This window comes from Pseudooceanicola aestuarii (assembly GCF_010614805.1).
Taxonomy (GTDB): Bacteria; Pseudomonadota; Alphaproteobacteria; order Rhodobacterales; family Rhodobacteraceae; genus Pseudooceanicola; species Pseudooceanicola aestuarii.
In genome coordinates this window covers 1,255,568-1,368,838 of record NZ_JAAFZC010000001.1, presented here as the reverse complement: position 1 = coordinate 1,368,838, position 113,271 = coordinate 1,255,568, and the positions used below count along the sequence as shown (strand labels likewise).

At 66.8% G+C, this 113,271-nt stretch carries 107 protein-coding genes (1 of these 107 running past the window's edge); 50 read left to right on the top strand and 57 right to left on the bottom strand.

Features of this window, described 5'->3' with window-relative positions; translation table 11 throughout:
* Positions 1-33: 33 nt before the first annotated feature.
* The 3 genes from G5A46_RS06390 to G5A46_RS06380 all read right to left on the bottom strand — a co-directional run bounded on the left by G5A46_RS06390 (position 34) and on the right by G5A46_RS06380 (position 5,276).
* Entirely contained in the window at positions 34-642 is a 609-nt protein-coding gene (locus G5A46_RS06390) for a LolA family protein (RefSeq protein WP_163849907.1), read from the bottom strand.
* 193 nt (positions 643-835) lie between these two features.
* Positions 836-4,087, bottom strand: coding sequence for a DNA translocase FtsK (locus G5A46_RS06385; RefSeq protein WP_163848369.1), 3,252 nt, complete (start codon positions 4,085-4,087; stop codon positions 836-838).
* A gap of 10 nt (positions 4,088-4,097) precedes the next feature.
* A complete protein-coding gene (locus G5A46_RS06380; protein WP_163848367.1) occupies positions 4,098-5,276 on the bottom strand; it encodes an aminotransferase class I/II-fold pyridoxal phosphate-dependent enzyme in 1,179 nt (392 codons plus the stop codon).
* Positions 5,277-5,464: 188 nt separating this feature from the next.
* Here G5A46_RS06380 and G5A46_RS06375 point away from each other — a divergent pair, with 188 nt between their 5' ends.
* Positions 5,465-6,715 carry a UbiH/UbiF/VisC/COQ6 family ubiquinone biosynthesis hydroxylase gene (locus tag G5A46_RS06375; RefSeq protein WP_204318699.1) on the top strand — a complete coding sequence of 417 codons (1,251 nt, stop codon included), beginning with the start codon at positions 5,465-5,467 and terminating at the stop codon, positions 6,713-6,715.
* Here G5A46_RS06375 and G5A46_RS06370 read toward each other — a convergent pair.
* From G5A46_RS06370 to G5A46_RS06360, 3 genes are read right to left on the bottom strand one after another with little or no spacing between them, the layout of a single operon-like run.
* A complete protein-coding gene (locus G5A46_RS06370) occupies positions 6,712-7,842 on the bottom strand; it encodes a CaiB/BaiF CoA transferase family protein (protein WP_163848363.1) in 1,131 nt (376 codons plus the stop codon). The genes G5A46_RS06375 and G5A46_RS06370 overlap by 4 nt on opposite strands.
* The gene (locus G5A46_RS06365; RefSeq protein WP_163848361.1) at positions 7,842-8,501 is read right to left on the bottom strand and encodes a DsbA family protein; all 660 of its coding nucleotides are present in this window, start codon (positions 8,499-8,501) and stop codon (positions 7,842-7,844) included. The genes G5A46_RS06370 and G5A46_RS06365 overlap by 1 nt, the downstream gene beginning before the upstream one ends.
* A gap of 19 nt (positions 8,502-8,520) precedes the next feature.
* Complete coding sequence (locus G5A46_RS06360; protein WP_163848359.1) at positions 8,521-9,024, bottom strand: DUF721 domain-containing protein; 504 nt, start codon at positions 9,022-9,024, stop codon at positions 8,521-8,523.
* Between the two features lie 80 nt (positions 9,025-9,104).
* Between G5A46_RS06360 and G5A46_RS06355 the strand changes: the two genes are divergently transcribed.
* Positions 9,105-10,166: an A/G-specific adenine glycosylase gene (locus G5A46_RS06355; protein ID WP_239520644.1), complete on the top strand. Its 1,062-nt coding sequence runs from the start codon at positions 9,105-9,107 to the stop codon at positions 10,164-10,166.
* A 31-nt stretch (positions 10,167-10,197) separates the two neighbouring features.
* A complete protein-coding gene (locus G5A46_RS06350; protein ID WP_163848357.1) occupies positions 10,198-11,325 on the top strand; it encodes an alkane 1-monooxygenase in 1,128 nt (375 codons plus the stop codon).
* 50 nt (positions 11,326-11,375) lie between these two features.
* Here G5A46_RS06350 and pcaF read toward each other — a convergent pair whose 3' ends face one another.
* On the bottom strand, positions 11,376-12,569 hold the full coding sequence (pcaF, locus tag G5A46_RS06345; RefSeq protein ID WP_163848355.1) for a 3-oxoadipyl-CoA thiolase: 1,194 nt from the start codon (positions 12,567-12,569) through the stop codon (positions 11,376-11,378).
* A 150-nt stretch (positions 12,570-12,719) separates the two neighbouring features.
* On the opposite strand from pcaF, the gene G5A46_RS06340 reads away from it, so the two are divergent.
* Positions 12,720-13,061 carry a DUF2794 domain-containing protein gene (locus G5A46_RS06340; protein WP_163848354.1) on the top strand — a complete coding sequence of 114 codons (342 nt, stop codon included), beginning with the start codon at positions 12,720-12,722 and terminating at the stop codon, positions 13,059-13,061.
* Here G5A46_RS06340 and G5A46_RS06335 read toward each other — a convergent pair.
* Genes G5A46_RS06335 through G5A46_RS06325 form a run of 3 tightly spaced genes read right to left on the bottom strand, consistent with a single transcriptional unit; the run spans position 13,042 to position 15,809 of the window.
* Positions 13,042-13,887, bottom strand: coding sequence for a C40 family peptidase (locus G5A46_RS06335; RefSeq protein ID WP_163848352.1), 846 nt, complete (start codon positions 13,885-13,887; stop codon positions 13,042-13,044). The two genes, G5A46_RS06340 and G5A46_RS06335, sit on opposite strands and share 20 nt — an antisense overlap.
* Positions 13,888-13,890: 3 nt before the next feature.
* Entirely contained in the window at positions 13,891-15,291 is a 1,401-nt protein-coding gene (locus G5A46_RS06330; protein WP_163848350.1) for a leucyl aminopeptidase family protein, read from the bottom strand.
* Complete coding sequence (locus G5A46_RS06325; RefSeq protein WP_163848348.1) at positions 15,288-15,809, bottom strand: hypothetical protein; 522 nt, start codon at positions 15,807-15,809, stop codon at positions 15,288-15,290. The genes G5A46_RS06330 and G5A46_RS06325 overlap by 4 nt, the downstream gene beginning before the upstream one ends.
* On the opposite strand from G5A46_RS06325, the gene G5A46_RS06320 reads away from it, so the two are divergent.
* Positions 15,801-16,451, top strand: coding sequence for a carbonic anhydrase (locus G5A46_RS06320; RefSeq protein ID WP_163848347.1), 651 nt, complete (start codon positions 15,801-15,803; stop codon positions 16,449-16,451). The genes G5A46_RS06325 and G5A46_RS06320 overlap by 9 nt on opposite strands.
* Before the next feature lie 129 nt (positions 16,452-16,580).
* Here G5A46_RS06320 and G5A46_RS06315 read toward each other — a convergent pair whose 3' ends face one another.
* The 10 genes from G5A46_RS06315 to G5A46_RS06270 all read right to left on the bottom strand — a co-directional run bounded on the left by G5A46_RS06315 (position 16,581) and on the right by G5A46_RS06270 (position 29,569).
* Positions 16,581-18,227 carry a DUF4139 domain-containing protein gene (locus G5A46_RS06315; RefSeq protein ID WP_163848344.1) on the bottom strand — a complete coding sequence of 549 codons (1,647 nt, stop codon included), beginning with the start codon at positions 18,225-18,227 and terminating at the stop codon, positions 16,581-16,583.
* Between the two features lie 230 nt (positions 18,228-18,457).
* Entirely contained in the window at positions 18,458-19,480 is a 1,023-nt protein-coding gene (locus G5A46_RS06310) for an aspartate-semialdehyde dehydrogenase (RefSeq protein ID WP_163848342.1), read from the bottom strand.
* 171 nt (positions 19,481-19,651) lie between these two features.
* The gene (locus tag G5A46_RS06305) at positions 19,652-20,818 is read right to left on the bottom strand and encodes an MFS transporter (protein WP_163849905.1); all 1,167 of its coding nucleotides are present in this window, start codon (positions 20,816-20,818) and stop codon (positions 19,652-19,654) included.
* 28 nt (positions 20,819-20,846) lie between these two features.
* Positions 20,847-21,587: an SDR family oxidoreductase gene (locus tag G5A46_RS06300; RefSeq protein ID WP_163848340.1), complete on the bottom strand. Its 741-nt coding sequence runs from the start codon at positions 21,585-21,587 to the stop codon at positions 20,847-20,849.
* 87 nt (positions 21,588-21,674) lie between these two features.
* On the bottom strand, positions 21,675-23,126 hold the full coding sequence (locus G5A46_RS06295; RefSeq protein ID WP_163848338.1) for an aldehyde dehydrogenase family protein: 1,452 nt from the start codon (positions 23,124-23,126) through the stop codon (positions 21,675-21,677).
* A gap of 9 nt (positions 23,127-23,135) precedes the next feature.
* On the bottom strand, positions 23,136-24,728 hold the full coding sequence (locus G5A46_RS06290; protein WP_163848336.1) for an ABC transporter ATP-binding protein: 1,593 nt from the start codon (positions 24,726-24,728) through the stop codon (positions 23,136-23,138).
* Complete coding sequence (locus tag G5A46_RS06285) at positions 24,725-25,618, bottom strand: ABC transporter permease (RefSeq protein ID WP_163848334.1); 894 nt, start codon at positions 25,616-25,618, stop codon at positions 24,725-24,727. Before G5A46_RS06285 ends, G5A46_RS06290 begins: the two co-directional genes overlap by 4 nt.
* A complete protein-coding gene (locus G5A46_RS06280; RefSeq protein ID WP_163848332.1) occupies positions 25,615-26,559 on the bottom strand; it encodes an ABC transporter permease in 945 nt (314 codons plus the stop codon). Before G5A46_RS06280 ends, G5A46_RS06285 begins: the two co-directional genes overlap by 4 nt.
* Before the next feature lie 98 nt (positions 26,560-26,657).
* On the bottom strand, positions 26,658-28,142 hold the full coding sequence (locus G5A46_RS06275; RefSeq protein WP_163848330.1) for an ABC transporter substrate-binding protein: 1,485 nt from the start codon (positions 28,140-28,142) through the stop codon (positions 26,658-26,660).
* A 134-nt stretch (positions 28,143-28,276) separates the two neighbouring features.
* Positions 28,277-29,569 carry an acetylornithine deacetylase/succinyl-diaminopimelate desuccinylase family protein gene (locus G5A46_RS06270; RefSeq protein WP_239520641.1) on the bottom strand — a complete coding sequence of 431 codons (1,293 nt, stop codon included), beginning with the start codon at positions 29,567-29,569 and terminating at the stop codon, positions 28,277-28,279.
* An 83-nt stretch (positions 29,570-29,652) separates the two neighbouring features.
* On the opposite strand from G5A46_RS06270, the gene G5A46_RS06265 reads away from it, so the two are divergent.
* Both G5A46_RS06265 and G5A46_RS06260 read left to right on the top strand, forming a co-directional pair.
* Complete coding sequence (locus G5A46_RS06265; RefSeq protein ID WP_163848328.1) at positions 29,653-30,195, top strand: PAS and helix-turn-helix domain-containing protein; 543 nt, start codon at positions 29,653-29,655, stop codon at positions 30,193-30,195.
* Positions 30,196-30,289: 94 nt separating this feature from the next.
* Positions 30,290-31,435: a sensor histidine kinase gene (locus G5A46_RS06260; RefSeq protein ID WP_163848326.1), complete on the top strand. Its 1,146-nt coding sequence runs from the start codon at positions 30,290-30,292 to the stop codon at positions 31,433-31,435.
* A 171-nt stretch (positions 31,436-31,606) separates the two neighbouring features.
* Here the strand turns inward: G5A46_RS06260 and rpe are convergent, their stop codons facing one another.
* The 4 genes from rpe to G5A46_RS06240 form a co-directional block, all read right to left on the bottom strand.
* On the bottom strand, positions 31,607-32,293 hold the full coding sequence (gene rpe / locus G5A46_RS06255; protein ID WP_163848324.1) for a ribulose-phosphate 3-epimerase: 687 nt from the start codon (positions 32,291-32,293) through the stop codon (positions 31,607-31,609).
* 90 nt (positions 32,294-32,383) lie between these two features.
* The gene (locus G5A46_RS06250) at positions 32,384-33,325 is read right to left on the bottom strand and encodes a class 1 fructose-bisphosphatase (RefSeq protein WP_163848321.1); all 942 of its coding nucleotides are present in this window, start codon (positions 33,323-33,325) and stop codon (positions 32,384-32,386) included.
* A gap of 125 nt (positions 33,326-33,450) precedes the next feature.
* A complete protein-coding gene (locus G5A46_RS06245) occupies positions 33,451-34,215 on the bottom strand; it encodes an SDR family NAD(P)-dependent oxidoreductase (protein WP_163848319.1) in 765 nt (254 codons plus the stop codon).
* 3 nt (positions 34,216-34,218) lie between these two features.
* Positions 34,219-35,442, bottom strand: a complete 1,224-nt coding sequence (locus tag G5A46_RS06240) for an acyl-CoA dehydrogenase family protein (RefSeq protein ID WP_163848317.1) — start codon at positions 35,440-35,442, stop codon at positions 34,219-34,221.
* Between the two features lie 165 nt (positions 35,443-35,607).
* On the opposite strand from G5A46_RS06240, the gene G5A46_RS06235 reads away from it, so the two are divergent.
* From G5A46_RS06235 to G5A46_RS06220, 4 genes are read left to right on the top strand one after another with little or no spacing between them, the layout of a single operon-like run.
* The gene (locus G5A46_RS06235; RefSeq protein ID WP_239520638.1) at positions 35,608-37,161 is read left to right on the top strand and encodes a class I adenylate-forming enzyme family protein; all 1,554 of its coding nucleotides are present in this window, start codon (positions 35,608-35,610) and stop codon (positions 37,159-37,161) included.
* Positions 37,158-37,931 (top strand): SDR family NAD(P)-dependent oxidoreductase, encoded by a 774-nt coding sequence (locus G5A46_RS06230; RefSeq protein ID WP_163848313.1) that lies wholly within the window; start codon positions 37,158-37,160, stop codon positions 37,929-37,931. Before G5A46_RS06235 ends, G5A46_RS06230 begins: the two co-directional genes overlap by 4 nt.
* On the top strand, positions 37,931-39,610 hold the full coding sequence (locus tag G5A46_RS06225; RefSeq protein ID WP_163848311.1) for a long-chain-fatty-acid--CoA ligase: 1,680 nt from the start codon (positions 37,931-37,933) through the stop codon (positions 39,608-39,610). The genes G5A46_RS06230 and G5A46_RS06225 overlap by 1 nt, the downstream gene beginning before the upstream one ends.
* A 25-nt stretch (positions 39,611-39,635) precedes the next feature.
* A complete protein-coding gene (locus G5A46_RS06220; RefSeq protein WP_163848309.1) occupies positions 39,636-40,451 on the top strand; it encodes an IclR family transcriptional regulator in 816 nt (271 codons plus the stop codon).
* A gap of 66 nt (positions 40,452-40,517) precedes the next feature.
* Here G5A46_RS06220 and G5A46_RS06215 read toward each other — a convergent pair whose 3' ends face one another.
* Positions 40,518-41,486: an NADPH:quinone oxidoreductase family protein gene (locus G5A46_RS06215; RefSeq protein ID WP_163848307.1), complete on the bottom strand. Its 969-nt coding sequence runs from the start codon at positions 41,484-41,486 to the stop codon at positions 40,518-40,520.
* A gap of 268 nt (positions 41,487-41,754) precedes the next feature.
* Here G5A46_RS06215 and G5A46_RS06210 point away from each other — a divergent pair, with 268 nt between their 5' ends.
* Entirely contained in the window at positions 41,755-43,398 is a 1,644-nt protein-coding gene (locus G5A46_RS06210) for a long-chain fatty acid--CoA ligase (RefSeq protein WP_163848305.1), read from the top strand.
* Between the two features lie 162 nt (positions 43,399-43,560).
* A complete protein-coding gene (locus G5A46_RS06205; protein ID WP_163848304.1) occupies positions 43,561-44,439 on the top strand; it encodes a DMT family transporter in 879 nt (292 codons plus the stop codon).
* 111 nt (positions 44,440-44,550) lie between these two features.
* Here the strand turns inward: G5A46_RS06205 and G5A46_RS06200 are convergent, their stop codons facing one another.
* From G5A46_RS06200 to G5A46_RS06175, 6 genes are all read right to left on the bottom strand, one after another.
* Entirely contained in the window at positions 44,551-45,051 is a 501-nt protein-coding gene (locus G5A46_RS06200; protein ID WP_163849902.1) for a MarR family winged helix-turn-helix transcriptional regulator, read from the bottom strand.
* Between the two features lie 261 nt (positions 45,052-45,312).
* A complete protein-coding gene (locus G5A46_RS06195) occupies positions 45,313-46,026 on the bottom strand; it encodes an ABC transporter ATP-binding protein (protein WP_239520637.1) in 714 nt (237 codons plus the stop codon).
* Positions 46,023-46,796, bottom strand: a complete 774-nt coding sequence (locus tag G5A46_RS06190) for an ABC transporter ATP-binding protein (RefSeq protein ID WP_163848302.1) — start codon at positions 46,794-46,796, stop codon at positions 46,023-46,025. Before G5A46_RS06190 ends, G5A46_RS06195 begins: the two co-directional genes overlap by 4 nt.
* Entirely contained in the window at positions 46,793-48,061 is a 1,269-nt protein-coding gene (locus G5A46_RS06185; protein WP_163848300.1) for a branched-chain amino acid ABC transporter permease, read from the bottom strand. The genes G5A46_RS06190 and G5A46_RS06185 overlap by 4 nt, the downstream gene beginning before the upstream one ends.
* Positions 48,058-48,990: a branched-chain amino acid ABC transporter permease gene (locus tag G5A46_RS06180; RefSeq protein WP_163848298.1), complete on the bottom strand. Its 933-nt coding sequence runs from the start codon at positions 48,988-48,990 to the stop codon at positions 48,058-48,060. Before G5A46_RS06180 ends, G5A46_RS06185 begins: the two co-directional genes overlap by 4 nt.
* Before the next feature lie 92 nt (positions 48,991-49,082).
* Positions 49,083-50,315 carry a branched-chain amino acid ABC transporter substrate-binding protein gene (locus G5A46_RS06175; RefSeq protein WP_163848296.1) on the bottom strand — a complete coding sequence of 411 codons (1,233 nt, stop codon included), beginning with the start codon at positions 50,313-50,315 and terminating at the stop codon, positions 49,083-49,085.
* Positions 50,316-50,457: 142 nt separating this feature from the next.
* Between G5A46_RS06175 and G5A46_RS06170 the strand changes: the two genes are divergently transcribed.
* The 8 genes from G5A46_RS06170 to G5A46_RS06135 all read left to right on the top strand — a co-directional run bounded on the left by G5A46_RS06170 (position 50,458) and on the right by G5A46_RS06135 (position 57,714).
* Positions 50,458-51,663: an acyl-CoA dehydrogenase family protein gene (locus tag G5A46_RS06170; protein WP_163848294.1), complete on the top strand. Its 1,206-nt coding sequence runs from the start codon at positions 50,458-50,460 to the stop codon at positions 51,661-51,663.
* Between the two features lie 12 nt (positions 51,664-51,675).
* Positions 51,676-52,797 (top strand): acyl-CoA dehydrogenase family protein, encoded by a 1,122-nt coding sequence (locus G5A46_RS06165; RefSeq protein ID WP_204318698.1) that lies wholly within the window; start codon positions 51,676-51,678, stop codon positions 52,795-52,797.
* An 81-nt stretch (positions 52,798-52,878) separates the two neighbouring features.
* Complete coding sequence (locus G5A46_RS06160) at positions 52,879-53,346, top strand: MaoC family dehydratase (RefSeq protein ID WP_163848292.1); 468 nt, start codon at positions 52,879-52,881, stop codon at positions 53,344-53,346.
* Positions 53,343-54,278 (top strand): SDR family NAD(P)-dependent oxidoreductase, encoded by a 936-nt coding sequence (locus tag G5A46_RS06155; protein WP_163848290.1) that lies wholly within the window; start codon positions 53,343-53,345, stop codon positions 54,276-54,278. Before G5A46_RS06160 ends, G5A46_RS06155 begins: the two co-directional genes overlap by 4 nt.
* Positions 54,279-54,307: 29 nt before the next feature.
* Positions 54,308-55,510 carry an acetyl-CoA C-acyltransferase gene (locus G5A46_RS06150; RefSeq protein ID WP_163848288.1) on the top strand — a complete coding sequence of 401 codons (1,203 nt, stop codon included), beginning with the start codon at positions 54,308-54,310 and terminating at the stop codon, positions 55,508-55,510.
* 68 nt (positions 55,511-55,578) lie between these two features.
* Positions 55,579-56,244, top strand: coding sequence for a histidine phosphatase family protein (locus G5A46_RS06145; protein ID WP_163848286.1), 666 nt, complete (start codon positions 55,579-55,581; stop codon positions 56,242-56,244).
* A 10-nt stretch (positions 56,245-56,254) separates the two neighbouring features.
* The gene (locus tag G5A46_RS06140) at positions 56,255-57,289 is read left to right on the top strand and encodes a phosphotransferase family protein (protein WP_163848284.1); all 1,035 of its coding nucleotides are present in this window, start codon (positions 56,255-56,257) and stop codon (positions 57,287-57,289) included.
* 14 nt (positions 57,290-57,303) lie between these two features.
* The gene (locus G5A46_RS06135) at positions 57,304-57,714 is read left to right on the top strand and encodes a PaaI family thioesterase (RefSeq protein ID WP_239520629.1); all 411 of its coding nucleotides are present in this window, start codon (positions 57,304-57,306) and stop codon (positions 57,712-57,714) included.
* Between the two features lie 159 nt (positions 57,715-57,873).
* Here the strand turns inward: G5A46_RS06135 and G5A46_RS06130 are convergent, their stop codons facing one another.
* The gene (locus G5A46_RS06130; protein ID WP_163848282.1) at positions 57,874-58,929 is read right to left on the bottom strand and encodes an NAD(P)/FAD-dependent oxidoreductase; all 1,056 of its coding nucleotides are present in this window, start codon (positions 58,927-58,929) and stop codon (positions 57,874-57,876) included.
* A 56-nt stretch (positions 58,930-58,985) separates the two neighbouring features.
* On the opposite strand from G5A46_RS06130, the gene mnmC2 reads away from it, so the two are divergent.
* A complete protein-coding gene (gene mnmC2 / locus G5A46_RS06125; protein WP_163848280.1) occupies positions 58,986-59,651 on the top strand; it encodes a tRNA (5-methylaminomethyl-2-thiouridine)(34)-methyltransferase MnmC2 in 666 nt (221 codons plus the stop codon).
* Positions 59,648-60,514: a DMT family transporter gene (locus tag G5A46_RS06120; protein WP_163848278.1), complete on the top strand. Its 867-nt coding sequence runs from the start codon at positions 59,648-59,650 to the stop codon at positions 60,512-60,514. The genes mnmC2 and G5A46_RS06120 overlap by 4 nt, the downstream gene beginning before the upstream one ends.
* Here the strand turns inward: G5A46_RS06120 and G5A46_RS06115 are convergent.
* On the bottom strand, positions 60,461-62,515 hold the full coding sequence (locus G5A46_RS06115) for a lytic transglycosylase domain-containing protein (protein ID WP_163848274.1): 2,055 nt from the start codon (positions 62,513-62,515) through the stop codon (positions 60,461-60,463). The genes G5A46_RS06120 and G5A46_RS06115 overlap by 54 nt on opposite strands.
* A gap of 139 nt (positions 62,516-62,654) precedes the next feature.
* Here G5A46_RS06115 and dapA point away from each other — a divergent pair, with 139 nt between their 5' ends.
* A complete protein-coding gene (dapA, locus tag G5A46_RS06110) occupies positions 62,655-63,530 on the top strand; it encodes a 4-hydroxy-tetrahydrodipicolinate synthase (protein ID WP_163848272.1) in 876 nt (291 codons plus the stop codon).
* A 129-nt stretch (positions 63,531-63,659) separates the two neighbouring features.
* On the opposite strand, the gene G5A46_RS06105 is transcribed toward dapA, so the two are convergent.
* The 3 genes from G5A46_RS06105 to smpB form a co-directional block, all read right to left on the bottom strand.
* Entirely contained in the window at positions 63,660-64,844 is a 1,185-nt protein-coding gene (locus tag G5A46_RS06105; protein ID WP_163848270.1) for an amino acid aminotransferase, read from the bottom strand.
* Positions 64,845-65,699 (bottom strand): 3-mercaptopyruvate sulfurtransferase, encoded by an 855-nt coding sequence (gene sseA / locus G5A46_RS06100; RefSeq protein WP_163848268.1) that lies wholly within the window; start codon positions 65,697-65,699, stop codon positions 64,845-64,847.
* 84 nt (positions 65,700-65,783) lie between these two features.
* Complete coding sequence (gene smpB, locus G5A46_RS06095; protein ID WP_163848266.1) at positions 65,784-66,257, bottom strand: SsrA-binding protein SmpB; 474 nt, start codon at positions 66,255-66,257, stop codon at positions 65,784-65,786.
* 102 nt (positions 66,258-66,359) lie between these two features.
* On the opposite strand from smpB, the gene G5A46_RS06090 reads away from it, so the two are divergent.
* On the top strand, positions 66,360-67,388 hold the full coding sequence (locus G5A46_RS06090; RefSeq protein ID WP_163848264.1) for an NADP-dependent oxidoreductase: 1,029 nt from the start codon (positions 66,360-66,362) through the stop codon (positions 67,386-67,388).
* Between the two features lie 71 nt (positions 67,389-67,459).
* Here the strand turns inward: G5A46_RS06090 and G5A46_RS19725 are convergent, their stop codons facing one another.
* The 4 genes from G5A46_RS19725 to G5A46_RS06070 form a co-directional block, all read right to left on the bottom strand.
* Positions 67,460-67,615 carry a Trm112 family protein gene (locus G5A46_RS19725; RefSeq protein ID WP_239520845.1) on the bottom strand — a complete coding sequence of 52 codons (156 nt, stop codon included), beginning with the start codon at positions 67,613-67,615 and terminating at the stop codon, positions 67,460-67,462.
* Between the two features lie 95 nt (positions 67,616-67,710).
* On the bottom strand, positions 67,711-68,352 hold the full coding sequence (locus G5A46_RS06080) for an LON peptidase substrate-binding domain-containing protein (protein WP_163848260.1): 642 nt from the start codon (positions 68,350-68,352) through the stop codon (positions 67,711-67,713).
* 38 nt (positions 68,353-68,390) lie between these two features.
* Positions 68,391-69,308 carry a thioredoxin gene (trxA, locus tag G5A46_RS06075; protein WP_163848258.1) on the bottom strand — a complete coding sequence of 306 codons (918 nt, stop codon included), beginning with the start codon at positions 69,306-69,308 and terminating at the stop codon, positions 68,391-68,393.
* Between the two features lie 84 nt (positions 69,309-69,392).
* A complete protein-coding gene (locus tag G5A46_RS06070; protein ID WP_163848256.1) occupies positions 69,393-70,181 on the bottom strand; it encodes an exodeoxyribonuclease III in 789 nt (262 codons plus the stop codon).
* 90 nt (positions 70,182-70,271) lie between these two features.
* On the opposite strand from G5A46_RS06070, the gene G5A46_RS06065 reads away from it, so the two are divergent.
* Entirely contained in the window at positions 70,272-71,243 is a 972-nt protein-coding gene (locus tag G5A46_RS06065) for a DUF995 domain-containing protein (RefSeq protein ID WP_163848254.1), read from the top strand.
* 17 nt (positions 71,244-71,260) lie between these two features.
* Here G5A46_RS06065 and G5A46_RS06060 read toward each other — a convergent pair whose 3' ends face one another.
* Positions 71,261-72,118: a DMT family transporter gene (locus G5A46_RS06060; protein ID WP_163848252.1), complete on the bottom strand. Its 858-nt coding sequence runs from the start codon at positions 72,116-72,118 to the stop codon at positions 71,261-71,263.
* A gap of 278 nt (positions 72,119-72,396) precedes the next feature.
* Entirely contained in the window at positions 72,397-73,083 is a 687-nt protein-coding gene (locus tag G5A46_RS06055) for a response regulator transcription factor (RefSeq protein WP_163848250.1), read from the bottom strand.
* A gap of 155 nt (positions 73,084-73,238) precedes the next feature.
* On the opposite strand from G5A46_RS06055, the gene ribA reads away from it, so the two are divergent.
* Together ribA and G5A46_RS06045 are read left to right on the top strand one after the other, a co-directional pair.
* Positions 73,239-74,330 (top strand): GTP cyclohydrolase II, encoded by a 1,092-nt coding sequence (gene ribA / locus G5A46_RS06050; RefSeq protein WP_163848248.1) that lies wholly within the window; start codon positions 73,239-73,241, stop codon positions 74,328-74,330.
* Between the two features lie 2 nt (positions 74,331-74,332).
* Positions 74,333-74,842: a L,D-transpeptidase family protein gene (locus G5A46_RS06045; protein ID WP_163849898.1), complete on the top strand. Its 510-nt coding sequence runs from the start codon at positions 74,333-74,335 to the stop codon at positions 74,840-74,842.
* 34 nt (positions 74,843-74,876) lie between these two features.
* Here the strand turns inward: G5A46_RS06045 and thpD are convergent, their stop codons facing one another.
* From thpD to G5A46_RS06030, 3 genes are all read right to left on the bottom strand, one after another.
* Positions 74,877-75,818, bottom strand: coding sequence for an ectoine hydroxylase (gene thpD, locus G5A46_RS06040; RefSeq protein ID WP_163848246.1), 942 nt, complete (start codon positions 75,816-75,818; stop codon positions 74,877-74,879).
* A 120-nt stretch (positions 75,819-75,938) separates the two neighbouring features.
* Positions 75,939-76,589, bottom strand: a complete 651-nt coding sequence (locus G5A46_RS06035) for a YggS family pyridoxal phosphate-dependent enzyme (RefSeq protein ID WP_163848244.1) — start codon at positions 76,587-76,589, stop codon at positions 75,939-75,941.
* 123 nt (positions 76,590-76,712) lie between these two features.
* Entirely contained in the window at positions 76,713-77,624 is a 912-nt protein-coding gene (locus G5A46_RS06030) for a porin (protein WP_163848242.1), read from the bottom strand.
* Between the two features lie 469 nt (positions 77,625-78,093).
* Between G5A46_RS06030 and G5A46_RS06025 the strand changes: the two genes are divergently transcribed.
* Entirely contained in the window at positions 78,094-78,618 is a 525-nt protein-coding gene (locus tag G5A46_RS06025; protein WP_163848240.1) for a DUF3576 domain-containing protein, read from the top strand.
* A 78-nt stretch (positions 78,619-78,696) separates the two neighbouring features.
* Here the strand turns inward: G5A46_RS06025 and G5A46_RS06020 are convergent, their stop codons facing one another.
* Entirely contained in the window at positions 78,697-79,956 is a 1,260-nt protein-coding gene (locus G5A46_RS06020; protein ID WP_163848238.1) for a glycosyltransferase, read from the bottom strand.
* A 173-nt stretch (positions 79,957-80,129) separates the two neighbouring features.
* On the opposite strand from G5A46_RS06020, the gene leuS reads away from it, so the two are divergent.
* Genes leuS through G5A46_RS06000 form a run of 4 tightly spaced genes read left to right on the top strand, consistent with a single transcriptional unit; the run spans position 80,130 to position 84,846 of the window.
* Positions 80,130-82,679 (top strand): leucine--tRNA ligase, encoded by a 2,550-nt coding sequence (gene leuS / locus G5A46_RS06015; RefSeq protein ID WP_163848236.1) that lies wholly within the window; start codon positions 80,130-80,132, stop codon positions 82,677-82,679.
* Entirely contained in the window at positions 82,666-83,169 is a 504-nt protein-coding gene (gene lptE / locus G5A46_RS06010; protein WP_163848234.1) for an LPS assembly lipoprotein LptE, read from the top strand. Before leuS ends, lptE begins: the two co-directional genes overlap by 14 nt.
* Positions 83,170-83,173: 4 nt before the next feature.
* Complete coding sequence (holA, locus tag G5A46_RS06005) at positions 83,174-84,199, top strand: DNA polymerase III subunit delta (RefSeq protein ID WP_163848232.1); 1,026 nt, start codon at positions 83,174-83,176, stop codon at positions 84,197-84,199.
* A gap of 44 nt (positions 84,200-84,243) precedes the next feature.
* A complete protein-coding gene (locus G5A46_RS06000) occupies positions 84,244-84,846 on the top strand; it encodes a glutathione S-transferase family protein (protein ID WP_163848230.1) in 603 nt (200 codons plus the stop codon).
* Between the two features lie 145 nt (positions 84,847-84,991).
* On the opposite strand, the gene G5A46_RS05995 is transcribed toward G5A46_RS06000, so the two are convergent.
* The 3 genes from G5A46_RS05995 to G5A46_RS05985 all read right to left on the bottom strand — a co-directional run bounded on the left by G5A46_RS05995 (position 84,992) and on the right by G5A46_RS05985 (position 87,762).
* Entirely contained in the window at positions 84,992-86,227 is a 1,236-nt protein-coding gene (locus tag G5A46_RS05995) for a TIGR03862 family flavoprotein (protein ID WP_163848228.1), read from the bottom strand.
* Between the two features lie 171 nt (positions 86,228-86,398).
* Positions 86,399-87,010, bottom strand: a complete 612-nt coding sequence (locus G5A46_RS05990; protein WP_420821348.1) for an enoyl-CoA hydratase/isomerase family protein — start codon at positions 87,008-87,010, stop codon at positions 86,399-86,401.
* On the bottom strand, positions 87,007-87,762 hold the full coding sequence (locus G5A46_RS05985) for an SDR family oxidoreductase (RefSeq protein ID WP_163848226.1): 756 nt from the start codon (positions 87,760-87,762) through the stop codon (positions 87,007-87,009). Before G5A46_RS05985 ends, G5A46_RS05990 begins: the two co-directional genes overlap by 4 nt.
* A gap of 160 nt (positions 87,763-87,922) precedes the next feature.
* Here G5A46_RS05985 and G5A46_RS05980 point away from each other — a divergent pair, with 160 nt between their 5' ends.
* The 7 genes from G5A46_RS05980 to G5A46_RS05950 all read left to right on the top strand — a co-directional run bounded on the left by G5A46_RS05980 (position 87,923) and on the right by G5A46_RS05950 (position 94,839).
* Positions 87,923-89,485: a DUF2125 domain-containing protein gene (locus G5A46_RS05980; RefSeq protein ID WP_163848224.1), complete on the top strand. Its 1,563-nt coding sequence runs from the start codon at positions 87,923-87,925 to the stop codon at positions 89,483-89,485.
* A 262-nt stretch (positions 89,486-89,747) separates the two neighbouring features.
* Positions 89,748-91,094: a TldD/PmbA family protein gene (locus G5A46_RS05975; protein ID WP_163848222.1), complete on the top strand. Its 1,347-nt coding sequence runs from the start codon at positions 89,748-89,750 to the stop codon at positions 91,092-91,094.
* Positions 91,081-91,869 (top strand): 3'(2'),5'-bisphosphate nucleotidase CysQ, encoded by a 789-nt coding sequence (locus tag G5A46_RS05970; RefSeq protein WP_275585254.1) that lies wholly within the window; start codon positions 91,081-91,083, stop codon positions 91,867-91,869. The genes G5A46_RS05975 and G5A46_RS05970 overlap by 14 nt, the downstream gene beginning before the upstream one ends.
* Positions 91,870-92,005: 136 nt before the next feature.
* The gene (locus tag G5A46_RS05965; protein WP_163848220.1) at positions 92,006-92,446 is read left to right on the top strand and encodes a hypothetical protein; all 441 of its coding nucleotides are present in this window, start codon (positions 92,006-92,008) and stop codon (positions 92,444-92,446) included.
* Between the two features lie 64 nt (positions 92,447-92,510).
* The gene (locus G5A46_RS05960) at positions 92,511-92,903 is read left to right on the top strand and encodes a rhodanese-like domain-containing protein (RefSeq protein ID WP_163848218.1); all 393 of its coding nucleotides are present in this window, start codon (positions 92,511-92,513) and stop codon (positions 92,901-92,903) included.
* Entirely contained in the window at positions 92,900-94,321 is a 1,422-nt protein-coding gene (gene puuE, locus G5A46_RS05955; protein WP_163848216.1) for an allantoinase PuuE, read from the top strand. Before G5A46_RS05960 ends, puuE begins: the two co-directional genes overlap by 4 nt.
* Before the next feature lie 233 nt (positions 94,322-94,554).
* On the top strand, positions 94,555-94,839 hold the full coding sequence (locus G5A46_RS05950; protein WP_163848214.1) for a hypothetical protein: 285 nt from the start codon (positions 94,555-94,557) through the stop codon (positions 94,837-94,839).
* A gap of 133 nt (positions 94,840-94,972) precedes the next feature.
* Here the strand turns inward: G5A46_RS05950 and G5A46_RS05945 are convergent, their stop codons facing one another.
* Positions 94,973-96,151 carry an acetyl-CoA C-acyltransferase family protein gene (locus G5A46_RS05945; RefSeq protein ID WP_163848212.1) on the bottom strand — a complete coding sequence of 393 codons (1,179 nt, stop codon included), beginning with the start codon at positions 96,149-96,151 and terminating at the stop codon, positions 94,973-94,975.
* A gap of 50 nt (positions 96,152-96,201) precedes the next feature.
* Here G5A46_RS05945 and G5A46_RS05940 point away from each other — a divergent pair, with 50 nt between their 5' ends.
* The gene (locus G5A46_RS05940) at positions 96,202-97,779 is read left to right on the top strand and encodes a hypothetical protein (protein WP_163848210.1); all 1,578 of its coding nucleotides are present in this window, start codon (positions 96,202-96,204) and stop codon (positions 97,777-97,779) included.
* Here the strand turns inward: G5A46_RS05940 and G5A46_RS05935 are convergent.
* Positions 97,766-98,497 carry a metallophosphoesterase family protein gene (locus G5A46_RS05935; RefSeq protein ID WP_163848208.1) on the bottom strand — a complete coding sequence of 244 codons (732 nt, stop codon included), beginning with the start codon at positions 98,495-98,497 and terminating at the stop codon, positions 97,766-97,768. The two genes, G5A46_RS05940 and G5A46_RS05935, sit on opposite strands and share 14 nt — an antisense overlap.
* Before the next feature lie 186 nt (positions 98,498-98,683).
* Between G5A46_RS05935 and G5A46_RS05930 the strand changes: the two genes are divergently transcribed.
* Positions 98,684-99,061, top strand: coding sequence for a cbb3-type cytochrome c oxidase subunit I (locus G5A46_RS05930; RefSeq protein ID WP_163848206.1), 378 nt, complete (start codon positions 98,684-98,686; stop codon positions 99,059-99,061).
* An 89-nt stretch (positions 99,062-99,150) separates the two neighbouring features.
* On the opposite strand, the gene serA is transcribed toward G5A46_RS05930, so the two are convergent.
* Both serA and G5A46_RS05920 read right to left on the bottom strand, forming a co-directional pair.
* Positions 99,151-100,746 carry a phosphoglycerate dehydrogenase gene (gene serA, locus G5A46_RS05925; protein WP_163848204.1) on the bottom strand — a complete coding sequence of 532 codons (1,596 nt, stop codon included), beginning with the start codon at positions 100,744-100,746 and terminating at the stop codon, positions 99,151-99,153.
* 92 nt (positions 100,747-100,838) lie between these two features.
* Positions 100,839-101,993, bottom strand: a complete 1,155-nt coding sequence (locus G5A46_RS05920) for a phosphoserine transaminase (RefSeq protein WP_163848201.1) — start codon at positions 101,991-101,993, stop codon at positions 100,839-100,841.
* Between the two features lie 243 nt (positions 101,994-102,236).
* On the opposite strand from G5A46_RS05920, the gene serB reads away from it, so the two are divergent.
* The 4 genes from serB to G5A46_RS05900 all read left to right on the top strand — a co-directional run bounded on the left by serB (position 102,237) and on the right by G5A46_RS05900 (position 104,360).
* Entirely contained in the window at positions 102,237-103,118 is an 882-nt protein-coding gene (serB, locus tag G5A46_RS05915) for a phosphoserine phosphatase SerB (RefSeq protein WP_163848199.1), read from the top strand.
* A 78-nt stretch (positions 103,119-103,196) separates the two neighbouring features.
* Positions 103,197-103,526 (top strand): ArsR/SmtB family transcription factor, encoded by a 330-nt coding sequence (locus G5A46_RS05910; protein WP_163848197.1) that lies wholly within the window; start codon positions 103,197-103,199, stop codon positions 103,524-103,526.
* On the top strand, positions 103,526-103,984 hold the full coding sequence (locus G5A46_RS05905) for an SRPBCC family protein (RefSeq protein WP_163848194.1): 459 nt from the start codon (positions 103,526-103,528) through the stop codon (positions 103,982-103,984). The genes G5A46_RS05910 and G5A46_RS05905 overlap by 1 nt, the downstream gene beginning before the upstream one ends.
* A 58-nt stretch (positions 103,985-104,042) precedes the next feature.
* Complete coding sequence (locus G5A46_RS05900) at positions 104,043-104,360, top strand: YciI family protein (RefSeq protein WP_163848192.1); 318 nt, start codon at positions 104,043-104,045, stop codon at positions 104,358-104,360.
* Between the two features lie 137 nt (positions 104,361-104,497).
* Here G5A46_RS05900 and G5A46_RS05895 read toward each other — a convergent pair whose 3' ends face one another.
* The gene (locus G5A46_RS05895) at positions 104,498-106,840 is read right to left on the bottom strand and encodes an aldehyde dehydrogenase family protein (RefSeq protein ID WP_163848190.1); all 2,343 of its coding nucleotides are present in this window, start codon (positions 106,838-106,840) and stop codon (positions 104,498-104,500) included.
* A 51-nt stretch (positions 106,841-106,891) separates the two neighbouring features.
* Positions 106,892-107,884, bottom strand: a complete 993-nt coding sequence (gene deoC / locus G5A46_RS05890; RefSeq protein ID WP_163848188.1) for a deoxyribose-phosphate aldolase — start codon at positions 107,882-107,884, stop codon at positions 106,892-106,894.
* A 232-nt stretch (positions 107,885-108,116) separates the two neighbouring features.
* On the opposite strand from deoC, the gene G5A46_RS05885 reads away from it, so the two are divergent.
* Genes G5A46_RS05885 through G5A46_RS05870 form a run of 4 tightly spaced genes read left to right on the top strand, consistent with a single transcriptional unit; the run spans position 108,117 to position 112,012 of the window.
* Complete coding sequence (locus G5A46_RS05885) at positions 108,117-109,088, top strand: metal ABC transporter solute-binding protein, Zn/Mn family (protein ID WP_163848185.1); 972 nt, start codon at positions 108,117-108,119, stop codon at positions 109,086-109,088.
* Positions 109,089-109,091: 3 nt separating this feature from the next.
* Positions 109,092-109,898, top strand: coding sequence for a metal ABC transporter ATP-binding protein (locus G5A46_RS05880; RefSeq protein WP_163848183.1), 807 nt, complete (start codon positions 109,092-109,094; stop codon positions 109,896-109,898).
* A 3-nt stretch (positions 109,899-109,901) separates the two neighbouring features.
* Positions 109,902-111,098 carry a metal ABC transporter permease gene (locus G5A46_RS05875; protein WP_163848182.1) on the top strand — a complete coding sequence of 399 codons (1,197 nt, stop codon included), beginning with the start codon at positions 109,902-109,904 and terminating at the stop codon, positions 111,096-111,098.
* Positions 111,095-112,012: a metal ABC transporter permease gene (locus tag G5A46_RS05870; protein ID WP_163848180.1), complete on the top strand. Its 918-nt coding sequence runs from the start codon at positions 111,095-111,097 to the stop codon at positions 112,010-112,012. The genes G5A46_RS05875 and G5A46_RS05870 overlap by 4 nt, the downstream gene beginning before the upstream one ends.
* Positions 112,013-112,029: 17 nt before the next feature.
* Here G5A46_RS05870 and G5A46_RS05865 read toward each other — a convergent pair whose 3' ends face one another.
* Positions 112,030-112,686, bottom strand: a complete 657-nt coding sequence (locus G5A46_RS05865) for a 2-dehydro-3-deoxygalactonokinase (protein WP_163848178.1) — start codon at positions 112,684-112,686, stop codon at positions 112,030-112,032.
* A gap of 31 nt (positions 112,687-112,717) precedes the next feature.
* Positions 112,718-113,271, bottom strand: the final stretch of a protein-coding gene (locus G5A46_RS05860) for a SulP family inorganic anion transporter (protein ID WP_163848176.1). The gene runs 1,225 nt beyond the window's last position; 554 of the gene's 1,779 nt are visible here — the last part of the coding sequence; its start codon lies beyond the right edge, outside the window — the gene reads right to left on this strand; its stop codon occupies positions 112,718-112,720.

Below are 113,271 nucleotides of genomic sequence, written 5' to 3'. Positions count from 1 at the left end.
CATTGCCCGGCTGGCGCGGAACCGAAGAGCGGATCAGCGCATCCGCTCTCTCTCCGTGTTCAGCTGAATGTTGAAGTAGGAATCCTTGAGGTTCAGCCCGGTGCGCAGATCGCCCAGCACCATGGTCGTGGCGCCGCCCGCGTCGTCGTTCACGACCCATTGGCGCAGCTCCACCGGGTTGCCGGTGAACACCAGTTCGATATTGCCGTATTCGGGATGTTCGGGATCCTGCGCCGTCACAATGGTAGAGGGGCCGTCCTCGCGGTGGCCGGTTACCATGCGGGCGCGGGTCAGATCCACATTGTCGTCCAGAATGATCTTCAGGGGCGTGCGCGACAGCGGGTAGGTTTCCGGCCCGGCATCGGATTTCGGGTCATGGATCGCCACAGCGCCCGCAGAGGCCAGCACCAGCGCATCATTGGGCGGCGCATATTCGAACCGCATCCGGCCCGGACGCTTGATATACAGCGTCCCGGTGGAGATCGACCCGTCGTCGTTGATCTGGGTGAACTTCGCCTCGGCCGATCGGATGCTGTTGAGATAGGCGGAGATTTCCGACAACGGCAGCGGTTCTGCCGCGACGGGCAGCGCGATGGACAAGGCAGCAAGGGCGGGGGCCAGACGGCGCAGCAGGATGTTCATGCAGATGAAATAACCCCGAGGTGCATCCGGTTCCATAGCGGCGCTGTCACATCGCCGCGAATTCGCCCGGCTGGGCGGAACGGCGCCGGGGGCCACGGGGCGCCACCGCAGGACACCACGCAGCAGGTGACGATGGAAAAGGGGCGGCCCCCCGCCGGAGAACCGCCCCTGATGACCTTGCCGCCGGGTCCGATCAGACCGGTTCGGGCACCAGCACCTCGCGTTTGCCGACGTGGTTGGCGGGGGACACGACGCCCTGATCCTCCATCTGTTCAACCAGACGAGCGGCCTTGTTGTAGCCGATGGCCAGTTTTCGCTGGATATAGGAGGTGGAGCATTTCCGGTCCTTCGCGACGATCGCCACCGCCTGGTCATACAGCGCGTCCTCGCCGTCGGAATTGCCGCCCAGGCCCAGCACCGCATCGATATTGTCGGCCTTGTCCTCGCCCGGCCCTTCAACCACGCCACCGATATAGGAGGGCGGGCCAAAGGATTTCAGATGGCGCACGACCTCCTCGACTTCCTCGTCGCTGACAAAGGGGCCGTGACAGCGCGTGATCCGCGCGCCGCCCGCCATGTAAAGCATATCCCCCATGCCCAGCAGCTGCTCCGCGCCCATCTCGCCCAGGATGGTGCGGCTGTCGATCTTCGATGTCACCTGGAAGGAGATCCGGGTGGGGAAGTTCGCCTTGATCGTGCCGGTGATCACGTCGACGGACGGGCGCTGCGTGGCCATGATCAGGTGGATCCCCGAGGCCCGCGCCATCTGCGCCAGACGCTGGATGCAGGCCTCGATCTCCTTGCCCGCGACCATCATCAGGTCGGCCATCTCGTCCACGATGACGACGATATAGGGCATTTTCTCGGGCTGGATCTCCTCTGTCTCGAAAACGGGCTCGCCCGTCTCGTCGTCGAACCCGGTCTGCACGGTGCGGGAGAACGTCTCTCCCTTGGCCAGCGCATCGGAGACACGGCCGTTGTAGCCATCGATGTTGCGCACGCCCATCTTGGACATCTTGCGATACCGTTCCTCCATCTCGCCCACGACCCATTTCAGGGCGACGACGGCCTTTTTCGGATCCGTCACCACGGGCGACAGCAGGTGCGGGATACCGTCATAGACCGACAGTTCCAGCATCTTGGGGTCGATCATGATCAGCCGGCATTCATCCGGTGTCAGCCGGTAGAGCAGCGACAGGATCATGGTGTTGATCGCCACCGATTTCCCGGACCCGGTGGTCCCGGCGATCAGCAGGTGGGGCATCTTTGCCAGGTTGGCAACCATGGATTCGCCACCGATATCCTTGCCCAGGGCCAGCGGCAATTTCATGTGCGTATCGCCGAATTCCCGCGCCGACAGGATTTCCCGCAGCACGACCATCTCGCGGTTGTCATTGGGAAGTTCGATCCCGATGACCGACCGGCCCGGCACGGTGGAGACCCGCGCCGACAGCGCCGACATCGACCGCGCGATATCGTCCGACAGCCCGATCACGCGCGACGCCTTGAGGCCCGGCGCCGGTTCCAGCTCGTACATGGTGACGACGGGACCGGGGCGGACCGACACGATCTCCCCCTTCACGCCGTAATCGTCCAGCACGTTCTCCAGCATCCGGGCGTTTTCCTCCAGCGCCTCGTCGGACAGGTGGTGGCGGGTGATCTCGGACGGGCTGGTCAGCAGGGACAGCGGCGGCAGCTCGTAGTCGGTTCCGGCCTCGTCGAATTGCAGGCCGGGCTGGGCCTCCGCACGAGCGCGGGTCGAGGGCTGGGCCGGTTTGCGCGGCGGATGTTCCACGACCTTGCGCGGTTCGACCTTGGGGACAATCATGCGCGGCGGCGTGCTTTCGCGGAAGGGCAGCGGTTCGTCGTCGCCTTCCTGCGGCCGGATCTCGGCCAGGGCAGCCGGCGCGCCCGGTTCGGGCGGCAGGTCATAGGCGCTGTCGGCCGGGGTCAGGTCCGGCGCGGCACGGCGCCGTACCGGTTCGGCGGAGGCATCGCCCGGCACCTGCGCGTCCCGGCGGGGATCATAGGCCCCGTCAAAGCCGTCATCGTAGCCAGCGTCGTACCTGTCATCGTAGCGATCATCATGGCCCGCGCCCTGCGGATTGCCGTAATCGTCGACATGGCCTCCGGCAGGCGCAGCGGCAAAATGGTCCTCTGCCGTCAGCGGTTCAGCCATCTCCGCCATCGGCGCCTCGGCACCGGAGTGGCGGGCGGCCATCGCGGCGGCACAGATCACCGGGGTCGCCATCCCGGCACCGGGCAGCGCCTCGGGCGCGGGCGGGATGGCGCGCTGCGTCAGCGGCGGTTCCTCTGCCGCAGGGCCGCGAGGGCCGCCGGTCAGGGGCGGCTCGGACCGGCTACGGCTGCCGCGTGCGGCCTCCGCGATGCGGGCGTTGCGCCGGCCCATGATGGCGCCGTCATCGGTCAGGGTCGGCACGCGCCGCGCACGCGAACGCACCACCGATGCGATCTTGGCCTTGATCCGCTCATCGCCCGGCATGTCGATATCCAGGTCCAGCGGGTCGCGCTCCACCAGCTCGTCCTGCGGCATCTCCATCGGTTCGGGACGGCGGATCAGGCCGGGCAGACGGCCCAGCAGGCCGGGCTTTTCCGCCGGAATCGGATCGGCTGCGGGGTAATCGCCCAGCGCATCGTCCCAATCCTCGGTCAGCAGGTTCTGATCGTCTTCCTCGTCCGCGTGGAACCAGGCGGTATCCTCGCGTGCCTCGCGGCGCTGTGCGCGGCGGTCGGCCATGCGGCGGCGGGTGCTATCGGCGGCGCGGACGGCCCCCGTCGCCCCCAGCCCGACCAGCGACCGCAGCCCGGCATAGGCCAGCACCAGCCCGATCAGCGCATAACGTCCCATGCGTCGCGCCTCCGGCAGGGTGACGCCGCCGACAAAGATGCCCAGTGCCACGACGCCGAACCCCAGAGCCAACGCCAGCAGGTTCAGCGACACGCCGGGATCCAGCGGCACGATGCCGATGGCTGCGCCCAGCACCGTATCGCCGAACAGCCCGCCCATGCCGAACGCATGGGTCCACTCGGCCGAGGGCACCAGCGCGGAGGCATAGATCGACACGATGGCAACCCAGATCGGGGCAAAGACCAGCCGCCCCGTTGTCCCGTCTTCCACCCGGTGCAGGCCGAACCGCAGACCCCACAGCCCGCAAATCGCGACCAGCGCCCAACTGCCCAGCCCCAGGATCATCATGAACGGCGCCGCGATGGCCGATCCGAACAGACCCAGCCAGTTTTCCACCGGCGCATCGCTGGCCGAGATCCACGACGGATCCTGCGGCGAATAGCTGGCCAGCATCAGTCCCAACAGCACGGACACTCCCAACAGGGCCAGGCCTGCCAGCTCCCGCCCGCGTTTTTCGATGGCGGCCTGCATGTTGCTGTCGAAAAGCGGATCGCGTCCCCGTGTCTGAAATGCCATGTTCCGTTCCCTATCTGTAAAGACAATCGCGCAGGCTGGTCAGGCCGCGCGCCGTCTTGTCCTTCGGGGCCACCATCGCGACCCTGATATACTCTTTACCCGGATTCTCGCCGGCAACCGTCTGGCTGAGGTAGGCGCCCGGCAACACCCGTACCCCGGCCTCCTGCCACAGGCGCAGGGCGGCGGATTCGCCATCCGGCACCGGCAACCACAGGAAGAATCCCCCTTCCGGAGAGGCATAGCCCGGCACGGCGCCCAGCAGATCATCCGCCATGGCGAATTTCTCGGCATAGAGGGCACGGTTGGCGATCACGTGATCCTCCTCTGCCCACAGCCGTTCGGACACCCGTTGCAACGGCAGCGGGATCGGCGCCCCGGTATAGGCGCGCAGCTGGCGGATGCGGGCCATGCTGCGCGGTCCCGCGGCCACAAAGCCCGAGCGCAGCCCAGGCACGTTCGACCGTTTGGACAGCGATTCGAACAGGACCACCCGCTCCGGATCCGCGCCCATGCGCGCCGCGATCTCCAGCGCGCCGGGGGGGGGCGTGTCACGATAGATCTCGGAATAGCATTCGTCGGACAGGATGCGGAAATCGTGACGTTCGGCCAGGGTGAACAGCTCTTCCCAATAGGCGGCAGAGGCCACGGCCCCCTGCGGGTTGGAGGGAGAGCAGACATAAGCCGCCGTCACCCGGTTCAGCACCTCGGGCGGCAGGCTGGCGTAGTCGGGCAGATACCCGGTCGCGCGCGTGGCGGGAACGAACATCGGCTCTGCCGCGACCGACAGCGCGGCCAGCATGTAGACCTGGTAGAACGGGTTCGGGATCAACACCAACGGCACCTGCCCCGCCTTGCGTTCGGGAAACAACGCCATGCCGACATTGTAGAGCGCCTCGCGCGTGCCGTTCACCGCCGCGATCTGGCTGTCAGCCTCCAGTGTCGTGCCGAACCGCCGCGCGACCCAGTCACGGATCGCGCCGCGCAGGGCCGGGGTGCCATCGTTGGGCGGATACCGCCCGAATTCTTCGGAATGATCGGCAATAACCGTCGGCACCCAATCCGGAAACGGGTGCTTTGGCTCACCAATCGTCATATCCACAACCTCGCCGCCCGGATCGTGATGATCCAGCAGGGCGCGCAGGCGTGGGAATGCGTATTCCGGTAGGTTCGAAAACCGCTCGGGGTACATGTGCGCTGCCTCAGGATTACGGGATCGTTATCGCCCCGTTTTGCCGGATCGTAGCGCATTGGTCGGCCACCCGTCCAGCGGGTGCCGGGGCCTGCCATCCGTTTGTTGTATTTAAGACAATGCCGCGACCCCCGTGCCACAGTCCCCCTGCCCCGTCCCGCGCGACGGGAGCAGCGGCAGCAGGGCGCATGGACAAACCAGCCCGGCCGCACATATTGCGGGGCATGAGCATTGACAGCGACATCCTGATCACCGGCGGCGGCCTGAACGGCCCGGTTCTGGCCCTGGCCCTGGCGCGGGCCGGCTTCTCCAGCACCGTGATCGACGCCCTGCCCGACGCAGCCCATGGCGACGCCGGTTTTGACGGCCGCGCCTATTCGCTGGCGCTGGCCTCCGTCCGGCTGCTGCGCGCGGTGGGGGTCTGGGACCGTGTCGGCACGGACAGCCAGCCGATGCTGGAGATCAAGGTCAGCGATGGCCATCCCGGCACCGGTGCCGCGCCCTTTTTCATGCATTTCGACCATGCGGAGATCGAAGAAGGCCCGATGGGCCACATGCTGGAAGACCGTCACCTGCGCCGCGCCTTGCAGGCGGCGATGGCCGACAGCCCGGCGATCACTCATCTGGCGGGAGAGACGGTGACCGCGCAGGAGATCACCCCCACGACCGCCAGCGTCACCCTGGCCTCCGGCCGGGTGCTGCACGGACAGGTTCTGGCGGGCTGCGACGGGCGGTCCAGCGGCACGGCGCGGCGGGCGGGCATCGCGCGGCGCGGCTGGGGCTATGGGCAGACGGCACTGGTTTGCGCCATCGCGCATGAAAGGCCGCACGACGGCGTGGCGCATCAGTTCTTCATGCCCGCCGGGCCGCTGGCGATCCTGCCGTTGCCGGGCAACCGGTCCTCCATCGTGTGGAGCGAACGGGACGCCCTGGCCCGCGAGATCGCCGCCCTGCCGGAGGGGGAATACCTCGCCGCCCTGCGCCCGCGCTTTGGCGACTTTCTGGGCGATATCCGGCTGGAGGGGGCGCGGTTCTCCTACCCTCTCGGCCTGTCGATCTGCGACCGCTTCGTCGCGCCCCGGCTGGCACTGGTGGGCGATGCCGCGCATGGGCTGCACCCGATCGCGGGCCAGGGCCTGAACGCCGGGCTGCGCGATATCGGCGCATTGGCGCAGGTGCTGACCGACGCCCGCCAGCGCGGCGAGGATATCGGCGCCATCGACGTGCTGGAGCGGTACCAGGAATGGCGCCGGTTCGACACGCAATCCCTTGCCCTGGCGACAGACCTCAGCAACCGGTTGTTTTCCAATGACAACCCGCTGCTGCGTCTGGGGCGCGATCTGGGGATGGGAGCGATCAACGCCCTGCCCGGCCTGCGCCGCAGCTTTATCCGGGAGGCCGCCGGACTGACCGGCGACCTGCCTGAATTGATGCGCTAACCGCGCGCCGCCGTGTCATCGTCCTGCCCCAGAACGGGGGCGGGACGATCCAGCGCCAGATCCGCATCGGAAAACCGGAAGGGGGAGCGCACATTGGGCACCCCATCCAGATCCACCCGCATCCCGCGCGCCTGCACCTGCGGGTCATCAAACACGTCGCGCATGGTGTTGATCGGCCCGGCAGGCACGCCCTGCGCCTCGCAGGCGGCCAGCAGCGCGGCCCCGGTGAACCGCAGGCAGGCTTCCTGCAACAGGGCGGCCATCTCCTCGCGGTTGGCGACGCGGTCGGAATTGGTCAGGAACCGCGGGTCGTCCTTCATCCCCGACAGGTCCAGCAGGTCGCACAGGCGATGGTACTGGCCGTCATTGCCGGTTGCGATGATGATATGCCCGTCCGACACCGCGAAGGTCTGGTAGGGGCCCAGATTGGGGTGATAATTCCCCGTCCGCGCCGGCGGTGTGCCGGTGGTCAGATAGTTCAGCGCCTGATTGGCGGTGATCGACACCGCGCAATCCAACAGCGCCATGTCGATATGCTGCCCCCGACCCGTGGTCTGCCGCTGGTGCAGCGCGGCCAGGATCGCCGTGGCGGAATAGACGCCGGTGAACAGGTCGGTGATCGCCACCCCCGCGCGCTGCGGCGCGCCATCGGGTTCGCCGGTGATCGACATCAGGCCCGACATGCCCTGGATGATGTAATCATACCCCGCCCGGTGGGCATAGGGCCCGGTCTGACCGAACCCGGTGATGGAGCAATAGATCAACCGGGGGTTCACCTCTTTCAGGCTGTCGTAATCCAGCCCGTATTTCTTCAGCCCGCCCAGCTTGAAATTCTCGACCAGAATATCGGCATCGCGCACCAGGTCGCGCACCATCTCCTGTCCCTCGGGCGTGCGGAAATCGCAGGTGACCGAGGATTTCCCCCGGTTGCAGGAATAGTAATAGGCCGCACTGCGATCGCCATCACGTTCGACAAAGGGCGGGCCCCATTGGCGGGTATCGTCGCCTGCGGGGCTTTCGACCTTGATGACTTCGGCACCCAGATCGGCGAGGGTCTGACCGGCCCAGGGGCCGGCCAGGATTCGGGCCAGTTCAACGACCTTCAGGCCGGACAGCGGTGCGCTCATCAGCCGTTCAGTTCCGCATCCAGCACGTCCCGCAGATCGGCATAGGACATGTTGGAATGCTTGGTTCCGTTGACGAACAGGGTCGGCGTGGCGGTCACGTCGTCTTCTTCGGCGTTCTCCTGGAACCAGGCGACCAGCGTCCGGGCCTTGTCCTGGTCGGCCAGGCAGGCTTCGATCGTGTCGTCTTCCATGCCGGCGACCTTGCCGATGCGGCGCAGGTTGTCCGCGATCTCGGCAGGGCTGTCACCGTTCAGCCATTCTTTCTGCTTGGCGTAGATGACATCGGCCAGGCCAAAGAACCGCGCGCCATCGTCGCAGCGTGCCATCAGCGCGGCCCACAGACCGAAGCGGTCGAAATACACGTCACGGTAGATGAACCGCACCTTGCCGGTGTCGATGTAATCGGCCTTCAGATCCTTGAACACATTCTGGTGGAATGTCGCGCAATGCGGGCAGGTGAAGGAGGCGTATTCCACCATCGTCACTGGCGCGTTCTCGTCACCCAGCACCATCTCGTTGATGGTGGAGGTATCGACATCGCCCCCGGTTTCGGCCTGGGCCAGAACCGGACGCGGGGTCGTGCCGAAGTAGATCCCGCCAGCAGCGAGAAGGGCGGCGGCGGCGGCTGTCCCGCCTCCGAGTAGGGTCCTGCGGTCCATCTGTGATCCTTCCGTTAATTCAGGTCTTGCGTAGAACATTGCGGCCCAAAGCTTCAAGCGCCTCACGCAGGCCGGTGTCGGCAACGCCCTGCGCCACATCGGCGGCACGGGCGGTGGTTTCGGGGTCCGGCCGTTCCGGCGCACGGGGCGTCGGACGCAGCTGGAAATCGGCCTGCCCGTCGGCAAACCCGGTGGGCGCGGTCTGGGTGACGCGAATCCGGGCGATGGCGTTGTAGCCGTAGCAACCGTTGACCTTCTGGCGCACCTGTTCCTTCTGCATCTCCAGCAGCGGCGCGTTCGGCCCCGTGGTCAGCAGTGTCAGCGCCGCGCCCAGCTGGCCGCGACCGTATTTCACATCCACCGGGCGGGCGATGGCGGCAATGTCGGGGCCGACGATCTCCTCCCAATGGGTCAGCAGGCGCGACACGGCAAAGCCCCGCGATTCGCCCGCGTGCCGGATCCGCTGTTCCAGCAGCTTGGACGTGCGGGCAAAGCCGTAGGTGGTGGTCTTGCGCGGAGGCATGGCCCTTCCTTTCGTTGCACCCTATCTTACCCTTCTGCCGCCCATGGACCAGCGCGGCAAGCGATCAGGAGGCATAACACTTGCGTGAGACAGCGAGAGCGGCAGAGCTGCTGGACTGGTACGACCGCAACGCCCGCCAGATGCCGTGGCGCGTCGGCCCCGCCGCGCGGCAGGCCGGGCAGCGGCCGGATCCGTATCGCGTCTGGCTGTCGGAGATCATGCTGCAACAGACCACCGTGGCGGCGGTGCGGGCCTATTTCACCCGGTTCACCACGCTCTGGCCCACCGTGGCCGACCTGGCCGCCGCCCCGGATGACCGGGTGATGGGGGAATGGGCGGGCCTGGGTTATTACGCGCGCGCCCGCAACCTGCTGAAATGCGCGCGGGTGGTGGTGGCCGATCACGCCGGGCAGTTCCCGGATACCCGTGACGGGCTGATCGCCCTGCCCGGCATCGGCCCTTATACCGCAGCCGCGATCGCCGCCATCGCCTTTGACCGGGCAGAGGCGGTGCTGGACGGCAATGTCGAACGGGTGATGGCGCGGATCCACGACCTGCACACCCCCCTGCCCACCGCCAAACCCGCGCTGAGCGCCCTGGCCGCCGCCCATACGCCGCCAGGACGGCCGGGCGATTACGCCCAGGCGGTGATGGACCTGGGCGCCACGATCTGCACCCCGCGCAACCCCGCCTGCGGCATTTGCCCCTGGATGGCCGATTGCGCCGCCCGTCATGCCGGGACCGCCACCCAACTGCCCCGCAAGACACCCAAAAAGCCCAAGCCGGTACGCCAGGGGCTGGTCTACCTCGGCCGTCGCACCGATGGCGCCTGGCTGCTGGAGCGGCGCCCGGATCGCGGGCTGCTGGGCGGGATGCTGGCCTTCCCTTCCACGGATTGGCGTGAAACGACCCCCGATCCCGATCCGCCGGCCGTCGCCCGCTGGCGCGATCCCGGGGCGGAGGTGCGCCATACCTTCACCCATTTCCACCTGCGCCTGTCGCTGCGGCTGGCCGATCTTCCCGCCGATTGCACGCCGCAGCGCGGCTTTTTCGCCGCCCCCGCAGACTTCCGCCCCGCCGATCTGCCGACACTGATGCGCAAGGCATTTGACCTGGGCCAACCTACCTTCGTACAAGATTAGGCAACCCGCCGCCGCAACAGGAGAGGCCCGGATGTCCCAGCCCCCCGCCCTCACCGATCCCCGCGCCATCGCGCCGTTTCTGCTCTCGCTGGCGATGGTGCCACTGGCGGTGATCGGCGCCGTTCATGGCGGCTGGACGGTAATCCTGCTGCCCGCCTACGGCTTTGTCGTGTTCTCCATCCTGGACGCGATCCTTGGCCTGAACCCCGACAATGCCGATCCAGACACCGACGACGCCGATCTGATCTGGTACCGCGCCATCACCATGGCCTGGCCCGCGGTACAATTCGTGACGCTGTTCTGGCTGATCTGGTACGTCGCGCGCGCCGATCACCTGGGGGTCTGGGAAACGCTTCTGCTGCTTTACGGCGTCGGCACCATGACCGGCGCGGTGGGCATCGTCTACGCCCATGAGTTGCTGCACCAACGCAACCGGACAGAGCGGTGGCTGGGCGATATCCTGCTGTCCATGACGCTTTACTCGCATTTCCGTACCGAACACCTGCTGGTGCATCACGTCCATGTCGCCACCCCGCGCGACGCGGTCACCGCGCGCTACAACGAGGGGTTCTTTCACTATTTCTGGCGGGTGTTGCGGGACTGCCCCCGGTCCGCCTGGCGGGCAGAGGCGCACCGGCTGGAGAAACGCGGCAAATCGCCCTTTGACCGGGCCAATCCGTTCTGGCGCTATGCCGCGCTACAGGGGGCGATGCTGGTGCTGGCGCTGGTGCTGGGCGGGGCGACGGGGCTGGTGCTGTTCATCATTCAGGCGTTCTTTGCCGTCTGGATGCTGGAACTGACAAACTATGTCGAACATTACGGGCTGACGCGGAAATATCTGGGCAATGGAAAATTCGAACATGTCAAACCGCACCACAGCTGGAATGCCGCGCACAGGGCGACGAACTGGCTGCTGATCAACCTGCAACGCCATTCGGACCACCATTACAAGCCCGACCGCCGCTTTCCGCTGTTGCAGACCCATGGCCCGGAACAGGCGCCGCAGCTGCCGCATGGCTATCCCCGCATGGCCACGCTGGCGATGGTCCCGCCGCTGTGGCGCCGCCGGATGAACCCACGCGTACGCAAATGGCGGGCGATGTATTATCCAGAGATCACGGATTGGACGCCCTACAAGGCGGGGCGCCACGCCGATTGACCACGGCGCGCGGGGCCTGACCCACGCGCCGCGATGCCCGGCCCGGCCGGTCAGACGGCTTCCAGCATCAGGGCGATGCCCTGGCCGACGCCGATGCACATGGTGCAGATCGCACGCTTTGCCCCCATGTGACCCATGGAGATCCCCGCCGTCAGCGCCAGCCGCGCGCCGGACATGCCCAGCGGGTGACCCAAGGCAATCGCCCCGCCATTGGGGTTCACGAAATCCGCATCGTCCGGCAGGCCCAGCTGCCGGGTCACGGCCAGCCCTTGCGCGGCAAAGGCCTCGTTCAGCTCGATCAGATCGACGTCGCCGATGCTGTGGCCGGTCAGCGCCAACAGCTTTTCCGTCGCCGGCGCCGGGCCAATGCCCATGATGCGCGGCGGCACGCCTGCCGTGGCCATCCCGGCAATGCGCGCGCGCGGGGTCAGGCCGTATTTCTCCACCGCCGCGGCAGATGCCACGATCAGCGCGGCGGCGCCGTCATTGACGCCCGAGGCATTGCCCGCCGTCACCGACCCGCCTTCGCGGAAGGGCGTCGGCAACTTGGCCAGTTTTTCCAGAGAGGTCTGGCGCGGATGTTCGTCCCGATCCACGACAATGGCCTCGCCCTTGCGCTGCGGGATCGTCACCGGGGTGATCTCCTCCGCCAGGCGGCCAGATTCGATGGCCGCCAGCGCGCGCGTTTGCGACCGCAGCGCAAAGGCATCCTGCGCCTCGCGACTGATGTCGAACTGCTCGGCCACGTTTTCCGCCGTCTCGGGCATGGAATCGGTGCCGAACTGCTTGTGCATCGCCTTGTTCACAAAGCGCCAGCCGATGGTCGTGTCGTAGATCTCTGCCCGGCGGGAGAACGCGCTGTCGGCCTTGGGCATCACCAGCGGCGCGCGCGACATGGATTCGACACCGCCCGCGATGGCCAGCTCGATCTCACCGGTCTTGACGGCGCGGGCGGCGGTGCCCACCGCGTCCAGCCCCGAGCCGCACAGCCGGTTCATCGTCACGCCCGGCACCGTGTCGGGCAGGCCCGCCAGCAGCAGCGACATGCGCGCCACGTTGCGATTGTCTTCGCCCGCCTGGTTGGCGCAGCCCATGAAGACCTCGTCCACCTGGACGCCGGGGTTGCGGGCCATCAGCTCGCGCATCACATGGGCCAGCATGTCGTCCGGCCGGACCGAGGACAGCGCCCCGCCATAGCGTCCGATCGGTGTGCGCAGCCCGTCGCAGAGGAATGCCTCGGTCATGATCTCTCTCCCTTCAAAGGTTGGCGGCAAATTGCGCGATCCGGTGCGGGGGGTCAAGTTGCCGGAATGCATTTCCGCAGAGCGAACCGAACGCCCGGTTCCGGTCGCTTTCCCCTTGATTTACACCGCGCAGCCCGCAAATCTTTTGGTATGACCGTTCAGCCCCCCACCCCGTTCCCGCAGCCCGCCCCGGTTCAGACCGCGTTCCACCGGACCGAGCTGAACGTGATCCTTTCCCTTTATGGGCGCATGGTCGCCGCCGGAGAATGGCGCGACTACGGCATTTCCAACCTCAGCGACATGGCGGTGTTCTCGGTGTTTCGGCGCACGGCGGAACATCCCCTCTACCGGATCGAGAAACGCCCCCGCCTGCGCAACCGGCAGGGGCAATATTCCGTGGTCGGCATGGATGGTCAGATTCTCAAGCGCGGGCATGACCTGAAAACCGTCCTGCGCGTGCTGGAGCGCAAGCTTATCCGCGCGGTGGAGTGATCTCCGCGATCCGCCGCCGCGCCGTCACCGGCCCGTCGCCTCCCGCGTGAATGCGGGCAATGGCCTGTTCACGATCCTCGAAGGCCACGGCCATGTGATGGGCATTGGCATGCAGGATCCGCCTGTCATCGGCGACCCAGGCGACATGCCCCTTCCAGAACAACAGGTCGCCCCGGCGCAACGGCGCATCCATATCCAAGGCCTCGCCCAACTCGGTCGCCTGCATGTCACTGTCGCCGGGCGCGGACAGGTTGCACAGGGCCAGCCCCGCCTGCACCAGCCCCGAACAATCGATACCGTAAGCCGAATTCCCGCCCCACAGATAAGGCGTGCCCAGCAGGCGTTCCGCCACGGTCACCGGATCGGCGGCAGGCTGGTGCAGCGGCGCCAGATGGCCTTGGGGCACATGCCCCACCGCCGTGGCGGCAAATCCGTTCTGCACCCCCGTCACCGCCACCGCCGCCCCCATGGGCAGGGCCATGCGATCCGGCGATTTCAGGTCCGGCGCGGCATAGGCATGGGTGGCGCGGGTGATCACCCTGTGGGTGGGCGTCGCGACGGGCCCGAGCGCCTCCTGCACCAGATAGCCGACATAGCCATCCGCATCCGCCTGGACAAAGGCGTGATCGCCCCGCAGTTCAATCACCGTGACGGCGGCGCCCAACAGCAGCTGCCGATCCCGCGCGCCACCCGGAGCGGCGCAAAGATCCGCCACGGGCCAGACCACCTGCGCCGCCTGCCCCGACACCGCATGACGGCCCGGCGCGCGATCGGCCACCCCCTGCAAGGCCACCCGATCATTGGCGGGAAAGCGACGGCGATCCACGAATCACAGCGCCAGGATCTGCGGCAGCGCGCCCAACACAGCCCGCCCACCCTGGCCAAATCCGCCCTGGCTGCGCCCGGGCTGGGCCGTCGCGCTCCAGCTGTAGACATCGAAATGGGTGTAGCGCACCTGCCGACCGGCGAACCGGCGCAGGAACAGCGCGGCGGTGATCGCCCCGCCGAACCCACCCTTGGGCGCATTGTCCAGATCGGCGATGCCCGGTTCGATCAGCGCCTCGTAGGGGTCATGGAACGGCATCCGCCAGACCGGGTCCGCGCCCTGCCGCCCGGCGGCGTCGATCGCAGCGAATACGGCATCGTCATCTGCAAAGACCGGCGCCAGATCCGCCCCCACGGCCACACGGGCCGCGCCCGTCAGCGTCGCCATGGAGAGCATCAGATCCGGCTCTTCCTCCGCGCCATAGGTCAGCGCATCCGCCAGAACCAGCCGGCCTTCCGCATCGGTGTTGTTGATCTCTACCGTCAGTCCGGCGCGGGATGTCAGGATATCCTGCGGGCGGAACGCGTCGGCCGAGACGGCGTTTTCCACCGCCGGGATCAGCACCCGCAGCTGCACCGGCAGCTTCAGCGCCATGATCGACCGCGCCAGGCCCAGAACGTTGGCCGCGCCGCCCATGTCCTTTTTCATCAACCCCATGGAGGCGGCGGGTTTCAGGTCCAGCCCGCCGGTGTCAAAGCAGACCCCCTTGCCCACCAACGTCAGCTTGGGGCCCGCCTCGCCCCAACGCAGGTCGATCAGACGCGGCGCGCGCGCGGCGGTCGCGGCGCGGCCCACCGCATGGATCATGGGGAAATTCTGATCCAGCAGAGCCTGCCCCTCGATCACCGTGCAGGCGGCGCCGAAATCGCGGGCCAGGGCCTGTGCGGCAGCGGCCAGTTCAGCCGGCCCCATGTCGGCGGCGGGGGTATTGACCAGGTCGCGGGTCAGCGCCTCGCTTTCGGCAAGGGTTTCGATCCGGGACGCATCAACCCCGTCAGGAGCGATCAGCAGGTGGCGAGCCGGCGACTGCCGGGCATAGCGGTCAAAGCGGTAATTGCCGAACAGCCAGCCCAAAGCCTCCGCCTCCAGCTCCGCGCCCGCCAGCCCGGAGGCGATGCGGTAGGTGCCCGGAGGCAAGGCATGCAGCGCACCGGCCAGCCAGAACCGACCCCGCGCGCGACCAGCGGCATCGCCATGGCCGATCAGCGCCATGGCCGGCGTGCCATCGGGGCCGGGTACCGCTATGCCGGTTTTCAGCGCGCCAGCAAAGCCGGAGGCGGAAATCCAGGCGCGGGCCGTATCGTCCTGCCTGGCCAGGAAATCGTCCAGCGCCTCGGCCGCGACGACATGCAGGGGGATCGCCGCCTTGGTCGTGGCGGCAAATTTCATCGGAGTGTCGGTCATGGGAATGTCCAGCCAGTGGTTTTCGGCAGGCTATCGGGTTCATCACTGGCTGCAAGCGACTTTCGCCCCGCCCCCCTCCGCCCGCCGAGCCCCGCATCCCAGCCGGATATCCCGGACACCAGCCCCGACCAAGGCCGGTCGCCTTTGTCCCTGATCGCGGAAAGCGGGCGTTCGCCGATGCGCAGCGGGCGCGGCAGCACGCCCAGTGCGGTGGCGCCCCCCTCGCGGGCCTGCGCCTTTCCCATGCGCAAAAGGCCGGTCAGCGGGATAGACTCCAGCCGGATCCCTTCCCATTGTCTTGACACGAAGACATCTCGTACCAAGCCGGTTCTTCTTACCTGAAACACCTCTTCCAGGGTGGAGTGGAAAGCTTCACGATTCCTTTCTGCAATCCCGATCTTGCGTCTGAAATTCATCAGATTTTCGATGCATTTGCCCGGAACACGTTTCGCAGCGCGATTTCCCCCGCTATAGAACCCGACAACCATCCCGACAGAGGAGCCATGCGCATGGATCACGCCAAACCGCTGCCATCCTACCTGGTGCAACGCTATCACGGCTGGAAGGCGACCGCCTATGCCGAGAACCGTGCCTGGTACAAACGCCTGGCGGACGAGGGACAGCGCCCGCGCGCCATGTTCATCTCGTGCTGTGACAGCCGCGTGAACATGAGCGCGATGTTCGGCGCCGAGCCGGGGGAATTCTTCATCCACCGCAATATCGCCAACCTGGTTCCCCCCTACGAGCCCGACGGCCAGCAGCACGGCACCTCGGCGGCGGTGGAATACGCGGTGACCGCGCTGAAGGTCGCGCATATCATCATCGTCGGGCATTCCAAATGCGGTGGCGTGAAGGGCTGCCATGACATGTGCGCCGGCCACGCCCCGGAGCTGGAGGAAAAGTCCAGCTTTGTCGGCCGCTGGATGGACATCCTGCGCCCGCGCTACGACCGGGTGAAGGACATCGAGAACGACGACGACCGGTTCCGCGCTCTGGAAAAGGAGGCGGTGCTGGTCTCTCTCGACAACCTGATGACCTTCCCCTTCGTGAAGGATGCGGTCGATGCCGGGAACCTCAGCCTGCACGGCATGTGGAAGGACATCGGCGGCGGCGAGATGGAGCAGTTCCAGCCCGAAGAAGGCGCCTTTCGCCCGATCTAGGGCCCGTCGGCGCCCATCGGCGCACTGCGGCCCGACCGTCCTGACAGCAGGGGCCCCGACGCGGTGACGCGCGGGGCCCCTTTATGTAACGGCGCGTGCCCTGCAAGGCCGCGCCGGATCCGGGACGGATCATTGCAGGATCATGTCACCCGGCCAGGTGATCGTATGGTCCAGGGTGATCTCCTGCTCTGCCCCGCCGGGCAGGGCAAAACGCCACTCCAGCACGCCGCGCTGGTTGTCCAGGGCGCTGTCATCGGGCATCGGGCTGGCGGTCCAGTCGATCACCAGGTCCTCCTGTTCGGAATAGGGCACCCGGTCGGTCAACCGCACGTCCCAGTCGCGGCCGGTCAGGTTGCTGGCGGTGATCACCACGTTTTCCTCTTGCCGGTTCGAGCGTGTCAGCACACCGCGGTCGCCCGCCTGCCGGTCCTTGACCCGCCGTTCCAGGCGCAGCCCCTCGATCGGGCCGAAGGCAAGGGTGGCCTTGTCCCCTTCGCTGATCAGGTCGATGGGGCGGCGGCCGATATAGGTGCCGTCCAGGTAGAATTGCGCCGCCTCCGTTCCGGCGATCAGCGCGCCGGTGTCATTGGTGAATTCCCCCATGACAAAGGCCGTCTCGTGCAGGGCGGGAACCGCGCGCGCATAGACCTGCGGCGTCACCGACAGATCCCCCAGCCCGATCTTCAGCGCATCGGCGCCATTGGCGATGCTCACCGGGCGGGGGTAGTCGTAGGTCACCGACAAGCCGTCGAAATCGCCGGTGGCGATCACGGGTTCGGCCATCACCGGCGCGGGGGCGGCATCGGCGGCAGCGGCGGCGAACCCGGCGCTGCCCTGGCTGCGGGCAAGCTCTTCCTTGGCATAGGGGCGGGGGTCGGGGCGCGGTTCGGTGATCCGGCGCAGCCAGGGAAAAACCTCGCCCGGAACGCTGCGCGCTGTGGGTTCGGCGGTGGACAACGTCAGCGCCACGTCCTGCCAATCCTCGCCCGTCGCCTGCCGGACAAAGGCGCCGCGTTCGACGGTCAGCGCGGGCGCCGCGCCGGTGGTCAGGTGGAAGTCATAGGCCGGAGTCCAGCCCGCATCCCATCCCATGTAGCGCAGCTCCAGCGTACCGGTCACTGGTGCCTCGGCGGTAACGACGACGGTCAGGTAGGCACGCTCCCCCGCCCCGGTTTCCAGCGCGGCCAGTGCCTGCTTCGCGCGGACCAGCTCCTCTTCGAGGTCGGGCAGATCCAGCAGGATCTCGCGGGCCTGCTGCTCTGCTGCGTGGATCTCGCGGCGGGCGGCCAGGCCTTCCTCTCCGACCAGGGCAACGAGGTCGCGAATGGCGGTGGTGCCGGCACCGGCCAGCCCCTCCCCCTGGCCCAGACCGGCAAGAAAGGCGATGCGGTCGCGCGCGGCATCCGCCGCCAGTTCCGCCGCGCGGGCCTTGTCCTTCAGCGCCTGGATCGCGGCGCGGGCGGCATCGACCTCTGCCTTGGCGGCTTCGACCCGGGCAGTGCGGGCGGGATCGCGGGGCGGGACGAAATCGTCGCGATAGGACACCGCCCCCAAGGCCGCGGCCGAGGTCGTCAGCCGCAGAGAATCCTCCTGCACAACGGGCATGTCGGTCAGGATCAGGCGGTGGGTGCCGGCGGGAATCTCGTATTCCGCAACCCTGTGGATGGCCGCGCCCTGCGGGAACACGGTCACCGCATCAACGCGGCTGGGAACTTGGATATCATCGGCCATTGCGGCCATGGGAAACAGGCAAAGGACGGCGGGAAACAGGCGCATTTGGACCTCCGGGAAAATGTTGCGCCCAACATGAAGCGTGCCGCGACAGAGGCCAAGGACCGATTGCTGCGGAGCCGTCCTGCGGCGGAAATCGGGGGCAGTGGGACAGATATCGTGAGGGGCGTACCATGGCCGGCCCGTCCCAAAATGAAAACGGGCCGGAGAGATCCCCCGGCCCGTTACAATGCTGTTGCATGGCGCGATGGCCCTGCTGCGCGTGGCGCGCTGGCTCAGCCCTTCTTCAGGACTTCGCGGCCCAGAACCTCGGCGATCTGGACGGCGTTCAGCGCCGCGCCCTTGCGCAGGTTGTCCGACACGACCCAGATGTTCAGGCCGTTGTCGATGGTGCTGTCCTGGCGGATGCGGCTGATGAAGGTGGCGAAATCGCCGACACATTCGATCGGCGTGACGTAGCCGCCGTCCTCGCGTTTGTCGATCACCATGCAGCCGGGGGATTCGCGCAGGATGTCGCGGGCCTCGTCCTCGTCCAGGAAATCCTCGAACTCGATGTTCACGGCCTCGGAATGGCCGACAAAGACGGGGACGCGCACGCAGGTGGCTGTCACCTTGATGGAGCTGTCGATGATCTTCTTCGTCTCCGCCACCATCTTCCACTCTTCCTTGGTGGAGCCGTCTTCCATGAAGACGTCGATATGCGGGATCACGTTGAAGGCGATCTGCTTCTGGAACTTGTCGACCTTGAGGTCATCGGTGGGGTTGTAGATCGCCTTGGTCTGGTCCCACAGCTCGTCCATGCCTTCCTTGCCGGCGCCGGACACGGATTGGTAGGTGGAGACGACGACCCGCTTGATCTTGGCACGGTCATGCAGCGGCTTCAGCGCCACGACCATCTGCGCGGTCGAACAATTCGGGTTCGCGATGATGTTTTTCTTGGCATAGCCGTGGATCGCCTCGGCGTTGCATTCGGGCACGATCAGCGGCACGTCCGGGTCGTAGCGATAGAGGGAACTGTTGTCGATCACGACACAGCCCGCCGCCGCGGCCTTGGGGGCGAATTCCTTCGTCGGGCCGGAGCCGATGGCGAACAGCGCCATGTCCCAGCCGGTGAAATCGAAGGTCGCCAGATCCTGGGTTTTCAGTGTCTTGTCGCCAAAGCTGACTTCGGTGCCCAGCGACCGGCGCGAGGCCAGCACGGCGATTTCGTCGATGGGGAATTCCCGCTCGGCGAGGATGTTCAGCATTTCGCGGCCCACGTTGCCCGTGGCGCCTGCGACGACGACTTTATAGCCCATGTCGGACCTCTCCTTTGATCTGGACGCGGGTGCATACCGCACCCGCAACTTGGTTGAAAGGGTGTTGTCGTGATGGCAAATATCAAGTGCGGCGATCCGACCCGCCCCGAAAGCTGCGGCGCGGCGGCCATCCCGCGTGTCCGGCGCGCCCGGCAGCAGGCGAGGGCTGCCTCAGTCCATCCGGTCCGGGGCGAACAGGTAGACGGCCAGCCCGACGAACATCAGCGCCGCGTAGGACCACAGCATCGGCGCAAACGCCGCCGGACCCTGTGCCGCCGGGTTGTACAGCCAGCCGGACATCACCTGCATCCCCCCCGCCGATCCCAGCGCCAGCAGGTTCACCAGCGTCACCGCGCGGCCCACCAGATGCGGCGGTGCAAAGGCGCGGCCATGGGCCATCAGCATCGGATAGGACGCCGCCATGGCCCCCAGCCCGGCAAACAGCAGCGCCGCCTGCACGGCGCCCAGCCCCGGCAGCAGGATCAGCCCCAGCAGACAGGCCAGCGCGCCCGCGTTCCCGGCAAAGACCACCCATTTCCGCGTGCCCAGCCAGCGATCCAGCGGCCCGTAGGCATAGGTGCCCAGAATCATCGCCACCCCCAGCACCAGCGCCGCTTGCCCCACCTGTGTGGCCGAGGCGCCGTAGATATCGGCGAAATAGGGGCCGATCCACAGCCCGCGCAGCGTGGCGGTGGGCGCGTAGCAGCCCAGGATCATCGGCACCAGCAGCCAGAAGGCGGGCATCTTCAGCAAATCCAGAAGGGAACCGCGCGGCCCGCCCTCGGGTGCGGGGGGATCCTTGATCAACACCCAAAGGCCCAGCGCCGTTGCCCCCGAGATCACCGCCATCACCGCCATGCAGGCGCGCCAGCCGATCAGCTCTGCCGCCAGGGCCATGGGCAGCGAACCGGCCAGGTTGCCGACCATCCCTGTGCCCAGAGAGACCGCCGCCAGCGAGGCAAAGATCACCGGTGCGAAGCTGCGGGCGAAGATGTAATAGGCCGCCATCAGGATGTTCGAACAGCCCACCCCCAGCAACGCCATCGCGGCGGTCAGGTGCCATGGCTCCGTCGCCAGGGCAAAGACCGCAGCCCCCCCGGCCCCGCCCACCAGCAGCAGGACCGAGGACGACCGCCGTGGCCCGATCCGGTCCAGCGCCCAGCCCACGGGGATCTGCATCGCCGCGAAGACCAGGAACCACACGCCGGAGGCAAAGGACAGATCCGCCGCGGTCGCGCCCAGATCGGCCTCCAGCGGGCCGGTCAGCACCGCCAGGAAGGATCTGTAGAACTGACTCAGCACATAGCCGAAGACCAGCAGCAGGATATCGGGGCGCAGGGCGGCGGACATCAGGCGCGGCCCCCGGTCAGATGCAGCGCCCGCCGTCCACTTCCATGCAGACGCCGGTGACCATGCTGGCCTCGTCCGAGGACAGGTACAGCGTGGCATTGGCGATATCGGCCGGGGTGGAGAACCGGCCCAGCGGGATGGTGGACAGGAACTTGGCCCGCACCTCGGGCGTGTCCTCCCCCATGAAGCTTTTCAGCAGCGGCGTTTCGCCCGCCACCGGGTTCACCGCGTTCACGCGAACGCCAAAGGGCGCCAGTTCGACGGCCATGGCGCGGGTGGCGGTGATCATCCACCCCTTGGACGCATTGTACCAGCTCAGGTTCGGACGCGGGCTGACCCCGGCGGTGGAGGCGATGTTGACGATCGCGCCCTGGCCGCGCTCCTTCATCGACGGCACCAGGTAGCGCGCGCCCAGATAGACGGATTTGCAATTCACCCGGAACAGGCGGTCGAATTCGTCTTCCTCGACCTCTGTCATGGGTTTGGGCAGATGGGTCATGCCGGCATTGTTCACCAGGATATCGACATGGCCCATATCGGTCAGCGCGCGGTCGAACATGGCTTTCATCGCCTCGGTGTCGGACACGTCCACCGCCTCGGCCAGCCCGCCAGTTTCCTCGGCGATGGCGCGGGCCGCGTCGCCGTTCAGATCGGCGGCCATGACCTTGGCCCCCTCGCGGGTGAACCGCCGTGCGATTTCCGCGCCGAAACCGGAACCGGCGCCAGTGACGATTGCCGTTTTACCTTCTAGCCGCATGATGGGTCTCCTCTCGATCCGCCGACCATTCGCCGGCGCAGGGTGGGTGGCAAGGGTATGGGTGCCCTTGCGAAAAGCGGGGGATGCTCAGCCGTGGTAGGCGGCGACGGTCTTCAGCGTGGTAAAGCCATACATCGCCTCGAACCCCTTTTCGCGGCCATGGCCGGATTTCCCGACCCCGCCAAAGGGCAGTTCGACACCGCCACCGGCACCGTAATTGTTCAGGAACACCTGCCCGGCGCGGATCTGGCGGGCCAGCCGCATCTGACGCGCGCCGTCGCGCGACCAGACCGAGGCGACCAGCCCGTAATCCGTACCGTTTGCGATGGCGATGGCCTCCTCCTCGGTGTCGAAGGGGATGATGACCTGCACGGGGCCGAAGATCTCGTCCCGGGCCAGCGGATGATCGGCCGCAACGCCGGAGAACAGCGTGGGCGCGACGTAATGCCCGCCGTCCACTGCCGCCGACAGATCACCCTGCGCCGCAACGGTCAGGTCGCTGCCACGGGCCAGAAAGCTCTCCACGATGCCTTTCTGCCGGGCGGAGATCAGGGGACCGACCTCCAGGTCGTCCAGCGCCGGGCCGACGCGCAACGCGCCGTAGCGTTCGGCCATGCGTGCGGTGACTTCCTCCAGAACACCGCGCTGCACCAGAATGCGGGAGGACGCCGAACAGGTCTGGCCCGCGTTCTGGATGCCCGCGTTCACCAGGAACGGCAGAGCCGCGCCCAGATCGGCATCGTCGAACACGATCTGCGGAGATTTTCCGCCCAGCTCCAGCGTCACGGGAACCACGTTCGGCGCGGCGGCGGCCTGAATGGCGGCGCCCACCCCCACAGACCCGGTAAAGGAGATGTGTTGCACGCGCGGATGGCCCGACAGGGCAGCGCCCGCCTCAGCCCCCAGACCCGGCACGACGTTCAGCGCCCCGGCGGGCAGCCCCGCCTCCTGCGCCAGCGCGGCAAAGGCCAGGGCGGTCAGGCAGGCGTCCTCTGCCGGTTTCAGGACACAGGCATTGCCCGTGGCCAGTGCCGCGCCGACGGACCGGCCGATGATCTGCATCGGATAATTCCACGGGACGATATGGCCCGTCACGCCATGCGCCTCCCGCAGGGTGTAGACGGTGTAGCCATCCATGTAGGGGATCGTCTCGCCGTGCAGCTTGTCCGCCGCGCCGCCGTAGAATTCCATGTAGCGTGCCAGCGCCAACGCATCGGCGCGCGCCTGTTTCAGCGGCTTGCCGACGTCCTGCGCCTCGATCCGGGCCAGATCCTCGGCCCGGTCCTGCACCAGCCGGCCCAGCCGCGCCAGCAAGCGCCCGCGATCCGCGGCGGGCATCCGCCCCCATGCGCCGTCGCGCGCGGCCTCGGCGGCCTGCACCGCCGCCTCGATATCCGGGGCGGTGCCCCGGGCGATCTGGCCGATCTCCTCCCCGTTGGAAGGGTTGGCCAGCGGCAGGGTCTGCCCCTCGGCGGGCGGAACCCAGGCCCCGTCGATGAAGCACAGCGAAGGGTCGAACCACAGTTCGGTCACGGTCATGGTCTTTCCTCAGACTTGAGCAAACGCGGGCAGCACAGGGGCCGCCGCGATCAATTGCCGGGTATAGGGGTGGCTGGGCGCGTCGAAGACCTGCGCCGTCGGCCCCTGTTCGACGATCTCCCCGGCCTGCATGACCATCACCCGATCGGTGATGGAGCGGACGACAGACAGATCGTGCGAGATGAAAAGGTAGGTCAGCCCGAAGCGGTCCGACAGGTCGGCCAGCAGGTCCAGGATCTGCGCCCGCACCTGTACGTCCAGGGCCGACACGGCCTCGTCCAGGATGATCAGCTCGGGCTTGATGATCAGGGCACGGGCGATGGCGATGCGCTGGCGCTGCCCGCCGGAGAACTCGTGGATGTACTTGTGCCGATCCTCCGGCGTCAGGCCCACGGCGGTCAGCGCCTCGGCGATCGCCGCATCGCGGGCGGCGCCGGTGGGGGGCGTGTCCAGCAGGTGAAAGGGTTCGGTCACCAGACGCCCCACCCGCTGACGCGGGTTGAACGAACCGTAGGGATCCTGAAACACCACCTGCATCCGCTGCCGTACGGCGCGGTTGGGCTTGTGCCCCGAGAAGACGGGATCGCCACCCAGCGTGATCTGCCCCTCCTGCACCTCCTCCAGTCCCAGAATGGCGCGGGTCAGGGTGGATTTGCCACAGCCCGATTCCCCCACCAACCCCAGGCTTTCGCCGCGCCGGATCTCGAAGCTGACCCCGCGCACGGCCTTCACCCGACCGGGGGCGCCGAACAGCGACTTGCGCGGCAGGGCATAGCTGCGCACCACGTCGCGCACCTGCAACAGCGGCGCCTCCTGCGGGATGGCCGTGCGGTCGGGCGCGTGGGACGAGGCCGCCAGCAGCGCGCGGGAATAGGGATGCGACAGGTTGGCGAACAGATCGCGCGTCGGCCCCTGCTCCACCACCCGCCCGGTCTGCATGATGGCGATGTCATCGGCCATGTCGGCGACCACCGCCAGATCATGGGAGATGATCATCAGCCCCATCCCGTCCTCGCGCACCAACCGGGTCAGCAGCTCCAGGATCTGGGCCTGGGTGGTGACGTCCAGCGCGGTCGTCGGCTCGTCCGCGATCAGCAGCTTGGGCCGCAGGGCAATGGCCATGGCGATCACCACCCGCTGCCGCTGCCCGCCCGACAGCTCGTGCGGATAGCGGGTCAGGGGAAACCGGTCCTCCGGCAGCTCCACCCGGGCCAGCGCGTCGCGCGCGCGGGCCATCGCCTCGGCCTTGCCGATCTTCTCGTGGATCAGGATCGTCTCCGCCACCTGTTCGCCGATGGTGCGGATCGGGTTCAGCGCGGTCATCGGCTCCTGAAAGACCATGCCGACCTTTGTGCCGCGCAGATCGCACAGGGCGCGCTCGGACAGGTCCAGCACCTCCTGCCCGTCCAGCGTGATCCGCCCGGTACTGCGCGCGCCGTCGGGCAGCAGTTGCATGACGGAAAAGGCGGTCATCGACTTGCCCGAGCCGCTTTCCCCGATGACGCCGAAGATGCGCCCGGCCGCCACGTCAAAGGAGACGTCGCTCAGGATCTCGGTCCCGTGGATCGTCAGGCCGAGGTTCTCGATACGCAGAAGGCTCATGTGCGGGACCGTCTCAGCTTCGGGTCGAACAGGTCACGCAGACCGTCGCCCATCAGGTTCAGCCCCAGCACCGTCAGCAGGATCGCCAGACCGGGGAACAACGCCATGTGCGGCGCAAAGGAAATCATCGTCTGGCTGTCGGCCAGCATCCGCCCCCAGGAGGGCGTCGGCGGCTGCGCGCCCAGCCCGACATAGGACAGCCCCGCCTCTGCCAGGATGCCCAGGGAGAACTGGATGGTGCCTTGCACGATCAGCAGGTTGGTCACGTTGGGCAGGATATGTTCGGCCGAGATCCGTGCCGCCCCCTTGCCCGCCACCCGCGCGGCCAGCACGAAATCACGCTGCCACAGCGACAGCGCGCCGGACCGCGTCAGCCGTGCGAAAACAGGGATGTTGAAGATGCCGATGGCGATGATCGCATTGACGGCAGAAGCGCCGAAACTGGCCGTGATCATCACCGCGATCAGCAGCGAGGGGAAAGCAAAGACCAGATCGTTGCCGCGCATGATCACCTCGTCCAGAAGCGATCCGCGCCGCGCGGCGGCCCACAGGCCCAGCGGCACGCCCAACCCCATGCCGATGCCCACCGCGACCACGGCCACGGCGATGGAGGTCCGCGCCCCCACCATGATCATCGACAGGATATCACGACCGAAGTGATCGGTGCCCAGCGGATGCGCGCCCGTGGGCGACTGGATCTTGTTGGCGATGTCCATCTGGGTGATGTCATAGGGCACCCAGACCAGGCTGATCAGCGCGGCTGCCAGGAAAATCAGGCTCAGCACGGCGCCCAGCACCAGGCTGCGGGAGCGCAGCGCCGGATGCAGCCCGCGTCGGGCATCGTTGGCAGTGGTGGCGGTGGGGACGGGATCTGTCACGGGATCGCTCATGCGCGTCTCAACCTCGGATCGACGATGGCATAGGCGATCTCCACCAGAAAATTGACCAGGACGACGGCAAAGACCAGCAGCATCACCACGCTTTCCACCACGATCAGGTCACGGGCGGAAATCGCCTGAAAGATCAGGCGCCCCAGGCCGGGCAGGTAGAACACGTTCTCGATGATGATCCCCCCCGCCAGAAGAAAGGAGAATTGCAGGCCGATGATCGTCAGCACGGGGATCAGCGCATTGCGCAGCGCGTGGCGCCACAGCGCCTGCGCGCGGGTCAGCCCCTTGGCGCGGGCGGTGCGGATGTAATCTTCGGACAGGGTATCCAGCAGGGAGGACCGCATGACCCGTGCCAGGATCGACGCCTGTGGCAGGGCCAGCGCCACGGCGGGCAGGGTCAGCGCCTTCATCCCGGCCCAAAACCCGGCATCCCAACCCGGGAACCCACCGGCGGAGAACCAGCGCAGGTTGATGGCGAAGACCAGGACCATCAGCATGGCAAACCAGAAATTCGGGATCGCGACGCCCAGCTGCGTCACCCCCATCACCCCGATATCGGCCATCTTTCCGCGGCGGGACGCGGCCCAGATCCCGGCGGGAAAGGCGATCAGCGTCGACAACCCCAGCGCATAGAGCGCAAGCGGCAGCGACACCTGCAACCGCGCGCCGATCATCTCGGCCACGGGGGTACGATAGGTGTAGGAGATGCCGAAATCGCCGGTCAGCAACCCGCCGATCCAGCTGCTGTAGCGTTGCCAGGGCGTCCCATCCAGGCCCAGCTGCTCGCGCAGCGCAGCCAGCGTGTCTTCCTGCGCGTTGACGCCCAGCATCATGGCGGCGGGGTCGCCCGGCAGGATCTCGATCGCGAGGAAGATCACGACGGAGGCCGCAGCCAGCGACAGGATCAGCGACAGGAGGCGGGTCAGCGTATATCTGAGCATGAGTGGTGGTGCGATCCGACGCGGCGCCTCGGTCACGACGGACCCCGCGCAGCGATTGGGGGAACCCGCCGGACACTTCCGGCGGGCCCGGTTTCAGTTCATTCGGCCCAGTAGACGCCGGTCAGGTCGGCGGCCTGGGTGGGCATGTCGACCCAAAGGCCCTCGACCTCGGTCTTGGCGATGGTGTGCAGCGGCAACTGGAAGAGAAAGCCGTTCACGTAATCCTCGGCGATCGTCGTCTGAGCGGTCTTCAGCATCTCGGAGCGCGCGGCGGGATCGGTTTCGAGGTTGAGATCCTCCATCAGTTTCTGGAACTCGGGATTGTCATACTGGAAGTAGTAATCGGGATTGGCGTAGATCGCGATATCCATGGGTTCCGTATGGCTGATGATGGTCAGGCCGAAATCCTTGCCCTTGAAGGTGGTTTCCAACCATTGCGCCCATTCCACGTTCTCGATCTGCGGGTCCAGACCGACGGCGCGCAGCTGGGCCGCGATGATCTCGCCGCCGCGCCGCGCATAGGAGGGGGGCGGCAGGGTCATCTTGACCTTCAACCCGTCCTCGACGCCCGCTTCCTTCAGCAGGGCCTTGGCCTGCTCGGGGTCATAGGCGGACAGCTCTGTCAGGTCGACGTAATCGGGGTTGTGCGGGGCGAAATGCGTACCGATGGGCGTGCCATAGCCAAACATCGCACCGTCGATGATGGCCTGCCGGTCGATGGCATGGGCCACGGCCTGCCGCACCTTGATGTTGTCAAACGGCGGCATCTTGTTGTTCATCGCCAGGATCGTCTCCCCCTCGGTGGAGCCGATGGTGACATTGAACCGGGGGTCGGCGTCGAACTGGGGCAGGTTTTCCGGCGCCGGGAAGGCCGAGAACACATCGACATCACCGGCCATCGTCGCGGCGAAGGCGGCGGTGGGGTCGGAGATGAACTTGAACGTGGCACGGTCCAGCTGCGCGGGCTCGCCCCAGTAGTCCTGGTTCTTGACCAGCGTGATACTGTCGCCCTGTGCCCAGCTGTCGAACTTGAACGCGCCGGTGCCGACGGGCGCGGTCTTGATCGTTTCGATACTTTCGGGCGCCACGATCACGGCGTCGCCCCAGGCCATGTTGAACAGGAACATGCCGTTGGGCGCGGACAGCGTGACCTTCACGGTCAGCGGGTCCATCACCTCGACGGTCTCGATGCCGGCGAACAGGCCTTTTTGCGCATTGGCGCTGTCCTCCGCCCGCGCGCGGTCGAGGCTGAATTTCACGTCCTCCGCATCCATGGCGCTGCCGTCATGGAAGGTCACGCCGTCGCGCAGCATGAAGGTATAGCTCAGCCCGTCTTCGGAAATTTCCCAATCGCGGGCAAGGCCGGGATTGATCGAGCCGTCGGCGCCGAACCGGGTCAGGCCCTCGAAGATGTTGGAATAGGTCACGCTGTCGATCGCGCCTGCCGCCGCGGACGTCGGGTCCAGATGCGGCGGTTCAAGCTGCATCGCCAGCGTAAGGTCGGTGCGGGCCTGGGCAAAGGCGCCCCCGGCGGTCAATGCGATGACGGACGCGAAGGTGGCCGCCGAAAAGATCCTGGTCATTGTCGTCTCCCTGTTGTGGCCCTGGGCGGACCCTGCCCCGGCGGCCTGCGTGGGCCGCGCGGTTCACAGCGGCATCATCATGCCTATTCGCCGGTTCGTCCAGCATCCGGGGGCTCCGTGCCCCCGCGAAATCCTCAGGGTGCCAGAAGCGCCTTCAGCGACAGCGCCATCACTTCCGCCGATTGCAGCATGTCGTCCACGCCGACGTATTCGTCGGGCTTGTGCGCAAGGTCCAGAATGCCCGGACCATAGGCGATGCAGTTCTTCAGCTTGCCGATCCGGTCGATATGCTTCTGGTCGTAAGTCCCCGGAGAGACGACATATTGCGGATCCTGCCCCAGGGTCTGGCGAATCGCGTCGGACACGGTGCGCACCACCGGCGCTTCCCGGTCGGTCATCGTCGGCAGCACACGGTGCATCTCCCGGATATCATAGGAGAACCGTTCCCGCCCGGCGGCGACCCGGTCCAGCACCCCGGTGATTTCGGCCTGCACCTCGTCGATCCCCTCTTCGATCAGGAACCGGCGGTCGATCACCATGCGGGCACTGTCGGGCACCACGGGAGAGGGCAGGCCGGTGCTGTCAGCCGGGATTTCGGCCTGACCACCATGCAGGGAATTGATGTTCAGCGTGGATTGCTTGGCCCCCTCGGGGACGACGGGCATGTCCGTGCGTTTCTGCGCCAGGGCAGGGAACAGCGATTCCTCCATCTCGTGCAGCACGGCGCCCATGTGACGCACGGCGCAATCGCCCAGGAACGGCATGGAGCCATGGGCGATCTCGCCATGGGTCTCGATCTCGGCCCACCAGACGCCGCGATGGCCCAGGCAGATCCGGTCCTTGTTCAGCGGCTCGGGGATGATGACATGATCGACACGGGCGAAATGCCCCTTCTCCGCCAGGTAAGCCACCCCGCCGAACCCGCCCGATTCCTCGTCTGCGGTGCCGGAAATCTCGATCGCGCCCTGCCAGTCGGGGACCGTGGCGATGAAGGCCTCCGCCGCGATGATCGACGCGGCCAGCCCGCCCTTCATGTCGCAGGCGCCACGGCCATAGATCTTGCCGTCGATCAGCTCTCCGCCGAAGGGATCGGTGGTCCAGCCCTTGCCCACGTCCACCACGTCAATGTGGGAATTGAAATGCACGCATTCGCCGGGGCGGTTGCCCTCGCGCCGGGCAACGATGTTCCATCGGGGGTATTTCTCGCAATCGCCGGGGGCACCCACGGCGCGGATCATCTGGGTCGAAAACCCCTTCTTCGACAGGCGCGCGTCAAGATAGTCGCAGATATCGCGGTAGAACTCGCCCGGCGGGTTCAGCGTCGGGATGCGGATCAAGTCCTGCGTCAGGGCGATCAGGTCGTCGCGCCGGTCGGCGATGGCGGTGCGGAGGCTCTCTGTCCAGTCGGTCACGATCACGTCTTTCACAATTCTGTTGCCTTGGCAGCTTGCGCCGAGGCAGCTACGGCCTCAATACCGTAGAAACACGGGAACAACAGGATACCGACCGGATGGATTCCAGCACACGCCTTGCCTTCGACCTTGCCCCCGTCGGCCTGGTGCTGGCGGAAAACCGGGTGATCCGCGCCTGCAACCAGACCTTCGCCGAGATGGTCGGCCAGCCGCACGAGGCGCTTCCGGGGCAGAGCTTCCGCACGATCTACGCCGACGACCGCGAATTCGACAGCCTGCGCGACATCGGCCTGCCGCGCCTGCGCGAGACGGGATTTTATACCGACGAACGCCTGCTGCGCCGCGCCAATGGCAGCCAGGTCTGGGTGCGATTCCGGGCCCGCGCGGCGGATCGCGCCGACCCGATGGCCTGCCTGTCGATGAGTTACGCGCCGATCAGCCCCTCTGCCGCGCCAGTCCTGACCCCGCGCGAACGCGATGTCGTCACCGGCCTGGCGCGGGGCCGCACATCCAAGGAAATCGCCGCCTCCCTGGGCCTGTCGCCACGCAGTGTGGAGGACGTGCGCGCCCGCCTACTGCGCAAGTTCGACGTGCGCAACGCCGCCGAATTGCTGTCGCGCCTGTCCGGCCCGGCGGTGTGACCCGTCCGCCCTTCGGCAGCCGGCGCATTTCGCGATTTCCCGCGCCGCGCCACTGGGCTATAACAGCCTGGGACCACTTGGGACATGACATCGCATGAAAGCACCGCTGCCGCCTGACGAGAGCGACCGCCTGAAGGCGCTGCACTCGTTCGAGATCCTCGATACCGATCCTGAACGCCAGTTCGACGATGTCGTGCAATTGGCATCGGCGGTCTGTGGCACGCCGATTTCGCTGATCTCCCTGCTGGATGCCGACCGGCAATGGTTCAAGGCCCGCGTCGGCACTGATGACGTCGAAACGCCCATTGATCAGGCGATCTGCGCCCATGCCATCCTCCAGGAGGATTTCCTGGAAATCTCCGACACCACGCGCGACCCGGCCACCGCCGACAACCCTCTGGTCACCGGAGAGATGCACCTGCGGTTCTATGCCGGGGCGGTACTGCGCACATCGGACGGGTTTCCCATCGGCACGCTGTGCGTACTGGACCGCGAACCGCGCGAGTTGACCCCCCTGCAACGCGACACGCTCAAGGTGCTGGCCCGGCAGGTCATCACCCAGATGGAGCTGCGCCAGGCCCTGCGCCGCGCCGAATTGATGCGTCGGGAGGTTGATCATCGGGTAAAGAACTCCCTGCAATCCGTCTCTGCCCTGACGCGGATGCAGGCGCGCTATGCCGTTAACCAGGAGGTGCGCGTCGCGCTGGACCACGTCCAGCGCCGCATCGACACCGTCGCCGCCCTGCACGAACAGCTCTACCGTGCGGGCAAGGGCGGGCATGTGAACCTGAACGAGTTCACCAGCAATGTCTGGACCCTGGTCGGCGCCTCGGCCCCCACCGGGGTGGAGATGGACATCGCCGTCCCCCAGATCGAGGTGGAGGCCGCAACCGCCGCTGCGATCGGTGTGGTGATGAACGAATTCGCCTCCAACGCCTTCAAACACGCCTTCCCCGACGGCCGGCGCGGTGCGGTGTCCTGCCGGATCGACCATGACGCGACATCGGCTCGCATGGTGTTGTCGGACAATGGCGTCGGCATGAAGAACAAGGACGGGCGCGCCAGCGGTCTGGGGCTTCAGGTGATGGAAGCCGCGGCACAGCAGCTGGGCGGTGAATTCGAGCTCGACACAGGCGAGGGCGGCACCCGCATCGCCCTGCGCTTTGACCTTGCCCCCGAGGTGGAGACCCTTCACGAGGAAGCCCGGCTGGACGGCCCCGCCGACTCCGCCCCGGCCTGATCACCGAAGCGCGCCGGCGCAAAGTGCCGGCGGCCCCATCATCGTCGGCCCCTGCACCGTGGACCCGTCAGGTCAGACCGGCCGGTCGCCCCGGCCACCCGGACCATCCACCACGCAGGACGCGCCCGGATCAGCCGCGCGCCGGGCACTGACGCGGGCAATGGCGCGGTCTCAGACCGCCGTGTCGCAGGCGGTGCGGATGGCGCGCATGTTGGCGCCATAGGGGACCGGATCGGCCACGCTGCCGCCCTTGAACACCGCGCTGCCCGCGACCAGCACATCGGCGCCCGCGGCGCGCACCAGCGGCGCGGTGGCGGGGGTGACGCCGCCGTCGATTTCGATATGCACGGGGCGATCCCCGATCATCGACCGCAGCGCCCGTACCTTGCCCGTCATGTCGATAAAGCTTTGGCCGCCAAAGCCGGGGTTCACCGTCATCACGCAGACCAGATCCACCAGGTCCAGCAGCTCTGCCACCGCTTCCGCCGGGGTGCCGGGGTTCAGCGCCACGCCCGCCTTGCAGCCCGCCGCGCGGATGGCTTGAAGGGTGCGGTGGATATGCGGGCCGGATTCGACATGCGCGGTCAGGTAATCGGCCCCGGCCTGCGCGAAGGCGTCGATATAGGGGTCGACCGGCGCGATCATCAGGTGCACATCCATCACCGTCTTGATGTGCTTGCGGATCGCGGCAACCAGCGGCGGGCCAAAGGTCAGATTGGGCACGAAATGCCCGTCCATCACGTCGACATGGATCCAATCGGCGCCCTGCGCCTCCACCGCTTCGATTTCGCGCCCGAAATCGGCGAAATCGGCGGACAGGATGGACGGGGCGATCTTCAGCGAACGATCAAGGGACATGGGCATTCCTCTGGCAGGGATTCCCCCGCGATATAAGCGCGCCCACCCGGAAACGAAAGCGCCCCACCGATCCGGGGCCGATCCGCCGGGTCAGCCGTGCAGCGCCGCGATCCGTGCCACTTCCTCGGCGGAGCCGAAGACAAAGGGCCGGCGTTCGTGCAATTCCCGCGCGGTCAGCGACAGGATCGGCGCGGTGCCATCGGTGGCCTGACCGCCCGCCTGTTCCACCAGCATGGCCATGGGTGCCACCTCGTAGACCATGCGCAGGCGGCCGTTTTCATAACCGTTCCGCGCGTCCGACGGATACAGGAACGTGCCGCCCCGCGTCAGGATGCGGTGGGTTTCGGCCACCAGTGACCCGACCCAGCGGAAATTCATGTTGCGGCCCTTGTCGCCCGTCTCGCCCGCTTCGGCCTCCTCCACATAGCGGCGGACCGGGGCGATCCAGTGGCGGCGGTTCGACGCGTTGATGGAGAATTCCCCAGCCTGTGTCGGCACTTGCATCCGCGCCTGCGCCAGTTCGAACCGCCCGGTTCCGGGGTCCAGCGCGAACAGCATCGTGCCTGCGCCGAAGGTCAGCGCCAGCAGGCATTGCGGCCCGTAGGCGATATAGCCTGCCGCCACCTGTTCCGAGGCCGGGCGCAGGAAGCTGGCGTTTGCATCCGCCGTCGCCGGAAAGATGGAGAAGATGGTGCCGATGGTCACGTTCACGTCGATGTTGGATGATCCGTCCAGCGGATCGGTGGCCAGCGCCCAGGCGCCATCGGCGTCGAGGGTCAGCACCTCTTCCTGCTCTTCCGAGGCATAATGCCGGACGCCAGTGCCGCGCAGGGCGGCCTCGAACATCTCGTCGGCCATCACGTCCAGCGCCTTCTGCTGATCGCCATCGCTGTTTTCCCCCACGCCCGCAGCAAGCGAGGGGCCAAGCGCGCCGCGTGCGATCACCTGCGACAGCTGGGCACCGGTGGCGCAAAGCGCGTCCAGAACAGGGTACAGGTTTTCGGGAATATGGGTGGGATCGATTGCGGTCATTGCGCGGCTCCGGGTCTGTTCGGCCCGGTTATTCCATATCGCGCCGGGCGGGGGAACGGTGTTTCCGCCCCCGTGCCGGAGGCCGCATGACCCCGGCGCGGGAGGGCGCCAGGGTCAGCGAGGCATCAGGCGACGGTTTCGCCGCCGTCGGCCACGATGGTCTGGCCGGTCACATAGGTCGACAGGTCAGAGGCCAGCCACAGCGCGGTGCCGGCGATGTCCTCCGGCAGGCCGATGCGGCGCAGCGGGGTCTTTTCCTCGATGCGGGCGATCCGCTCGGGATCTTCCCACAAGGCGCGGGCGAAATCGGTCTTCACCAGCCCCGGCGCGATGGAGTTCACCCGGATGTTGCGGGGCCCCCATTCCAGCGCCAGGGAGCGCGCCAGCGACGCCTCTGCCGCCTTGGAGATGCCATAGGCCCCGATGGTCAGCGACCCGCGCAGCCCCGCGATGGAGGACAGCAGGATCACCGATCCGCCGCCGTTCTCCGCCATGCCCGGCAACACCATGTTGCACAGGTTCAGCGTCGAACGGACGTTGGTCGCCATGATCTTGTCGAACGCCTCGTCGCCGATCTCGGCCAGGGGGCCGTAGACCGGGTTGATCGCGGCGTTGCAGACCAGGATGTCGATCCGGCCCCAGGCGCGCTTTGTCTCGTCCACCAGATGTTGCAATGCGTCCCGCTGGCCGATGTGGCAGGGGATCACCATCGCCTCGCCGCCCGCATCGCGGATGGATTGGGCGACCGGTTCGCAGGCCTCCGGCTTGCGCGAGGAGACGACGACCTTCGCCCCCTGCGCCGCGAACATCTCGGCAATCGCGCGGCCAATGCCGCGCGACGATCCGGTGACGATGGCCACCTTGCCCGTCAGGTTCATCAGATCTGCCATGGCTCAGTTCCGGTACTGGCGGAGTTCAAGCTTGGCGATCGTCTCCCGGTGGACCTCATCCGGGCCATCGACAAGACGCTGCGTGCGCGCATTGGCAAAGGCCGCGCCCAGGAACGTGTCCTGGCAGACGCCGGTGGCGCCATGCACCTGTATTGCGCGGTCCACGACCCGTTGCACCATGTTGGCCGCGACCACCTTGATCATCGCGATTTCCTTGCGCGCGGCCTTGTTGCCGACCGTGTCCATCATGTGGGCGGCGTGCATGACCAGCAGGCGGGCCTGCTCGATCTCGCAGCGGCATTCGGCGATCCAGTGCTTGGTCACGCCCATCTCGGCGATCTTCTGGCCAAAGGCCGTGCGCTGCATCCCGCGTTCGCACATCGCCTGAAGCGCGCGTTCCGCCTGACCGACAGAGCGCATGCAATGGTGGATCCGCCCCGGTCCAAGCCGCCCCTGGGCGATCTCGAACCCGCGCCCTTCGCCCAGCAGCATGTTGCTGGCGGGCACGCGGACGTTGTCGTAATGGATCTCGGCATGGCCATGCGGCGCGTGGTCATAGCCGATCACTGTCAGCGGGCGCACGATCTTCACGCCCGGCGTGTCCAGCGGCACCAGGATCATGGATTGCTGGCGGTGCTTTTCAGCCGTCTTGTCGGTCTTGCCCATCACGATGGCGATCTTGCAATGCCGGTCCATCGCGCCGGAGGACCACCATTTCACACCGTTGACGACGTATTCGTCGCCCTCGCGGCGAATCTCCGTCTCGATATTCGTGGCATCGGAGGAGGCGACCGCCGGTTCCGTCATGGAGAAGCAGGAGCGGATCTTGCCGTCCAGCAGCGGTTTCAGCCACTGGTCCTTCTGCGCCTCGGAGCCGTAGAGGAAGAGCGTTTCCATGTTGCCCGTATCGGGGGCGGAGCAGTTGAACGGCTCGGATCCGATGAAGGACCGGCCCATGATCTCGCACAGGGTGGCATATTCCAGGTTGGACAGGCCCGATCCTTCGTAGCCGCCCGCGCTGTGGGGCAGGAAGGCGTTCCAAAGTTCCGTCTGGCGGCCCTTCTCCTTCAGCTCTTCCATGATGGGCGGCGCCTGCCAGGGATCGTCCTGCTGGGCGTGCTGTTCCTTGAACACCTGCTCGTTCGGGTAGATATGATCTTCCATGAACTGCAGCAGCGTCTCGCGCAGGCGCTTGGCGCGATCGGAAATCGGGAAATAATCGTACATCTCTGTCCTCCTCGTTGCCCCTAAATGGCACGCGAAATTCGGGATAGTCAATATTGCGGAATGTTTTTCCGAAATGCGGAATATTGACGAGCCATTCCGCGTCGTGGCAATATATTCCGCAACACGGGGCGCCTGGCGCCCATGTCGCACAAGGGGGAGGATCAGGTGTCCATCACGGATGAGACGCCGCGGCTGCGCGCTCCGCAGATCGACGGCGAGACGTTCAACCATTTCGGCAACATGCTGCGCGACGCGGCGCGACGCCATCCCGACAAGACGGCAGTGATCGACGGCGATCGGCGCTGGAGCTGGGCGGAGTTTCACGCCCTGGTGGCGCGCATCGCCGGGGCGTTGCAGGCGCGCGGCGTGGGGCCGGACAGCATGGTGATGTCACTGGCGGAAAACTCGGCCGAGCATCTGGCACTCTACGCAGGCGTATTGACGGCGGGCGGCTGCATGGTGCCCCTGCCCTTCTCCGCGACAGAGGCGGCGTTGACCAAGATGGTGGCGGATTGCGGCGCGGAGCTGCTGTTCGCCTCGCCCCGGCAGATCGACCGCGCGCGGACCCTGTCCGCCCCGCAGGTCCTGCCGCTGGAAGATATCGCCGCATGGTGCGCCGAAGCCGCGCCTGCCACCCCGGCCGAGGTGACACCGGACAACCTGTTCGACATGATCTATTCCTCCGGCACCACCGGCACGCCCAAGGGGATCGTGCATGACCACCGGTTCCGGTCGCGGCAATTCAGCCGGTTCCCGGCCTTCGGCCTGAACGGCGATTCGATTCAGCTGATGTCCACGCCGCTGTATTCCAACACCACGCTTGTGGCTGTGCTGACCGGGCTGGTCACCGGGGGCACGATCGTCAGCCTGGGCAAGTTCGACACCCGCGCCTTCCTGGATCTCAGCGTGCGGCACGGGGTGACCCATGCGATGCTGGTTCCGGTGCAGTACATGCGCCTGCTGGACGACCCCACCTTTGATACGCATGACCTGTCGGCCTATCGCTGCAAGTTCTCCACCTCCGCCCCGTTGCCCGCACCGCTGATCGAACGGATCATGGCGCACTGGCCCGGCAACCTGGTGAATTTCTACGGCATGACCGAAGGCGGGGTCTCCACCATCCTGGATTGTGCGGCGCATCCCGACAAATGGGATACCGCAGGCCGCCCGCCGGCGGGGGCCGAGGTGCGGATCATCGACGACGCCGGGGCAGAATTGCCCGTGGGTGCCTATGGCGAGATCATCGGCCGGTCCGGGGCGATGATGCCGGGCTATCACAACGCGCCCGAGAAGACTGCCGAAATCCGGTGGCGCGATGCCGAGGGCCGCGACTTCATCCGCACCGGCGATATGGGACGCCTGGACGAGGACGGGTTCCTGACCTTGCTGGACCGCAAGAAGGACATGATCATCTCGGGCGGGTTCAACATCTACGCCGCGGATCTGGAGGCGGTGCTGCGTCAGCATCCGCAGGTCACCGATGTGGCCGTGATTGCCGTGCCCAGTCGCGACTGGGGGGAGACACCGCTGGGCCTGGTGGTCACGCGTCCCGGCAGCACCGCCGCCGCAGAGGACATCCGCACCTGGGCGAATGAGCAGCTGGGCAAGACACAAAGGTTGAGCCGCGTCGAGTTCCGCGACACCCTGCCCCGCAGCGAAATCGGCAAGATCCTGAAACGTGAACTCAGGGCACCCTATTGGGAGGAAGCACCCGCATGACCCGATTCGAAGGAAAGGTCGCCATCGTCACCGGCGCCAGCGGCGGCATCGGCCGCGCCACGGCGGCCCGACTGGCGGCCGAAGGCGCCCGCGTCTGCCTGGTGGACATGAGCCAGGAGGCCCTGGACGACGCCCGCCCCGAAGGCGATCACATGATCCGGGTCTGCGATGTGTCGGACGAAGCGCAGGTGGCGCAGGTCGTCACCGACGTGATGAAGGAATGGGGCCGCATCGATGCCGTGGCCAACAACGCCGGCATCATCTGCTCCAAGGAGCCGATCACCGAAAACGAGATGTCGGACTGGACCCGCGTTCTGGGCGTGAACCTGATCGGTGTCGCCCATTTCATCAAACACGCGGGCACCGTGATGGCCGAACAGGGCAGCGGCGCGATCTGCAACACCGCCTCGGTCGCGGGCATCCGGTCGGGCGCGGGGGGCAATGCCTATTCCGCCTCCAAGGCCGGGGTGATCAACCTGACGATGACCGCAGCCTGCGATCTGGGCGGGCTGGGCGTACGGGTGAATGCCGTCTGCCCCGGCCTGATCGAGACGAACATGACCAAGCCGGTCTTTGACCGCGCCCGCGCCTCCGGCAAGGAAGAGAAGCTGGGATCGCGCTGCGAGCTGCGCCGTTATGGCCGGCCCGAGGAAATCGCCGCCGCCATCACCTTCCTGCTGTCCGACGATGCCTCCTACATCACCGGGCAGGCCCTGCCCGTGGACGGGGGCAACACCGCCTCGCTCAACCTTCCGGGAATGAAGTTCTGATGCCTGACCTCCACCTGAAACACTGGCCCGAGGGCGTGCCCCATCATCTGGAGCTGCCCGAGCAATCCATCGCGCAGAACCTGGTGAGCACCGCCGCCCGGGTGCCGGACCGCGTGGCGCTCCGCTACCATGGCGGAACCGTCACCTATGCCGCGCTGCTGGATCAGGTGGAGCGTCTGGCCGGATGGTTGCAGGCGCAGGGCGTGGCCAAGGGGGATCGCGTTCTTCTGTACATGCAGAATGCCCCGCAATATTTCGTGGGCTACTATGCCATCCTCCGCGCCGACGCGGTGGTGGTGCCGGTGAACCCGATGAACCGCGAAGCCGAGCTGGAACACCTGGCCCGCGACACCGGCGCGCGCATCGCGCTGTGCGGGTCCGAGCTGGCGGATCACATTACCCCGTTGCTGGACCAGGGGCTGCTGGACCAGGTCGTGCCCGCGGCCTATGCCGACATGGCCGATCCCGCCTATGACATCCCCTTGCCCGCCGGGCTGGCCGGGCTGACGGACAGTGATTGCTCCGGGCCCGGCCTGACCCCCTGGCGTCAGGCGCTGGCAGAAAACGCCCGCCCCGGGCCGCATACCGCCGCACCGGATGATCTGTGCGTGATCCCCTATTCCTCGGGGACCACGGGCAATCCCAAGGGCTGTGTGCATACCCACCGCTCGGCCATGGTGACGATCGTCGGCGGGTCCACCTGGAACCCCGCCCCCGACGGGGCGGTGCATCTGGCGACGCTGCCGCTGTTCCACGTGACGGGGATGCAGAATTCCATGTCCGCCCCGATCAAGGATGGCGGCACGGTGGTGATCATGTCCCGCTGGGACCGGACCGCCGCCTGCAAGCTGATCGAACGCTACCGGGTCGAGCGCTGGCGCTCGATCTCCACCATGGCGATCGATCTGGTGAATGCGCCCGATGTCGACAGCTATGATCTGACCAGCCTGACCGCGATCGGCGGCGGCGGCGCCGCCATGCCCGAAGCCGTGGCCGAGAAAATGCGCGCCCTGACCGGTCTGGACTACATCGAGGGCTACGGGCTGAGCGAAACCCTCGCCGCGACCCATATAAACCCGGTACAGCGCGCCCATCTGCAATGCCTCGGCATTCCGCTGTTCGACGTGGATAGCCGCGTGATCGACCCCCACACCCTGGAAGAGCTGGGCCCCGACCAACCCGGCGAGATCATCATGAACGCGCCGCAGATCTTTCAGGGCTACTGGCGTAACCCCGAAGCCACGACCGAGGCCTTCATCCAGATCGACGGCAAACGTTTCTTCCGCACCGGCGATATCGCGCTGTATGACGAAGACGGGTATTATTTCATGGTCGATCGGGTCAAGCGGATGATCAACGCCTCCGGGTTCAAGGTCTGGCCGGCCGAGGTGGAGGCGCTGATGCACCGTCATCCCGGACTGGCCGAAGTCTGCATCGTCGGGCGCCAGGATCCGCGCCGGGGCGAAAGCGTGAAGGCCTTTGCCGTGCGGCTGCCCGGCGCCGGAGACGATCTGACCGAAGCCGCCGTCATCGCCTGGTGCAAGGCCAACATGGCCGCCTACAAGTGCCCGCGCACGGTCGAATTCGTCGACAGCCTGCCCAAGTCCGGCTCCGGCAAGGTGCTGTGGCGGACGCTTGCCGAACAGGAAGCCCGCCGCGCCGCCGGCGACGCCGCCTGAAGAACCGCAGATCGGAGGACAGCCCGTGCGAAAGAGAACAAGCGACAAGCCCGACGCCGAGCGTGGCGACAGCGACCGCCAGTTCGTCACGGCGCTGTATCGCGGGTTGGAAATCCTGCGCGCCTTCAACCCGGCGGACAAGGCCGGGCTGGGCAATTCGGAACTGTCCGAACGCACCGGCCTGCCCAATTCCACCGTCTCGCGGCTGACCTTCACGCTGCTGAAATCCGGCTACCTGGTCTATGACGAGGGCACCGGACGCTACCGTATGGGTGTGCCGGTGCTGTCGCTGGGATATGCCTGCCTTGCCGGCATGCATGTGCGCGAAACCGCGCAGGTCTACATGCAGAAACTGGCAGACGATTGCGGCGACGGCGTACTGGTGGCGCTGGGCGGGCGCGATGACATGACGATTTCCTACATCGCCGCCGCGCGGTCCGAAGGGGTCATTTCCCTGACGCTTGACGTCGGCTCCCGGATCTCGTTGGCCCGGTCGGCCATGGGCCGCGCCTATATCGCCGGCACGTCGGAGACAGAGCGGCGCGAGATCATCGACCGGATCCGCGACCGCTATGACAAGGATCGCGTCAACGAGATGCTGGAAGGGATCGACGACGCCTGCGAACAGGTGCGTACCCGCGGGTTCTACTGCAATATCGGCGGCTGGCAGAAGGACGTGCACGCCGTCGCCGTGCCGTTCCGCAGCCAGCACCCCGATACGCCGATGCTGGCGTTCAACCTGGGCGGCTATTCGTTTTCCCTGCCCAAGGAACGGCTATTGGACGATCTCGGCCCCAGGCTGGTCGAACTGGTCAACACCGTCAGCCGCGTCGGCTACTGACCTCGGACCATCGGACGACGTTGCCGAAAACGGGGGCGGCCGCACCGCCCCCGCGCGCCTGTCGGATCAGGGCACCAGCGCCAGCTTGCCCACTGCGCCACGGTTCATGATCTTGGTCAGAACCTCTGTCGCCTCCGACAGCTTGTAGCGCCCTTCGATCAGCGGCTTGACGGTGCCGTCCTTGTACCAGGCGAACAGTTCTTCCATGTTCTTCATGTATTCGGCCGGTTCGTGTCGGGTCCAGTTGCCCCAGAACACGCCCACGACGGCATATTCCTTGACCAGGGTCAGGTTCACCGGCAGCTGCGGAATCTCGCCCGAGGCGAAGCCGATCACCAGAAGCCGTCCGTTGCGCGCCATGAACCGGGATGCGGCCTTGAACGCCTCGCCGCCGACGCTGTCATAGACGACATCGGCGCCCTTGCCGTTGGTCAGGGCCTTCACCTCTTCCTTCAGGTTGTCATAGCCGATGGCGTGATCGGCGCCGTTTTCCTGCGCGATGCGGCGCTTGTCCTCGGTCGAGCAGACGGCGATGACCGTGGCCCCCATCGTCTTGCCGATCTGGATCGCGGCGATGCCGGTTGCACCCGCCGCGCCAAAGATCACCAGACTTTCGCCCGACTTCAGCTGCGCGCGTTGTTTCAGCGCGTGATGCGAGGTGCCGTAGGCCACCAGCATGGCACAGGCGTCGGCGGCGTCCATGTCGGCGGGGATCGGGAAACAGCGATCGGCGGCGCAGATCGCCTGTTCGGCAAAGCCGCCCAGGCTTAGCGCGCCCAGCACCCGGTCGCCGGGGTGCAGGTGGGTGACACCTTCGCCGACCGACAGCACGGTCCCGGCGGCCTCGTTGCCGGGAACAAAGGGGCGCTCCGGCTTGGACTGGTAGAGGCCCTGCACCAGCAGCCCGTCGGGGTAGTTCACACCGGCCGCTTCGACCTTCAGGACGATTTCCCCGGCACCCGCCACGGGGTCCGGCAGATCGTCGTATCGCAGGGTTTCAAGCGGTCCGAATTCGTCGCAGATGATGGCTTTCATGGGTCCTCCCAAGCATGATTCGCAGGGCCCGTGACAGGGCCCCGTTTCCGGCGCCACAATGCCGGGTTTCCAGCCGATTGACCAATCGTTTCAGCACATTATCCCGGCAATCCCCGCCACTTCGGCGCGCTGCACCGCGGCATTCCGGGCGACCTTCCGTCGGGCGGAAGAACCCTCTTCGCAGGGCGGAAGAAACACGGGGGAAATCGCTTTTCCCATGCGCCGCGAACCGCTAGCCTTTTCGCCAGAGCCTATGGAGGAGATGGCGATGAAAGGCATGATGATGCATCGGCCGCTGCTGGTCAGCGAAATCCTGAAATACGGGGTCGACGCGCACCAGAAGGGGGAAATCGTTTCGGTCCGGACCGAGGGGGACATTCACCGCGAAACCTACCCGGAGGCCTATCGGCGCATCTGCCAACTGGCCCATGGCCTGCGCGCCCAGGGGGTGGAGCTGGGCGACCGGATCGCCACCCTGGCCTGGAACGGCTATCGGCATTTCGAACTTTACTACGCGATCTCCGGCATCGGTGCGATCTGCCACACGATCAACCCGCGCCTGTCGGCGGAGCAATTGATCTACATCGTCAACCACGCCGAAGACAGGATCCTGTTCCTCGACACCACCTTCGTGCCGATCATCGCGGCGGTGAAGGATCAGCTGCCCGCCGACATGACCTATGTGATCATGACCGATCGCGCCCACATGCCCGCCGATCTGCCCTTCGACGCGCTGTGCTACGAAGAGCTGCTGGAAGGCCAGCCGGAAGAGATCGACTGGCCCGAGTTCGACGAGAACACCGCCTGCGGCCTGTGCTATACCTCCGGCACGACCGGCAACCCCAAGGGGGCGCTGTATTCCCACCGCTCCACCGTGCTGCACGGGATGATGATGGCGGTGATGCAGGGATCCTCCTTCCAGGAGGGGCAGCGCGTGCTGCCGGTGGTGCCGCTGTTCCACGTCAACGCCTGGGGCCTGCCCTATTCGGCGCTGTTGTCGGGGCTGTCCTTTGTCATGCCCGGCCCGGCGCTTGACGGGCCCAGCCTGTTCAAGCTGATGGACGAAGAGAACGTCTTTACCGCCTGGGGCGTGCCCACCGTCTGGATGGGCCTTCTGGCAGAGATCAAGGCGCAGGGGCGCAAGCCATCGGGCTTTGGAGACGTGGTGATCGGCGGGTCTGCCGCGCCGCGCTCCATGATCGAGGCATTCGAGAACATGGACGTCAACGTCGGCCACGCCTGGGGCATGACGGAGATGTCGCCGGTGGGCACCCATGGCATGATGCCCTGGTGGTCCAAGGATCTGCCGCGTGAAACCCAGATCGACATGAAGGCCAAGCAGGGCCGCCGTTGTTTTGGCGTGGACCTGAAACTGGTGGATGAGGACGGCAACCGCCTGCCCCATGACGGCGCGGCCATCGGGGAACTTTACGTGCGCGGCAACACTGTCGTCTCGGGCTATTTCAAGAACGAGGAAGCCAGTGCCAAGGCGCTGGATGCCGAGGGTTGGTTTGGCACCGGCGATGTCGCCTCGATCGAACCGGACGGTTTTCTGACGATCCAGGACCGGGCAAAGGATCTGATCAAGTCGGGCGGAGAGTGGATTTCCTCCATCGACCTGGAGAATGCCGCCCTCTCGCATCCCGGCATCGCCAATTGCGCCGCGATTGGTGTGGCGCATCCGAAATGGGACGAACGGCCCATCCTCGTCGCCGTCGCGGCGGGCGAGGACAAACCCACCCTGGACGAGATCCGCGACCACATGGAAACGCAATTCGCCAAGTGGCAGCTGCCGGACGATATCGTCTGGGTCGCCGAACTGCCGCTGACCGCCACCGGCAAGGTCTCCAAGCTGAACCTGCGCAAGGAACTGGACGGTTACCAGCACCCGGAGTTGCGCGAGACCGCCTGAACGGATCCGGTCGGGGCGACGCGGTTCCGGCCCCCGTCATTCTCACCACCCTTGCGGGGGCCGGCGTGGTCCGGCCCCTCTTGCATCTGCCCCGCACGGCGCCCCCGCTTGACCCCGCGTCCGGAAAGTCGGAGGGAGGGCAGGCAGCCGAGGAGCGCCCAGATGACCCCAGCAGAATCCCCTACCCGCAATCCCGGCGCGCTGAAAGCCGCCGGGCTGGTGATCATGGCGATGTTTCTCATCGTGATCTCCGACGCGGCGGGCAAGGAGCTGACGGCAACCGGGTTCGAACCGCTGTTCGTGGCCTGGGTCCGCTTTGCCCTCGGGGCGCTGCTGGTGCTGCCGCTCAGCGGGTTGATCTGGTCGGAACTGGCGCTGCTGCGCGACTGGCGGCTGTGGCTGCGCGCGGCACTGATCGTGGGTGGCATCGGCTTCATCCTGACGGCACTGCGCACGGAACCCATTGCCAATGTCTTTGGCGGGTTCTTCATCAGCCCGGTCGCGGCCTTCGTGCTGTCGGCGCTGCTGCTGGGGGAGCGGGTCACGGTCGCCCGCGCGGTTCTGCTGGCGGTGGGCTTTGCCGGGGTGCTGCTGGTGGTCAAACCGGGATTCGGGATGCGCCCCGGCATGGGGTTCGCCGTGCTGGCGGGGTGCTGTCACGGTGGTTACCTGGTCGCGACGCGATGGGTGGCCGGCGAGATGCGGCCCCGGTTCCTGGTGCTGTCACAGCTGATGATCGGCGCGCTGATCCTGGCCGCACCCGGCCTGGCCACCCTGCCCGCCGCCGTCGATACGCGGGACATGGCATTGCTGAGCTTCAGCGCGGCAGGCTCGGCCCTGGGCAACGTGCTGCTGGTACTGGCCGCGCGGGTTCTGCCGGCCGGGTTGATCGCGCCGCTGATCTATTCGCAGTTGGTCAGCGCGATGATCGTGGGATTCGCCGCCTTCGGGGAATTTCCCGACGGCCTGGCCCTGGCGGGGATCGCCATCATACTGGCCACCGGCGCCGGATCGCTGTGGTACGGTGCGCGGGGTCGATAATCCGCGCGGGCCCGGTCATCCCGGCTATCTGTCATCGGGGATGACCGGTGCGGCTGACGCGGCGCGAAACCTCTCGCCCCATTTTCCAGCAGCCCGCAGGCGGCCCCCCCCTCACATCGTGTCGGCAGGGCGACCCAGGGCGTTGATCCCGGCCAGCAGGGTGTTCAGATCGGGGCTGTCGGGATGCACCCCGGCCTCCACCTGGCGCTGCGCGGTCTCCCAGGCGGCCGTGGCCTCTTGCAATCGCCGGGCACCCATCTCGGTCAGAACAAGGATCTTCTTGCGACGGTCGGCCGGGTCGCTTTTGGCGGCGACAAGCCCGCCACGTTCCAGCGGCATCAACCCCCGCGACAGGGCGGATTGGTCCATCTCCATCTGGTCGGCGATTCGCTGCACCGTGGGCGCGGACAGGGTGCGGATGCTGGTCATGATCGCGAATTGCGACACGGTCAGCCCGTGGGCTGCCAACTCGGCATCGTAGATGGCGCCCAATCGCCGCGAGGCACGGCGCACGGCAAGGCAGTAGCAGGGCGCGGACAATAGCGAATCCACATCCGCATCTTGGGTTTCGGCCCCCGGCGTCTGCCGGGCAGCGGGAGGAATGGGGTTCATCATTTTCACGACTCTTGACCAGACACGCATGACCCATGCGCACACATTGGGCGAAAGACTACACCACCCACCGACACGACCCAAGCACCCCCTGCCCCCGCCGGTGGAGGATTGCCGATCTTCGCCGCCCCATGGCCACCCATGGCCACCCCAGGCGCGGGCGACGGAACGAAAACGGCCCCGCCAGGGCGGAGCCGTCGTTCCTTCGGACCTGTCGCGGGCCGTCAGCCCGGACTTGGCCCCACCCCGGCTTGCGCCGGGTCAGACCTCCAGCCATTCGGACCGGATGTCGTCGCGCGTCTTGAACTCTTCCGGCGTGCCGGAATAGACGATCTCCCCGTGGCCCATGACATAGACGCGGCTGGCGATGCGCAGCGCGATGGAGAGCTTCTGCTCCACCAGCAGGATCGACACGCCGGAGCTGGCGATCTCCGCGATCATGTCACCGACCTGCTGCACGATCTTGGGGGCCAACCCCTCTGTCGGCTCGTCGATGATGATCAGTTCGGGGTCGCCCATCAGCGTGCGGCACATGGTCAACATCTGCTTTTCCCCACCCGAAAGGACACCCGCCATATTGTCGGCGCGCGATTTCAGGTTGGGGAACATCTCCAGCATCTGGTCGATCGTGTACTTGCCGGGCTTGCGCGTGTCCTTCACCCCCAGGGCCAGGTTCTGGCGTACCGTCATCGTCGGAAAGATATCCCGGCTTTCGGGGACATAGCCCAGCCCCAACCGGGCGATCTTGTGGTTGGGCAGGCCGGAAATCTCCTGCCCCTTGAACGTCACGGTGCCCACTGGCGCGACTTCGCCCATGATCGCCTTGGCGGTGGTGGACCGCCCGACGCCGTTGCGACCCAGCAGGGCGATGACCTCGCCCGGCATGATCTCCATGTTGACGCCGTTCAGGACGTGGGATTTGCCGTAATAGGCGTGCAGATCCTTGACCGACAGCATCGGGGTGCCAGCACTCATGCGCCTTCTCCTTCCAGTTCGTCGGCTTCCTCGCCCAGGTAGGCCTCCCGCACGCGGGGGTCGCCCCGGATTTCCGATGGCTTGCCGGTGGCGATGATCTCTCCGTAGACGAGGACCGAGATGCGATCCGCCAACCCGAAGACGACGCCCATGTCATGTTCCACGATCAGCAGGGTCTTGCCCTTGCTGGCCATCTCGATCAGCGCCACGGCGCGGTCGGTTTCCGAATGGCTCATCCCGGCGGTCGGTTCGTCCAGCAGGATGACATCGGCACCGCCCGCGATGGTGATCGCGATTTCCAGCGTCCGCTGATCGGCATAGGGCAGCAGGGCGGCAGGCAGGTTGGCCTTTTCCAGCAGACCGACCTCATTCAGGATATGCGCGGTCTTTTCCTGCACCTCCTTCAGATTGCCGATGTTGCGCCAGAAGGAATAGCCGTAGCCCATGGAGTGCAGCACGCCGCAGCGCACATTTTCCCGCACCGTCATGTTGGTGAAGATGTTCGAGACCTGGAACGACCGGGACAGGCCCATCCGGTTGATCTCGAACGGTTTGAGGCCGGAAACGCGCTGCCCGTTCAGGTTCACCTCTCCCTCTGTCAGGGAGTAGAGGCCCGAAATCAGGTTGAACAGGGTCGATTTCCCGGCCCCGTTCGGCCCGATGATCGCGTGCTTTTCCCCCGGCGCGACATCCAGGTTCACACCCTGGATGATCTTTGCCGGGCCAAAGCTTTTGCGGACATTGCGCAATTGCAGGGCGGGCGTGGTCATGTGCTCACCTCCTCGTCTTTGCGGTTCAGATGGCGCATGAACAGCACCCCGGCCGCCAGCGGAACGATACCCAGGAACCAGGTCAGGACGCTGCCCGGTGCCAGTTCGATACCGAAGGGATGGAAGACCTCTCCGTAGCCTTCCGAATAGCGGAAGGAGACTTCGACGATCACGATGACGGACAGGGTGATCAGCAGCAATGCCACGCCCCGTTTCAGCCAATCCACCAGAACCGCGCTACGATCCGCAGAGCGCAGGCCGTTCCAGGCGCCAAAGACCAGGCCCGCGATACCGTTGGGCGCGAACATCACCACCCCGATGAACAGGATCCCCATGTAGAGAAGCCAGCCCATGGTGAAATCGGACAGGTTCGACTGCATGTAGGTCATCAGGACAGCGCCCATGATCGGACCGGCGAAGTAGCGGATACCGCCGACGTAGGTGGCGATCAGGATCGCGCCCGACGGGATCAGGGACAGGTTTTCCGGAGTGAAGATCTCGTCCTGGACGGCGGACATGCCGCCCGCCATGCCGGCAAAGGCCCCGGCGAAGATGAAGACGAGATAACGCACACGCTCCGGGTTGTAACCGACAAAGGCGACCCGTTCGGGATTGTCGCGCGACGCTTCGGACAGGCGGCCCAGCGGGGTGCGGGTAAAGGCATAGGTGCCCAGCACGCCGATGAAGGTCCAGAAGGCGATGAACCAGTAGACTTCATCCACCGGACCCAGCGACAGGCCCAGGAATTCCGGCCCCGTCATGCGGTCCCCGGAAATCCCCATCTCGCCGCCGAACAGGCTGTCGAACATGAAGCCCGCCGCCGCGACCAGTTCGGCCACACCAAGGGAGATCATGGCAAAGGGGGTGCCGGATCGCCGACAGGAGGGCCAGCCGATCACCGCGCCCGCCAGCGCCCCGGCCCCGAACCCGAAGGCCGGCAGGGAGAAGACGGGGATGACGGACCAGACGCCTTCGGCATCGCCGATCCAGTTCATCACGTGAACCGCGAAATACCCGCCAAGCCCCATATAGACGGCATGGCCGAACGACAGCAGCCCGGCCTTGCCCAGCAGCATGTTGAAGCTGAGCGCAAAGACGATGGTGATGCCCATGTGGTTCAGCAGCGTCACCGTGGTCCGGGACGGGCCGAAGAACGGGATCACGATCAGCAGCAGGGCAAACAGGATGAACGGGACGACGCGTTGGCGGAATTTCTCGGACCGGCTGGGTTCGAGGGCCGCGTAATCAATGGTGGTATCGGTCATATCTCACGGTCTCCCATCAGGCCGCGCGGCCGCACGAAGAGGATCAGCACGAGCAGCAGGAAGGGCAGCATCGGCGCCATGGAGGCGATGGTGATCTCGCCCACCTCGGAGGTCGGGGACAGCCCGAGGAAGCCGAAGATATCCGCCAGCGAGGCATTGACCGAAACCGCTGCCGTTTGCAGTAGCCCGATCAGCATCGCGGCGATGAACGCCCCTTCGAGAGATCCAAGCCCGCCGACCACGACCACCACGAAGACGATCGGTCCCATCTGTACCGCCATCGCCGGATCGGTCAGGAAGTAGTTGCCGCCGATCACACCGGCCAGACCGGCCAGCGCACAGCCTGCGCCAAAGACCAGCATGAAGATGCGCGGCACGTTGTGGCCCAGATGGCCGACCATGTGCGGATGCGTCAGCGCCGCCTGGATGATCATCCCGGCGCGCGTCTTCTTCAGCAGGTACCACAGCGAGGTCAGCATCAGCACCGCGATCAGGATGATGAAGATCCGGTAGGCCGGGTAATTCGCGCCGTAAAGAGAGAACAGCGTGAAATCCAGCGCCTCGGGAACCTGGTAATTGACCGAGGTCCGGCCCCAGATGATCTTGACCACCTCGTCGATCAGGTAGGCCAGCCCGAAGGTGAACAGCAATTCGGCCACATGCCCGTTGGCATGGACCTTGCGCAGCCCCCATCGTTCGACGGCCATGCCCACGAGACCGGCGAAGACCGGCGCGAACAACAGCGCGAACCAGAAGTTCGTCACCCCCATGATCGTATATGCGAAATATGCGCCCAGCATGTAGAAGCTGGCATGCGCGAAGTTCAGAACCCCCATCATCGAGAAGATGAGGGTCAGCCCGCTCGACAGCATGAACAGCAACAAGCCGTAGATGATGCCGTTGAGCAGGGAGAAAACCACCGTTTCCATCAATGTCCCCTTGCGTAGCTGGTCAAAGGGGCGCCACGACCGACGACCGTGACGCCCCCTGTTCCAGTTCTATGATTTGGCCGCTGGCCGGATTACTCCGGACGCTCCATTTCACAGGTGGTCGGTTGTTCGGCTTTGGCCGCCTCGACCATGCCGTTCTCCACCAGGTTCCAGCCCAATTCGACGTTGTCGACGTTGTAGCGGTAATCGTCCGACACCGTGGAGATATAGAGGTTCTGCTGTGCCTGGTGATCCTCGGCCCGCATGGTGACGGGACCGTAGGCGGACTCGACGGTCAGGCCTTCCATGGCTTTGGCGACGGCGATCGGATCGTTGCTGCCGGCCTTCTCGGCGGCGGCCGCCAGCATGTCGATCGCGACAAAGGCCCGGTGGTAGTAATAGTCGTAATCGGGGAACCGTTCCTTGTATTCCTCGATCAGGGCGTATTGCTCATCCGTGGACTCCAGGTCGGTCAGACCCTCGGTCACCTGGTACAGCGTGTCGATCGCACCATCACCCAGCGCCGCAACAGCCCCAAGGGAACCGCCGTAGAACGTCAGGTAGGGGATTTCGGATCCCGAATCAGACGCGGCCTTGACCAGCAGGGTCATGTCCTGACCCCAGTTGCCGGTGATCACGGCATCCGCTTCGGAGGAAATGATCTTCTGCACGTAGGGGGTGAAATCCTTCACCTTTGCCAGCGGGTGCAGTTCGTTGCCGACGATCTCGATATCCGGGCGTTTTTCCGCCAATTGGCTTTCGGCGGCCCCCGCAACGGCTTCGCCGTGCACGTAGTCCTGGCCGATCAGGTAGACCTTCTTGATGTCTTCCTGCGACGCGATCCAGTCGGTAATGGCCGCCATTTTCATGTCGGTATGCGCATCGAAGCGGAAATGCCAGAAAGAGCACATGTCATTGGTGAAGTCCGGGGTCACCGCGGCATAGTTGAAGAACAGGACTTCCTCGCCCGGGTTCCGCTTGTTGTGCTTGTTCACCGCGTCGATGATCGCGGCGGCCACGGACGAACCGTTGCCCTGGAAGATGTAGCGCACGCCGCTGTCGATGGCCTTTTGCAGCTGCACCAGCGATTCCTTGGGGCTGACCTTGTTGTCATAGCCTGTCAGAACGACCTCCTCGCCGTTCAGGCCGCCCTTTTCGTTCAGCTTCTCGATCTGGATCTGAAACGACAGATACGCGGATTCACCGGACGAACCCATGGGGCCCGACAGCGGATCAATGAATGCGACCTTCACTTCTGCCATGGCTGCCGACATGGCACCAACAGAGACGGCGGCCGCAAGCGCGGCAGTCTTTACAAGTTTCATGATTTTCCTCCCGTTTTCCGATTGACCGATGGTTCCCGGTCGCACGTAGTGAAACGATAGAAAGACAGGCCACCCCTCCTTGTCAAGCGTGCAGTGAAATTCTATTCTGCATTGCAAAACATCACCGTTGGGGAGGAACGGAATGTCACAACTTTCGGACGATTCCGGCCAGTCGGCCGCAGGAATCGCAGAATGGATCACGCAGAATTGCCCTGAAAAGCTTCGCTCCCAGCCTGCGCGGAACCGCGATATCTGCTGGGGCGGCAAGCGGTGGACCTTTTCCTCCGAGGAACAGCGAATCTGGCTGGAGAACGCCGCCGCCGCCGGGCTGACCGCCCCGCGCTGGCCGCAGGCCTATGGCGGTGCCGGGCTGACCCGAGAGCAGGAAAAGGGTTTTCGGGAAGCCATGTCCCGGCTGAATGCCCCCAGCCCGCTGGAAAGCTTCGGGTTGTGGATGCTGGGCCCGGCCCTGCTGGAGTTCGGCACCGAAGAACAGAAACGTCATTTCCTGCCGCAGATCACGCGCGGTGAAATCCGCTGGTGTCAGGGCTATTCCGAACCGGGCGCCGGGTCTGACCTGGCCTCGGTCCAGACCCGGGCCGAGGATATGGGCGATCACTGGCTGGTCAACGGATCCAAGATCTGGACCTCCTACGCCAACCATGCCGACTGGATCTTTGCGCTGGTCCGCACCGACCGCGACGCGGCCAAGCACCTGGGCATCTCCTTCATGCTGATCGACATGGAAAGCGAAGGCGTCACCACCAAGCCGATCACCCTGATCTCCGGCACCTCCGTCTTCTGCGAGACCTTCTTCGACAACGTGAAGGTGCCCAAAAGCTACGGAGAAAACATCCCCGCGCAGGTCGGCCAGATCAACCGTGGCTGGGACGTGGCCAAGCATCTGCTGACCCACGAACGCGAGATGATCGGCGGTGGCGGATCGGGCGCCGCAGGCGGCATCCTGGGCGGCCGCTCCCTGGGGGAGTTCATGGGCAACCTGGCGCCCGAAGTGCTGGACGAACCGGTGATCCGCGCCCAGGCGATGGAGCTGGAGATCGACAGCCTGGCCATGGGCATGACCCTGGAACGGTACAAGGACATGGCGAAACAGGGCGGGGTCGGCAATGCCTCTGCCATGCTGAAATACATGGGAACGGAGCTGAACAAGCGCCGGTACGAGCTGCTGATGTCCGCCACCGGAAGCGAGGGGACGGATTGGGACGGCGCCCATGGCGTGCTGGCCCCGGAATGGCTTCGGACCAAGGCCAATTCGATCGAGGGCGGCACCAGCGAAGTGATGCTGGACATCCTGTCCAAACGCGTTCTCGAACTGCCCTCCAAATAAGGAAGCCGGACCATGAGCAGCCTTCTTCTGACCGAAGACGAAACCATGCTGCGCGATGCCGCGCGCGGCTTTCTCGACGAGGCAAGTCCCGTCTCCGCCCTGCGCGCCAACCGCGATGCCGGACGTCCGCACGATCCCGGCCTGTGGCGCGAAATGGCGCAGATGGGCTGGACCGGAGTTCTGGTGCCCGAAGCGCAAGGCGGGTCCGACATGGGCCATCGCGCCGCAGGCATCCTGTCCGGCGAGATGGGCCAGACCCTTGCGGCGGCGCCGTTCATCTCCACCGCCGTGATCGCCGCGACGGCGCTGCGGCAGGCGGCGGGTGACCGGCTGGCCGATATCGCAGGCGGCGCCGTGACCTATGCGCTGGCCGTGGACGAAGGGCCCAAGCACGCCCCCGCCCGCAGCACGATGAAGGCCGAACGCGCGGGCAACGGGTTCCGCCTGTCGGGGCGCAAGTGCTTTGTCGCCGACGGCGGCAGCGCGGATCGGCTGCTGGTGCTGGCCCGGACGGCGGGCACGCCGGGAGAGGACGCGGGCCTGACCTTGTTCGACATTGACGCCGCCCGCGCCGGGTTGGAACGCCACCGCCGCGACACCGTGGACAGCCGCGACCACGCCGACATCGACTTTGACGGGGTGCAGGCCACGGGCGAGGACGTTGTGGGCGAGGTGGACGGCGGCCTGTCCGCCCTGGCCCGCGCGCTGGACGCCGGGCGCGCCGCGCTGTCAGCGGAACTGGCGGGCCTGTCCGCCGGGGCCTTTGCCATGACCACCGGCTACCTCAAGGAGCGCAAGCAGTTCGGCCGCACCATCGGCTCGTTCCAGGCGCTGCAACACCGCGCCGCGCATCTTTGGTCGGAGATCGAGGTGACGGCCAGCGCGATCGCCAATGCCGGCCGCGTGCTGGACGAGGCCCCCGACGCCGCCGAACTGGCGGTCTCCGTCGCCAAGGCCCGCGCTACGGCCACCGCGAAACTGGCGGTCAGCGAAGGGGTGCAGATGCATGGCGGCATCGGCATGACCGATGAATTCGACATGGGGTTCTTCATGAAACGCGCCCGCGTGGGCGCGGAATGGCTGGGCGATTACGGTTTTCACGCCGCGCGCGTCGCGGCGGCCCGGGGGTTCTGACACCGGATCGGATCGGCGCGTCGTGGCAGGAGGCCGGGGCGCGCCCGTGTAATTTTGGATATTTCGAGGGGGAGGCTGCGCATGGCGACCATGACGCGGGAAGAGTTCGAGGCAAGCGTGGGCAAGGAAATCGGCGTCTCGCGCTGGTTCGACGTCACGCAGGAGCGGATCGACCAGTTTGCCGACTGCACCGGCGATCACCAGTTCATCCATGTCGACCCGGAGGCGGCCAAGGCCACGCCCTTCGGAACCACAATCGCGCACGGGTTCCTGACCCTGTCGATGTTGTCGGCGATGGTCTATGACATTCCGACCATGGAAGGCGTGACCATGGGTGTGAACTACGGGATGAACCGGATGCGCTTTGTCTCCCCGGTGCCGTCGGGCAGCCGGATCCGGGGCCGTTTTGTCCTTGCGAAATTCGAGGAGATCCGCCCCGGCGAGGTGCAGACCACCATGGCCGTCACCGTCGAGATCGAGGGCCAGGAGAAACCCGCGATGGTCGCCGAATGGCTCGGTCGTCGCTATTTCGCGGAGGCCACGGCATGAGCAGCACAATCCGTTTTGATGGCCGGGTCGCCATCGTCACCGGCGCGGGCGTAGGTCTGGGGCGCAGCCATGCGCTGGGCCTGGCCGCACGCGGCTGCAAGGTCGTGGTGAATGACCTTGGTGTCGCCACCGACGGCACCGGCCAGTCCAGCGAGGCGGCCCGCGCCGTCGTCGCGGAAATCGAGGCGGCGGGCGGCGAGGCCATGGCCCATGGCGCCAATGTCACCGATCCTGATCAGGTGCAGGACATGGTGGATCAGGCCATTGCCCGCTGGGGCAAGGTCGATATTCTGGTCTGCAACGCGGGCATTTTGCGCGACAAGACCTTTGCCAAGATGGAGTTGGACGACTTCCGCAGGGTTCTGGACGTGCATCTGATGGGCTCGGTCGTGCCGACCAAGGCGCTGTGGGAGCATTTCCGCCAGAACGGTTACGGACGGATCGTCTATACCACCTCTGCCTCAGGGCTGTACGGCAATTTCGGACAGTCGAATTACGGCGCGGCCAAGACCGCTGTTGTGGGGCTGATGAATGTGCTGGTGCAGGAAGGTCAGAAATACGACATCCGCGCCAACGTCCTGGCCCCCACCGCCGCCACCCGCATGACCGAAGGGTTGTTGCCCGATCAGGTGATGGAGTTGCTGGGCCCCGAAACCATCACCCCCGGCCTGCTGACGCTGGTGCACGAAGACGCGCCGAACCGGATGATTCTGGGCGCGGGCGGTGGCTGTTTCGCCGAAACCCGCATCTACGAGACCCCCGGCGTCGCCTTTGCCGATGACGAGCTGGACCCCGACACCATCGCCGCCCGCATGGCGGAGATCCGCGCGGAGGAGGGGCAGGAGATCATGCCCGGTGCCTTTGCCCAGACCACGAAATACGCCCGCATGGCCGCCCGTCGGCGCGGGATCGACCTGCCCGACGAGGGCTGAACCGGAAACTGACCAGAAGGAATACCAAAATGCGTGACGCAGTGATCGTCTCCACCGCGCGCACCCCGATCGGCAAGGCCTTTCGCGGCGCGTTCAACAACACCCAGGCGCAGGAACTGATCGGCCATGCCGTAAAGCACGCCGTCTCCCGCGCCGGTCTGGACGGGTCCGAAATTCAGGACAGCGTGATCGGCTGCGCGATTCAGCAGGGCTCCACCGGTGGCAACATCGGCCGTCAGGCGGTGATCCGTGCCGGCCTGCCCGACACCATCGCCGGCATGTCGCTGGACCGTCAATGTGCCTCTGGCATGATGGCGATCGCCACGGCGGCCAAACAGGTTGTGCATGACGGCATGCAGGTCTGCATCGGCGGCGGCGTGGAAAGCATCTCTCTTGTGCAGAACCAGAACATCCGCACCGACCGCGCCCGCGACGAATGGATCAAGGAGCACAAGCCCGAGCTTTACATGACCATGCTGGAAACCGCCGAGATCGTGGCCGATCGCTACGGTGTCACCCGCGAGGAGCAGGACGAATACTCCCTGCGGTCCCAGCAGCGCACCGCTGCGGCGCAGGAGGCCGGCAAGTTCGATGACGAGATCGTGCCGCTGACCTCCACCATGGGCGTGATGAACAAGGAGACCAAGGAGATCACCTTCAAGGAGGTGACCCTGGACAAGGACGAAGGCAACCGCCCCTCCACCACGCTGGACGGTCTGCAATCGCTGCAACCGGTGTTCAAGGACGGCCAGCGCGTCAAGGAAGGCAAGTTCATCACCGCAGGGAATGCCTCCCAGCTGTCCGACGGGGCCTCTGCCTCCGTGATCATGGAAGCGAAGGAAGCCGAGAAGCGCGGCCTGCAACCGCTGGGCCGCTACATCGGCGTGATGGCCGCCGGCCTGAACCCCGATGAAATGGGCATCGGTCCGATCTATGCGGTGCCGAAGCTGCTGGAAGCACACGGGCTGAAAATGGATGACATCGGCCTGTGGGAACTGAACGAGGCCTTTGCCTGTCAGGTTCTGCAATCGGCCAAGGTGCTGGGCATCGACCACGACATCCTGAACGTCAACGGCGGCGCCATCTCCGTCGGCCACCCCTATGGCATGTCCGGCGCCCGGATGGTCGGCCACGCGCTGATCGAGGGCAAGCGGCGCGGTGTCAAATACGTCGTCTGCACCATGTGCGTCGGCGGCGGCATGGGCGCGGCGGGCCTGTTCGAAGTCCTGTAACCCCTGCCGTGACACGCTGACAGAAGATCCCGGCCCCGCGCCGGGATCTTTCCGAAGGAAAGGCGCCCATGCCCACACTCTACCTCATCCGTCACGGTCAGGCGTCGTTCGGCGCCGCCGATTACGACGTCCTGTCGGAAGTCGGTCACGAACAGGCCGGTGCCCTTGGCCATTGGTTCGCCGAACAGGGCATCCTCCCCGACCTTGTCGCCCATGGCAGCCTGCGCCGCCAGAAGGAGACCCTGGCCGGGATCCTGCGCGGCATGGACCGGCAATTGCAGCCCGAGGAACATCCCGGCCTGGACGAATACGATTTCGGCGGTCTGCTGAAGGCGAAATATGCCGCCGGGGGCGAACCCGAGGGCATGATGACCGATCACAAAAGCCACTTTCGCACCCTGCGCCACACCGTGGCCGAATGGCAGCGCGACGAGATCCCGAACCCGCCCGAAACATGGGCGCAGTTCACCACCCGCGTCGATGACGCCTGCCGCGCCCTGATGCGCGAAGGCGTGGAAACGGTCTTCGCCGTGTCCTCCGGCGGGGCGATTTCGCAGGCGATTTCCGCCTTGCTGGAAACGCCGGGCGTGCATCAGACCAAAATGCAGTTGCAGATGAAGAACACGGCGGTGAACCGCATCGTGTTCACCCCGCGATCAACCTATTTCCACGGCTTCAACGAGACGCCGCACATCACGGCGGCCAATGCCGGCCGCCTGCTGACCTACGCCTGAAAGAGACGAGATGAGCACCGAGGATCCGACCAAACTGAACACCACGGCCGTCGCGGCGTGGCTCAAGGACAACCTGCCCGGCTTCGAAGGCCCGATCGAGGCCGAAAAATTCAACGTCGGCCAGTCCAACCCCACCTTTCGGTTGATCACGCCCGGCCACCGCTACGTGCTGCGGCGCAAACCGCCCGGTGTGCTGCTGAAATCGGCCCATGCCGTGGACCGCGAGTTCCGCGTGCAGAAGGCGTTGTATGACACCGACGTGCCGGTGGCGAAGGTGCATGTGCTGTGCGAGGACGAGGATGTCATCGGCTCCATGTTCTACGTTATGGACGAGGTGGATGGCCGCAATTTCAACCTGCCCAACCTGCCGGAACTGGCTGTCTCCGACCGTTGGGCTGTCCATGACGAGATGTCGCGCGTGCTGGCCGCCATCCACGGCGTCGATCTGGACGCGGCCGGCCTGTCCGATTACGGCCCGGCCGGGAATTACTACGAACGCCAGATCGGCCGCTGGACCAAGCAATACCGCGCCTCGGAAACCGACACGATCCCCGCGATGGACGACCTGATCGAATGGCTGAACGCCAACATCCCCGCCGATGACGGGCTGCGCACCCTGGCGCATGGCGATTACCGCATCGACAACCTGCTGTTCGAAAAGGGCAAGCCCAATATCGCCGCCGTGCTGGATTGGGAGCTGTCGACCACCGGCCATCCCTATGCCGACGTGGCCGCCGTGATCATGCAATGGTCCATGCCCGCAGGCCCCGACACGCGCGGGCTGGCCGGGATCGACCGCCGCGCCGAGGGTCTGATGACGGATGACGAATTCGTCGCCAGTTATTGCAAACGGGCGGGCATCGACGGGATCGACCGCTTTGGCTTCTACCTGGCCTTCGCGTTCTTCCGCATGGCCGGTATCATTCAGGGCGTCTACAAGCGCGCGCTGGACGGCAATGCCTCCAACCCCGAACGGGCCAAGCAGATGGGCGCCGCCGTTCCCCGCTTTGCCGAAGCGGGGCTGAAAGCCGCGCGGACGGTATGACCATGATGCAGGACATGCCCCCGATCGATCCCGCACTGGTCGAAGATCCCTACCCCTTTCAACAGCATATGGGCGCGCGCATCACCGGCTGGTCCGAAGGGTACGCCCGGTTCGAACTGCCGATGGAGGGGTTTCTGATGAACCGCTACGGCATCCTGCATGGCGGGGTGCATTCGGTCATGGCGGATACCTGCATGGGGTATTGTGGCTGCTATACCGGCGACCTGGCGAACCGCAAGCTGGCGATGACGCTGAACCTGTCGGTCAATTTCTTGTCCCAGCCCAAGGGCAAGGTCCTGATCGCCGAGGGGCGCCAGACCGGCGGCGGGGCGAAGACGTTTTTTGCCGAAGCACTGATTTCGGACGATCTGGGCACCGAGATCGCCCGCGCCACCGGCGTCTTCCGCGTCCGCGCGGCAAGCTGACCCACGCACCCGGCCCCTGTCGCATGGGGGCCGGGGCATCGGACGCCCCAGCCCTGCCCCCCCCGGATGTCGGACGATGGCCCATCGCGTGATCCGCCCCCGCCGATCTTCGCCCCCGCCCGTCTTCGCGCCCCAAAGGCCCCGGCCCGGCGCTCCGCTCTAGGTCGCGGTGGGGAACAGAGGCTCCACCCGGAAACCCGCCGGGATGGCGCTGTCGTCCTCCTCCAGCAGCAGCGCCGCCATGGCATGGGCAATGCCGGGCGCCATGCCGAACCCGATCTTGAACCCGCCATTGGCGATGAAATGGCCGGGCCGCCCGGGCCAATGGCCCAACACCGGCGCGCGGGTCCGCGCACGCGGGCGCATCCCGGCCCAGCGTTCGATCACCGGCGCATCGCGCAGGGCGGGCACGGCGGCACGGGCAGCGGCGATCACCCCGTCCAGCAGCCCATCCGGCGCGGCGGAGGCAAAGTCCCGCTCGCTGGTCGATCCGATGGCGGTGGTGCCGTCGACATGGGGGATCACATGTACCCCACCGGCGAATATCTGCGGCAGCGCGGCGGCATCGTGGCGCAGCAGGGCCGCCTGGCCCTTGATCGGGACGCCGATCTGGCGGCCGGCGTGGCGGCTCAGCTCGACCAGGCCGGGGGCGCCGGTGGCGTGCAGCACAGCGCCCTCCTCCGCCCCGTCGCCAAGGACGCGCACGCCCCGCACGGCCAGCGCCGCCACCAGCGCCGCGCAAGCCAGGCGCGGGTGCAGTCGGGCCGTCATCGTGTCATGCACCAGAAACCCCGACGGGCTGTCGGGACGCCACGCGCCCGGCGCCTCGGCCGCCGCGATGACCTGCCAGGTGGCGCGCCCCTGCCACAGCTCTGCCGCCGTCGCGCAGCGGGCGCGGGCCAGCTCCACCGCCGCCGCATCCGCCAGCGGCTGCAACCGGCCCGACCGCAGGTAGCCGGCGGACTGCCCTCCCGCCGTCTCCACCCCGTCCCAGAAGGCGGTTGCGGACAGCAGGCTGTCCAGCTGGAACGCCTTCTTCTCGTTCCAGTTCTCCGGCACATGGGGGGCCAGCGCGCCCACCACCCCGCCCGACGATCCCGCCCCCGGCCCGGCCGGGTCGATCACCCGCACCCGCGCACCGCGCTGCACCAATGCCCAGGCGCAGGACAGGCCCAGGATTCCCGCGCCGCGCACGGTCACGTCCACGCTTGTCATTTCGGCTGTGCCCCCTCATGGTCGCCCCGATCATCACAGCCCTAGAGGAAAGCCCGATGCAGGGCCAGCCACCCGATCTGACGTGGAAAGACGGCGATGTTCCCGTCGCCACCCGGTTCGACGACCCCTATTTCAGCCTTCAGGACGGGCTGGCAGAAACGCGGCACGTCTTTCTGGACGGCAATGACCTGCCGGCACGATTCCACCCCGGATTTCACATCGCGGAGCTGGGGTTCGGCACCGGGCTGAACCTGCTGACCGCCTGGCACGCCTGGCGGCAGGCGGGGATCGCGGGGCCGCTGCGGTTCACCACGTTCGAAGCCTTCCCGATGGCACCCGCCGATGTCAGGCGCGCCCGCGCCGCCTTTCCGGGGCTGGCGGCGGAAATCGCGGCGCTGGCCCCGCATCTGGACGCGGCGCGGATCACCCTGCCCGGGCTGGAGTTCCGCATGGTGGAGGGCGACGCCCGCCAGACCCTGCCCGACTGGGATGGCGCGGCGGATGCCTGGTTCCTTGACGGGTTCTCTCCCGCCAGGAACCCCGAGCTGTGGGAGGCCCCGCTGTTGCAGGCGGTGCACGACCACACCGCGCCGGGCGGTACCGCCGCCACCTATACCGCTGCCGGTTTTGTCAGGCGCGGGCTTGCAGAGGCAGGGTTTGAAGTTGACCGGACACCGGGATACGGGCGGAAGCGACACATGACACGGGCGCGGCGCAGATGACCGAACAGAACCAGAAGGCCGGGATCCTGCTGATGGTGATCACCACGGTGATCTTCGCGGTGCAGGACGGCATTTCCCGGCATCTCGCCGGAGAATACAACGTGCTGATGGTGGTGATGATCCGCTACTGGTTCTTTGCCGCTTTCGTCATCACCGTCGCGGGGCGCAAGGCCGGCGGGATCGTCAACGCCGCGCGCACCTCGCAACCGGGCGTGCAGATCTTTCGCGGCGCTCTGCTGGCAGCGGAGGTTTGCGTGATGATCGCCGCCTTCACCCTGCTGGGGCTGGTGGAAAGCCACGCGGTCTTTACCTGTTATCCGCTGCTGGTGGCGGCGCTGTCGGGCCCGGTGCTGGGCGAACATGTCGGCTGGCGGCGCTGGCTGGCGATCGCCGTCGGCTTTGTCGGCGTGCTGATCATCCTGCAACCCGGCCGGGGCGTGTTCGCGGTGGAGGCCATCGTGCCACTGGCCGCCGCGCTGATGTTCGCGCTGTATGGCCTGCTGACGCGGTTCGTGGCGCGGCGCGACAGCTCGGCCACCTCGTTCTTCTGGACCGGGGTCGTGGGCTGCGTCTGCCTGACCGCGGCAGGCATCTGGTACTGGGAGCCGATGACCGGCCCGGACTGGATCTGGATGGCGGTGCTGTGCGTCACCGGAGCCACCGGGCATTACACGCTGATCCGCTGCTATGAACTGGCAGAGGCGAGCGCGGTGCAGCCTTTTGCCTATCTTCAACTGGTCTTTGCCTCCGCGATCGGGCTGCTGGTCTTTGGCGAGACGATCCGCAACAACGTCGCGTTGGGGGCGGTGCTAATCGTCGGCGCGGGTCTCTTCACGCTCTGGCGGGAGCGTCAGAACGCTTGATCCCTTGAGCTCCTCGGAGAAGGGGACCGGCAGCGGGTCACGGCCCAGCCGGGCGCGGTAGACCGGCAGGCTTTCGGCGACGCGCTGGACATAGTTGCGGGTCTCGCGAAAGGGGATGTGTTCGATCCAGTCGACCACGTCCACGACGGAGGATCGCGGATCGCCGTAAAGCTCCATCCAGCGCAGCGGCCGACCCGGCCCGGCGTTGTACCCGGCGGAGACCAGCACCACATTGCCGTCGAACCGCGCGCCCAGCTGCGCCAGGTAGGCCGATCCCAGCCGCGCGTTATAGGCCCAGTCGCCCAGCACATCGGCCGCGTCATGGGTCACGCCCAGATCGCGCGCCACGTCGCGCGCGGTGCCCGGCATCAGCTGCATCAACCCGCCCGCGCCGACATGGCTGGTCACTCCCGGGTCGAATTCGCTTTCGCGGCGGGCGATGGCCAGGGCCATTTCGGGCGCGACGGGCAGGTCCATGTCGCGCATCGGGTGCAGGGCGTAGTAATGGCGCGGCAGGACGATGCCGCGCTTGGCCCCCTCCTTGCCCAGCATGACCTCAAGATGCGGTTCCCCCATGTCTTCCAGCATCGCGCCCAGACCGGCCAGCTCTGCCTCCGGCAGAGCCTCCGCCAGGTGCATCAGGAACCGTTCCCCCAGGTTGCGCTGCCCGGCGGCGATCAACAGGCTGCCCGCCGTCCGCAGGTCGGAGGCACCCAACGCCGTGTCTCGCCAATGCGCGCCGCGTTCCGTTCCGGCCAGCACCGGATCGATCGGCAGGCCGGCCTTCTCCGCCGCAAGCAGACCATAGAAGCTGGTCTGATGCGCGGCGCCCGCCGCATAGGCCGCCTGCGCCGCCTCCGGCTGGTCCAGCGCCTCCTGCGCGCGGCCGATCCAGTAATTCGCGCGCCCCATGGAGATCGGGGTGACAACGGCATCGCGCAGCGCCTCGAAATGGGTCAGGGCGATGGCCGGGCGGTCCAGCTTGCGCAGGGCGACATAGCCCGCCAGCCATTCCAGATCGGCGAAATTGCCGCCCGCGACCAGTTGGTGCCCGGCGGCCAGTTCATAGGCCAGGTCGGGATTGCCACGACGCATTTCCTCCCGCGCGTAGCTGCGGCGGGAATTGGCCCATTGGTCGGGATTACCCAGGGCACCGGCCCTGCGGCTCTGCGCGGCCATCACCTGCTTGGCCTCCGCGTGATCACCGGCGGCGGCCAGTCGCGCGAACCGGGCATGCACGATGCCGGGATCCTCCGCCCCGGCCTGTCCCAAGGCCTTGACCATCGCGTCGGCGCTGTCCAGTCCGCGCCGCACCGCGCGCCGGGCCTGATAAAGCGCCCAGTCAGGCGCGGCGACCAGCGTCTTCATGCGGGCGGCGTCCTGCGACAGGTCGCGCCAATAGGCCATGTCCAGCCGGGCGGCGTGATGGTCGGCCAGAAGATCGGGCCAGCCGGCCAGAAAGCTGCGGTGTTCCAGATCCGACAGCGCCATGCTGCGCCAGGCCAGGACCACGCTGGCCTGGGCCTCTCCTGCCTCTCCGGCGGCCTCAAGGGCGCGGGCATGGATCAGCACGCCGCGTCCGGTCTGCGGTGGATGATCACGGAAGAAGGCCAGAACCTTGGCGGGCGGCGCGCCGGTGAAACCCGGCTCGCTCTGTCGGCGCAGGTAGGCGAGGCCGGGCCAATCGCCATGCGCGGTGAGAAATCCCAGCACTTCCTCCGGTGTGCCCAGCCCCTCGCGCAGGCGGTGCCATTCAACCAGCGCAGAGGCCACGGGCCCGTCCCGCTGCGCCAGATCGGCGGCGCGAGGCCAGTCGCCGCGATCCGCCGCCAGCAACGCGGAGGCCAGCGGACGCGGCGCGATCGCGGCGAGCGGCGGTGTCACCGTGGCGGCGGTGGCCTGCGCGCCGGATTGCGCCGGATCGGCATTCGCCTGCGCGGAAGGGGCCAGGAGCAACAGCAGGCCGATGGTCTGGATGAGAATTCGCACAATCACTTGCATTTTTATAACTGAAACCGGATAGACAGCCGGAACCTTATCAAGGGTCGCCTCTCATCCAATTAACGAATGCGGGAGGCGGCCAATCCATCGGCGAACGCGCGGATATCCGCCGTTTTCCAGCCCAGCAAAGGAGCGTGCCATGTTCAACGGGTCCATCCCCGCCCTCGTCACGCCGTTCAAGAACGGCGAGCTGGATCTGGAGACGCTGAAGAAGCTGGTCGACTGGCATGTGGCCGAAGGCTCGCACGGGCTGGTCCCGGTGGGCACCACGGGCGAATCCCCCACGCTCAGCCACCGGGAACACGAAACCGTCATCGAAGAGGTGGTCAAAGCCGCCGCCGGGCGCATCCCCGTGATCGCCGGCACCGGGTCCAACAACACCACCGAGGGCATCCGCCTGATCCGTCATGCGCAATCCGTCGGCGCCGATGCGGCGCTGGTGGTGACGCCCTATTACAACAAGCCGACGCAGCGTGGCCTTTATGCCCATTTCAAGGCGATGCATGACGCCTGCGATCTGCCGATCATCATCTACAATATCCCCGGCCGGTCGGTCATCGACATGTCCCCCGAAACCATGGGCGAATTGTCGAAATTGCCGCGTATCGTCGGCGTGAAGGACGCCACCGGCAAGCTGGAGCGCGTGTCGATGCAACGCGCCAGTTGCGGGCCTGAGTTCATTCAGCTGTCGGGAGAGGACGCCACTGCCCTGGGGTTCAACGCCCATGGCGGGACCGGCGCGATTTCCGTTACCGCCAACGTGGCACCGCGTCTTTGCGCGGAGTTCCAGCAGGCGACGCTGTCCGGCGATTACGCCCGTGCGCTGGAATACCAGGACCGCCTGATGCCGCTGCACGAAGCCATCTTCGTGGAGCCGGGCCTGTGCGGCGTGAAATTCGCCATGGCAGAGCTGGGCCTGTGTTCGGAGGAGGTGCGCCTGCCCCTGACCCCGATCGAGGACGGCACGCGGGACCAGATCCGCGCCGCCATGCGTCATGCCGGGCTAATGAACTGAGACCGCAGAAAGGGGGGGGCTGCCCCCTCTTGAGCAGGGGGGCAATCCACCTCCGGCGTATCGCGGGAAAGATGGAAAAGGGGCGCGACCCGGTAGGGCGCGCCCCTTTTGCGTGGGGGATAGTCGGGATCAGACGCCGGCGTCGATGATCGCGCGGGCCAGGATGGGCACGCTGTCGGCGTTCAGCCCGGCGATGTTCATCCGGCTGTCGCCGACCATGTAGACGCCGTGATCGCGGCGCAGGGCCTCGACCTTCTCAGGGGTGGTGCCCAGGCGGGAGAACATGCCCCGATGCTGCGCCAGGAAGCCGAAGCGATCGGAGCCCGAGAGGGTCCGCAATTCGCCGGCCAATTGTTCGCGCAGGCGTAGCATGTTCAGGCGCATCTCCTCCAGCTCGGCCGCCCAATCGGCGCGCAACGCCTCGTCGCCCAGAATGGTGGCCACGACGCGGGCGCCGTGATCCGGCGGAAAGGAGAAGTTCTGGCGATTCAGAAACGCCAGCATTCCCTGCGTCACACCATGGCGCGACCTGTCCTGCCCCACGGCCATCAGCAGGCCGGTGCGTTCGCGGTAGATGCCGAAGTTCTTGGAACAGCTGGCCGCGATCAGGCATTCCGGCACCGAGGCCGCGACCATCCGCGTGGCCGCCGCATCCGCATCCAGCCCGTCGCCAAAGCCCTGGTAGGCGATGTCGATCATCGGTGTGGCGCCGACAGCGTTCAGCTTTTCAACCACGGCCTGCCATTCCGGCATGGTCAGATTGGCGCCGGTCGGGTTGTGGCAGCAGCCGTGCAGCAGCACCACGTCGCCCGCGCGCAGCCCGTCGAGATCGGCCATCATGCCGTTGAAATCCACGCCTCCGGTTTCCGCGTCGAAATAGCGGTAGGGGACGGTTTCGATTTTCAGGTATTTCAGGATCGACAGGTGGTTCGGCCAGGTCGGATCAGAGACAAAGATGCGCGCCTGCGGATTGGCCCGCTGGATCATCTCGAACGCCTGGCGCACGGCGCCGGTGCCGCCCGGCGTGGCCACGGCGGCGACCTGGTCACGGGGCACCGCATCGGCCAGCACCAGTGCGATCATCGCGTCGCCATAGGCGGGATCACCGGCCAGCCCGGTGTAGGCCTTGGTTTCCTGCTGCTCCCAGATCCGCTGCTCAGCGGCCTTCACCGCGCGCATGATCGGGGTCACGCCCTGCGGGTTCTTGTAGACCCCGACGCCCAGGTCGATCTTGCCGTCGCGCGGATCGGCGCGATAGGCCTCCATCAGCGAGAGGATCTTGTCGGCGGGCTGCGGTTTCAGCGCTTCGAACATTCAGGCGTCTCCTTCGGCAACGGGGAGGGTGGGAAAGGCGCCCCATTCGGCCCAGGAGCCGTCGTAGAGCGCATGATCGGACTTGCCCAGACGCTCCAGCGCCAGGGAGAGGACGGCAGCGGTGACACCGGACCCGCAGGTCGTGATCGCGGGTTTCTTCAGATCCACGCCCGCCCCCTCGAAGATGGCGCGCAAGGCGGGTGTGTCCTTCATCGTCTGGTCGGCGTTCAGAAGATCCGTGAAAGGCACATTCTTCGAGCCGGGGATATGCCCCTTGCGCAGGCCGGGGCGGGGTTCGTCGGCGGTGCCCTTGAACCGGGCGGCGGCGCGGGCGTCGATGATCTCGTAATCGCCCAGCTTGGACGCGGCGGAGACCTGGGTGACATCCTTCACCATCTGGTTCTGACGCCGCACCGTCATGTGGCGGTCGCGCACGATGGGTTCCATGTCCTCGACCTCGCGGCCCTCCGCCTGCCATTTCGGCAGACCGCCGTCCAGCACGGCGATGTCCATCTGGCCCATCAGGCGGAACAGCCACCAGACCCGCGCGGCGGAGAACAGCCCGGCGCCGTCATAGACAACCACCTGGTGGCCATCACCCACGCCCATTGCACGCATCCGGGACATGAACTTTTCCACCGGCGGCACCATGTGCGGCAGGTCCGACCGGTTGTCGGACACGTCGTCGATATCGAAGAACCGGGCGCCGGGGATATGCGCCGCCGAATATTCGGCACGGGCGTCGCGGTCACTGCCGGGCAGGTACATGCTGGCGTCCAGGATACGCAGATCGGGATCCTTCAGGTGCCGGGCGAGCCATTCGGTGGAAACAAGCGTCCTGGGGTCGTCCTGCATTCTAAGCGCCTCCTCGCGAAAAACCCCTTCCCCCTAGCGCCGGGACGGGTGATCCGCAAGCCTGAGCACGGGCTTGCGGCGATGTCAGTGGTTCTCTTTCAACAGGCGCTGTTTCTGGCGGCCCCAGTCGCGCTTGGCTGCGGTTTCCCGCTTGTCATGGGTCTTCTTGCCCTTGGCGATGCCGATCTTGATCTTGGCCTTGCCGCGATGGTTGAAATACAGCACCAGCGGAACCAGGGTCATGCCCTTGCGCTGTGTCTCGTTCCACAGGCGGGACAATTCCTTTTTCGACACCAGCAGCTTGCGCCGGCGCCGGTCTTCGTGGCCGAACATGGCCTGCTCGTAAGGGGCGATGTAGCTGTTCACCAGCCACAGCTCTCCGTTTTCCACGGCGGCGTAGCTTTCGGCGATGTTGGACTGACCCAGGCGCAGGCTCTTCACCTCGGAGCCGAGCAGCAGCACACCGCATTCAAGGTCATCCTCGATGGCGTAGTCGAACCGGGCGCGACGGTTCTCCGCCACGACCTTGTAATTCGGATTTTCCTTTTGCTTCGCCATGATCGGGCCTTCTTACGGGTATGTGCCTCGGCTGTCCATCGCCGGACGGGTTGGCATTCCGGACAGGAAGATTAACTTGGCTGCGAAACCGAGGAGTTCAAGATGACAGAGACCATGAAGAAGATCGTTCTGGCGAAACGGCCTGAGGGGATGCCGACGGAGGAGAACTTCCGTCTGGAAGAAGCCCCCCTTCCAGAGTTGCAGGAAGGCGAGGTGCTGGTGGCCGTGCGCTACATGTCGCTGGACCCTTACATGCGCGGCCGTATGGACGACGCCGAAAGCTATGCCTCCCCTGTTCCGCTGGGCGGCACGATGGAAGCCGGTACCGTGGGCGAGGTCATCGAATCGCGCTCCGACAGGTTCGCCAAGGGCGACATGGCCTTTGGCATGTTCGGCTGGGCCACCCATGGCGTCCTGCCGGCGAAACAGCTGCGCAAGATCGACCCTGACGCGGCGCCCATCTCCACCTCCCTGGGCGTGCTGGGGATGCCCGGCTTCACCGCATGGGCAGGTATCACCGCCTATGGTGCGCTGGAGGCCGGGCAGACCGTCGTGGTGGGCGCGGCCACCGGGCCGGTCGGCTCCATGGTGGGGCAACTGGCCAAGCTGAAGGGCTGCCGCGTCGTCGGCGTCGCCGGCGGCCCGGAGAAGTGCAAGATGGCCGTGGAGACCTTCGGCTTTGACGCCTGTGTCGATCACCGCGCCCATGGCTCCGCGTCAGAGATGCGGGCGGCGCTGGCCGCCGAATGCCCCGATGGCGTGGACCTCTACTTCGAGAATGTCGGCGGGCCGACGCTGGGCGGCGTGCTGCCCCTGATGAAGATCGGCGGACGCATCATCGTCTGCGGCATGATCGCCTGGTACAACGGCGCCACCGACGAGACCGGGCAGATCCCGCTGGGCAAGTTCTGGCGCCGGGTGCTGGTGAAGCGTTTGCAGATCTTCGGCCTGTTGCAGACCGACCACGTCGCCCGCTTTGGCGAGTTCGTGCGGGAAATCGCACCCAAGGTCAAAAGCGGCGAGATCGCCTATGTGGAGGATGTCGCCGAGGGGCTGGAAAACGCGCCGGAGGCCTTCCGCGCGCTGCTGACCGGCGGCAACACCGGCAAGCAGGTGGTCAAGATTTCTTGATCACCGGGACGGGTGGCCGGGAAGGCATTTCCGGCCCGACATCCCGAGGCAGAAAGAAGGGGGCTGGGCGTTCAGGCGTCCAGCCGCCGCGCCTCGTCGATCAGCATGACGGGTATGCCGTTGCGGATCGGAAAAGCCAGGCCGGCGGCCTTGGACACCAGTTCCGACCGCTCCGCATCATAGCGCAGTGTGGCCTGCGTCTGCGGGCAGACCAGGGCTTCCAGCATCCGGCGGTCGAACCCGACGGGGCCAGCGGCGGGTCGGTCGGCTGCGGGGCTGCCGGGCGTGGGAATATGGTTCGTCGCGGGTTCGGCTGTGTCAGTCATTGGATCAGATCTCCGTCGCCGCCTCTTAGCGCATATTCCAGAAGCGTCACAAGCGTCTCGCGACGGGTCGGCAGGGACGGCGCCTCCAGCAGGGCCTGTTTTTCCTCCGGGTCGAAATCCAGCAGCATGGACAGGGAATTGACCAGCAATTCGTCCTCCGCCTCCTTCAGCGACCCCCAATCGGTGTCCAGGTTGCGATCCTCGAAATAGCGTTCCAGCAGGTTCAGAAACGCGCCGCGGTCCAGATGTGGATCGTGATCGGCAGCGCCCAGATCCCCCTCGAACCCGGTCCAGTCGACGCGGGCGCGGCGATAGGGGGTAAAGCCTCCGATCTCCTCGACCATGCGGAACCGGCAGACCCCGGCCAGCGTGATCATGTAACGGCCGTCTTCCGTTTCCGAGAATTGAGAGACGCGACCGGCGCAGCCGATGCGGTGCAGCTGTGCGCCATCGCGGCCAGGCACCTCGTGCGGCTGGACCATCGCGATCAGCCGCTGGCGCGTCTTCAGCGCATCTTCCAGCATGGTCAGGTAGCGCGGTTCGAACAGATGCAGCGGCAACCGCGCGCGCGGCAGCAGCAAGGCCCCCGGCAAGGGGAACACCGGCAGGATCTCGGGAAGGTCGGCTTGGCGGATCATCCCGGACATCTAGCCCGGCACGACCCGCCGAAAAGCCCCTAGACGAAGATCATCGACGACAGTTTGCGCCGACCGCTGAGAACAATGGGATCCTGCGGCTTCAACGCGTCGAAAATGGTGAAAAGCTGTTGCTTCGCAGCGCCTTCGTTCCATTCCCGATCCCGCCGGAACAATTCCAGCAACTGATCGACGGCGGCCTGAACCTCCCCCTTCGCATAGAGAGCCTGCGCCAGGTCGAACCGGGCCTGATGATTGGCCGGATCGGCCTCCACCTGCTGGGTCAGCTCGGCCACCGGACCGGCGTTCTGGGCCTGACGGGCCAGTTCCAGCTGGGCGTTTGCGGCTTCCAGCTCGGGCGCCTTTGAGATCTCCGCCGGGGCGCCGTTCAGGATCGCCTCCGCCTGGTCCAGGTCATCCATGGCGATATGCGCGCGCACCAACCCGCCATAGGCCGGAGCGCTGGCCGGATCTTCCTGAAGGATCGCGGCAAAGGTCTGGGCGGCATCGACCGCCGCGCCTTCGGACAGCATTTCCTCCGCCGCCTCGATCGCTTCTGCCAGGCCGCCGCCTTCGGCCTCTCCGCCCATGGCGGCGACTTTCTCGACGAATTGCTTCACCTCCGACGGCGGCAGCGCGCCCTGGAAACCATCCACCGGCTGCCCCTGCCAGAAGGCATAGACCGTCGGGATCGACTGCACGCGCATCTGGCCGGCGATCCCCTGATTTTCGTCCACGTTGATCTTGGCCATGCGGACCTTGCCGCCCTGGGCATTCACCGCCTCTTCCAGTGCCGGACCCAGCGTCTTGCAGGGACCGCACCAGGGCGCCCAGAAATCGACGATCACCGGAACCGTCTGCGACGCTTCGACGACCTCGGCCATGAAATTGGCCTCGCTCACATCCGTGACATGTCCGCCTGCGGGGGCCGCGGCGTTTCCTGTTCCTAGTTCGATCATGAGACCCATCCGTTGTGAAAACACTTGCCGCCTATATGGCGCGACGGGGCCGGGAATCCAAGGAGGCCCCGCCCCGACACCGCCCTACAGGTCAAACGTCGCAAGCACCGGCGCGTGATCCGACGGTTTTTCCCAGCCCCGCACATCGCGCAGCACCCGCGAGCCATGCGCCGCGCCGGAGATGTCGGGCGTGGCCCAGACGTGATCCAGCCGCCGCCCCTTGTCCGCCGCGTCCCAGTCCGGCGAACGGTAGGACCACCAGGAATACAGGTTGCCCTGCGGGATGTCCTGCCGCGTCACATCCACCCAGCCACCGGCATCCTGGGTCTGGGCCAGATGCTCCACCTCCACGGGGGTGTGGCTGACGACCTTCAGCAACTGCTTGTGATTCCAGACGTCATCCTCGCGCGGGGCGATGTTCAGATCGCCCACCAGGATGGCGCGTTCGGGACGTTCGGCATGAAACCAGTCCCGCATCTCTGTCAGGTAGTCGAGCTTCTGGCCGAATTTCTCGTTCACCTCCCGGTCGGGCTTGTCGCCGCCGGCGGGGACGTAGAAATTGTGGATCGTGGTGCCGTCTTCCAGCCGGGCGGCGACGTGGCGGGCGTGCCCCAGGGCGGCAAAGTCGCGATCGCCGGCATCGGTCAGCGGCAGCCTGGACAGGATAGCCACCCCGTTATAGCCCTTCTGGCCGCGCGCGATCATGTGGGTGTAGCCTAGGTCGCGAAATGTCTCTGTCGGGATCTTGTCCACCGGGGACTTGCATTCCTGAAGACACAGGATATCCGGGGCCTCGTCCCGCAGAAGCTGGGCAACCAGCCCCTCCCGCAGGCGAACGGAGTTGATGTTCCAGGTGGCAAGGGTAAAGGGCATGAGGCGGTCCTGTGGTAATTTCTTGTGGACGGGGGCTTGCGGCGCGTAGCCTTGTGACTAGCATCTGCCCCCCAACAGGTGAAGCGACCGATGACCAGATTGATCTTTGCCGTGACCGCAGCACTTGGACTGGCACCCCCGGCCATGGCGCAGGACTGGAACAGTTTCGTCACCGCCAGCGGCCGCGGCGCCGTGACCTGTCCCGCAGATCCGGCGGAGCGTACGGATTATTTCTGCTTTGCCCTTGCCTGCCGCAGCGCGGATGCGCCGTTGCAATGGGTGATCTCCCTGCCGGGCGAGGACGCGCCCGACCGCCTGACACTGCGAATCGAGATGCGGCAGGAAATCGTCGGCCAGATGCTGATGACCCGGCTGAACACCCCCGCGGGCCTGTCCTATGCCGCCGACGTGCTGGAGGCCCATGCCCCCATGGTCGAGGATCTCGCCGCCGGGCTGAACGCGCGGCTGCACCTGGGAGAATACGGCTCCATGGTGACGGTGGACATCCGCCTGGGCGGATCGCGCGACGCGATCACCGCGCTGGACGATTTGTGCCCGGCGCCCGGCCTGCATCCGGTGCCCGACTTCCGCCTGCGGCCCGTCGACCCGGACGCGGCGGCGACCTACGGGCTGACCGACATCCACACACCCGCCCCCCCGCCGGATCCCGCACCTGACACAGGGGCCGCCGCCCCCCGCCCCGAAACCCGCATCACCGCGCCCCTGCCCGGCGAAAAGCCGGAGACCGCCGGCCCCTATACCCTGTCCTCAGCCGAGGTGATGGCCCAGATCATCGACCGGCCCCTGATCTGGCACAATCGCGGCGGCACCTCCTATTCCCTGTTCCAGCCCGATGGCCGGATGATCGGCCGCGTCGAATCGCGCGGCAAGGTCACGCCCCATGTCGGTGAATGGTCCCTGCAACCCGATGGCCAGCTGTGCTGGACCGCGCAATCGCGGGGGTGCTTCATCTTTCGTCAGCTGCCCGACGGGGTCCATGCCTTCCGTGCCGGGGCCGGCGACGGGCTGGACCTGGGCGTCGTCCGCTTTCCCGAGAAATAGCCTCCGGCGGCGTCCTGTCAGACCGACAACAGCAGCCCCACGCCCAGCACCGACACCGCGATGCCCGCCGCACTGCGCGGCGTAATCGTCCGGTCGCCCAGCACCACCCGGTTCGCCACCATGGTAAACAGCGGGTAGAGCGCGACCAGAGGTGCCACCTGCGTCACGGTCCCCAGCGAGAGGCCCAGGTACAGCGTCACCAGCGCCAGGCCGTTGCAGATCCCCACCGCCGCGAACAGCCGCAGATCCGCCCGCGTCGGCCGGCTGCCGCCATGCACCGCCCGTGCGATCCAGATCACGCTGGCCGAGGTCAGGTAAGCGAACAGCGCCCCGGCAAAGGCATCCGGCCAGTCGAGATAGGCCAGCTTCAGCACCGGCTGCACACCGCCGCGAAACATCGCCCCCAGCAGCGGCACGGCAAAGACCCACAACGTGCCCCCCGGATGGCTTCGCAGCCGGGCCGAGGCGATCAGCGTCATCCCCACGACGATCCCCGCCAGCCCGATCATCTGCACCGGATGCGGGGCCTCGCCCAGCAGCAATACGGCCAACAGGATGGCAAAGATCGGGGTGACATTGCCCACCGCCCCGGTCAGCGCCGGCCCGACTCGGGTGTTGGAGACGAAATTCAGGATGGTGACCGCCGCCGGATAGACCAGCCCGATCGCGGCGAACAACGCCACCGCGTGCCAGTCAAACCCCCTCCAATCCACCGCCACGGGGGACAGGATCAGGAACATCACCGCGCTGGTCGGCACTGAAATCGCCGCCGCATCCAACGGCGCACTTCGCCGCAACCCAACCTGGCTGAGCACCAGCCCACCGGAAAAGAACACCGCCGAGAGCAGGGAAATCACGATCAAAAATAGTGTCATGAGGGCAGTCGAGGGGTCATTCAGGCAGCGGTCCCGGTTGTCTGCGCGCACGATACGCCCGGTATTCCCGGACGCAAGGGTGCGGGAGAGGGGCGGCTGCAAGCCCTCAGCCAAAAAAAAGCCCGGGCGCAAGGCCCGGGCAGTCCAACAGGGAGGTTGCATGTCGAACCCGGACATGCGCGGGATGGTTCCCCTCTGGGGTCTGTCCTCTGTCTACCGGCGGGATCTGGCGCAAATAGGGCACAGGTTCGGCGGAGGACGGCCCGGACGGGGCGATTTCAGGCCACCAGACGGTAGCCGCCGCTTTCGGTGACCAGAAGCCGGGCGTTGGAGGGGTCCGGCTCGATCTTCTGGCGCAGCCGGTAGATATGGGTTTCCAGCGTATGGGTGGTGACGCCGGCGTTGTAGCCCCAGACCTCGTGCAGCAGCACGTCGCGCGGAACCACGCCTTCGGTGGAGCGGTAGAGGAACTTGAGGATGTTCGTCTCCTTCTCCGTCAGGCGGATCTTGCGCTCGTCCTCGGTCACCAGAACCTTCATGCTGGGGCGAAAGGAATACGGGCCCAGTTGAAACACCGCGTCCTCCGATTGCTCGTGCTGGCGCAGCTGGGCGCGGATGCGGGCCAGCAGCACGGGGAACTTGAACGGCTTGGTCACGTAGTCGTTCGCCCCGGCGTCCAGCCCCAGGATGGTGTCGGCGTCGCTGTCGTGGCCGGTCAGCATCAGGATCGGGCTTTTCACCCCCTGCTTGCGCATCAGGCGGCACAATTCGCGTCCATCGCTGTCAGGCAGGCCGACGTCCAGAATGATCAGGTCGTACAGGCCTTCCTTGGCCTTCTGCATCGCCTCGGATGCATTTCCGGCTTCGAAGACGTCGAAATCCTCGGTCATGACAAGCTGTTCGCTTAGCGCGCCACGCAGATCCTCGTCGTCGTCGACCAGAAGAATTTTCTTCAACTGTGCCATGTTATCCTCCTTGGCGTTGCGGATCACATGGCCGTGCATCACCGCCACGACAAGTTTTGTGGCAAGCCTCTCACGGGGACGTGTATTCCTCGGGCGATATGTTTCAAACCCGCAAAGAAGCGGCTATGCAGGGCGCCTATCCAGGAGGTATGGCCATGGCCTTTGGACCCAATATCATCGAACGCATCGCCCGCGCGCGGGCTGATCTGCGCTTGGGGTTGCCCGTCATGCTGCGCACCGGACAGGCCGGTGCCGTGGTGCTGGCGGCGGAAACGCTGGTCTCCGCCCGGCTGGCGGAGGTCTTGGACATGCCGGGCCAGCCGGTACTGGCGATCACCGCGCGGCGGGCCGAGACGTTGAAGGCGCGGGCCTATGACGGCGATCTGGCGCGCGTGGTGCTGCCCGCCGATGCGCGCGGCGACTGGGTGCGCGCCGTGGCCGATCCCGCAGATGACCTGCGCCGCCCGATGAAGGGGCCGCTGCTGTCGGCCCGCGACGGCGATGCCGCCCTGCATCGCCTGGCACTGGCGCTGACGAAATCCGCCCGCCTCATGCCCGCCGCCGTGGTCCTGGAAACGGCCGAGGCCGCCACCCTGGCCCGCCAGCACGACCTGACGCTGCTACCGCTGGAAGGGTCGGCGGCGGCGCTGTCCGCCTCCAGCCCCTTGCACCCGGTGGTCGCGGCGCGTGTCCCGCTGGAGGTCTCGGAGGCCGGGCGCCTGCATGTCTTTCGCCCCGAAGACGGGGGGGAGGAGCATTACGCAATGGAAATCGGCAAACCAGCCCGCGACGCGCCGGTGCTGACACGGCTGCATTCGGCCTGTTTCACCGGCGACCTGATGGGGTCTTTGAAATGTGATTGCGGTCCCCAACTGCGCGCCGCCCTGACCCAGATGGGGACAGAGGGCGCCGGCATTCTGCTATACCTCAACCAGGAGGGGCGCGGGATCGGGCTGGCCAACAAGATGCGGGCCTATTCGCTTCAGGATCAGGGGTTCGACACCGTAGAGGCCAACCACCGCCTGGGGTTCGAGGACGATGAACGCGACTTCCGCATCGGCGCATCGATCCTGCGCGGGTTGGGGTTCGGCCAGGTCCGCCTGCTGACCAACAACCCCGGCAAGATTGCGATGATGCAGAACGAAGGCATCTCGGTCGTCGAACGCGTCCCCCTCAAGGTCGGAGAGAACCGCCACAACACCGCATACCTGGCGACCAAGGCGGCGAAATCCGGGCATCTGCTGTGACTCTGCGCCTGACCCCGCGCGGTGTGCAGGCCGGCGCCCGGCTCTACCCTTGCGTGATCGGGCGGGGTGGAATCAGTGCCACGAAACGCGAAGGCGACGGCGCCACCCCCGTCGGCCGGCACCGGATCGTCGGCTGCCTGTACCGGCCCGACCGCATGCCCCCCCCCGTGCCCTGGGCGCGGCCGATCCGGCCCGGCGACCTATGGTGCGATGCCGCGGATCATCCCCGCTACAATCACCTTGTCCGCGCGCCTTTCGCCGCGAGCCACGAGACGCTGCGCCGGGCAGACCCGCTTTATGATCTGGTTCTTCTGACGGATTGGAACTGGCCGCGCGCGCAGGCCGGGCGCGGCTCCGCAATCTTTCTGCATCGCTGGCGGCGCCCCGGCTTTCCGACAGAGGGTTGCATCGCCTTTCGCCCCGACCACCTGCACGACGTGGTGCGCGCCGCCCCGCCGGGGACGACGCTGATCGTGCCGCTATTGGCAGGTCGGGCCACTGCACTCGCCTGACCCGTGCCGCAGCACGGGCCGGGGAGCGCAGCAGTCAACCCCGGATCTTGCCCGACACCGGTTCCAGGCGGGGCGCATCGCCACGGTCGGCCAGATAATCCGGCCGCGGAGCATTCGCGGCAAAGGGTTCGGTCACACGGTTCGATTCCGCGTTGAACACGAAGAACGCATTGGACCGAGGGAAGGGCGTGATATTGCCGTTCGACGCATGCAACGTATTGCAATCGAAGAACACGATGGTGCCAGCGGGCCCGGTGGCCACGTCCAACCCGTTCTCCTGCACCAGCTTGTCGATCGTTTCGGGCCGGGGCACGCCGATTTCCTGACGTTTCAGCGATTGCTCGTGATTGTTTTCCGGCGTCTCGCCCTGACAGGCGATGAACTGCCCCTGCGAGCCGGGGACCAGCATCAGCGGACCGTTCAACTCCGAATTGTCGGTCAGAAGGATGGAGGCCGACACCGCGCGCATCCGGGGCATCCCGTCCTCGGCATGCCAGGTCTCGAAATCGGAATGCCAGTAGAATTCCTTGCCGGTAAAGCCCGGTTTGTAGTTCAGTCGCGACTGGTGCAGGTAGACGTCATCTCCCAGCAGAAACCGCGCGATCCCCGCCACCCGTGCGTCGCGTGCCAAACGGTTGAAGATGTCGGAATGGTCGTCAAGGCGGAAGATGGTGCGCACCGCGTCGCCACCGGGTTCGGTCACCAGATCCTCGGCCCGGATGCGCTGACCGTTTTCGCGCAGATTGTCGGAGGCGTCGATCAGGGCGCGGATCTCGTCGGGGTCAAAGACATCCTTGCGGACGAGATACCCGTTTTCGTCATATTGGCGGGCCTCCTCCTGCGTGATCGGCGCGTCCGGGGTCCAGTCGGACCACAAGACGGGATCCTGCCGGGGGATGATCTGTTCCCCGTGTCGCAGACGGGTGGCATAGGCGTCGGTCTGGGCGAATTGCTGGGGTGAACGTGCGATATTCATCACGGTCTCCTGTCAGTTCGGATATGGATTTCAGCCGTGGACTTCCACGGCCTGCTCTCACAACAAGGTGAGGGAGCCGGAGGTTCCAAATCTCTTCTGGCAGGGGTGATGCGCGCCCGATCAGGGCTGGCGGTCGCCAAAAATGGCCGAGCCGACACGCACATGGGTCGCCCCGAAGGAAATCGCCTTCTCGAAATCGCCGGACATGCCCATCGACAGCCCCTCCAGCCCGTTGCGCGCCGCCATCTTGGCCAGCAGGGCGAAATGCAGGCTGGGTTCTTCCTCGACGGGGGGGATGCACATCAGGCCGCGCACCGGCAGTGACAGCCCCCGGCATTCGGTGACGAACCCGTCCAGATCGGCGGGCAGGATCCCGGCTTTCTGCGGTTCTTCACCGGTGTTGACCTGGATGAACAGGTCGGGACAGGCGCCGGTTTCGTCGGCGATGCGGGCGATGGCATGAGCGATCTTGGGGCGGTCCACGGAATGGATCGCCTGCGCCAGCTCCATCGCCTGTCGAACCTTGTTGGATTGCAGCGGACCGATGATGTGCAGGTCGATACCGTCGAAATCCGCGCGGAAGGCGGGCCATTTGCCGGCGGCCTCCTGCACGCGGTTCTCTCCGAAACTGCGCTGCCCCGCGTCCAGGACCGCGCGGACACGGGCGTCGGGCTGCACCTTGGATACGGCGATCAGGCGGATCGTGTCGGGGTCACGCCCGCAATCCTGCGCGGCGCGGGCGATGCGGGACTGAATTTCACTGAGAGACATGGCGGCAGGCTCCGTTCCTGGTCCGGGCTGGGGGTCGGGGCGAAGGAACACGAAAGCCGCGCAAAAGAAAAGGGGCAGGTCCGAAGACCCGCCCCCCGAAACAGGATCGCTCCTGTGTTCGCCTTAGAAGGCGAACAGAACGCCCATGTCGGCACGGGTGGTGCCGTGGGTTTCTGCAACACCGCCACGCAGGGAGGCGCCGCCGCCCAGGTCGTGCTTGAAGCCGATGCCGAACGCGTCTTCGTCAACTTGGGCTTCGTCGTTGGTGTAGTAGGCTTGAACGGAGGTGGCGGAGCCAACTTCGAAGTCACCGGACAGGGTGAACTTGTCGCCTGCGGTGCCGTTGTCAGCATAGGCCAGAGCAACGGTGCCCATGCCGATTTTGCCGCCAACAGTCAGCGCCCACTCGGTGTCGGTCGCGACGTTGGAGTCCTGGAAACCCAGGGCAACGGTGATGGTGTTGAAGGTCGCGGAAACGTGACCAGCAGTCCGCTCCAGGGTCACGCCGTTGACGGTGCCGTCAGCGTCGGAGTTGGAGTAGGAGATGTGGCCGCCGAACTGGCCGCCGTCGTAGATGACTTCAACGCCGTTCCGGCCGGTGCCGGTGGATTGGAAGTCGTCTGCGCCGAAGGAGGACACGACGTTGGCATAGCCCAGGCCGGACAGACCGATGGAACCGGTGTACAGGTTCGGCATGGAGTCGATGGCGCCCAGGATGTTGCCCACACCCACGGTCAGGCCACCGGCCATCGCGTAGAAACGTGCGCCGGACAGGCCAGCCGCGCCAGCGGAGCCTTGGCCGTCGAAGGACGAGTCGTCGGCTTGCATGCGGACGCGTGCGCCGAAGGTCAGGCCGTTGTCGGCGGTGGTGGTGCCGTCGATGTTCACGCGGAAGCGGGACTCGATGCGGGTCTCGGGGCTTCCACCCTCAACGTACAGAGCGCCGAAACGGCCGTAGCCGGACAGCTTGATCTCTGCGGCAGCCATGCCCGCGGTGGCGATCAGCGCGGTGGTGGCGAAGAGAATCTTTTTCATGGTTTTTCCCTCGGTTTCTCAGTCAGCCCCAAAACGGGGAATCCGATTTGGGTATGCAATGGTCTTTCGCTCTTTTCCCCCCCCGTTTGCAAGCGCCCGGCACCCCCGCCAGAGATTGCCCCCGGAATTGGTGCAACTCTGCCACAGTGCTGCCACAGGGACGCAGGAACGCCGCCGTGGCACCGGGTCCGGGGGCGCCCTGCGCGGGCTTTGCGGTCCGGCTGCCGGTTTTCCGGCCGCGCGCGTCCCGCGCATGTGCGCGCGCCCGCCCGCATGTGCATCTGTTCCCGGCGGCGGCGTGACATGTGCCCCCTTCCCGCCCCCGCAACCTGCCGCATCGCCCCCTTCGCCGCCGCTTGGCCCGGCTGTGCGCGAGGGGCCGTCCGGGGTCTGATTTGCCCAAAAACCTTGCCCCCCTGCACTTGCTTGGTTAGGACGATGCAAAGACCAATGGTTTCGGGGCGGTGACATGACCTTTTCTCGCATAATGCGCCTGATGGCGGCCCTTCTTCTGATCGGCACCGTCGCGGCATGTGGCGGCCGCGGCGGCGGTGGTGGTTTCCTGGGCGGCTGGGATGCCGGCGGAGAGACCGAGACGGATCGCCTCGCCCGTAAGGAAAACGTCGGCAACCCGATCGAACGGGGCAACGGCACGTCCATCTTTCAACTATTCCGGCAGCGCGATGATGGCACCAAGGTCGGTGTGAACCGCTACCTGTGGAATGCCTCCCTGGATGTGCTGAACTTCCTTCCGGTACAGACGGTCGACCCGTTCACCGGGGTCATCACCACCGGCTACGGCACCCCGCCCGGCGGCGGCCAGGCCTACCGCGCCACAATCCATGTCAAGGATCCGGCGCTGGAAGCGCGGTCGCTGAACCTGGCCCTGCAAACCCGCGGCGGACGCCCGGTCGCCACCGGCACCCAACGCGCCGTCGAAGACGCGATCCTGACCCGCGCCCGCCAGATGCGCGTCGCCGACGGCCGCTTCTGATCGCGACATCATCGAGATGACGAAAGGGCGGTCCCATCCGGGCCGCCCTTTTCGATTCGTATCTGCCCGGTCCTTTGCTCAGACCGGCAGCGGGTCGGCGGGCATGGCGGCCAGGCGGTTCACCCAGTCCAGCTGGCGTGGCAGGCAGCGGGTGGACAGATCGTAATTCGCCACCACATGCGCCCGCGCCGCGGCGCCCAGGCGGGCGCGTTCCCCTGCGTTGTCGAGCAGGCGAAGCGTCTCCGCAACCAGCGCGTCGCCGTCGAAGAAATCGACCAGTCGGGCCGTCTCTCCGTGGCGCAGCACCTCGGCCACCGGCGCGGTGACGGAGGCGACGATCGCCCCCGAAACCGACATCGCCTCAAGCAGCGACCAGCTGAGCACGAAAGGATAGGTCAGGTAGAGATGCACCCGCGACACCTGCAACAGCGCGGTAAAGCGGTCGTAGGGGATGCGCCCCAGGAAATGCACCCGCGCCCAATCGGCGTCGGGAATCTGCCCGCGCACCTCGTCGATGAAGATCTGCTTCCACGTCTGACCCTCTGGCGGCTTGCGGCCATAGGACGTCTGGTCTCCGCCCACCACCAGCACCTTTGCTCCGGGCCGTTCGCGCAGCAGGCGGGGCAGCGCGCGCATGAAGACATGATAGCCGCGATAAGGTTCGAGATTGCGATTGACGAAGGTGATGACCTCGTCTTGCCGGGTGATGACACTGCCGTCGGGCAAGGTCAGCCGGGCATCGTCCTTTGCCGTCAGGGCGGCGGTGTCGATGCCGTCGTGGATCACCTCGATCCGGTCGCGGAACGGCCGGGGAAAGGTATCGGCCTGAAACGCCGTCGGGCTGATGCCCGCCTGTGCAACGTCGAAATGGATCTGGTTGTTCAGGTTCTTAAGCCGCAGGCGCAGGCGTCCCCCCTCGCCTTCGGTGCCGGCGAATTCGGGGTCGAACCCGACATGCGGGTAATCCGGCAGGTGATACAGCTCGCAATAGATCCCCATCCGCGCGGTGGGCCAGACATCGCGCAGGAACATCGGCTCCCCCCAACCGTTATGGGCGATGATCACGTCGGGGGTGAAGCCCTGGTCGCGCAGCTGGCACGCGGCGCGCCAACACGATTCCGCGCGCGTGATCTTGGTATCAAGGTCCAGCGTCCAAGGGTGCACGCTTTGCCGGGTCTGGCGCAGCACCTTGTATGGGATCAACCGCACGCCGCGCCATGTGCCCGGCTCCTTGACCCGCAGGGTCAGCGCAACGCAATCGTGCCCCTGCTGCGCCAGGGCGGCGGCAAGATGCTTGTATTGTCCGGGGAAATTCTGGTGGATGAACAGGATTTTCACTGTAATTGCCATATTCGAAAAAGAACTGCCCCGCTCTTACCGCGCCCATCCGGGCGTGAAAAGCGCCGGACGCACCGGTTTTCCACGCTGGTTTTCCTCGCTGGGCACTGGACCCTTGAGCGGCGCGGCCTTATCAACCGCCCCCGGAACCCGAGAAGGAAAGAGCACAGCCCATGTCACGCTATTCCGCGTCCGAAATCGAAGGCAAATGGCAGCAGGCCTGGGACGAGGCCGGCGTTTTCCACGCCGAACGCGACCCGGACCGGCCGAAATACTACGTGCTGGAGATGTTCCCCTACCCCTCGGGCCGCATCCATATCGGGCATGTGCGCAACTACACGATGGGCGACGTGATCGCGCGGTACAAGCTGTCGACCGGGCACAACGTGCTGCACCCCATGGGATTCGATGCCTTCGGGATGCCGGCGGAAAACGCCGCGATGGCCAATGGCGGCCACCCCAAGGACTGGACCTATTCCAACATCGACACGATGGTCAGCCAGATGAAACCGCTGGGCTTTGGCCTCGATTGGTCGCGCATGTTTGCCACTTGCGACCCGGAATATTACGGCCAGCAGCAGGCGCTGTTCCTCGATTTTCTGGAAAAGGGGCTGGTCTACCGCAAGAACGCGGTGGTCAACTGGGATCCGGTCGACATGACCGTGCTGGCCAATGAACAGGTGGAGGACGGGCGCGGCTGGCGCTCCGGCGCGCTGGTGGAACGGCGCGAACTGACGCAATGGTTCTTCAAGATCTCCGACTTCTCGGATGAACTGCTGACCGCGCTGGACGGGCTGGACGACTGGCCTGCCAAGGTGAAGACGATGCAGGCCAACTGGATCGGCAAGTCGCGCGGGCTGCAATTCGCGTTTGGCCTGACCGAGGAGGCCGAGGGCTTTGACCGGGTGGAGGTCTACACCACCCGGCCCGACACGTTGCAGGGCGCCAGCTTTGTCGGGATTTCCCCCGATCACCCGCTGGCCCGCGCGCTGGAGGCCCGGGACGAGAAGATCGCCGCCTTCTGCGCCGATGCCCGCCAGGGCGGCACCACCGCCGAGGCGATCGAGACGGCGGAGAAGAAGGGCTATGACACCGGGCTGAAGGTCCGCCATCCGCTTGATACCTCGTGGGAATTGCCGGTCTACATCGCGAATTTCATCCTGATGGATTACGGCACCGGCGCCATCTTCGGTTGCCCCGCCCATGACGAGCGTGACCACGAGTTTGCCACCAAATACGGCCTGCCCATCGTGCCCACGTTCGAGCCGTTGGAGGGAGGTTACCCCGAAAACGCCGCCTTCGTCCCCGCCAAGACCGAGAAGGTCCGCTATGTCCGCCTGATCGCGGGCGCAGAGGTCCAGACCGGCGAGGACGCGGTGAACGCCGCCGTGGAGTTCTGCGAGGCGAACGGCGTCGGCCATGGCGTGACCAAGTTCCGCCTGCGGGACTGGGGCCTGTCGCGGCAGCGCTACTGGGGCTGCCCGATCCCGGTGGTGCATTGCGACGCCTGCGGCGTGGTGCCGGAGAAAAAGGAAAACCTGCCCGTCCGCCTGCCGGACGACGTGTCCTTTGACACGCCGGGCAATCCACTGGACCGGCACCCGACCTGGCGCGACACGCCTTGCCCCGCCTGCGGCGCCCCCGCGCGGCGGGAAACGGACACGATGGACACGTTCGTCGATTCGTCGTGGTATTTCGCCCGCTTCACCGCGCCGCGCGCGGATACGCCCACCGTGGCGGCGGATGCCGATTACTGGATGAATGTCGATCAATATATTGGCGGCATCGAACACGCGATCCTGCACCTGCTGTATTCCCGGTTCTTCGCCCGCGCGATGAACATCACCGGCCACCTGCCCGACAGCGCCAAGGAACCGTTCAACGCGTTGTTCACGCAGGGCATGGTGACCCATGCGATCTACCAGACCCGTGATGCCAATGACCGCCCGGTCTACCACTATCCCGAGGATGTCACCCTGCGCGAGGGCAAGGGGTTCCTGGCCGATGGCACGGAGGTGAAGATCATCCCCTCGGCCAAGATGTCGAAATCCAAGAACAACGTCGTCGATCCGGTGGCCATCATCGAGCAATATGGCGCCGATACCGCACGCTGGTTCGTGCTGTCCGACAGCCCGCCGGAACGCGATGTGGAATGGACCGCCGCCGGGGCCGAAGCCGCCTCCAAGCACCTGGCGCGGGTCTTCCGTCTGGCCGCAGATCCCGGTGACACCCCCGCCAATGCAGAGGCCGACAAGACGCTGCTGCGCGAAACGCACAAGGCCATCCACGACGTGACCATGGGCATTGAAAGCTTTGGCTTCAATGCGGCGATCGCGCGGCTATACGCCTTTACCAACACGGTCGCCAAATCCGGGGCCGGGACCGAGGCGCGGCGCGATGCGCTGCGCGTGCTGGCGCAGCTGATGTCGCCCATGACCCCCCACCTGTCCGAAGAGATCTGGGCCCATCTGGGCGGCTCGGGCCTGATCGCGCAGGCGCCTTGGCCACAGGCCGATCCCGATCTTCTGGTGGACGATACCGTCACCCTGCCGATCCAGATCAACGGCAAGCGGCGGGCGGAAATCACCGTTCCGGCCGATTTGGACAAGGCAGAGGTTGAAAAAATCGCGCTCAGCCACGAAGCTGTCATTCGGACGCTGGACGGGGCCCAGCCCAAGAAGGTTATCGTCGTTCCCGGACGGATCGTGAATGTGGTCGCCTGACAGACGCTCTTTGCTGATGATGCTGGCCGCGGCGCCCCTGGGGGCCTGCGGTTTTACCCCCGCCTATGCGCCGGGCGGGGGCGGCGACCTGCTGTTGAACCGCACGCGGATCGCGGATCCCAACACCCGCGAAAGCTACGTCCTGGTTCAGGAGCTTGAGCAGCGCCTGGGCCGCGCCACCGCGCCGGATTATGATCTGACATTGAAACTCAGCCTGTACGAGGCGCCGCTGGCCATCACCTCCGACAGCGTCACCGCACGGTTCAACGTGCTGGGCCGGGTGGATTACACCCTGACGGAAATCGCCACAGGCCGCAAATTGGGGCAGGGCTGGGAAGAGAATTTCGCCTCCTACTCCACCACCGGCTCCACCGTGGCGACGCGGGCGGCACGGGCAGATGCGCGCGAACGGGTGGTACGGATCCTGGTGGATCAGCTGATCGCCCGCCTGATCGCCGACGCCCATGCCGACGCACAGGGCGCGGCCTGATTCCGTGAAATTGTCTCCGCGCGATCTGCCCGGCTATGCCGCCCGCCCCGAGGCCCGGCGCACCGGCCTGCTGTTCTACGGCGCCGATCCGATGCGCATCGCCCTGCGCCGCAAGGAACTGGTGGACAACCTGATCGGCCCCTCCGGGGAGGAAGAGATGCGCCTGACCCGGATGCAGGCCACGGAACTGCGCCGCGATCCGGCCCAGCTGGCCGATGCGGTGAAGGCGCAGGGGTTCTTTCCCGGCCCGCGCGTCGTGCTGGTCGAAGGCGCGACCGAGGCCCTGGCCGCCCCGATTCTCGCCACGCTCCAGGATTGGCAGGAGGGCGACGCTCAGATCATCGTCACCGCCGGCCAGCTGAAAGCCGCGTCCAAACTGCGCAAGGCCTTCGAGGGGCACGCCAACGCCTATGCCACCGGCGTCTATGACGACCCGCCCAGCCGCGAGGAAATCGCCGCCATCCTGGACAAGGCCGGGCTGGGCAACGCCCCGCAGGAGGCGCTGCGCGATCTGACCGCCCTGGCGCTGGTGCTGGATCCCGGCGACTTCCGCCAGACGGTGGAAAAGCTGGCGTTGTACAAGCACGGCGATGTCAGCCCCCTCAGCGCCGAGGACATCGCCGCCTGCGCCCCCGCCACGACAGAGGCCGACCTGGACGACATCCTGGCCCTGGTGGCCGAGGCCCGCACCGGAGAGATCGGGCCGGTGCTGCGCAAGTTGCAGGCCCAGGGCACCCAGCCGGTCGCTCTGTGCATTGCCGCGCTGCGCCATTTTCGCATGTTATACGCTGTTGCCGCCCATCCCGGCGGTCCGGGGCAGGGGATCGGTGCGCTGCGTCCTCCGGTCTTTGGCCCGCGCCGGGACAGGGTGCAGCGGCAGGCCTCGAAATGGGGGGCGCCGCGATTGGAACAGGCGCTGACGCTGATCACCGAATGCGACCTGACGCTGCGCTCTGCCAACCAGCACGCGCCTGCCATGGCGCTGGTCGAACGGATGCTGATCCGGTTGGCCATGATGGCCGCGCGCTAGCCGCGCCGCCCCGTTTCACCGTCTGACAGGGGAGAGATCAGACAATGTACACCGTCATCGGCGCCACCAACAATCGCACCATCCGCGTCATCTGGATGCTGGAGGAACTGGACCAGCCCTATACCCGCGTGCTGGCGAAATCCCACACGCCCGAGGTCACGGCCCAATCGACGCTGGGCAAGATCCCGGTGCTTCTGGACGGCGCCGACGCGATCACCGACAGTGCCGCCATCCTGACCTACCTGGCGGACAAGCACGGCCAGTTCACAGCCCCGCCCGGCACCGTCGCGCGGGGGCAGCAGGACGCGATCATGCACCAGGTTCTGGACGACCTGGAGGGGGTGATCTGGACCGCCACCCGCCACATGTTCATCGTCCCCGAAGAACACCGCATCCCCGAGCTGCGCCCGCAGCTGAAATGGGAATTCGGCCGCAATGCGCAGGCGCTGGCCGACCGTATGCAGGGCGAATACCTGACGGGCGACACGCCCACCGTGCCCGATTTCCTGGCCGCGCATACGCTGCGTTGGGCGATGGGTGCGAAATTCCCGATAGAGAGCGACCGCCTGCGCGCCTTTGCGCAGCGCATGTTCGACCGCCCCGCCTTTCAGCGCGCCCTGGAGTCGGAGCGGACTTCCGCTGGCTGATCCCGACGCAGTCGGCGCAATAGGCGTAATAGGCGCCTGTTCCCACTGCTGCGCGATTCCCCTGGCGGCCTGCCCCACCGGCGCCGCCTGCCCCACCCTCTTTGGTAGGGGCGGGGGCGCATTGGTAGAGGCCGAGCGCAGGCGCTTACCGGGCCTCGGGCGCTGTCGTGTCGCCTGCGGAGTCCGCGCCGGGGTCGTCCGCGAGGTCGGCGGACCGCCGGCTGGCATGATCGGCGGCGTGCCGACCGGCCCAAAGGCCGGTGGCCAGGCAGGCGGTGATCAGGTAGCCGCCGGTCGGCGCCTCCCAATCCAGCATCTCGCCCGCCGCGAAGGTGCCCGGTCGCGCCCGCAGCATCAGCCCCGCATCCAGCGCCGACAGGCGTAGCCCGCCCGCCGTGGAAATCGCCTCGTCCAGCGGGAAGGGGGTGGTGACGGGCAGCGGCAGCGCCTTGATCGCGGCGGCCAGCGCGGCGGGATCGCGCGGCAACGGCCGGGCGCATTCGTTCAACAGCGCGCGTTTCACCGGCGGCAGGGACAGCGCCTTGCGCAGGCGGTTGGGCAGGCTGTCGCCGGCTTTGCCGCGCGTCAGCCGGGCGGTAATCTCCGCTGCCGTCAGATCCGGCGCCAGGTCCACTCGCAGCGTGGCGCCCGCGCGCAGCAGCGGCGCCAGGGGATAGACGGCGCCGCCTTCCACGCCGCGTGCGGTAAGGATGAATTCACCGGGCACCATCGCATCGCCCGCATTCAGGGTCACGGCCTTCACCGGGGCGCCGAAATGCGCGGCCATATGCGATGACCAGGAGACGTGAAACCCGCAATTCGCCGGCGCAAAGGGCGCCACCGCTCCGACCCAGGCCGTCCAGGCACCATCCGAACCCAACCGCCGCCAAGACCCGCCGCCGCAGGCCAGAACGGTGACATCGGGCGTCACCCGCTGCGGCCCGTCCGGGGTGTCGAAAATCGCCGTCGCCCCGTCGAACCCGGTCCAGCGCCAGCGCCTGTGCAGCGCCACGCCGGCCTCTGTCAGCCGCGCCAGCCAGGCCCGCAACAGCGGCGAGGCCTTCATGACCTTTGGAAAGACCCGGCCCGAGGTGCCGGTAAAGACCTCCTGCCCCAGCCCCTGCGCCCATTGCTGCACCTCGGCCGGACCGAATTCCGCCAGCGCCGGGTGCAACGCTGCGGCCTCCGCACCAAAGGCGGCGCGAAAGGCATCTGGCGCTTCGTCCTTGGTCAGGTTCAGGCCGGATTTGCCCGCCATCAGGAACTTGCGCCCCATGGTCGGCATCGCCTCCGCCACGGTGACGGACAGGCCGCGTGCCGCCATCGCCTCTGCCGCCATCAGCCCGGCCGGGCCGCCGCCTATCACCAATGCCTGTGGCATGATTTCTCCGCATCCTGGTTCGGCCCGGCCGAGGCCGGTTCTGGGGGGTCGGGTCCGAGGGCCAATCGCGTACCGCCCGCGTTCCGTGCCGGGTGGGTTATCCCCTCCGCCGCACGGCGCGCAAGGGGCCGTCTTCGCCACCTTCGTCTGCGCCGCCGCCTCTCCTGCGTCTCAGCCGCCGCACATTGCCTTGATCGCCATGGCGTGATCGGGCGCTGCGGTCAGGGTGTCAGCGCACAGGGCCTCGGCCTCCGCCACGACATCGCCATCGACGATGCGGTCGATCAGGCCAAAGGTCAGCGCCTCCTGCGCCGGGATTCTGGCGCCGCCCATCAGGATCAGCTTGGTCCGTGCCGGGCCGATCAGCGCCGCCATCCGGCCCGGGTCCGAGGGCTGCGGCAGGAACCCCAGCTTCATCACCGGGTAGAAGAACCGCGCGTCAGGCACCGCCAGCCGCAAATCGCAGGCCAATGCCATCCCCGTCGCCCCGCCTGCCAGTGTGCCGTTCAGCGCGGCAATGGTCAGCCCCTTCTGCGCTGCGATGGCCGTGGACAGGCGCTCCCACACCGGGGAGGTTCCCAGCCCCTCCGACGCGGCCGCCAGATCCATGCCGGCGCTGAACACGCGCCCGGTGCCCGTCAGCACCACGGCACGGGCCTCCACCAGCCCCTCGAACGTGTCGGCCAGGGTCTCCAGCATCTCGGCGGTCAGGGAATTGGCCTTCTCCGGTCGGTCGATGGTGACCCGCCACAGCCCGCCGCCCTGATCCGTGCTGCGGATCATTCGGTCAGGCCGGCGCGGGCGCGGATTTCCGGTTCCCGCAGGCGCACCTCCTGGCCCAGGTAATCGTCCGCATCCGACCCGCACATCCAAAGCAGCGCGCGGGCCGGCCAGTCGGCGGGCACGTGGTCCTCCCATTCCAGTTCGCTGACCGGGTTCATGCCGCTGGCCTTGATGTCGCGCTGCATCTGGGTGGCGACGGTGCCCGGCGACAGGCCCATGACCCGCAGCCCCTGCGCCTGACCCTCATGCGCGCCCATCTGGGTCAGCATCGCCACTGCCGCCTTGGAGGTGCAATAGGCCGACCAGCCTTCCAGCGGGGAATGCGCCGCCCCCGAGCTGATGTTCAGGATCGTCCCGCCGCCGGCGGCCTGCATCACCGGCATGGCCGCGCGCATTCCGTGAAAGACGCCCTTCACGTTGATGTCGATCAGGTGATTCCAGGCCTCGGGATCGGCATCCGCCAGATGGGCGATGGGCTTCAGGATGGCGGCGTTGTTGACCAGAATGTCCAGCCCGCCAAATGTCTTCACCGTGGCCTTGACCGCCGCCTCGACCTCCCAGAACCGGGAGACGTCGCAGGGGATCGCCACCGCCTGCTTGCCGATTTCTCCGGCCAGCTGGGCGATTTCGTCCTCGGACCGGGCCAACAGGGCGACATTTGCGCCCGCATCGGCAAAGATCCGCGCGGCCGAGGCCCCGATGCCGCGGCTCGCTCCCGTGATTATGGCGGTTTTTCCGGCAAGATCGGTCATTTTGGCCTCCAATTCGATGCGCGGCCCTGCTGTGGACCCCGACCCAAGGAGTAATCGCCGTCACCGGGCCGGTCCAGCCCGAGATTGCCGACCGGCGGGTTGACCGTGTCCGCGACAGCGCCGAAACTCCGCGCGAGCTTTGATCCGGGAGACCCGTTTGATGACCTATCGCCTTTTGACCCTGACCGCCCTGGCCGCCGGGCAGGTCGCGCTGGCCGCGCCCGCCCAGGCCGAAATGTCCCCGGCGGACAGCTGGGCCTTTTACCAGGAATACCTTTCCGCCTTCGGTTACGAGATCACCGCCGACACCTCTGACGAAGGGTCCGTCCTGCGGGTCGAGAACCTGACCATGTCGATGGATCTGCCGGATATCGACGGCAACGCCGGGACGATCTCCATGAACATGGGCGGCCTGATCCTCACGGACATGGGCGACGGCACCACCCGCCTGACCCTGCCCGGCACTGTCCCGTTCTCGGTCTCGGGCAAAGCGCAGGAAGATTTCACCCTCAACGGCGAATATTCCACCACCGGCTTCGAAATGATCATCGGCGGCACCCCCGACGCGGTCGACACCAGCTTTGTCGCCGACAGTTTTGCCATGCGGCTGCTGGAATTCGTCGATTCCGACGGCACCGAACAGGTGCCCGGCGAGATTTCCGCCCGGATGGAAGGGATGGAAGGCACCTCCACCATCCTGGTCGATGGCGGCTATTCCATCACGCAGGACATGACTGCCGCGATGCTGGGCTATCTGGTGGATATCGACGCGCGGGAAACCGACAGCGACAGCCCCGGCATTCTGAACCTTCAGGGCGAGATGACGGACCTGACACTGGACGGCGATATGACCCTGCCCACCGGGCTGGATGTCACCGACATGGCCGTTGCGCTGCGCGGCGGCTATGCCATGGGCATGTCGATGGATTTTGGCACCGGCCGTACCGAAATGCGGTTTGAACAGGACGCGACCGAAACGCAGGACGCCGAAAGCTTTGGCTTCCGCTCCACCAGTCAGGGCGGCACCTTTGCGGGCAGCATGGGCGACACCGGGATCGAATACGGCACCACCTCCACCGATCTGACGATCGCGGTTCAGGGCAGCGACCTGCCCTTCCCCGTCGAAACCACGGCGGGCGAGGCGCATTTCGGCCTGACGCTGCCGCTGCTGGCCTCTGACGATGCGACGGAATTCGGCACCTCCATCACGCTGGCCGATGTGGCCGTGCCCGATATGCTGTGGGCCGGGATCGACCCGCAGGGCAGCCTGCCGCATGACCCGGTGACCCTGAAACTGGCAATCAGCGGTCTGGGCCGTCTCTTTGTCGATCTCGTGGACGAAACGCAGATGGCACAATTGGGTGAAACCGGCGGTGCCCCGGGCGAGGTCGACGCCCTGAAGATCGACGAACTGCTGCTGGAGGCCGCCGGTGCCCGCATCGCAGGCACCGCCGATCTGACCGTGGACAATGCCGCGCCCAGCCCCTTTGGCCCCTTCCCCAACGCGTTCGGCACCGCCGATCTGCGACTGACCGGGGTGAATGGTCTGCTGTCCAACCTGGGCAACATGGGTCTGCTGCCGATGCCGCAGGTCATGATGTTCTCGGGCATGATCACCCAGCTGGGCGAACCGGCTGACGGTCCCGACGACCTGAAGGCCCATATCGTCATGGGTCCGGGCGGCGATCTGACGGTGAACGGCAACCCGATCCCGCTTCAGTAACCTCGCGGCCCTTGCGGGCCCCCGCCGCCCCTTGCCGGGCGGCATCCCGAACGCCGACGGCCCGGTGCCCCCCGCCGGGCCGTTTTCCGTTCGGGTGCCACCGGGCCGGCGTGGCCCAATCCGCGCCTTCCCCTGCGCCCCCTGCGCCCCTACTGGATCCGCACGCGTCCCATCGTGCCAACCACACTGCCCCCGGCCTGGCCCCGGCTTGATCGACAGGCCCCCGCAGGCTAGGTCAGGCGGGAACCCAACCGGAGCCCCCATGCCGCATTCCCTTCCCGATCTCACCCAGGCCCTTCTGGATGCCGCCCGCGAGGCGGGGGCCGATGGCGCCGATGCCATCGCCCGCCAGGGCACGTCCCTGTCCATCGACGTGCGCGCCGGAACGCTGGAACAGGCCGAACGCTCCGAAGGGGTGGAATTCGGGTTGCGGGTGATGGTGGGGCAACGTCAGGCCTGTGTCTCGGCCTCGGACGTGCGGGCCCAGACGCTGAAGCTGATGGCCGAACGGGCCGTCGCCATGGCACGGGAGGCGCCGGAAGATCCCCATATCGGGCTGGCCGATCCCGCCGCCCTGTCGCAGGTGCGCGATGCCGCCGGGCTGGACCTGGCTGATGACAGCGCCGAACCTGACCCCGCCGCGCTGGAAGACGACGCCCGCCGGGCCGAGGTCGCCTGCCTCGCCGTGGACGGCGTCAGCCAGGCGCAGGTCGCCAGCGCCTCCTACGGGGCGACGGATGTGCACCTGGCGGCCAGCAACGGGTTCTCCGGCGGCTACCGGCTGACCAGCCGCGGCCTCGCCTGCGTCGCCATCGCCGGCACCGGCGCCACCATGCAGCGCGACGCGGATCACGACGCGCGGATCTACCAGACCGACCTGCGCAGCGCCGAGGACATCGGCACCCGTGCCGGCGAACGCGCCGCCGCCATGCTGGGCGCGCAGCAGCCCCCGACGGGCAGCTACCCGGTGCTTTATGACGAACGGATCTCCTCCGGGTTGATCGGGCACCTGCTGGGCGCGGTGAACGGCGCGGCCGTGGCGCGCGGCTCTTCGTTCCTGCGCGGGGCGATGGGCGAACAGGTGCTGCCCGCCGGGCTGTCCCTGACCGAAGATCCGCACCGCGTGCGGGTCCGCGGCTCCCGTCCCTTCGATGCCGAGGGGCTGCGCACCGCGCCGCGCGATATCGTCCGCGACGGTGTGCTGCAAGGCTGGACGCTGGATCTGGCCAACGCGCGCAAGCTGGGGCTGGAAAGTTCCGCCAATGCCGGGCGCGGCCTGTCGGCGCCGCCCGCGCCCACCACCTACAACATCGCCCTGACCCAGGGAGAGCAGAGCCGCGATGACCTGCTGGCGCAGATGGGCACCGGGCTGCTCGTCACCTCGCTGATCGGGTCCACGATCAATCCCGACACCGGCGATTACTCGCGCGGCGCTTCCGGCTTCTGGGTGGAGAACGGGCAGATCACCTACCCGGTGCAGGAATGCACCATCGCCGGCAACCTGCGCGACATGCTGCAACGGATCATCCCCGCCAACGATGCGCGAACCTGGCTGGGGACGGTCGTCCCCTCCCTTCTGGTCGAAGGGATGACGCTTGCAGGACGTTGAGGCCGATCTGGCCCTTCTGACCGATGCGGCCCGTGCCGCCGGAGAAGTCGCCATGCGGTTTTTCCGCCGCGATCCGCAAACCTGGGAAAAACCCGATGACGCCGGCCCGGTGACAGAGGCCGACCTGGCCGTCGACGCCCTGCTGCGCGACCGCCTGACCGGAGCGCGCCCCGGCTATGGCTGGCTGTCGGAGGAAACGCCCGACAGCGCCGCACGTCTGGACCAGGACCGCGTTTTCATCATCGACCCGATCGACGGCACCCGCGCCTTCGTCAAGGGCGACAGCGCCTGGGCGCATTCCCTGGCCATCGCCGAGGGCGGCCAGATCCGCGCCGCAGCCGTGCTGCTGCCGGTCGGTGGCGCGCTATACGCCGCCGGGCGCGGGCTGGGGGCGACGTTGAACGGCGCGCCGATCCGCTGCTCTGCACGGGGTGCGCTGCCTGGCGCCACGGTGCTGGCCGCGCGCCCCAGCTACGACCCCGGCAACTGGATCGGTACGGTGCCCGAGGTGTCGCGGCAATACCGCCCCTCACTGGCCTATCGCCTGTCGCTGGTCGCCGAAGGCCGGTTCGACGCGATGCTGACCCTGCGCGACAGCTGGGAGTGGGACATCGCCGCGGGTGCCCTGATCCTGACGGAGGCCGGCGCCCATGTCAGCGACCGCACCGGCGCGCCGCTGCGGTTCAACAACCCGCATCCCCAGGTGCCCGGCGTCGTCGCCGCCGGCCCCGCCGTGCACGACGCCCTGCTGGCAGAGCTGAGCCACGCACGGTGAGCCACGCACAGGGCGTGTAGCGGCGCAGCTGGCCTGCGAAGGAGGCCAGGGACGCAAGCGCGGGTCCCGGATTGACACGGCGGGCGCACAGGCCCGATGCTTTGCCCATTTGCAAAGTCATTTTCAGGAGCCTGCCATGTACCCAACCCGTTACGGGACCGCCCGCAATATCCTGCCGCTTGTCTCTGCCCTTGGCTGGGGGATGGTCGCAATCGGCGTGGGCACCGTCGTGATCGCCCTGACCGGCCAATCCTACATGGGCGCCGCCCTGGCCCTGCCCGGGCTTGGTGTCGTGATCGGTGGCCTGTTCTGCGTGGTGAATGTCCAGATCGCCCAGGCCGTGCTGGACATTGCCGACAATTCCCACCGCGCGCTGGCCGTGCCGGGCGGTGAAACACCTTCCGCCGCGCCGCCCGCCGCGAGTCCGTACATGGCCCCGGCAGGCGCGCCGCCCGAAACATCCAGCTACATGGGCGAGACCATCGAGAAGATCAACCACCGCTACATCTGGAACGGGCAGTCCCACCGCACCCTGGGCAAGGCCAAGGCCGCGATCAAGGCGGCGCACCAGCCCTGAGCCGCGCCTTGCCCTCCCTTTCTGTCGGCGTAAGATGGCCCGGACAGCAGGCAGGGAGAGCCCCATGAAAGTCGGATATCGCGACCTGATCGACGCCGCCGAAGCGGAGATCGAAACCCTTTCCATCGAGGATGCCCAAGCGCGGCTGGAGGATCCCCGTGTCCTGTTCGTCGATCTGCGTGACCGGCGGGAGCTGGAGCGCGAGGGGCGCATTCCCGGCGCGTTCCACTGCCCGCGCGGGATGCTGGAATTCTGGATCGACCCGGACAGCCCCTATCACAAGACGGTCTTTGCCGAGGACCGCACCTTTGTCTTCTATTGCGCCTCCGCCTGGCGGTCGGCCTTGGCGACCAAGACGGCGCAGGATATGGGCCTGGCCCCGGTGGCGCATCTGGGCGGCGGGTTCTCCGCGTGGAAATCGGGCGGCGCCCCGGTGCAAGAGGTGGCGCCGAAGTGACCCGGTATCCCCGCGACCTGGCGGGCCATGGCCCCACCCCCCCAGACGCCCGCTGGCCCGGCGGCGCGCGCATCGCCGTCTCCTTTGTGCTGAATTACGAAGAAGGCGGAGAGAACAACATCCTGCACGGCGATCCCGCCTCCGAGGCCTTCCTGTCGGAGATCGTGGGGGCCGCCCCCTGGCCCGGTCAGCGCCATTGGAACATGGAATCCAACTACGAATACGGCGCCCGCGCCGGCTTCTGGCGGCTGCACCGTCTGTTCACCGGGGCGGGCATTCCGCTGACGGTCTACGGCGTGACCAGCGCGCTGGCACGGTCCCCCGAGCAGCTGATCGCCATGCAGCAGGCGGAGTGGGAGGTCGCGTCCCACGGCATGAAATGGGTGGAGCACAAGGACATGCCCCCGGAGGAGGAGCGCGCGGTGATGGAGGAGGCCATCGCCCTGCACGAGGAACTGACCGGCGCACGCCCGACCGGCTGGTATACCGGACGTTGCTCGATGCAGACCGTCGACCTGGCCGGCGAACTGGGGTTCGACTGGGTCTCCGATGCCATCGACGACGATCTGCCGCATTGGCGGGAGACCTCGGGCGGGCACCAGCTGGTGATCCCCTACACGATGGATGCCAACGACATGCGCTTTGCCACGCCGCAGGGGTTCAATTCGGGCGATCAGTTCTTCGCGTATCTCAAGGACACGTTCGATTGCCTCTATGCGGAGGGGGAGGCGGGCGCGCCGAAGATGATGTCCGTCGGAATGCATTGCCGCATCCTGGGCCGCCCCGGACGGGTGCAGGCGCTGCGCCGCTTCATCGATTACATCCAGGCCCAGCCGCATGTCTGGTGCGCGCGGCGCATCGACATCGCCCGCCACTGGGCCGCGACCCACCCGCCGCAGGTGCAGGCCCTGCGCCCTTCCCTCATGCCGCGCGACGCCTTCGTGGAGGCCTTCGGCGGGATCTACGAACATTCCGCCTGGATCGCCGAGGGCGCGCATGGGCTGGAGCTGGGCCCGCCCCACGACCGCGCGCCGGGGCTGTGGCACGCCCTGGCGCGGATCTTTCGCCGTGCCAGCCCCGAGGCGCGGCTGAAGGTCTTGCAGGCCCATCCCGACCTCGCCGGCAAACTGGCGGCGGCGCAACGCCTGACCGAAGACAGCACGGCGGAACAGGCCTCGGCCGGGCTGGACGCGCTGACCGATGCGGAACGCAGCCGGTTCGAAGCACTGAACGACGCCTATACGGCGAAATTCGGCTTTCCCTTCATCATCGCGGTGCGCGATCACGACAAGGCCGGAATCCTCGCCGCGTTCGAGACGCGGCTGGCCCATGACCAGGAGACCGAATTCGCCGAGGCCTGCCAGCAGGTGGAGCGGATCGCCTGGCACCGGCTGTCCGGGCTGTTGCCGGGGGGCTAGGGCGGGCGGCGACTTAGGCGGGCACCGGACGCCCCTGCCGGCGCAGCCCCAGCCGCCGCCCCGGCTGTGCCCCCTGTCCTTCAGCCACCGCGCCCCGCCGCCGGGTGCGGAGGCCAGTGGCCCCGATAGCCCGGCGATCCGCCCCGCCCCACAGGCGCGGAACCGCCCATCCGCCTTGCCCCCCGAAGGGGCAGCGGGTTCCATCGGCCGACCTTGGAACCAAAGGAGACCGCGTGCTTTACCTGATCCTTCTTGCGGGTGTCCTGCTGCTGTGCCTGCGCCCGATGTCATCCGGGCGGGCCTCCGCCGTGGTCCTGGCGGGGATGGCGGCGCTGCTGTTGTATCTCTGGGGGGCCTATTTCGCCTGGGACAATCCCAGCGGCGACCCCCAGGGCAGCATGTACCGGGGGCTCGAACTCTGGACGTTGCTGGCGCTCACGGCGCTGTTTGCCGGGGCGGTCGGCCTTCGGCAGGCGCGCCGTGCCACAGGGCGCAGGAACGGCGGTGACGGCGCCTAGCGGCGCGTGCCGGTGTGCCCGCCGTGCGGGGGGCGGATAGACAAACGGGCGACGGCAATACCGTCGCCCGCAAAGAAGAAACCGCCGGGGCGCGACCGGGTGACAGCCCATCCGCCCGTCCCGATTATTCAGATCAGGGGCGCTCGATGGCCAGGGCGATGCCCTGTCCGCCACCGATGCACATGGTGATCAGGGCGCGTTTGCCGCCGATCCGCTCCAGCTCGTACAATGCCTTGACGGTGATGATCGCGCCGGTGGCGCCGACCGGGTGGCCCAGGGCGATGGCGCCGCCGTTGGGGTTCACCCGCGCCGGGTCCAGACCCAACTCGCGGTTCACGGCGATGGCCTGCGCGGCAAAGGCCTCGTTCGATTCGATGACGTCGAAATCGGAAACGCTCAGCCCTGTCCGCTCCAGCAGCTTGCGCACGGCGGGGATCGGGCCGATGCCCATCACCTCGGGCCGGACACCGGCATGGGCATAGCCCAGCACGCGGGCGCGCGGCGTCAGACCCGCCTTTTGCGCCGCTTCCCCCCGCGCGAGAACCAGTGCCGCCGCACCGTCGTTGATGCCCGAGGCATTGCCCGCCGTCACGGTCCCGTCCTTGGCAAAGGCCGGGCGCAGACCGGCCAGACCCTCGGCGGTGGTGTTGGGCTTGCCATGTTCATCGGTGTCAAAAGCGACTTCGTCGCGCTTCACCTTCACCATGACCGGCACGATCTGATCGGCAAAGCGCCCCTCGGCGATCGCATGGGCCGCGCGCTGTTGCGAGGTCAGGGCAAAGGCGTCCTGATCCGCGCGGGTGATCGTGTGTTCGTCCGCGACATTCTCGGCGGTGACGCCCATGTGGCCGGTGCCGAAGGGGCAATTCAGCGCGCCCAGCATCATGTCCATCGTCACCACGTCACCCATCTTGGCCCCCCAGCGTTGCTGCGGCACGATGAAGGGCGAGCGCGACATGTTCTCCGCCCCGCCCGCGACGCCGAAATCCGCATCGCCCATCGCCAGCGATTGCACGACCGAGACGATGGCCTGCGCGCCGGAACCGCACAGCCGGTTCACGTTCATGGCGGGGGTGGTGTCGGGGATGCCGGCCTCCATCGCGGCGATGCGCGACAGGTACATGTCCTTGGGTTCGGTGTTGATCACATGGCCGAATGCCACGTGGCCGATCTGGCCGCCCTCGACCCCGGCGCGGGACAGCGCCTCGCGGGTGGCAGTGGCGCCCAGCCGGGCCGGGGGGACGGCTGCCAGCGCGCCGCCGAAGGTGCCGATGGCGGTACGTGCGCCGCCGAGAATGACGATATCTTCCATGGGGTCCTCCGTCGCATGGTTGGCCCTGTCTTGCCCGTTTGCGGGGGATCATGCAACGTCACCCCATGACGCATCCCGATTTCGCCCCCCTCTCCCCCGCCGAAGAGACCTTGGCCGACGCCTGTGCCGGGTCCGGGCTGGCCACTCTGGGCGATGGCGCCTTTCCTGCGGAGGCGACGCCGGACACCACGATCCGCGCCGCCTTCCTGGCGCATCTGCTGACCACCACGCCGCTGCCGCCGGGCGGGCTGACCCTGACCGGCGCCCGGATCGACGGGCCATTGGTGTTGCGCGAGGTTACGCTGTCCGCCGGGCTGACGCTGGCGCAATGCCATCTTGCGGGGCCGGTGCATCTGTTCGGAGCGCGGCTGCGCGGGTTGATCCTGACCGGCTGCCACCTGACCGGGCTGAACGCGGATCACGCCATCTTCGGCGGGCCGGTCTACCTGCGCGGCGGCACCTCCATCCGGGGAGAGATCAGCCTTGCGGGCACCCGGATCACTGGCGACCTGCAAATCTGCGGTGCCGACCTTCAGGCGGAGGATCGCGATGCTCTCTTTGCCCCGTCGCTGACGGTGGAGGGGTCCGTCTACCTGGGCAATTACCCCTATTCCGAGACGGAGACAGAGCTGACGTCGGATGGCGCGATCTTCCTTGCCTCCGCCGAGATCGGGCATGACCTGTTCATCACCCGCTGCGCCGTCGCCCCGCATCGCGATCCCGCCCGCGACACCCTGTTCCGCCCCAGCGAAGAACACGGGCCAGGCATCGCGCTCAGCCTGGCGCGGGCACGGATGGGGGGCATCCTGTATCTGCGGGACAACCAGATCGCGTCGGGCATCGTCAACCTGGCGGGCGCCCATGTGCGGCGCCTGCGCGACGAACCCGCCGGGCCGGGCGCCAGCTACCCGATCCGGCTGGACGGGTTCACCTATGACGATTTCTCCCGGCATGCGGAAACCGGCGTGGCCTCCCGGCTGGACTGGCTGGACCGGCGGCCCGCCGACACGCCGTTCACCGCGCAGCCCTATGAACAGCTGGCCCGCGTGCTGACCCATATGGGCCACCGCTCCGACGCGCGCACCGTGCGGATGCGCAAGGAGGCGATCCTGCGTCGCGAGGACCGCGCCATGCGGGCCGAAGCGCAGGGCCGCCGCGGCCTGACGTGGCATGCCAGCTGGCTGGGCGATGCGGTGATGCGACTGTCCGTCGGATATGGCTATCGTCCGGCGCGGGCGCTGTTTCTCGCGGTGCTTCTGGTGGGGTTCGGGGGCCTGTACTACGCGGCCGTCTGGCGGGCCGGTGACATGACCCCCAACGCCGCGCCGATCCTGATATCGGCCGACTGGATCGCCGCCACCCGCGATCACCCGGGCAATCCGGCGGCCTTCTGGTCAAGGCCGGGCCAGGCGGGACAGGATTGGGAGACGTTCAACGGCTTTGCCTATGCCGCCGATCTGGCCGTGCCCCTGATCTCGCTGGGGCAGGAAGACGCCTGGGCGCCATCGACCAGCCGGTCGGCTCTGGGCTGGCACGGCTGGTACCTGCGCTGGTTCATCAAGGCGGCGGGCTGGATCATCACCGCCCTGGGCGCCGCGGCCGTGACCGGGCTGGTCAGGCAGGATTAGGCACCAGCCGCCGCCGCCCGCTGGCGGTCAGGGCATAGGCCTCGCCCCCTTCGAACACGGCTGTGGTCAGCGCCTTGCCGTGGCCCGCGCCGGTGTCCAGATTGACCCGGTTGCCATAATGGGTCGCCATCTCCACCGGGGTGTGCCCATGTACCACCAGCCAGGGCCAGGGGTCCGAATAGCGGTGAAAGGCATCGCGAATCCACATCATGTCCTGCGGGTTCTGGTCAGCCAGCGGAACACCGGGGCGCAGCCCGGCATGCACAAAGAGGAACCCGGCCTCCTCGATCCACAGGGGCAGGCCGGTCAGGAAGTCGCGATGCGCGGCGGGCATGGCCCGCGCCAGATCCGCCTGCAACGCCGCGTTGGGCCGCGCCGGATCGACATCCACCCCATAGCTGCGCAGCGTCTCCAGCCCGCCCAGCCGCCGGTGCGGCCAGGGCAGGCCGGAGGCCACGTTGGGATTGACCACCGTGCCGTCGCGCCGGAAATCCAGGAACATCTGGTCGTGATTGCCGCGCACGCAACGCCAGCGTCGCCCGGCGGCCATGCCGTCCAGGATCAGCTGGATCACCCCCTGGCTGTCCGGCCCGCGATCCACCAGATCGCCCAGAAACACCAGCCGGGCCTCCGCGCCGCCGTCGGCGTCGATCCGGGCGATCTGTTCCTCCAGCAAGGCGCGCTGGCCGTGGATATCTCCGATGGCGTAGATCCGCATCCTGCCCTCCTGACTTCGGTCAGCCCCTTCCTGACGCGAAGCGCCGCGAATGCCAAGGGCAGGCCGCCATCGCCAAAACAGGTGACAGCCCCTGCCCGGGGATGCTTTGATGACCCTAGGTCAACCACTCGCGCCGGCAGACGGCGCCCGGCCTGTCGTCTTCCGCGTTCAACAAGGGATCCGATCATGAAAACCTTGCCGTTTCTCTATTTCACCCTGGCCGCCCTTCTGGCCCTGATCGGCATGGCCTGGGGCATCCAGATGTCCGCCACCGCCGATCACACGCTGGCCCCGGCCCATGCGCATCTGAACCTGTTGGGATTTGTCAGTTTTGCCGTCTTTGGCACGTTCTACCACCTGGTCCCGCAGGCGGCGGAGGGCTGGCTGGCCCGCGCGCAGGCGGCGCTGGCCGTGCTGGGCGTGGTGCTGATCGTGCCCGGCATCGTCATGGCCATCCGCGAAACCGGCGAGGCGATGGCCAAGGTCGGATCGCTGCTGACCCTGCTGTCCATGGCGCTGTTCCTGGTGGTAATCGTGGTGCACGCCCGGCCGCGCCGGGCCTGACCACGCGCCCCCCCTGGCACCGCAAACGCAAACGGGCCACACCCGATGGCGCGGCCCGTTGTGGTGCGATCTGACGGCGCAGAGCCGGATCAGGCGACGTCGAATTCCAGCGGCTTGATCTGGCGGAACATGCCGGTCTTGGACAAATGCTCCAGCGCCGTGTCGTTCGGCGCCTCGTCCAGATACAGCAGCGCGATCGCCTCGCCACCCTGCGCGGCACGGCCCAGGGTGAAGTTGGCGATGTTCACACCGTTGGTGCCCATGGTCTGGCCCAGGGTGCCGATGATGCCCGGCACGTCCTCGTTCGTGGTATAGAGCATATGGGCGCCCACCTCGGCATCGATATTGATGCCCTTGATCTGGATGAACCGCGGCTTGCCATCGCTGAACACCGTCCCGGCGACCGAACGTTCGCGTTTCTCCGTCACCACCGTGACCTTGACATAACCGTCGAAGGCGCCGGATTTGTTCTGGTTGGTGGTGGAGATCTTGATGCCGCGTTCCTGCGCGACCACCGGGGCCGACACCATGTTCACATCGGGGTTGGCACGCTTCATGATCCCCGCGATGGCCGAACAATTCAGCGCCGCCAGGTTCATGTCGGCGACCACGCCGTCATACAGGATGTTGATCGCCTTGATCGGTTCGTCCGTCATCTGGCCGATGAAGGCGCCCAGATGATCCGACAGCTTGACCCAGGGGCCCATGACCTTGGCTTCCTCGGCGGTCATGGAGGGCATGTTCAGCGCGTTTTCGACCGCGCCGTCCAGCAGGTAGTTGGACATCTGTTCGGCGACCTGAAGCGCGACGTTCTCCTGCGCCTCGGAGGTGGCGGCGCCCAGATGCGGGGTGCAGACCACGTTGGGCAGGTTGAACAGCGGGTTTTCCGTCGCCGGTTCTTCGGAAAAGACGTCAAAGGCGGCACCGGCCACATGGCCCGATTGCAGCATGTCGGCCAGAGCGGCCTCGTCCACCAATCCGCCACGGGCACAATTGATGATGCGCACGCCCTTCTTGGTCTTCTCCAGATTTTCGCGCGACAGGATGTTGCGGGTCTGGTCGGTCAGCGGCACGTGCAGGGTGATGAAATCGGCGCGCTCCAGCAGGGCGTCCAGCTCCACCTTTTCCACGCCCATCTTGGCGGCCTTCTCCGCGCTCAGGAACGGGTCATAGGCCGCGACTTTCATCTTCAGCCCACGGGCGCGGTCGCAGACGATGCCGCCGATGTTTCCCGCGCCGATCACGCCCAGCGTCTTGTTCGTCAGCTCCACCCCCATGAAACGGGATTTCTCCCACTTCCCGGCATGGGTGGAGGCCGAGGCCTCGGGGATCTGGCGCGCCACTGCGAACATCATCGCGATGGCGTGTTCGGCGGTGGTGATCATGTTGCCGAAGGGCGTGTTCATCACGATCACGCCCTTCTTGGAGGCGGCGTCCTTGTCGATGTTGTCGGTGCCGATCCCGGCGCGGCCGATCACCTTCAGGTTGGTGGCATTGGCCAGGATCTTGTCGGTGACCTTGGTGGCCGAGCGGATCGCCAGACCGTCGTACTGGCCGATCACCTCGGCCAGCTTGTCCTTGTCCTTGCCCAGGTCGGGCTGGAAATCGACATCGATGCCGCGATCCTTGAAGATCTGGACGGCGGCGGGGGACAGTTTGTCGGAAATCAGAACTTTGGGGGCCATGTCATGGGCTCCTTGCGGGGGCGTCACTGCGCCCGGAAACTGGGGGAAGTCGGGCAGGGTCATGGCCCCGCCCGGAATGCATCACGGAAGGATCAGGCCGCCTGGGACAACGCGGCGATCTCGGCCTCGAAGGCCCATTCCAGCCAGGGCAGCATCGCCTGGATATCGGCCGTCTCTACCGTCGCGCCGCACCAGATGCGCAGCCCGGCAGGGGCGTCACGATAGGCCCCGATGTCCAGCGCCACGCCTTCGGCCTCCAGCCGCTTGGCCACGGCCTTGGCGAAGGTAGCGCCATCGGTGATGCGCGCATCGGTGAACTTCAGACAGACCGAGGTGTTGGACCGCGTGGCGTCATCCTCTGCCAGGTTGTCGATCCAGTCCCGCGCGGCGCAGAACTCCCAGATCGCCTGCGCATTGGCATCGGCCCGCGCCATCAGCCCGGACAGCCCACCGACATTGCGCGCCCAATCCAGCGCGACAAGGTAATCCTCGACCGCCAGCATGGAGGGGGTGTTGATCGTCTCGCCCTTGAAGATGCCCTCGATCAGCTTCCCGCCCTTGGTCATGCGGAAGATCTTGGGCAGGGGCCAGGCGGGGGTGTAGCTTTCCAGCCGCTCCACCGCGCGCGGCGACAGGATCAGCATCCCATGCGCCGCCTCGCCGCCCATCACCTTCTGCCAGGAGAAGGTCGTCACATCCAGCTTGTCCCACGGCAGATCCTGGGCAAACGCGGCCGAAGTCGCGTCGCAGATCGTCAGCCCGCCGCGATCGGCGGGGATGGCATCGCCGTTGGGAACCCGCACGCCCGAGGTGGTGCCGTTCCAGGTGAAGACGACATCGGTGTCGAAATCGACCTGTGCCAGATCGACGATCTGACCGTAATCGGCGGTCTTCACCTCCGCGTCCAGCTTCAGCTGCTTGACCACATCGGTGACCCAGCCGGCGCCAAAGCTTTCCCAGGCCAGCATCGTCGCCTTGCGCGCGCCCAGCAGGGACCACATGGCCATTTCCATCGCCCCGGTGTCCGAGGCGGGCACGATGCCGATCTTGTACTCTGCCGGAACGCCCAACAGCGCGCGCGTCTCCTCGATCGCGGCCTTCAGCTTGTCCTTGCCCACGGCGGCGCGGTGGCTGCGGCCCAGGGCGGCATCGGACAACGCCGAGATTTCGAATGTGGGGATCTTGGCACAGGGGCCAGAGGAGAAACGCGGATTCGTCGGCCGCGTCGCCGGTGCATCAATAGCCATATAGCTACCCTTCCAGATAAGCGCCCCTCGTTGGGGAGGGGTGTCCCGCTGCCGCTCCTAGCGGGGATTCGGGGGCACGGCAAGCGGCCATCGCGCCGCTTTCTCCGGGCGATGGGTCGTTTTCCCGCCCCGCGCGACGCCCCTGTCGCCTATCGGAAACTTCGCCGCCCGGCGCCGTCACGGGGCTGGCGCCGGAGGTCGTGCCATGGTTTATCCCGTCGCGACCGCGACAGGAGCCCGCCGATGTTCACCGCCACCCTGACCACCGACCCCGCCGCCCCCGCCCTGAACCCGGCCCTGGCCGAGGCGCTGCGCAACGCCTGGGGCGGCGGTGCCCTGCAATGGCTGGCCCCCGACGAGGCGGCGGAATTCGCCCTGCCGCAGGTGCCGGACAATTTCCGGGCGGTCTGGACCGATCTTCAAGGTCAGCGCGTCGACCTGAACATCCAGCCCACCGAAGGCCGGCGCAAGCGGATGCTGCTGGCCGACATGGACAGCACGATGATCCGCCAGGAATGCATCGACGAACTGGCCGAAGAGGCCGGTGTCGGCGCTCAGGTCAAGCAGATCACCGCCCGCGCCATGAACGGAGAGCTGGATTTCGACGGCGCCCTGACGGAACGTGTCGCCCTGCTGAAAGGGTTGGCCGAAACGGTCATCGCCCGCGTGTTGGAGACCCGCATCCAGCTGATGCCCGGCGGCCCGCAGCTGCTGGCCACGATGAAGGCCGACGGCGCCTATTGCGCACTGGTCTCGGGCGGGTTCACCGCCTTTACGTCGGCCATTGCCGCGCAGCTGGGCTTTGACGAGAATCGCGCCAATGTGCTGCATGCGGATGGCGGCGTCCTCACCGGGACTGTCGCACTGCCGATCCTCGGCCGGGAGGCCAAGGTGCAGGCGCTGGAGGAGATCACCGCCCGGCTGGGCCTGACCGAGGATCAGGTGATGGCCGTGGGCGACGGCGCCAATGATCTGGGCATGCTGGGCCGCGCCGGGGCGGGGGTTGCCCTGCACGCCAAACCCGTGGTCGCGGCGGAATGCGCGCTGCGGGTGAATTTCGGCGACCTGACCAGCCTGCTGTACCTACAGGGCTATTCGGCGGATGACTTCATCACGCCGGGCTGAACGATCCCGGCTCCTTCTTATTTACACCTCCATTAATTAACTATTGCGTTAATTAACTGTTTCTGCAAACATGTGGGCATGAATGATCTTGCCCGCACCTTCTCTGCCTTGGCCGATGAAACCCGCTTGTCCCTTGTGGACCGGCTTCTGAGCGATGGCGAATTGCCCGCCGGTGACCTGGCCCAGGGGCTGGACATCACCGCGCCTGCGGTCTCGCGCCACCTGAAGGTGCTGCGCCAGGCCGGGGTGATCGCGCAGCGGGCGGAGGGGACGCGCCGGCTCTACTCCATCCGGCCGGAGGCGCTGAAGCGCATCAACGGCTGGACCATGGATCACCGCGCGGTCTGGGCGGACAGCCTGGACCGGCTGGACGGGCTGCTGGCCCTCGACCCCGAAGGAGACACCTGATGAAGGATTCCGACAGCTTCGACGCCGATTTCATCCGCGATTATCCCGTCGCCCCGGATCGTCTGTGGCAGGCGGTCACGCAGCCCGATCAACTGATGCAATGGTTCGGCCCCGAAGGGGTGCGCCAGGTCGATTGCGCCATGGATTTCACCGCCCCCGGCCCCTGGCATTGCGTGATGGAGGGGCGCGAAAGCGGCGACCGATTTCACGTCTCCGGGCAGGTCACCTCGGTGCAGCCGCCACGGGAGGGGGCCGGGCGCGTCTCCTTCACCTGGGCCTGGCATGACGGCAGCGGTGCGCGCGGCGCTGAAAGCTTCGTGACCTTCGAGGTGACGCGCACCGATACCGGCGCCCGGCTGACCCTGACCCATCGCGGCCTGACCACCCTGGAGGCGGCGCAAAGCCACAGCCGTGGCTGGACCTCCACCCTGCTGTGCCTGGACCGTCACCTGGCCTGACGGCCCGCCCTTTTCCGACCGACCCCATTTGCAGACCGAACCCGAAAGGACCATTTCGATGCCCAAGTACCTGTTTATCTACCACGCCGACAAACCGATGCAGCCCGAACCCGGCCAGGAGGCCGAAGCGATGGCCGCCTGGGGCCGCTGGATGGAAACCCACGCCGCCGCCATCGACCAGCCCGGCGATCCGGTGGGCCTGTCGAAATCCGTCACCGCCGACGGGATCAGCGACAGCGTGCCCAACGCCGCCTTCGGCTATTCCATCGTCTCCGCACCGGACATGGACGCCGCCTGCAAGATCGCGGCGGACAATCCCATGGTGGCCGGTGGCGGCTCTGTCGAAGTGGCGGAGATCATGCCGATCGAGATGTGATCGCCGCGCCGTTCCCGAAAACGCGCAAAGGCCGCGCCCTGTCACCGGGCGCGGCCTTTGTCATCTTTTGCATAGCGCGCGGCACCGTCCCCGGCCAGATCGGCCATCACGGCCAGGCGAGGCCAAATCGCGCGCGATCAGGCGCCGTAGGGCACCCAGACCGTCTTGACCTCGGTCGCGGCATCCAGGAAGGCGCGGCCTTCGCCCTCCGCCCCGGTCCAGTCGCGGGCCTGCCGGTTGTTCACCCAGGTCCGTTTCAGGTTCCCGGCGCTGCCTTCCTCCACGACCTTCGACAGGTCGGTCGACGAAAACGACCAGACCGCATCGACATCCAGATGCCTGGCCAGCACGGGGGCCAGATCTTCATGCGGGCCGGCCAGGATGTTCACCACGCCGCCGGGCACGTCCGAGGTGTCCAGAACCTGGTAGAAATCGCTCGCGCTCAGCGGATGCGGCTCCGACGCGACCAGCACGGCGCGGTTGCCCATGGCGATGGCCGGCGCCATGACCGACAGCAGCCCCAGCAGCGGCGCCTCGTCCGGGCAGAGCGCACCGATCACACCCACGGGTTCGCGCATCGCCAGCGCCACCCCCCGGATCGGGACCGAGCGCACGTCGCCGCCGTACTTGTCTGCCCAGGCCGCATAGGTGAACAGGCGCTGCACGCTGGCCGCCACCTCTCCGGCCCCGCCATTGCCACCGACCTGCGCGTCGATGCGGGCGGCGAATTCATCGGCCCGCGCTTCCAGGTTCTCGGCGATGTAATACAGGATCTGCGCCCGCAGATGCCCCGTGGTGCCCGACCAACCCGCAGCCTGGCGCGCCGCCTCCACCGCATTGCGGATGTCCTTGCGGTTGGCGATGCCGACCTGACCCAGAACGCGCCCCTCGGCGCCCACCACCGCGCGGGTATAACCGCCGTCGGGGCGGGCCTGTTTGCCACCGATGTAGAATTTCGGCGTCCGGTCCAGCCCCTGCATCGTGTCGGGCGTTCCGCCCTCTGCCGGTTCGATCCGGGTCAGCGGCGCGGGCGTCGCCTTGGGCCGGGTGTAGGCCATCAGCCCCTCCCACCCGCCTTCGCGGCCAAACCCGCTTTCGCGGACCCCGCCGAACCCGGCGGCGGCGTCGAACATGTTGGTGCCGTTCACCCAGACCACGCCCGCCACCAGTTTGGGCGCTACGTCCAGCGCCAGGTTCACATTCTCCGACCACAGCGTCGCCGCCAGACCATAGCGCGTGTCATTGGCCAGCTGCACAGCCTCCGCCGGGGTGCGGAACGTGGTGGAGACGAGGACCGGGCCAAAGATCTCTTCCTGCATCAGCGGATCGGCCGGTTCCAGCCCGGTGATCAGCGTAGGCGGGTAGAAACAGCCCTCCGGCACGTCGCAGGCGGCGTGATGCACCTCGCCCCCGGCCCCCGCGACAAGGCCGCGAATACGCTCCAGCTGCACGGGATCGACGATGGCGCCGATGTCGATGCTCTTGTCCAGCGGATCGCCGATACGCAGCTTGTCCATCCGCGCCTTCAGCCGGGTGTGGAACTGATCCGCGATGCCCTCCTGCACCAGCAGGCGCGATCCGGCACAGCAGACTTGCCCCTGATTGAACCAGATGGCATCGACCAGCCCTTCGATCGCGCTGTCGATATCGGCATCCTCGAAGACGATGTAGGGCGACTTGCCCCCCAGCTCCAAAGTCAGTGCCTTGCCCTGCCCGGCAGTGGCGCGGCGGATGCGCCGCCCCACCTCGGTGGAACCGGTAAAGGCGACCTTGTCCACCCCCGCGTGGCCCACGATCATCTCGCCCACGGCGCCATCGCCGGTGACGATGTTGACCACCCCGCGCGGCAACCCGGCCTGACGGCACAGATCGGCAAAGGCCAGCGCGGTGAGCGAGGTATATTCCGCCGGCTTCAACACCACGCAATTGCCCATCGCCAGCGCCGGGGCGACCTTCCAGGCCAGCATCAGCAGCGGGAAGTTCCAGGGGATCACCTGACCGCAGACGCCCAGAGCTTGCCGGTCGGGCAGTTCGGCCTGCATCAACTGGGCCATACCCGCGTGATAGTAGAAATGCCGTGCCACCAGCGGCACGTCGATGTCGCGGCTTTCACGGATCGGTTTGCCGTTGTCCAGCGTTTCCAGAACGGCGAGCAGCCGGGCGTTCTTCTGCACCAGCCGCGCCAACGCATAGAGATGCCGCGCCCGGCCCGGTCCGCCCAGATCGGCCCAGCCCGACTGCGCGGCACGGGCTGAGGCGACGGCGCGGTCGACATCCTCCGCCGTGGCCTGCGTCACCTCGGCCAGGACCTCGCCATTGGCGGGGTTCCTGGTCTCGAACAGCGTGCCCGGCGCCTCGAACGCGCCGTCGATGAAGGCGCCGAACTGGCTGCCCTGATCCACGATCCAGGCCAGCGCATCGCCCGAGGCCTCCGGCGCGGGGCCGTAGTCCATGCTGTCGAAAATGTCCCTGACGTTCATCCTCTCGGCCCCTTCATCTTTCTACGAATACGCATCTTCGGCCCGGCCCGCTCAGCTTGCCGCATGGCGCCAACTGGCCGAATAGGCCCCGGTCACGTGGTGTTCCAGCTGCCGCTCGATATCGCCCAGCAGCGACGAGGCGCCAAAGCGGAAGAGATCGGGCATCAGCCAGCGGTCGCCCAGCTCTTCCTTGATCAGCGCCAGATAGGTCAGCGCGTCCTTGGCCTTGGAAATTCCCCCGGCGGGTTTGTACCCCACGCGGTGGCCTGTCCGCTCGTGGTAGTCACGGATGGCGCGCAGCATGACCAGCGTTACCGGCAGGGTGGCGTTCACGCTTTCCTTGCCGGTGGAGGTCTTGATGAAATCCGCCCCCGCCATCATGCACACCAGCGAAGCGCGCGCCACGTTGCGCAGGGTCCCCAGCTCTCCGGTGGCGAGGATCGCCTTCACATGGGCCTGACCGCAAGCCTCGCGAAAGGCCTTCATCTCGTCATAGAGCGCCTGCCAATTCCCGGTCAGCACGTGGCGGCGGGAAATCACGATGTCGATCTCCTCGGCCCCGGCGGCGACACTTTCGCCGATCTCCGCCACCCGCAGGTGAAAGGGCGACAGCCCGGCGGGGAACCCGGTGGAAACGGCGGCGACCGGGATGCCGCTGCCGCGCAGGGCGGCGACGGCGGCGGGCACCATGTCGTGATAGACGCAGACCGCGCCTGTGGTCAGCCCGCCCATCTCCAGCGTTTCCAGCAGATCGGCGCGCACCGGTTGGCGGGCCTTGGCGCACAGGCGCCGTACCCGGCCTTCGGTGTCGTCGCCGGCCAGGGTGGTCAGGTCGATGCAACTGACGGCCTTGCACAGCCATGCCGCCTGGTGCGCCTTCTTCACGCTGCGCCGTCCGGGCAGGGTGGCGGCGCGGCGTTCGATGGCCGACCGGTTCGCCTGGGCACGCAACACCCAGTCCATGTCCAGCGCCATCCCCGGATTGCGCGGCTCCACCGCCTGGGGCAATTGCGCCTCTGGGGTCGTCGTTCCGGCCTGCTGCATTGCTGTCTCCCGCATCGCTTTCGACACCCGAACCGTGGCATGGCCCTGCCCGGCGCGCAAGCGTGCCCCGACGGCCCGGCCGGCCCTGCCTGCCGCGAAAACCGGCAGGGCCGCGCTTTGTCCTGCGAACGGTTCGCAGGAGGCTTGACAGAGATGCGAACCATTCGCAGTATCTTCGGGAACCGGATGAATTGCGAATCGTTCTCAACTCATGACCCCGCGAAAGGCTCCCATGTCCCTGACCCGCCGCCACTTCCTTGCCTCCTCTGCCGCGACGGCTGCCGCGATGACCGCCATTGCCCGTCCCGCCGCCGCCGCCGCCCCGCTGCACGTGGTCGCAACCACAGGTATGTTGGCCGATGCCGTTCGGGCCATCGGCGGGCCGGATGTCTCCGTCACCGGGCTGATGGGGCCGGGCATCGATCCGCATTCCTATCGCCAGACCCGATCCGACATCGTCGCCATGACCCGCGCCGACCTGACGATCTGGCACGGTCTCTACCTTGAGGCGCAGATGGAGGAGTTCCTGAAGGAGCTGTCCACCCGCAAGCCGGTCTTTGCCGCCGCCGAGGAGATCGAACGCAAAAGCCTGATCTCCCACCCCGATTACACCAATCGCCATGATCCCCACGTCTGGATGGATCCCGGCCTGTGGCGCACCCCCGTTGCCGCCATCGCCGAACGTCTGGCCGAAGCATTGCCGGGCCGGGCCGAGGCCATCGGCCAGCGGGCCGAGGCCTATCTGGGCCAGATCATCGCGCTGGACGATTACGCAGACAAGATGCTGACCAGCGTGCCGGAACCGGCCCGCGTTCTGGTCACCGCCCACGACGCCTTTGGCTATTTCGGCCGCGCCTACGGGTTCGAGGTTCTGGGCATCCAAGGCATTTCCACCGAAAGCGAGGCCGGGCTGAGCCGCATTGCCGAAGTCGTCGATACCCTGGTCACCCGTGGCATCGCCTCGGTCTTCGTGGAAAGCTCGGTCTCCGACCGCAATGTCCGCGCCCTGATCGAAGGGGCGGCGGCGCGCGGCCACGACGTGCGCATCGGCGGGGAACTCTACTCCGACGCGATGGGCGTGCCCGGCACCTACGAGGGCACCTATCCCGGCATGATCGACCACAATGTGACGATCATCGCGGAGGCCCTGGGCGGCACGCCGCCGCCGCAGGGGATGCAGAACATGCTGAACCGGGAGGCCTGAGCGATGGACCTGACCCTTGCCACGACCGAGGGCCGGCGCCCCGACGCCGAAGACCTGTCGGCCAGCCCCTTGGCCGTGCGCGGTATGACCGTGTCCTATGGCGGCAGTCCGGCTGTCTTCTCCATCGACATGACGGTGGCACCGGGACAGATGACGGCGATCGTGGGGCCGAACGGCGCTGGCAAATCGACCCTGTTGAAGGCGGCGATCGGCATCGTTCCCGCCGTTTCCGGCGCCGTGACGCTGTATGGTGCGCCGCTGGAACAGGCACGCCACCGGTTTGCCTACGTCCCGCAGCGGGCGTCGGTCGACTGGGATTTCCCGACCCGTGCCATTGATGTCGTGACCATGGGTCTCTACCGCAGGCTGGGCCTGTTCGGCCGCCTGCGCCGGGCGCAGCGCGATCATGCGATGGCCTGTCTGGCCCGCGTCGGCATGGAGACCTTTGCCACCCGCCAGATCGGCCAGCTGTCCGGCGGCCAGCAACAGCGCGTCTTCCTGGCCCGCGCCCTGGCCCAGGGCGCTGAGCTGTATATCCTGGACGAACCCTTTGCCGGGGTCGATGCGGCGACCGAAAAGGCGATCATCGCCGTGCTCAAGGCGCTGAAGGACGAAGGCCGCAGCATCGTCGCGGTGCATCACGACCTGTCCACGGTGCCCGATTACTTCGACCGGGTGTTCCTGATGAACAAGCACCGCATCGCCGAAGGCACCGTGACCGAGGCCTTTACCGATGCGAACCTGCAAGCCGCCTATGGCGGTCGGCTGGCGGTGGCACAGATCGACCCGCTGGCCGGGGCACGGGCCTGATCCATGTGGCCGGATTTTCTGCCTGACATCGGGTATAACGCCGCATTGGTTGCCAGTGGCGCCGGCCTGCTGGGCATTGCCGCGGGGGTAACGGGGACGTTCCTGTTCCTGCGCAAGCGGGCATTGGTTTCCGACGCGATTTCCCACGCGACGCTGCCGGGTGTGGCGCTGGCCTTCATCGTCATGGTCGCCCTGGGCGGCGACGGGCGGTCGCTGGCCGGGCTGATGGCCGGATCGGCCCTGTCTGCCGGGGCCGGGCTGCTGTGCGTGTCGTGGCTGACCCGCCGCACCCGCCTGACCGAGGACGCGGCCATCGGCGCGGTATTGTCGGTGTTTTTTGGCGCCGGCATCGTCCTGCTGACAATCATCCAATCCATGAGCGCCGGACGTCAGGCCGGGCTTGAGACATTTCTTCTGGGCGCCACCGCCGGGATGCTGCGCGCCGATGCGCTGGTTATCGCGGCAGGCGGGGCGCTGGCGCTGGCCGCCGCGCTGTTGCTGCGCCGCCCGATGATCCTGGCCGGATTCGACCCGGAATTCGCCGCCGCCTCGGGCCTGAACCTGGCGCGGATCGACCTGGCGATGATGGGGCTGGTGATGGCGGTCACCGTCACCGGGCTGAAGATCGTCGGCCTGATCCTGATCGTCGCCCTGCTGATCATCCCGCCGGTCACAGCGCGGCTGTGGTCCGACCGCTGGGACCGCGTGACCGCGCTGGCCGGGGTCATCGGCGGCGCGGCGGGGGTGATCGGGGCGCTGATCTCGGCCTCTGCGCCGGCGCTGCCCACCGGGCCGATCATCGTGCTGACCGGGTTCGCGGCCTTTGCCGTCTCCCTGCTGCTGTCGCCCCGGCGCGGACTGCTGGCCACCGGGCTGCGCCGCTTGCGCCTGCGCCGCCGGGTGCATCTGCACCAGGGACTGCTGGCGCTGGCACAGAACCAGCCGGTCTACGAGGATTTCACCCGCCGCATCCTGCACCGCGAAGGGCTGATCCGCCCCGATGGCGTCCCGACCGAGGCCGGGCGCGCCCGGGCCGGGCGGGCGCTGCTGGACGAAAGGCGCTGGCAATTGTTGCGCGCCAACCCCGAAGAAGAGGCCGCCGCCGCCCGGTATGACGGGCTGACCCGGATCGAGACGGTGCTGACTCCCGATCAGATCGCCCGCCTGGACCGCAGATTGAAGCCGGAGCGCCTGGCATGAACGAATTCGTCGCCCTGTCCCTGCCGCCGATGCTGATCGGCGCGCTGGCCGCACTGGCCTGTGCGCTGCCGGGGAATTTTCTGGTGCTGCGGCGCCAGGCGCTGATCGGCGATGCGATCTCGCATGTGGTGCTGCCGGGGATCGTCGTGGCCTTCCTGATCACCGGGCAAGTATCGACCTGGCCGATGATGCTGGGCGCCATGGGGGCCGCCGTTCTGGCCGTCGCGATGATCGAGGGCGTCCGCCGCGCCGGCCGGATCGAGCCGGGGGCCGCGATGGGCGTCGTCTTCACCACGCTGTTCGCCGCCGGGGTGCTGCTGCTGGAGCAATCTGACACCTCTTCCGTGCATCTGGACGTGCAGCACGCGCTCTATGGCAACCTGGAAAGCCTGATCTGGTTCGACGCCACCGGCTGGGGGTCGCTGCTGGACCCCGCCGCGCTGTCCACCCTGCCGCCGGAGCTGCCGCGCATGGCCGTGGTGCTGGTGGTGATCTGCCTGTTCCTGTGGATCGTCTGGCGTCCGCTGGTCATCGCCACCTTCGACGAGGGGTTCGCCCGCACGCTGGGCATCCCCACGGGCGCCTTGGGGATCGGGCTGGTCATCGCGTCGGCCATCGCGGCGGTCGCGGCCTTTGACGCGGTGGGGTCGATCATCGTGATCGCCATGTTCATCTGCCCCCCCGCCGCCGCGCGGATGATGACCGACAGCCTGCCCGCCCAGATAGGGTGGAGCGCAGGCTTCGCGATCCTCTCGGCCGTTGCCGGCTACGTACTGGCGGGATACGGGCCGCTGTGGCTGGGCTATGCCGATACGGTCAGCGCGGCGGGCATGATCGCCTGTGTCGCCGGCCTGATCCTGGCGCTGGCCGCGATGTTCGGCCCCCGCCGACGCGGCATGGCGCAGGCGGCGTAGGCCTGGCGCCCGGCAGTTCAGCCGGCGTGCAACAGGCCCGCCAGCGCACGGAACCCGGCGCGCGTCACCGCGTCTTCCATCGTGTCGGTCACCGGCACGTAAAGCGCCTGAAATGCCGCCAGATACGCGCCCCGCAAGGGGCCAGAGCCGATCAATACCGCCTGCTGCCCCAGCCACAGAGATTTCGCGGCGGCCATTTCGGCGCCGATCAATGCGCCCAGGGTCACTTCGGGTTGGCGGGCCTCGTCCAGCAACATGGCGAGGCGTTCAGGCCGGGACAGCGCCGCCTCGATCCCCTCGGGGCGGGTGACACCCTCGCATTGCAGGGAATGCGCCAGCTTTCCGGTCAGAGCGCCCTGGACATGGATGACCTCCCCCGCTGACAGGGTGGCCCAGACCGTGCGGTCCGGCCCCGGTGCGATGGCCACACCGTCCCAATGGGGGTTCAAGGTCTGAAAGCCCAGAAGCCGCAGTCGCAGATCCGCCGGCATCCCGGTCAGCGGCGGCAGATGGTTTCCCCCGGCCAGCGCCTCTGGCAGCAGTTTCGCGGGAATGCGGTCAGGCAGCACCGAGGGGTCGCCCACCACGATCCGCGCCACGCCCGCGCGCCGCGTCTCCCGTCCACCGGGCCCCCAGACGGAGCCGTCGCCGATAATGTCACCTTGCCAAGCCATGCCCTTGGTAAACCTGTCCGGGCCGCCGCCGTCAATACTCCTGTCGCGCGGGCGGCGCGCCGGTCTCCGCCGACCCCGTCAGGGCGACATGGGCATCGTATTGCGCCAGAAACACTTGGCCCGACAAGTCGTCCAGAAAATGCGAGCGTTTCAGCCGGTCCATCACCGGGCCCTTGACCTCGGACAGGTGCAGGGTGATGCCCAGCTCGGTCAGCCGGGTGTTGATCGCCTCCAGGCTTTCCAGCGCGGACAGGTCGATCTCGTTCACCGCCGAACACATCAGGACGACATGGCGGATCGGCTGATCGCAGACCACACGATCATAGATCAGATCCTGAAGAAAATGCGCATTGGCGAAATACAGGCTTTCGTCGATGCGGATGGTCACCAGCGCAGGAGTGGTCAGCACATTGTGCCGTTTGATGTTGCGGAAATGCTGGGTGCCGGGGACCAGCCCGACTTCGGCGACATGGGGGCGCGCGGTCTTCATCAGGAACAGCAGGACCGACAGGCCGACGCCCGCGCTGACCCCGATTTCCACGCCCGCGCCCAGCGTCAGCAGGATGGTCGCGGCGACGGCGGCGA

Coding starts and splice junctions, on each gene's coding strand:
- G5A46_RS06390 (WP_163849907.1), bottom strand. CDS start 642: ATGAACATCCTGCTGCGCCGTCTGGCCCCCGCCCTTGCTGCCTTGTCC.
- G5A46_RS06385 (WP_163848369.1), bottom strand. CDS start 4,087: ATGGCATTTCAGACACGGGGACGCGATCCGCTTTTCGACAGCAACATG.
- G5A46_RS06380 (WP_163848367.1), bottom strand. CDS start 5,276: ATGTACCCCGAGCGGTTTTCGAACCTACCGGAATACGCATTCCCACGC.
- G5A46_RS06375 (WP_204318699.1), top strand. CDS start 5,465: ATGGACAAACCAGCCCGGCCGCACATATTGCGGGGCATGAGCATTGAC.
- G5A46_RS06370 (WP_163848363.1), bottom strand. CDS start 7,842: ATGAGCGCACCGCTGTCCGGCCTGAAGGTCGTTGAACTGGCCCGAATC.
- G5A46_RS06365 (WP_163848361.1), bottom strand. CDS start 8,501: ATGGACCGCAGGACCCTACTCGGAGGCGGGACAGCCGCCGCCGCCGCC.
- G5A46_RS06360 (WP_163848359.1), bottom strand. CDS start 9,024: ATGCCTCCGCGCAAGACCACCACCTACGGCTTTGCCCGCACGTCCAAG.
- G5A46_RS06350 (WP_163848357.1), top strand. CDS start 10,198: ATGTCCCAGCCCCCCGCCCTCACCGATCCCCGCGCCATCGCGCCGTTT.
- pcaF (WP_163848355.1), bottom strand. CDS start 12,569: ATGACCGAGGCATTCCTCTGCGACGGGCTGCGCACACCGATCGGACGC.
- G5A46_RS06340 (WP_163848354.1), top strand. CDS start 12,720: ATGACCGTTCAGCCCCCCACCCCGTTCCCGCAGCCCGCCCCGGTTCAG.
- G5A46_RS06330 (WP_163848350.1), bottom strand. CDS start 15,291: ATGACCGACACTCCGATGAAATTTGCCGCCACGACCAAGGCGGCGATC.
- G5A46_RS06320 (WP_163848347.1), top strand. CDS start 15,801: ATGGATCACGCCAAACCGCTGCCATCCTACCTGGTGCAACGCTATCAC.
- G5A46_RS06315 (WP_163848344.1), bottom strand. CDS start 18,227: ATGCGCCTGTTTCCCGCCGTCCTTTGCCTGTTTCCCATGGCCGCAATG.
- G5A46_RS06310 (WP_163848342.1), bottom strand. CDS start 19,480: ATGGGCTATAAAGTCGTCGTCGCAGGCGCCACGGGCAACGTGGGCCGC.
- G5A46_RS06300 (WP_163848340.1), bottom strand. CDS start 21,587: ATGCGGCTAGAAGGTAAAACGGCAATCGTCACTGGCGCCGGTTCCGGT.
- G5A46_RS06295 (WP_163848338.1), bottom strand. CDS start 23,126: ATGACCGTGACCGAACTGTGGTTCGACCCTTCGCTGTGCTTCATCGAC.
- G5A46_RS06290 (WP_163848336.1), bottom strand. CDS start 24,728: ATGAGCCTTCTGCGTATCGAGAACCTCGGCCTGACGATCCACGGGACC.
- G5A46_RS06285 (WP_163848334.1), bottom strand. CDS start 25,618: ATGAGCGATCCCGTGACAGATCCCGTCCCCACCGCCACCACTGCCAAC.
- G5A46_RS06280 (WP_163848332.1), bottom strand. CDS start 26,559: ATGCTCAGATATACGCTGACCCGCCTCCTGTCGCTGATCCTGTCGCTG.
- G5A46_RS06275 (WP_163848330.1), bottom strand. CDS start 28,142: ATGACCAGGATCTTTTCGGCGGCCACCTTCGCGTCCGTCATCGCATTG.
- G5A46_RS06265 (WP_163848328.1), top strand. CDS start 29,653: ATGGATTCCAGCACACGCCTTGCCTTCGACCTTGCCCCCGTCGGCCTG.
- G5A46_RS06260 (WP_163848326.1), top strand. CDS start 30,290: ATGAAAGCACCGCTGCCGCCTGACGAGAGCGACCGCCTGAAGGCGCTG.
- rpe (WP_163848324.1), bottom strand. CDS start 32,293: ATGTCCCTTGATCGTTCGCTGAAGATCGCCCCGTCCATCCTGTCCGCC.
- G5A46_RS06250 (WP_163848321.1), bottom strand. CDS start 33,325: ATGACCGCAATCGATCCCACCCATATTCCCGAAAACCTGTACCCTGTT.
- G5A46_RS06245 (WP_163848319.1), bottom strand. CDS start 34,215: ATGGCAGATCTGATGAACCTGACGGGCAAGGTGGCCATCGTCACCGGA.
- G5A46_RS06240 (WP_163848317.1), bottom strand. CDS start 35,442: ATGTACGATTATTTCCCGATTTCCGATCGCGCCAAGCGCCTGCGCGAG.
- G5A46_RS06230 (WP_163848313.1), top strand. CDS start 37,158: ATGACCCGATTCGAAGGAAAGGTCGCCATCGTCACCGGCGCCAGCGGC.
- G5A46_RS06225 (WP_163848311.1), top strand. CDS start 37,931: ATGCCTGACCTCCACCTGAAACACTGGCCCGAGGGCGTGCCCCATCAT.
- G5A46_RS06215 (WP_163848307.1), bottom strand. CDS start 41,486: ATGAAAGCCATCATCTGCGACGAATTCGGACCGCTTGAAACCCTGCGA.
- G5A46_RS06210 (WP_163848305.1), top strand. CDS start 41,755: ATGAAAGGCATGATGATGCATCGGCCGCTGCTGGTCAGCGAAATCCTG.
- G5A46_RS06205 (WP_163848304.1), top strand. CDS start 43,561: ATGACCCCAGCAGAATCCCCTACCCGCAATCCCGGCGCGCTGAAAGCC.
- G5A46_RS06200 (WP_163849902.1), bottom strand. CDS start 45,051: ATGAACCCCATTCCTCCCGCTGCCCGGCAGACGCCGGGGGCCGAAACC.
- G5A46_RS06195 (WP_239520637.1), bottom strand. CDS start 46,026: ATGAGTGCTGGCACCCCGATGCTGTCGGTCAAGGATCTGCACGCCTAT.
- G5A46_RS06190 (WP_163848302.1), bottom strand. CDS start 46,796: ATGACCACGCCCGCCCTGCAATTGCGCAATGTCCGCAAAAGCTTTGGC.
- G5A46_RS06185 (WP_163848300.1), bottom strand. CDS start 48,061: ATGACCGATACCACCATTGATTACGCGGCCCTCGAACCCAGCCGGTCC.
- G5A46_RS06180 (WP_163848298.1), bottom strand. CDS start 48,990: ATGGAAACGGTGGTTTTCTCCCTGCTCAACGGCATCATCTACGGCTTG.
- G5A46_RS06175 (WP_163848296.1), bottom strand. CDS start 50,315: ATGAAACTTGTAAAGACTGCCGCGCTTGCGGCCGCCGTCTCTGTTGGT.
- G5A46_RS06170 (WP_163848294.1), top strand. CDS start 50,458: ATGTCACAACTTTCGGACGATTCCGGCCAGTCGGCCGCAGGAATCGCA.
- G5A46_RS06165 (WP_204318698.1), top strand. CDS start 51,676: ATGAGCAGCCTTCTTCTGACCGAAGACGAAACCATGCTGCGCGATGCC.
- G5A46_RS06160 (WP_163848292.1), top strand. CDS start 52,879: ATGGCGACCATGACGCGGGAAGAGTTCGAGGCAAGCGTGGGCAAGGAA.
- G5A46_RS06155 (WP_163848290.1), top strand. CDS start 53,343: ATGAGCAGCACAATCCGTTTTGATGGCCGGGTCGCCATCGTCACCGGC.
- G5A46_RS06150 (WP_163848288.1), top strand. CDS start 54,308: ATGCGTGACGCAGTGATCGTCTCCACCGCGCGCACCCCGATCGGCAAG.
- G5A46_RS06145 (WP_163848286.1), top strand. CDS start 55,579: ATGCCCACACTCTACCTCATCCGTCACGGTCAGGCGTCGTTCGGCGCC.
- G5A46_RS06140 (WP_163848284.1), top strand. CDS start 56,255: ATGAGCACCGAGGATCCGACCAAACTGAACACCACGGCCGTCGCGGCG.
- G5A46_RS06135 (WP_239520629.1), top strand. CDS start 57,304: ATGCCCCCGATCGATCCCGCACTGGTCGAAGATCCCTACCCCTTTCAA.
- G5A46_RS06130 (WP_163848282.1), bottom strand. CDS start 58,929: ATGACAAGCGTGGACGTGACCGTGCGCGGCGCGGGAATCCTGGGCCTG.
- mnmC2 (WP_163848280.1), top strand. CDS start 58,986: ATGCAGGGCCAGCCACCCGATCTGACGTGGAAAGACGGCGATGTTCCC.
- G5A46_RS06120 (WP_163848278.1), top strand. CDS start 59,648: ATGACCGAACAGAACCAGAAGGCCGGGATCCTGCTGATGGTGATCACC.
- G5A46_RS06115 (WP_163848274.1), bottom strand. CDS start 62,515: ATGCAAGTGATTGTGCGAATTCTCATCCAGACCATCGGCCTGCTGTTG.
- dapA (WP_163848272.1), top strand. CDS start 62,655: ATGTTCAACGGGTCCATCCCCGCCCTCGTCACGCCGTTCAAGAACGGC.
- G5A46_RS06105 (WP_163848270.1), bottom strand. CDS start 64,844: ATGTTCGAAGCGCTGAAACCGCAGCCCGCCGACAAGATCCTCTCGCTG.
- sseA (WP_163848268.1), bottom strand. CDS start 65,699: ATGCAGGACGACCCCAGGACGCTTGTTTCCACCGAATGGCTCGCCCGG.
- smpB (WP_163848266.1), bottom strand. CDS start 66,257: ATGGCGAAGCAAAAGGAAAATCCGAATTACAAGGTCGTGGCGGAGAAC.
- G5A46_RS06090 (WP_163848264.1), top strand. CDS start 66,360: ATGACAGAGACCATGAAGAAGATCGTTCTGGCGAAACGGCCTGAGGGG.
- G5A46_RS19725 (WP_239520845.1), bottom strand. CDS start 67,615: ATGCTGGAAGCCCTGGTCTGCCCGCAGACGCAGGCCACACTGCGCTAT.
- G5A46_RS06080 (WP_163848260.1), bottom strand. CDS start 68,352: ATGATCCGCCAAGCCGACCTTCCCGAGATCCTGCCGGTGTTCCCCTTG.
- trxA (WP_163848258.1), bottom strand. CDS start 69,308: ATGATCGAACTAGGAACAGGAAACGCCGCGGCCCCCGCAGGCGGACAT.
- G5A46_RS06070 (WP_163848256.1), bottom strand. CDS start 70,181: ATGCCCTTTACCCTTGCCACCTGGAACATCAACTCCGTTCGCCTGCGG.
- G5A46_RS06065 (WP_163848254.1), top strand. CDS start 70,272: ATGACCAGATTGATCTTTGCCGTGACCGCAGCACTTGGACTGGCACCC.
- G5A46_RS06060 (WP_163848252.1), bottom strand. CDS start 72,118: ATGACACTATTTTTGATCGTGATTTCCCTGCTCTCGGCGGTGTTCTTT.
- G5A46_RS06055 (WP_163848250.1), bottom strand. CDS start 73,083: ATGGCACAGTTGAAGAAAATTCTTCTGGTCGACGACGACGAGGATCTG.
- ribA (WP_163848248.1), top strand. CDS start 73,239: ATGGCCTTTGGACCCAATATCATCGAACGCATCGCCCGCGCGCGGGCT.
- thpD (WP_163848246.1), bottom strand. CDS start 75,818: ATGAATATCGCACGTTCACCCCAGCAATTCGCCCAGACCGACGCCTAT.
- G5A46_RS06035 (WP_163848244.1), bottom strand. CDS start 76,589: ATGTCTCTCAGTGAAATTCAGTCCCGCATCGCCCGCGCCGCGCAGGAT.
- G5A46_RS06030 (WP_163848242.1), bottom strand. CDS start 77,624: ATGAAAAAGATTCTCTTCGCCACCACCGCGCTGATCGCCACCGCGGGC.
- G5A46_RS06025 (WP_163848240.1), top strand. CDS start 78,094: ATGACCTTTTCTCGCATAATGCGCCTGATGGCGGCCCTTCTTCTGATC.
- leuS (WP_163848236.1), top strand. CDS start 80,130: ATGTCACGCTATTCCGCGTCCGAAATCGAAGGCAAATGGCAGCAGGCC.
- lptE (WP_163848234.1), top strand. CDS start 82,666: ATGTGGTCGCCTGACAGACGCTCTTTGCTGATGATGCTGGCCGCGGCG.
- G5A46_RS06000 (WP_163848230.1), top strand. CDS start 84,244: ATGTACACCGTCATCGGCGCCACCAACAATCGCACCATCCGCGTCATC.
- G5A46_RS05995 (WP_163848228.1), bottom strand. CDS start 86,227: ATGCCACAGGCATTGGTGATAGGCGGCGGCCCGGCCGGGCTGATGGCG.
- G5A46_RS05990 (WP_420821348.1), bottom strand. CDS start 87,010: ATGATCCGCAGCACGGATCAGGGCGGCGGGCTGTGGCGGGTCACCATC.
- G5A46_RS05985 (WP_163848226.1), bottom strand. CDS start 87,762: ATGACCGATCTTGCCGGAAAAACCGCCATAATCACGGGAGCGAGCCGC.
- G5A46_RS05980 (WP_163848224.1), top strand. CDS start 87,923: ATGACCTATCGCCTTTTGACCCTGACCGCCCTGGCCGCCGGGCAGGTC.
- G5A46_RS05975 (WP_163848222.1), top strand. CDS start 89,748: ATGCCGCATTCCCTTCCCGATCTCACCCAGGCCCTTCTGGATGCCGCC.
- G5A46_RS05965 (WP_163848220.1), top strand. CDS start 92,006: ATGTACCCAACCCGTTACGGGACCGCCCGCAATATCCTGCCGCTTGTC.
- G5A46_RS05960 (WP_163848218.1), top strand. CDS start 92,511: ATGAAAGTCGGATATCGCGACCTGATCGACGCCGCCGAAGCGGAGATC.
- G5A46_RS05945 (WP_163848212.1), bottom strand. CDS start 96,151: ATGGAAGATATCGTCATTCTCGGCGGCGCACGTACCGCCATCGGCACC.
- G5A46_RS05940 (WP_163848210.1), top strand. CDS start 96,202: ATGCAACGTCACCCCATGACGCATCCCGATTTCGCCCCCCTCTCCCCC.
- G5A46_RS05935 (WP_163848208.1), bottom strand. CDS start 98,497: ATGCGGATCTACGCCATCGGAGATATCCACGGCCAGCGCGCCTTGCTG.
- G5A46_RS05930 (WP_163848206.1), top strand. CDS start 98,684: ATGAAAACCTTGCCGTTTCTCTATTTCACCCTGGCCGCCCTTCTGGCC.
- serA (WP_163848204.1), bottom strand. CDS start 100,746: ATGGCCCCCAAAGTTCTGATTTCCGACAAACTGTCCCCCGCCGCCGTC.
- G5A46_RS05920 (WP_163848201.1), bottom strand. CDS start 101,993: ATGGCTATTGATGCACCGGCGACGCGGCCGACGAATCCGCGTTTCTCC.
- serB (WP_163848199.1), top strand. CDS start 102,237: ATGTTCACCGCCACCCTGACCACCGACCCCGCCGCCCCCGCCCTGAAC.
- G5A46_RS05910 (WP_163848197.1), top strand. CDS start 103,197: ATGAATGATCTTGCCCGCACCTTCTCTGCCTTGGCCGATGAAACCCGC.
- G5A46_RS05905 (WP_163848194.1), top strand. CDS start 103,526: ATGAAGGATTCCGACAGCTTCGACGCCGATTTCATCCGCGATTATCCC.
- G5A46_RS05900 (WP_163848192.1), top strand. CDS start 104,043: ATGCCCAAGTACCTGTTTATCTACCACGCCGACAAACCGATGCAGCCC.
- G5A46_RS05895 (WP_163848190.1), bottom strand. CDS start 106,840: ATGAACGTCAGGGACATTTTCGACAGCATGGACTACGGCCCCGCGCCG.
- deoC (WP_163848188.1), bottom strand. CDS start 107,884: ATGCAGCAGGCCGGAACGACGACCCCAGAGGCGCAATTGCCCCAGGCG.
- G5A46_RS05885 (WP_163848185.1), top strand. CDS start 108,117: ATGTCCCTGACCCGCCGCCACTTCCTTGCCTCCTCTGCCGCGACGGCT.
- G5A46_RS05880 (WP_163848183.1), top strand. CDS start 109,092: ATGGACCTGACCCTTGCCACGACCGAGGGCCGGCGCCCCGACGCCGAA.
- G5A46_RS05875 (WP_163848182.1), top strand. CDS start 109,902: ATGTGGCCGGATTTTCTGCCTGACATCGGGTATAACGCCGCATTGGTT.
- G5A46_RS05870 (WP_163848180.1), top strand. CDS start 111,095: ATGAACGAATTCGTCGCCCTGTCCCTGCCGCCGATGCTGATCGGCGCG.
- G5A46_RS05865 (WP_163848178.1), bottom strand. CDS start 112,686: ATGGCTTGGCAAGGTGACATTATCGGCGACGGCTCCGTCTGGGGGCCC.